The sequence below is a fragment of the Micromonospora sp. NPDC005291 genome (assembly GCF_040607415.1).
GTDB lineage: Bacteria > Actinomycetota > Actinomycetes > Mycobacteriales > Micromonosporaceae > Micromonospora.
In genome coordinates this window covers 1-111345 of record NZ_JBEXGR010000008.1, presented here as the reverse complement: position 1 = coordinate 111345, position 111345 = coordinate 1, and the positions used below count along the sequence as shown (strand labels likewise).

Annotated in this window: 110 protein-coding genes, 1 pseudogene and 1 riboswitch (1 of these 112 only partly in view); of the genes and pseudogenes, 58 read left to right on the top strand and 53 right to left on the bottom strand. The window is 70.9% G+C overall.

Annotated features, from left to right (window positions below):
• From ABZT18_RS14065 to ABZT18_RS14050, 4 genes are all read right to left on the bottom strand, one after another.
• Positions 1-577: the 5' portion of a hypothetical protein gene (locus tag ABZT18_RS14065; protein WP_354993101.1), read on the bottom strand. 248 nt of this gene lie to the left of the window's left edge; only the first 577 of its 825 coding nucleotides appear in the window; the start codon lies at positions 575-577; the stop codon falls past the left edge of the window.
• A gap of 189 nt (positions 578-766) precedes the next feature.
• Positions 767-1483, bottom strand: a complete 717-nt coding sequence (locus tag ABZT18_RS14060; RefSeq protein ID WP_355251515.1) for an FKBP-type peptidyl-prolyl cis-trans isomerase — start codon at positions 1481-1483, stop codon at positions 767-769.
• Positions 1484-1592: 109 nt separating this feature from the next.
• A complete protein-coding gene (locus ABZT18_RS14055) occupies positions 1593-2231 on the bottom strand; it encodes a DUF4241 domain-containing protein (protein ID WP_355251452.1) in 639 nt (212 codons plus the stop codon).
• A 73-nt stretch (positions 2232-2304) separates the two neighbouring features.
• Positions 2305-3318, bottom strand: a complete 1014-nt coding sequence (locus ABZT18_RS14050) for a Ku protein (protein ID WP_355251449.1) — start codon at positions 3316-3318, stop codon at positions 2305-2307.
• 85 nt (positions 3319-3403) lie between these two features.
• Between ABZT18_RS14050 and ligD (ABZT18_RS14045) the strand changes: the two genes are divergently transcribed.
• Together ligD (ABZT18_RS14045) and ligD (ABZT18_RS14040) are read left to right on the top strand one after the other, a co-directional pair.
• The gene (ligD, locus tag ABZT18_RS14045) at positions 3404-4345 is read left to right on the top strand and encodes a non-homologous end-joining DNA ligase (RefSeq protein ID WP_355251446.1); all 942 of its coding nucleotides are present in this window, start codon (positions 3404-3406) and stop codon (positions 4343-4345) included.
• Positions 4335-5249: a non-homologous end-joining DNA ligase gene (gene ligD, locus ABZT18_RS14040; protein WP_354992618.1), complete on the top strand. Its 915-nt coding sequence runs from the start codon at positions 4335-4337 to the stop codon at positions 5247-5249. Before ligD (ABZT18_RS14045) ends, ligD (ABZT18_RS14040) begins: the two co-directional genes overlap by 11 nt.
• Positions 5250-5314: 65 nt before the next feature.
• Here ligD (ABZT18_RS14040) and ABZT18_RS14035 read toward each other — a convergent pair whose 3' ends face one another.
• On the bottom strand, positions 5315-6412 hold the full coding sequence (locus ABZT18_RS14035) for a hypothetical protein (RefSeq protein ID WP_355251443.1): 1098 nt from the start codon (positions 6410-6412) through the stop codon (positions 5315-5317).
• Between the two features lie 142 nt (positions 6413-6554).
• On the opposite strand from ABZT18_RS14035, the gene ABZT18_RS14030 reads away from it, so the two are divergent.
• A complete protein-coding gene (locus tag ABZT18_RS14030; RefSeq protein ID WP_355251440.1) occupies positions 6555-7307 on the top strand; it encodes a TIGR03089 family protein in 753 nt (250 codons plus the stop codon).
• A 161-nt stretch (positions 7308-7468) separates the two neighbouring features.
• Entirely contained in the window at positions 7469-8164 is a 696-nt protein-coding gene (locus tag ABZT18_RS14025; RefSeq protein ID WP_355251437.1) for a hypothetical protein, read from the top strand.
• Positions 8165-8345: 181 nt separating this feature from the next.
• On the opposite strand, the gene ABZT18_RS14020 is transcribed toward ABZT18_RS14025, so the two are convergent.
• Positions 8346-8831 carry a carboxymuconolactone decarboxylase family protein gene (locus ABZT18_RS14020; protein WP_355251434.1) on the bottom strand — a complete coding sequence of 162 codons (486 nt, stop codon included), beginning with the start codon at positions 8829-8831 and terminating at the stop codon, positions 8346-8348.
• 174 nt (positions 8832-9005) lie between these two features.
• Here ABZT18_RS14020 and ABZT18_RS14015 point away from each other — a divergent pair, with 174 nt between their 5' ends.
• Positions 9006-9923 (top strand): RNA polymerase sigma-70 factor, encoded by a 918-nt coding sequence (locus tag ABZT18_RS14015; protein WP_354992613.1) that lies wholly within the window; start codon positions 9006-9008, stop codon positions 9921-9923.
• Between the two features lie 98 nt (positions 9924-10021).
• Here the strand turns inward: ABZT18_RS14015 and ABZT18_RS14010 are convergent, their stop codons facing one another.
• Both ABZT18_RS14010 and ABZT18_RS14005 read right to left on the bottom strand, forming a co-directional pair.
• On the bottom strand, positions 10022-10291 hold the full coding sequence (locus ABZT18_RS14010; RefSeq protein ID WP_354992612.1) for a hypothetical protein: 270 nt from the start codon (positions 10289-10291) through the stop codon (positions 10022-10024).
• Positions 10288-10557, bottom strand: coding sequence for a DivIVA domain-containing protein (locus ABZT18_RS14005; RefSeq protein WP_354993099.1), 270 nt, complete (start codon positions 10555-10557; stop codon positions 10288-10290). The genes ABZT18_RS14010 and ABZT18_RS14005 overlap by 4 nt, the downstream gene beginning before the upstream one ends.
• A 379-nt stretch (positions 10558-10936) precedes the next feature.
• On the opposite strand from ABZT18_RS14005, the gene ABZT18_RS14000 reads away from it, so the two are divergent.
• The gene (locus tag ABZT18_RS14000; RefSeq protein ID WP_354992611.1) at positions 10937-11164 is read left to right on the top strand and encodes a winged helix-turn-helix domain-containing protein; all 228 of its coding nucleotides are present in this window, start codon (positions 10937-10939) and stop codon (positions 11162-11164) included.
• A 68-nt stretch (positions 11165-11232) separates the two neighbouring features.
• On the opposite strand, the gene ABZT18_RS13995 is transcribed toward ABZT18_RS14000, so the two are convergent.
• The 4 genes from ABZT18_RS13995 to ABZT18_RS13980 form a co-directional block, all read right to left on the bottom strand.
• Positions 11233-11586, bottom strand: coding sequence for a hypothetical protein (locus ABZT18_RS13995; protein ID WP_354992610.1), 354 nt, complete (start codon positions 11584-11586; stop codon positions 11233-11235).
• 13 nt (positions 11587-11599) lie between these two features.
• Positions 11600-11980: a hypothetical protein gene (locus tag ABZT18_RS13990; RefSeq protein WP_354992609.1), complete on the bottom strand. Its 381-nt coding sequence runs from the start codon at positions 11978-11980 to the stop codon at positions 11600-11602.
• A 123-nt stretch (positions 11981-12103) separates the two neighbouring features.
• Positions 12104-12628, bottom strand: coding sequence for a DDE-type integrase/transposase/recombinase (locus ABZT18_RS13985; protein ID WP_354992608.1), 525 nt, complete (start codon positions 12626-12628; stop codon positions 12104-12106).
• 25 nt (positions 12629-12653) lie between these two features.
• Positions 12654-12812 carry a hypothetical protein gene (locus ABZT18_RS13980; RefSeq protein ID WP_354992607.1) on the bottom strand — a complete coding sequence of 53 codons (159 nt, stop codon included), beginning with the start codon at positions 12810-12812 and terminating at the stop codon, positions 12654-12656.
• 1405 nt (positions 12813-14217) lie between these two features.
• On the opposite strand from ABZT18_RS13980, the gene ABZT18_RS13975 reads away from it, so the two are divergent.
• Complete coding sequence (locus ABZT18_RS13975; protein WP_354992606.1) at positions 14218-17040, top strand: NACHT domain-containing protein; 2823 nt, start codon at positions 14218-14220, stop codon at positions 17038-17040.
• A 186-nt stretch (positions 17041-17226) separates the two neighbouring features.
• Positions 17227-17715, top strand: a complete 489-nt coding sequence (locus ABZT18_RS13970; protein WP_354992605.1) for a hypothetical protein — start codon at positions 17227-17229, stop codon at positions 17713-17715.
• Here ABZT18_RS13970 and ABZT18_RS13965 read toward each other — a convergent pair.
• Positions 17708-18908, bottom strand: a pseudogene (locus ABZT18_RS13965) (IS110 family transposase). The gene ABZT18_RS13970 and the pseudogene ABZT18_RS13965 sit on opposite strands and share 8 nt — an antisense overlap.
• A gap of 856 nt (positions 18909-19764) precedes the next feature.
• The gene (locus tag ABZT18_RS13960) at positions 19765-21444 is read right to left on the bottom strand and encodes a DNA repair helicase XPB (RefSeq protein WP_354992604.1); all 1680 of its coding nucleotides are present in this window, start codon (positions 21442-21444) and stop codon (positions 19765-19767) included.
• 171 nt (positions 21445-21615) lie between these two features.
• Between ABZT18_RS13960 and ABZT18_RS13955 the strand changes: the two genes are divergently transcribed.
• Positions 21616-22503: a L,D-transpeptidase family protein gene (locus tag ABZT18_RS13955; RefSeq protein ID WP_354992603.1), complete on the top strand. Its 888-nt coding sequence runs from the start codon at positions 21616-21618 to the stop codon at positions 22501-22503.
• 98 nt (positions 22504-22601) lie between these two features.
• Positions 22602-22838 (top strand): hypothetical protein, encoded by a 237-nt coding sequence (locus ABZT18_RS13950; RefSeq protein ID WP_354992602.1) that lies wholly within the window; start codon positions 22602-22604, stop codon positions 22836-22838.
• 25 nt (positions 22839-22863) lie between these two features.
• Here ABZT18_RS13950 and ABZT18_RS13945 read toward each other — a convergent pair whose 3' ends face one another.
• Positions 22864-25347, bottom strand: a complete 2484-nt coding sequence (locus ABZT18_RS13945; protein WP_354992601.1) for a helicase-associated domain-containing protein — start codon at positions 25345-25347, stop codon at positions 22864-22866.
• Between the two features lie 84 nt (positions 25348-25431).
• Between ABZT18_RS13945 and ABZT18_RS13940 the strand changes: the two genes are divergently transcribed.
• The gene (locus ABZT18_RS13940) at positions 25432-26055 is read left to right on the top strand and encodes an HAD family hydrolase (RefSeq protein ID WP_354992600.1); all 624 of its coding nucleotides are present in this window, start codon (positions 25432-25434) and stop codon (positions 26053-26055) included.
• A gap of 27 nt (positions 26056-26082) precedes the next feature.
• On the top strand, positions 26083-26469 hold the full coding sequence (locus ABZT18_RS13935; RefSeq protein ID WP_354992599.1) for a cold shock domain-containing protein: 387 nt from the start codon (positions 26083-26085) through the stop codon (positions 26467-26469).
• On the opposite strand, the gene ABZT18_RS13930 is transcribed toward ABZT18_RS13935, so the two are convergent.
• Entirely contained in the window at positions 26430-27278 is an 849-nt protein-coding gene (locus ABZT18_RS13930) for a 1,4-dihydroxy-6-naphthoate synthase (RefSeq protein ID WP_354992598.1), read from the bottom strand. The genes ABZT18_RS13935 and ABZT18_RS13930 overlap by 40 nt on opposite strands.
• A 516-nt stretch (positions 27279-27794) precedes the next feature.
• Between ABZT18_RS13930 and ABZT18_RS13925 the strand changes: the two genes are divergently transcribed.
• A complete protein-coding gene (locus ABZT18_RS13925; protein WP_354992597.1) occupies positions 27795-28673 on the top strand; it encodes a GNAT family N-acetyltransferase in 879 nt (292 codons plus the stop codon).
• Here the strand turns inward: ABZT18_RS13925 and ABZT18_RS13920 are convergent, their stop codons facing one another.
• Positions 28674-29324, bottom strand: a complete 651-nt coding sequence (locus tag ABZT18_RS13920) for a futalosine hydrolase (protein WP_354992596.1) — start codon at positions 29322-29324, stop codon at positions 28674-28676.
• Complete coding sequence (locus tag ABZT18_RS13915) at positions 29321-30922, bottom strand: MFS transporter (protein WP_354992595.1); 1602 nt, start codon at positions 30920-30922, stop codon at positions 29321-29323. The genes ABZT18_RS13920 and ABZT18_RS13915 overlap by 4 nt, the downstream gene beginning before the upstream one ends.
• Before the next feature lie 88 nt (positions 30923-31010).
• Here ABZT18_RS13915 and ABZT18_RS13910 point away from each other — a divergent pair, with 88 nt between their 5' ends.
• Positions 31011-31850, top strand: coding sequence for a DUF3027 domain-containing protein (locus ABZT18_RS13910; protein WP_354992594.1), 840 nt, complete (start codon positions 31011-31013; stop codon positions 31848-31850).
• A gap of 36 nt (positions 31851-31886) precedes the next feature.
• Here ABZT18_RS13910 and ABZT18_RS13905 read toward each other — a convergent pair whose 3' ends face one another.
• Positions 31887-32132 carry a DUF2530 domain-containing protein gene (locus ABZT18_RS13905; RefSeq protein WP_354992593.1) on the bottom strand — a complete coding sequence of 82 codons (246 nt, stop codon included), beginning with the start codon at positions 32130-32132 and terminating at the stop codon, positions 31887-31889.
• A gap of 88 nt (positions 32133-32220) precedes the next feature.
• Here ABZT18_RS13905 and ABZT18_RS13900 point away from each other — a divergent pair, with 88 nt between their 5' ends.
• From ABZT18_RS13900 to ABZT18_RS13885, 4 genes are all read left to right on the top strand, one after another.
• Positions 32221-33699, top strand: coding sequence for an NCS2 family permease (locus tag ABZT18_RS13900; protein ID WP_354993098.1), 1479 nt, complete (start codon positions 32221-32223; stop codon positions 33697-33699).
• 115 nt (positions 33700-33814) lie between these two features.
• Complete coding sequence (locus ABZT18_RS13895) at positions 33815-34264, top strand: MarR family transcriptional regulator (RefSeq protein ID WP_354992592.1); 450 nt, start codon at positions 33815-33817, stop codon at positions 34262-34264.
• Between the two features lie 72 nt (positions 34265-34336).
• Positions 34337-35620 carry an MFS transporter gene (locus tag ABZT18_RS13890; RefSeq protein WP_354992591.1) on the top strand — a complete coding sequence of 428 codons (1284 nt, stop codon included), beginning with the start codon at positions 34337-34339 and terminating at the stop codon, positions 35618-35620.
• Between the two features lie 95 nt (positions 35621-35715).
• Positions 35716-36222: a hypothetical protein gene (locus ABZT18_RS13885; protein ID WP_354992590.1), complete on the top strand. Its 507-nt coding sequence runs from the start codon at positions 35716-35718 to the stop codon at positions 36220-36222.
• 8 nt (positions 36223-36230) lie between these two features.
• On the opposite strand, the gene ABZT18_RS13880 is transcribed toward ABZT18_RS13885, so the two are convergent.
• Positions 36231-36980, bottom strand: coding sequence for a helix-turn-helix domain-containing protein (locus ABZT18_RS13880; protein WP_354992589.1), 750 nt, complete (start codon positions 36978-36980; stop codon positions 36231-36233).
• Between the two features lie 239 nt (positions 36981-37219).
• Between ABZT18_RS13880 and ABZT18_RS13875 the strand changes: the two genes are divergently transcribed.
• Both ABZT18_RS13875 and ABZT18_RS13870 read left to right on the top strand, forming a co-directional pair.
• On the top strand, positions 37220-37885 hold the full coding sequence (locus ABZT18_RS13875; protein WP_354992588.1) for a DUF4097 family beta strand repeat-containing protein: 666 nt from the start codon (positions 37220-37222) through the stop codon (positions 37883-37885).
• A 37-nt stretch (positions 37886-37922) separates the two neighbouring features.
• Positions 37923-38762: an alpha/beta hydrolase gene (locus tag ABZT18_RS13870; protein WP_354992587.1), complete on the top strand. Its 840-nt coding sequence runs from the start codon at positions 37923-37925 to the stop codon at positions 38760-38762.
• A 56-nt stretch (positions 38763-38818) separates the two neighbouring features.
• On the opposite strand, the gene sepH is transcribed toward ABZT18_RS13870, so the two are convergent.
• The 3 genes from sepH to ABZT18_RS13855 form a co-directional block, all read right to left on the bottom strand.
• A complete protein-coding gene (sepH, locus tag ABZT18_RS13865) occupies positions 38819-39895 on the bottom strand; it encodes a septation protein SepH (RefSeq protein ID WP_354992586.1) in 1077 nt (358 codons plus the stop codon).
• A 185-nt stretch (positions 39896-40080) separates the two neighbouring features.
• Positions 40081-41208, bottom strand: coding sequence for a phosphoserine transaminase (gene serC / locus ABZT18_RS13860; protein ID WP_354992585.1), 1128 nt, complete (start codon positions 41206-41208; stop codon positions 40081-40083).
• A gap of 196 nt (positions 41209-41404) precedes the next feature.
• Positions 41405-42511, bottom strand: coding sequence for a citrate synthase 2 (locus tag ABZT18_RS13855; RefSeq protein WP_354992584.1), 1107 nt, complete (start codon positions 42509-42511; stop codon positions 41405-41407).
• A gap of 279 nt (positions 42512-42790) precedes the next feature.
• Here ABZT18_RS13855 and pdxH point away from each other — a divergent pair, with 279 nt between their 5' ends.
• From pdxH to ABZT18_RS13820, 7 genes are all read left to right on the top strand, one after another.
• Positions 42791-43420, top strand: a complete 630-nt coding sequence (gene pdxH, locus ABZT18_RS13850; RefSeq protein WP_354993097.1) for a pyridoxamine 5'-phosphate oxidase — start codon at positions 42791-42793, stop codon at positions 43418-43420.
• A complete protein-coding gene (locus ABZT18_RS13845) occupies positions 43417-44715 on the top strand; it encodes an MFS transporter (RefSeq protein ID WP_354992583.1) in 1299 nt (432 codons plus the stop codon). The genes pdxH and ABZT18_RS13845 overlap by 4 nt, the downstream gene beginning before the upstream one ends.
• 18 nt (positions 44716-44733) lie before the next feature.
• Positions 44734-45663, top strand: a complete 930-nt coding sequence (locus tag ABZT18_RS13840; protein ID WP_354992582.1) for an aldose 1-epimerase family protein — start codon at positions 44734-44736, stop codon at positions 45661-45663.
• A 23-nt stretch (positions 45664-45686) separates the two neighbouring features.
• Positions 45687-46289 carry a nitroreductase family protein gene (locus ABZT18_RS13835; RefSeq protein ID WP_354992581.1) on the top strand — a complete coding sequence of 201 codons (603 nt, stop codon included), beginning with the start codon at positions 45687-45689 and terminating at the stop codon, positions 46287-46289.
• A 187-nt stretch (positions 46290-46476) separates the two neighbouring features.
• Entirely contained in the window at positions 46477-46782 is a 306-nt protein-coding gene (locus ABZT18_RS13830) for a type II toxin-antitoxin system VapB family antitoxin (protein WP_030329612.1), read from the top strand.
• Positions 46783-46826: 44 nt separating this feature from the next.
• A complete protein-coding gene (locus ABZT18_RS13825; RefSeq protein WP_354992580.1) occupies positions 46827-47990 on the top strand; it encodes an acyl-CoA dehydrogenase family protein in 1164 nt (387 codons plus the stop codon).
• 99 nt (positions 47991-48089) lie between these two features.
• Positions 48090-48908, top strand: coding sequence for a DUF4230 domain-containing protein (locus ABZT18_RS13820; protein ID WP_354992579.1), 819 nt, complete (start codon positions 48090-48092; stop codon positions 48906-48908).
• Positions 48909-49255: 347 nt separating this feature from the next.
• Here the strand turns inward: ABZT18_RS13820 and ABZT18_RS13815 are convergent, their stop codons facing one another.
• Complete coding sequence (locus ABZT18_RS13815; RefSeq protein ID WP_354992578.1) at positions 49256-49462, bottom strand: PspC domain-containing protein; 207 nt, start codon at positions 49460-49462, stop codon at positions 49256-49258.
• 362 nt (positions 49463-49824) lie between these two features.
• Here ABZT18_RS13815 and ABZT18_RS13810 point away from each other — a divergent pair, with 362 nt between their 5' ends.
• From ABZT18_RS13810 to ABZT18_RS13765, 10 genes are all read left to right on the top strand, one after another.
• Positions 49825-51195 (top strand): L-serine ammonia-lyase, encoded by a 1371-nt coding sequence (locus ABZT18_RS13810; protein ID WP_354992577.1) that lies wholly within the window; start codon positions 49825-49827, stop codon positions 51193-51195.
• 70 nt (positions 51196-51265) lie between these two features.
• Entirely contained in the window at positions 51266-52093 is an 828-nt protein-coding gene (locus ABZT18_RS13805) for an ABC transporter permease (RefSeq protein WP_354992576.1), read from the top strand.
• A 1-nt stretch (position 52094) separates the two neighbouring features.
• Entirely contained in the window at positions 52095-52841 is a 747-nt protein-coding gene (locus ABZT18_RS13800; RefSeq protein WP_354992575.1) for an ABC transporter ATP-binding protein, read from the top strand.
• A 41-nt stretch (positions 52842-52882) separates the two neighbouring features.
• Positions 52883-54907, top strand: a complete 2025-nt coding sequence (locus ABZT18_RS13795) for a DUF5941 domain-containing protein (RefSeq protein ID WP_354993096.1) — start codon at positions 52883-52885, stop codon at positions 54905-54907.
• Positions 54908-54922: 15 nt separating this feature from the next.
• Positions 54923-57133, top strand: a complete 2211-nt coding sequence (locus ABZT18_RS13790; RefSeq protein ID WP_354992574.1) for a bifunctional glycosyltransferase family 2 protein/CDP-glycerol:glycerophosphate glycerophosphotransferase — start codon at positions 54923-54925, stop codon at positions 57131-57133.
• 80 nt (positions 57134-57213) lie between these two features.
• On the top strand, positions 57214-58566 hold the full coding sequence (locus ABZT18_RS13785; protein WP_354992573.1) for an ABC transporter ATP-binding protein: 1353 nt from the start codon (positions 57214-57216) through the stop codon (positions 58564-58566).
• 95 nt (positions 58567-58661) lie between these two features.
• Positions 58662-59627: a hypothetical protein gene (locus ABZT18_RS13780; protein ID WP_354992572.1), complete on the top strand. Its 966-nt coding sequence runs from the start codon at positions 58662-58664 to the stop codon at positions 59625-59627.
• A 65-nt stretch (positions 59628-59692) separates the two neighbouring features.
• Positions 59693-60157, top strand: a complete 465-nt coding sequence (locus ABZT18_RS13775; protein ID WP_354992571.1) for a DUF4442 domain-containing protein — start codon at positions 59693-59695, stop codon at positions 60155-60157.
• A gap of 64 nt (positions 60158-60221) precedes the next feature.
• On the top strand, positions 60222-61028 hold the full coding sequence (locus ABZT18_RS13770) for a beta-phosphoglucomutase family hydrolase (protein WP_354992570.1): 807 nt from the start codon (positions 60222-60224) through the stop codon (positions 61026-61028).
• Positions 61025-63397 carry a glycosyl hydrolase family 65 protein gene (locus ABZT18_RS13765; protein WP_354992569.1) on the top strand — a complete coding sequence of 791 codons (2373 nt, stop codon included), beginning with the start codon at positions 61025-61027 and terminating at the stop codon, positions 63395-63397. The genes ABZT18_RS13770 and ABZT18_RS13765 overlap by 4 nt, the downstream gene beginning before the upstream one ends.
• 49 nt (positions 63398-63446) lie before the next feature.
• Here ABZT18_RS13765 and ABZT18_RS13760 read toward each other — a convergent pair whose 3' ends face one another.
• The gene (locus ABZT18_RS13760) at positions 63447-63626 is read right to left on the bottom strand and encodes a hypothetical protein (protein ID WP_354992568.1); all 180 of its coding nucleotides are present in this window, start codon (positions 63624-63626) and stop codon (positions 63447-63449) included.
• A 160-nt stretch (positions 63627-63786) separates the two neighbouring features.
• On the opposite strand from ABZT18_RS13760, the gene ABZT18_RS13755 reads away from it, so the two are divergent.
• Positions 63787-64440: a hydrolase gene (locus ABZT18_RS13755; RefSeq protein WP_354992567.1), complete on the top strand. Its 654-nt coding sequence runs from the start codon at positions 63787-63789 to the stop codon at positions 64438-64440.
• Here ABZT18_RS13755 and ABZT18_RS13750 read toward each other — a convergent pair whose 3' ends face one another.
• Positions 64441-65547 carry an AI-2E family transporter gene (locus ABZT18_RS13750; protein ID WP_354992566.1) on the bottom strand — a complete coding sequence of 369 codons (1107 nt, stop codon included), beginning with the start codon at positions 65545-65547 and terminating at the stop codon, positions 64441-64443.
• Positions 65548-65762: 215 nt separating this feature from the next.
• On the opposite strand from ABZT18_RS13750, the gene ABZT18_RS13745 reads away from it, so the two are divergent.
• Positions 65763-65945 carry an antitoxin gene (locus tag ABZT18_RS13745; RefSeq protein ID WP_238661326.1) on the top strand — a complete coding sequence of 61 codons (183 nt, stop codon included), beginning with the start codon at positions 65763-65765 and terminating at the stop codon, positions 65943-65945.
• A gap of 70 nt (positions 65946-66015) precedes the next feature.
• Here the strand turns inward: ABZT18_RS13745 and ABZT18_RS13740 are convergent, their stop codons facing one another.
• Positions 66016-66624 (bottom strand): hemerythrin domain-containing protein, encoded by a 609-nt coding sequence (locus tag ABZT18_RS13740; protein ID WP_354992565.1) that lies wholly within the window; start codon positions 66622-66624, stop codon positions 66016-66018.
• 85 nt (positions 66625-66709) lie between these two features.
• Here ABZT18_RS13740 and ABZT18_RS13735 point away from each other — a divergent pair, with 85 nt between their 5' ends.
• Positions 66710-68119, top strand: a complete 1410-nt coding sequence (locus tag ABZT18_RS13735; protein ID WP_354992564.1) for an FUSC family protein — start codon at positions 66710-66712, stop codon at positions 68117-68119.
• A gap of 10 nt (positions 68120-68129) precedes the next feature.
• Here the strand turns inward: ABZT18_RS13735 and ABZT18_RS13730 are convergent, their stop codons facing one another.
• The 8 genes from ABZT18_RS13730 to eccB all read right to left on the bottom strand — a co-directional run bounded on the left by ABZT18_RS13730 (position 68130) and on the right by eccB (position 74676).
• Complete coding sequence (locus ABZT18_RS13730; protein WP_354992563.1) at positions 68130-68774, bottom strand: C39 family peptidase; 645 nt, start codon at positions 68772-68774, stop codon at positions 68130-68132.
• 224 nt (positions 68775-68998) lie between these two features.
• Positions 68999-69406: a TIGR03618 family F420-dependent PPOX class oxidoreductase gene (locus ABZT18_RS13725; protein ID WP_354992562.1), complete on the bottom strand. Its 408-nt coding sequence runs from the start codon at positions 69404-69406 to the stop codon at positions 68999-69001.
• A 31-nt stretch (positions 69407-69437) separates the two neighbouring features.
• Entirely contained in the window at positions 69438-69779 is a 342-nt protein-coding gene (locus tag ABZT18_RS13720; protein WP_354992561.1) for a YkvA family protein, read from the bottom strand.
• Positions 69780-69812: 33 nt separating this feature from the next.
• Positions 69813-70610 carry a hypothetical protein gene (locus tag ABZT18_RS13715; RefSeq protein WP_354992560.1) on the bottom strand — a complete coding sequence of 266 codons (798 nt, stop codon included), beginning with the start codon at positions 70608-70610 and terminating at the stop codon, positions 69813-69815.
• Between the two features lie 154 nt (positions 70611-70764).
• Entirely contained in the window at positions 70765-71124 is a 360-nt protein-coding gene (locus tag ABZT18_RS13710) for a hypothetical protein (protein ID WP_354992559.1), read from the bottom strand.
• A gap of 205 nt (positions 71125-71329) precedes the next feature.
• On the bottom strand, positions 71330-72640 hold the full coding sequence (locus ABZT18_RS13705) for a hypothetical protein (RefSeq protein ID WP_354992558.1): 1311 nt from the start codon (positions 72638-72640) through the stop codon (positions 71330-71332).
• Positions 72633-73043 (bottom strand): hypothetical protein, encoded by a 411-nt coding sequence (locus ABZT18_RS13700; RefSeq protein WP_354992557.1) that lies wholly within the window; start codon positions 73041-73043, stop codon positions 72633-72635. The genes ABZT18_RS13705 and ABZT18_RS13700 overlap by 8 nt, the downstream gene beginning before the upstream one ends.
• A gap of 46 nt (positions 73044-73089) precedes the next feature.
• A complete protein-coding gene (eccB, locus tag ABZT18_RS13695) occupies positions 73090-74676 on the bottom strand; it encodes a type VII secretion protein EccB (protein WP_354992556.1) in 1587 nt (528 codons plus the stop codon).
• Between the two features lie 269 nt (positions 74677-74945).
• On the opposite strand from eccB, the gene ABZT18_RS13690 reads away from it, so the two are divergent.
• On the top strand, positions 74946-76025 hold the full coding sequence (locus tag ABZT18_RS13690) for a type VII secretion protein EccE (protein WP_354992555.1): 1080 nt from the start codon (positions 74946-74948) through the stop codon (positions 76023-76025).
• Between the two features lie 21 nt (positions 76026-76046).
• Here the strand turns inward: ABZT18_RS13690 and eccD are convergent, their stop codons facing one another.
• Positions 76047-77444 carry a type VII secretion integral membrane protein EccD gene (gene eccD / locus ABZT18_RS13685; protein ID WP_354992554.1) on the bottom strand — a complete coding sequence of 466 codons (1398 nt, stop codon included), beginning with the start codon at positions 77442-77444 and terminating at the stop codon, positions 76047-76049.
• A 166-nt stretch (positions 77445-77610) separates the two neighbouring features.
• Here eccD and eccCa point away from each other — a divergent pair, with 166 nt between their 5' ends.
• From eccCa to ABZT18_RS13670, 3 genes are all read left to right on the top strand, one after another.
• Positions 77611-81576, top strand: coding sequence for a type VII secretion protein EccCa (gene eccCa, locus ABZT18_RS13680; RefSeq protein ID WP_354992553.1), 3966 nt, complete (start codon positions 77611-77613; stop codon positions 81574-81576).
• 206 nt (positions 81577-81782) lie between these two features.
• On the top strand, positions 81783-82091 hold the full coding sequence (locus tag ABZT18_RS13675) for a WXG100 family type VII secretion target (RefSeq protein WP_354992552.1): 309 nt from the start codon (positions 81783-81785) through the stop codon (positions 82089-82091).
• A 25-nt stretch (positions 82092-82116) separates the two neighbouring features.
• Positions 82117-82395 carry a WXG100 family type VII secretion target gene (locus ABZT18_RS13670; RefSeq protein ID WP_354992551.1) on the top strand — a complete coding sequence of 93 codons (279 nt, stop codon included), beginning with the start codon at positions 82117-82119 and terminating at the stop codon, positions 82393-82395.
• Between the two features lie 64 nt (positions 82396-82459).
• Here the strand turns inward: ABZT18_RS13670 and mycP are convergent, their stop codons facing one another.
• Positions 82460-83701 carry a type VII secretion-associated serine protease mycosin gene (mycP, locus tag ABZT18_RS13665; protein WP_354992550.1) on the bottom strand — a complete coding sequence of 414 codons (1242 nt, stop codon included), beginning with the start codon at positions 83699-83701 and terminating at the stop codon, positions 82460-82462.
• 50 nt (positions 83702-83751) lie between these two features.
• Positions 83752-84087: a MarR family winged helix-turn-helix transcriptional regulator gene (locus ABZT18_RS13660; RefSeq protein ID WP_354992549.1), complete on the bottom strand. Its 336-nt coding sequence runs from the start codon at positions 84085-84087 to the stop codon at positions 83752-83754.
• A gap of 227 nt (positions 84088-84314) precedes the next feature.
• Here ABZT18_RS13660 and ABZT18_RS13655 point away from each other — a divergent pair, with 227 nt between their 5' ends.
• Entirely contained in the window at positions 84315-85043 is a 729-nt protein-coding gene (locus ABZT18_RS13655) for a carbonic anhydrase (RefSeq protein WP_354992548.1), read from the top strand.
• Positions 85044-85098: 55 nt separating this feature from the next.
• Here the strand turns inward: ABZT18_RS13655 and ABZT18_RS13650 are convergent, their stop codons facing one another.
• The 3 genes from ABZT18_RS13650 to ABZT18_RS13640 form a co-directional block, all read right to left on the bottom strand.
• Positions 85099-86118 (bottom strand): hypothetical protein, encoded by a 1020-nt coding sequence (locus ABZT18_RS13650; RefSeq protein ID WP_354992547.1) that lies wholly within the window; start codon positions 86116-86118, stop codon positions 85099-85101.
• A gap of 4 nt (positions 86119-86122) precedes the next feature.
• Positions 86123-86253, bottom strand: a riboswitch (cyclic di-AMP (ydaO/yuaA leader).
• A gap of 166 nt (positions 86254-86419) precedes the next feature.
• Positions 86420-87790 carry a YibE/F family protein gene (locus ABZT18_RS13645; protein WP_354993095.1) on the bottom strand — a complete coding sequence of 457 codons (1371 nt, stop codon included), beginning with the start codon at positions 87788-87790 and terminating at the stop codon, positions 86420-86422.
• Between the two features lie 230 nt (positions 87791-88020).
• Positions 88021-88317 (bottom strand): metal-sensitive transcriptional regulator, encoded by a 297-nt coding sequence (locus tag ABZT18_RS13640; protein WP_088951268.1) that lies wholly within the window; start codon positions 88315-88317, stop codon positions 88021-88023.
• 154 nt (positions 88318-88471) lie between these two features.
• Here ABZT18_RS13640 and ABZT18_RS13635 point away from each other — a divergent pair, with 154 nt between their 5' ends.
• The 7 genes from ABZT18_RS13635 (at position 88472) to ABZT18_RS13605 (ending at position 94488) form a co-directional block, all read left to right on the top strand.
• Positions 88472-88681, top strand: a complete 210-nt coding sequence (locus ABZT18_RS13635; RefSeq protein ID WP_354993094.1) for a copper ion binding protein — start codon at positions 88472-88474, stop codon at positions 88679-88681.
• 13 nt (positions 88682-88694) lie between these two features.
• Positions 88695-89666: a hypothetical protein gene (locus ABZT18_RS13630; protein ID WP_354992546.1), complete on the top strand. Its 972-nt coding sequence runs from the start codon at positions 88695-88697 to the stop codon at positions 89664-89666.
• A gap of 12 nt (positions 89667-89678) precedes the next feature.
• Entirely contained in the window at positions 89679-91934 is a 2256-nt protein-coding gene (locus ABZT18_RS13625) for a heavy metal translocating P-type ATPase (protein WP_354992545.1), read from the top strand.
• A gap of 83 nt (positions 91935-92017) precedes the next feature.
• Positions 92018-92191 carry a CsbD family protein gene (locus ABZT18_RS13620; RefSeq protein ID WP_354992544.1) on the top strand — a complete coding sequence of 58 codons (174 nt, stop codon included), beginning with the start codon at positions 92018-92020 and terminating at the stop codon, positions 92189-92191.
• Between the two features lie 163 nt (positions 92192-92354).
• Positions 92355-92627, top strand: coding sequence for a helix-turn-helix domain-containing protein (locus tag ABZT18_RS13615; RefSeq protein WP_354992543.1), 273 nt, complete (start codon positions 92355-92357; stop codon positions 92625-92627).
• Complete coding sequence (locus ABZT18_RS13610) at positions 92624-92902, top strand: hypothetical protein (protein ID WP_354992542.1); 279 nt, start codon at positions 92624-92626, stop codon at positions 92900-92902. The genes ABZT18_RS13615 and ABZT18_RS13610 overlap by 4 nt, the downstream gene beginning before the upstream one ends.
• Positions 92903-93024: 122 nt before the next feature.
• On the top strand, positions 93025-94488 hold the full coding sequence (locus ABZT18_RS13605; RefSeq protein ID WP_354992541.1) for an alpha/beta hydrolase: 1464 nt from the start codon (positions 93025-93027) through the stop codon (positions 94486-94488).
• 57 nt (positions 94489-94545) lie between these two features.
• Here ABZT18_RS13605 and ABZT18_RS13600 read toward each other — a convergent pair whose 3' ends face one another.
• Entirely contained in the window at positions 94546-95181 is a 636-nt protein-coding gene (locus ABZT18_RS13600) for a class I SAM-dependent methyltransferase (protein ID WP_354992540.1), read from the bottom strand.
• A gap of 87 nt (positions 95182-95268) precedes the next feature.
• Here ABZT18_RS13600 and ABZT18_RS13595 point away from each other — a divergent pair, with 87 nt between their 5' ends.
• On the top strand, positions 95269-95856 hold the full coding sequence (locus ABZT18_RS13595; protein ID WP_354992539.1) for an XRE family transcriptional regulator: 588 nt from the start codon (positions 95269-95271) through the stop codon (positions 95854-95856).
• On the opposite strand, the gene ABZT18_RS13590 is transcribed toward ABZT18_RS13595, so the two are convergent.
• The 4 genes from ABZT18_RS13590 to ABZT18_RS13575 all read right to left on the bottom strand — a co-directional run bounded on the left by ABZT18_RS13590 (position 95853) and on the right by ABZT18_RS13575 (position 99523).
• Positions 95853-96479, bottom strand: a complete 627-nt coding sequence (locus tag ABZT18_RS13590; RefSeq protein ID WP_354992538.1) for a dihydrofolate reductase family protein — start codon at positions 96477-96479, stop codon at positions 95853-95855. The two genes, ABZT18_RS13595 and ABZT18_RS13590, sit on opposite strands and share 4 nt — an antisense overlap.
• A 25-nt stretch (positions 96480-96504) precedes the next feature.
• Positions 96505-97722, bottom strand: coding sequence for a DUF6596 domain-containing protein (locus tag ABZT18_RS13585; protein ID WP_354993093.1), 1218 nt, complete (start codon positions 97720-97722; stop codon positions 96505-96507).
• Between the two features lie 32 nt (positions 97723-97754).
• Positions 97755-98111: a YciI family protein gene (locus tag ABZT18_RS13580; RefSeq protein ID WP_354993092.1), complete on the bottom strand. Its 357-nt coding sequence runs from the start codon at positions 98109-98111 to the stop codon at positions 97755-97757.
• 146 nt (positions 98112-98257) lie between these two features.
• A complete protein-coding gene (locus tag ABZT18_RS13575) occupies positions 98258-99523 on the bottom strand; it encodes a DUF2786 domain-containing protein (protein ID WP_354992537.1) in 1266 nt (421 codons plus the stop codon).
• Positions 99524-99827: 304 nt separating this feature from the next.
• Between ABZT18_RS13575 and ABZT18_RS13570 the strand changes: the two genes are divergently transcribed.
• The gene (locus tag ABZT18_RS13570) at positions 99828-100337 is read left to right on the top strand and encodes a DUF2243 domain-containing protein (protein ID WP_354992536.1); all 510 of its coding nucleotides are present in this window, start codon (positions 99828-99830) and stop codon (positions 100335-100337) included.
• A 32-nt stretch (positions 100338-100369) separates the two neighbouring features.
• Positions 100370-101275 (top strand): cytochrome c oxidase assembly protein, encoded by a 906-nt coding sequence (locus ABZT18_RS13565; protein WP_355251429.1) that lies wholly within the window; start codon positions 100370-100372, stop codon positions 101273-101275.
• Here the strand turns inward: ABZT18_RS13565 and ABZT18_RS13560 are convergent, their stop codons facing one another.
• The 5 genes from ABZT18_RS13560 to ABZT18_RS13540 form a co-directional block, all read right to left on the bottom strand.
• Positions 101276-101551: a hypothetical protein gene (locus ABZT18_RS13560; protein ID WP_354992534.1), complete on the bottom strand. Its 276-nt coding sequence runs from the start codon at positions 101549-101551 to the stop codon at positions 101276-101278. It lies immediately after the preceding gene.
• A gap of 19 nt (positions 101552-101570) precedes the next feature.
• A complete protein-coding gene (locus ABZT18_RS13555; protein ID WP_354992533.1) occupies positions 101571-102689 on the bottom strand; it encodes a CaiB/BaiF CoA-transferase family protein in 1119 nt (372 codons plus the stop codon).
• A gap of 169 nt (positions 102690-102858) precedes the next feature.
• Positions 102859-105024: a 3-hydroxyacyl-CoA dehydrogenase NAD-binding domain-containing protein gene (locus tag ABZT18_RS13550; RefSeq protein WP_354992532.1), complete on the bottom strand. Its 2166-nt coding sequence runs from the start codon at positions 105022-105024 to the stop codon at positions 102859-102861.
• Positions 105025-105038: 14 nt separating this feature from the next.
• Positions 105039-106253 carry an acetyl-CoA C-acetyltransferase gene (locus ABZT18_RS13545; protein ID WP_354992531.1) on the bottom strand — a complete coding sequence of 405 codons (1215 nt, stop codon included), beginning with the start codon at positions 106251-106253 and terminating at the stop codon, positions 105039-105041.
• Positions 106243-107403, bottom strand: coding sequence for an acyl-CoA dehydrogenase family protein (locus tag ABZT18_RS13540; RefSeq protein ID WP_354992530.1), 1161 nt, complete (start codon positions 107401-107403; stop codon positions 106243-106245). Before ABZT18_RS13540 ends, ABZT18_RS13545 begins: the two co-directional genes overlap by 11 nt.
• A 282-nt stretch (positions 107404-107685) precedes the next feature.
• Between ABZT18_RS13540 and ABZT18_RS13535 the strand changes: the two genes are divergently transcribed.
• Positions 107686-107862: a hypothetical protein gene (locus tag ABZT18_RS13535; RefSeq protein WP_354992529.1), complete on the top strand. Its 177-nt coding sequence runs from the start codon at positions 107686-107688 to the stop codon at positions 107860-107862.
• Positions 107863-107971: 109 nt separating this feature from the next.
• On the opposite strand, the gene ABZT18_RS13530 is transcribed toward ABZT18_RS13535, so the two are convergent.
• Positions 107972-108517 (bottom strand): hypothetical protein, encoded by a 546-nt coding sequence (locus ABZT18_RS13530; RefSeq protein WP_354992528.1) that lies wholly within the window; start codon positions 108515-108517, stop codon positions 107972-107974.
• A gap of 167 nt (positions 108518-108684) precedes the next feature.
• Between ABZT18_RS13530 and ABZT18_RS13525 the strand changes: the two genes are divergently transcribed.
• Positions 108685-109350 carry a TetR/AcrR family transcriptional regulator gene (locus tag ABZT18_RS13525; RefSeq protein WP_354992527.1) on the top strand — a complete coding sequence of 222 codons (666 nt, stop codon included), beginning with the start codon at positions 108685-108687 and terminating at the stop codon, positions 109348-109350.
• Here ABZT18_RS13525 and ABZT18_RS13520 read toward each other — a convergent pair whose 3' ends face one another.
• Positions 109351-110163 (bottom strand): zf-HC2 domain-containing protein, encoded by an 813-nt coding sequence (locus ABZT18_RS13520; RefSeq protein WP_354992526.1) that lies wholly within the window; start codon positions 110161-110163, stop codon positions 109351-109353.
• Between the two features lie 72 nt (positions 110164-110235).
• Here ABZT18_RS13520 and ABZT18_RS13515 point away from each other — a divergent pair, with 72 nt between their 5' ends.
• On the top strand, positions 110236-111276 hold the full coding sequence (locus ABZT18_RS13515) for an SAM-dependent methyltransferase (RefSeq protein WP_354992525.1): 1041 nt from the start codon (positions 110236-110238) through the stop codon (positions 111274-111276).
• The last annotated feature ends 69 nt before the right edge of the window (positions 111277-111345 follow it).

Here is a 111345-nt window from a genome sequence, read left to right as displayed (position 1 = left end):
ACTGCTCCTCGGACCAGCCCCGGCCGAAAAGATTCACCGGCGACATGCCCTCGGCGACCCGCCAGGCCAGTGTCTCCACCGGGTCCAGGCCGGCGGCCACCAGCGCCGCCACGTGTCCGTCGCCCCGGTGCTCGCGCAGAGTCGTGGCGGCCTGCCAGAGCCGGGCCAGCGGGTATTCCCCGACCGGCAGCGCCGCGTTGACCGCGCCGAGCACCCGGCCGCCGATCTGTACCGCCGAGGCGGCACGTTCCAGCAGATCGGCGGTCTCCGTCAGGTGCGTCTCGGGCAGCTCGTAGGTCAGCTCGGCGAGCGCCTGCACGGCGCCGGTCAGCCGGGCGCGCAGCGCCTCCTGCGGCGTGGCCAACCGCCACACCGCCGGCAGGGCCCGGCTCACCATCGGCGGCGCGAAGCTGAAGAAGGCGGCGATCACCGGGGCAGCCTCGGTGGCGCCCAGCGGCGCGGCCCGGCCGGCGAAGTAGCCCCGCCAGTAGCCGCGCAACCCCACGGCCTCGAACGCGGCGCGGGCCCGGGGGTGGAAGTAGGTGACGGCGTGCACCGCCTCGAAGTGCGTCCACATCAACCGGGCCGTCCGCCCAGGCTCGTCCAGCGCCGTCACATGCACCTCCGCGTCCCGGTCCCGGATGCTCACCCCGGGCGGCTGACCGCCCGGGGTGACGCCGAACCTACTGCCGCAGGGTGACGGGCCGGAAGCCCCATGTGAACAAGTCCATCGCGTCCCGGCGACAACCAGGGCGATCCGGGCAGGTCACTGTGCGGCGAGCACGTCCACCACGAAGCGCAGCGGGCCGGTCGGGCGACCACCGGCGGCGGCCTCGTCGTTGCCGTACGCCAACTCGCCCGGGATGTCGAGCTGCACCCGGCTGCCCACGGTCACGCCGACCAGGCCCTGGTCCCAGCCGGGGATGACCTGGCCCACGCCGATCGGGAAGGAGGCGGGCTGTCCGGCCTTCCAGGACGAGTCGAACTCCTTGCCGTCCTTGTAGAACACCCCCACGTAGTTCGTGGTGATGGTCTGACCCTTCTGCACCGCCGGGCCCGTTCCCTTGATCAGCGGGGTGACCGCGAGCTTCTTGAGGTCACCCGTGCCCGGCGTCACCGCCGGCTTGCTGCCCAGCGCCGGGTCGGCACCCTCGGGCAGCTGCGGAGCGGGGGGTGCGCCGGCCGCGTCGGGGGCCGGGCCGGAGGCGGACGGGGTCGCGTCAGCCTGGGTCGCGGGCTTGTCGTTGCCGCCACCGATCCACACGAAGACGCCGATCAGCAGCGCGGCCACGGCGACGGCGGCGAGGCCACTGGCCCAGGCGTTGCGCTTCCGCTTCGCGTCGGCCGCCTTCTTCTCCGCCAGCTGCGCGGCCAGCCGTCGCCCCGACTTGGTTGCCGGGCTCTGGTCCTGGTCTGCCGACCGGTTCTGCTGCGTCCGCTCGCTCACGTCGTCGACTCCCTGCTGCAAAGGTGTGGCCGGCACCCAGTGCCGGGGGGAAAGCCGACGCACACGGTACTCGCACCAACGCCTCCCGTGCCCGCCGCGGAAGCGTCGGATCGCCCAGCGAGGCAGTTCCGAGGTTTTCCGGGCGTTATTCCGGGACGACCATGAAGTCGGTCACGAACGAGGTCACCCGGCCGTCGGCGGTGCGCCCGATCCAGGTGCCGTAGCAGCCGTCACCCCAACCCGTGGAGACGGTGACGACGTTGGCGCCGGTCGCGTCGTCAAGGACCGCGGTGATCAGCCCTCGGACCGGTGACGTGGGCAGCTCGTCGGGGACGAAGACCTCTTCCACCTGGTCGTACTCCCAGCCTTCCAGGACGCTGAGCGCCGTCGGGTCGGCGAGGGTGCCGGCGCCGGCGTCCACCCCGTACCCGAAGTAGTCGTCCGCGCCGAGTGTGGCGACGTTCTGATCGCCCGCGACAGCCGGCTCCCAGCGGGTGGTCGGCTCGTCGGAGACCACCAGCTCCAGTGCGGCCACCCGCCGGTCCACCTCGGCGTCCTCGCGGAGCACCACGGCCACCCAGGCACGGGCGGGATACCGCCCCGGTGGCACGGTCACCGTGAACGGTTCGGCCTCCGGGCAGACCAGCGGGTCACATCCGACCACCCGGCCGGTCGGCAGCACGATGTCGCCCACCGGGTGGGTCTCGATCAGGTATGCGCCGTGTTCGTCGGTGAAGCGGGCACCGGGCGTCAGCAACCGGTCCAGATCAGGGGTGTACGGCATGAGGGCTCCTCCGGTGGCCAGCGGCCGGCGGAGCGTACCCGGCCCGGGGGACACCGCCTTCGCTGCCGTACGGTCAGGCGCTCTTGCGGGGTGCGGTCTTGCGCGCGGCCGTCTTCTTCGCCGGCTCCGCCTTCTTCGCGGGGGTCTTCTTGGCGGCGGTCTTCTTCGCCGGCTCGGCCGTCTTCTTCGCCGCGGTCTTCTTCGCCGGTGCCTTGGCCGTTTTCTTCTCGGCCGCCTTCTGCGCCGAGCGGGCCGACGAGATGGGTGTCGGCTCACCGCCACCGCCACCACCACGGGCGGGTTGCTCGCCGCGGGCCGCCTTGGCGCGCTCCACCGACGCCTTCAACGCGGCCATCAGGTCCACCGCGGCGGCCGGCGCCTCCTCGACCTCCTCCGGCTGGACGACCTCCCGACCCTCCACCTTGGCGTCGATGACCTCCTGCAACGCCGCCCGGTAGTCGTCGGTGAAGACGTCCGGCTCGAACTCACCGGTCATCGAGTCGATCAGGGAGCTGGCCATCGCCAGCTCCGGCGGGCGCACCTTGAGGTCCTCGTCGAGGAAACCAAAATCCGGGGTACGGATCTCGTCCGGCCAGAGCATGGTGTTGAGCAGCAGCACACCCTCGCGGACGCGTAGCGTGGCGAGCTGCTCCCGCTGGCGCAGCGCCACCTTGACGATGGCCACCCGCTCCGAGTCGATCAGCGCGTCGCGCAGCAGCACGTACGGCTTGGTCGCCGCGCCGTCCGGCTCAAGAAAATACGCCTTGTTGTAGAGGATCGGGTCGACCTGCTCGGCCGGAACGAACTCCAGCACGTCGATCGCACGCGAGCTGGTCAGCGGCAGGTCGGCGAAATCCTCGTCGGTGAGGATCACCATCTCGCCGCCGCCGATGTCGTAGCCCTTGGCGATGTCGTCGTAGGTGACCTCCTCGCCGCAGACCGAGCAGGTGCGCTTGTAGCGGATCCGACCGCCGTCCTCGCGGTGCACCTGGTGGAACCGAATGTCCTTCTCCTCGGTCGCGGAGTAGAGCTTCACCCCGATCGAGACGAGCCCGAACGACACGGCTCCCTTCCAGATGGCACGCATCCTGCGCTCCCTTCCCCGGTATCGACCATGCTCGCATCCGAAAGAACCTGACGCGAGGTGTTCGGCCTGCTACTACAGTCGAGTCGTGCCTGGCGCGCCGCTCAAGCCGATGCTCGCGATGACCGGGCCGCTCCCGGCGGGTGACGGCTGGGCGTACGAGTTCAAGTGGGACGGGGTCCGCGCGCTCGCCGACATCTCCGGCGGTGGTCAGCACCTGTACGCCCGTTCCGGCGTGGAGATCACCGCCGCGTACCCGGAGTTGGCCACCCTGCCCGAGCAGGTCGACGACGCGCTGCTCGACGGTGAGGTGGTGCTGCTCGGCGAGGGCGGGCAGCCGTCGTTCACGGCGCTGGCCGAGCGGATGCACGTGCGGGACCGGAACAAGGCGGCCCGGTTGGCAGCGGTCATGCCGGTGACGTACATGATCTTCGACCTGCTCCGGTTGAACGGCGACGACCTGACCGGCTGGCCGTACGAGCGCCGCCGCGAGGCCCTGGAGGCGCTCACGCTCGGCGGTGCCCGGTGGGCGGTGCCTCCGATGTTCGTCGACGGGCCGGCCACCTACGAGGCGGCCGGCGAGCACGGCCTGGAGGGCGTGATGGCCAAGCGGGTCGGTGCCGTCTACCGCCCGGGGGTGCGCTCGCCGGACTGGGTGAAGGTCAAGCTGGAGGTGACCGGCGACTTCGTCATCGGCGGCTGGCGACCGGGCGCACGTCGGATTGGCGGGCTGCTGGTCGGGGTGCCCGGCCCGGACGGCCGACTGATCTATCGGGGCCGGGTCGGCGGCGGGATCGGCGCCGCTATCGAACGGCAGCTCCTCGCCGAGCTGGAGCCGCTGCGCTCCGGCGTGTCACCGTTCGCGCCGGGCGTGCCGCGCGAGGATGCCCGAGGTGCCATCTGGGTAACACCCCGGGTGGTGGTGGAGGTGAAGTACGGCCAGCGCACCCCCGACGGCCGGCTGCGCTTCCCCCGGGTGCTGCGGTTGCGCCCGGACAAGCCGCCGGAGGAGGTCGACGATGCCAGCTGAGCGGTTGCGGGTGGACGTCGAGGGCCGTCCACTGGAGCTGTCCAACCTGGACAAGGTCCTCTATCCGGCGGCTGGCTTCACCAAGGGTGAGGTGATCGACTACTACACCCGGATCTCCCCGGTGCTGCTGCCGCACCTGCGGGACCGGCCGGTGACCCGGATCCGGTTCCCCAACGGGGTGGACGACAAGTCGTTCTTCGAGAAGAACACGCCGGCCGCGACGCCGGAGTGGGTGCGCGTGGAAAATCTGCCCGCGCCCGGGTCGACCAAGGGCCGCGAGACGATCGACTATGTGGTCGCCGACGACCTGCCCACCCTGGTCTGGTTGGCCAACCTGGCCGCCCTGGAGCTGCACACGCCGCAGTGGAAGGTCGGCGAGCACCCGGACATGATGGTGGTCGACCTGGACCCGGGGCCGCCGGCCGGGCTCGCCGAGTGCTGCCCGGTGGCGGTGCTGATGCGCGACCGCCTCGCTGCCGACGGGATCGACTCGTACCCGAAGACCTCGGGCAAGAAGGGCATGCAGCTCTGCTGCCCGATCGCCGGCACCCAGTCCTCCGATCTTGTCTCCGACTACGCCAGGGGGATCGCTCAGGAGCTGGAGAAGGCGCATCCCAAGCTGATCGTGTCGAAGATGGCGAAGAACCTGCGCCCCGGCAAGGTCTTCATCGACTGGAGTCAGAACAACGCGGCGAAGACCACCGTGGCGCCGTACTCCCTGCGGGCCCAGTCGGTGCCGTCGGTGTCGACCCCGTTGACCTGGGACGAGGTGGAGGCCGGCGCCCGTGGCCGGAAGCCGGCCGTCCGCCAGTTCACCGCCGCCGAGGTCCTGGACCGGGTGGAGGAGTACGGCGACCTGCTCGCCCCACTGCTCGATGGTGGCCCGGAACTCCCGGCGCGTTGACGGGGAGAAGGCTTCGACGACCTTCTGTGACGTCGCCACATGAGTGGACGCCGGGCTGAGGCGGCTCATCCGGCCGGTATCGGAGCGGGCGAAGCGCGGCGCAGCCGCCACCAGGCACCGCCGACCAGGGCCACGGTGATCACGGTGACCGCGACGTCGCCGGCCAGGGCCGCCTCCGGCGAGGCCGGGGAGTACGGCGGCACCAGGTATGCGAACGCGGCGGCGATGAGCAGGCTCGCCGAGCCGGCGGCGAGCACCTGCCGTTGCCCCCAGGCGGCGCGCGACGACCAGTAGGCGATCAGCCCTCCAACGGTGGCCGCGAGCGCCAGTGCGATGCCCACCCCCGCCCAGCCGGGTGTCAGATCGGTGCTGAAACGAACGAGGACGACCAGCAGACCCACCCAGAGCGGGTGCGGTGCCCGGCGTGCCGGGCCCTTTTGTCCGGAAGCCGTTGAGTCGGGAGCCGCTGAGGGGGCGCGTCGCGGGCGAGGGTGGCGCCAGCGGGGCAGCAGGGCCGTCGCGATGAGGGCGAGGACCACGACTGCGGCGAAGGCCAGCTGGAGCGGGCTGGCCAGGAAGCCCTTCCGGCCGCTGCTGTCGGAGAAGATCAGCAGGCTGCCGAGCAGGTAGAGCACGCCGACCACGACGAGCCCGGGTCGGCCCAGCCACGGCCGGAGCCGCCGGTCCGCCCCGAGGAACGACTCGATGAGCACGATCGGCGCGCAGATGGTCAGCACGATGTGGTTGCCCACGTAGTCGAAGGCCTGTCGGAGGCTGAACTCGAGCCCTGGCACCAGCGTCGCCTCGGCGGCGGCACGGGTGTCGGTGTACTGCGTGTCGTCCAGGTAGTCGGGGTTGAACAGTGACTGGTCGACCAGACCGGCCTGGAGTACGCCGAACGCGGCGGCGAGCAGCACGATCGTCGGCCATCCCGCGCCGAGGTGCCGGGCGGTCTCCCGGATCAGGATCGCCGCGCCGCCGTACATCGGGCCGAGGAAGATCAGCACCGGGAGGAAGTCGTCGATGGCGAAGCCACCCCACGAGCACTCGGCCGCCCAGGGCGCGAGCAGCAGTAACGCGATCACCGGCAGGAGCCGGCGGCGCAGCGGAAGACGGTCGGCGGTGGCAGGTTGGGCGGTGGCGGGGTGGGGCTCGGCCGGCATGGGCGCTCCTCGGCGGCGCGTCGGGGTCACTCGTTACCGTGCGTGGGCCACCCGGGCAGCCGCTACGGCCATCAGCAGAGGACGGGTGCGACCAAAGTCGGTGAGTAGGGTGGGGCCGACGTCGCACTCGGGGAGCGTGGAGATGCAGCCAACCGTCACGGCCGACCTGGCGGCCCGACCCGCCGACGTCGAGCGTCCCCTGCTCAGCTACCGCGACGAGGCGACCGGCGAGCGCGTCGACCTGACGGCGTACCAGGTCGGTTCCTGGGCGGCGCGCAGCGCGAGTCTGCTGCGGGACGGCTGCGGGCTCGGCCCGGGCAGCCGCGTAGCGGTGCTGTTGCCGCCGCACTGGCGTACCGCCGCGGTGTTGTTGGGGGCCTGGGCCTCCGGCCTGGCGGTGTCGTTCCGGCCTCGCGCCACCGCGGGCCTGCCGGTGCTGGAGCCGGACGGCGACCGGCCGTTCGACGCGGTCTTCGTGACCCCGGAGCGGCAGGACGACTGGCTGGAGGACGTGCCGGACGCCCCGCACCGCTACCTCGTCGGCACCGGGCCGGGGCGGCTGGCCGACGTGCCGTTGGGCTGGTTGGACTGGTCGGCGGAGGTGCTCCGCTTTCCGGACGTCACGCCCGACCACACCGCCATCCACCCGTCGGACCCGGCCAGCGCGGACGGCACCACCTACGGGCAGTGGGGTGCGCTCGCCCAGGGCATTGCCGAGATGCTGGACCTCCGCGCCGGTGACCGGCTGCTGGTCGACGCCGCCGAGCACGAGCAGCCGCTGAAGTGGCTGCTCGCGCCGCTCTCCGCTGGTGCGTCCGTGGTGATCAGCGCCAACCTCGACCCGGCGCAGCGGGACGCGGTGGTCGCCGCCGAGCAGGTCACTCGGGTTCTGTAGGCGGCCTCGTCTGCTTCACCCTTCCGGTGGAGTCGACGCATTCGGACATCCGCGGCATTCGCCTGCTCATACGCTTCGCCGAAGGCACGTGCGCTGTCGGAGCGCCAGCCACTGTGCACGTTCGCGGAGGGAAAATGGCGTCGAGGCGTACACGTCGGACTGTGGTTTCGGCGGTGGCCGGCGGCCTGTTCGCCCTCGGTGTGGTCGCGCCCGGCCCGGCCGCCGCGCCGCTGCCCCGCGCGGCCCAGGCCGATGGCGCTTCGGTCCCCGTTCCGAGGGAACCCCGTTCCCCGCTGCTCCCCGCCGACTTCCAGGGCACCGGCCGGTACATCGTCCGTGACCTCGGCATCGACGTGCCGTTCACCTGGCAGGGCAGAGATGGCAACAGCCAGATGATCGCCGGGGGCGCGGAGTATCCGATCTGGTTCACGAACCTGATCTACGAGAACACGCTCTACACGCTCACCTACAAGTGGCCGAACATTCCGCTGTTCCCGCCGCGCGCGTGCAGCAAGGTCCCGGGGTTCTTCAACCGACAGATCTTCAACGACAAGCTGAAGACGTCTCGCTTCGTGGGGCCGGAGATCCTGCAGGGCGAGAAGGACCGGCACGTCGACCACTGGCGGGTCGGGGTCGTCGGGGGTTCCACCGTGCCGGGAGAGTTCTTCCGGTTCCCGCTCGCGCTCGGTGACATCTACGTCGACCAGCGGGACCCGAGCCGGTGGTGGCAGGTGTTGCAGTTCGGCCTACAGAACCTCTTCGACCCGGAGCTGGACGAGTGGTTCACGATGACCACGTTCGACGCCCGGCCCGGCGTGGTCACGCTCCCCGACCGGTGCCCACCCCCCACGTCGTGACGTCGCGCGCCTTGGACCGGGTCGGGGCTGGACGCGAGTGATCGTGCTCGATCCTGGAAAGAGTGGCATCAGAGCCTGAGGATGCCACTACATCATGGATCGCGGCCCCCGGATCGCCTCCGCTGATGGTCGGCGTGCCCGGTCCAGGGTCGGGTGATCCCGGACCGGGCACGCCTCCCGTTCAGTCGAACGCGGCGGCGAACATGCCCGGCTGGTACGAACCGCCCCGCTGGTGCACGATCACGGCGAGCCGGTTGGCCGCGTTGATCAGGGCGACCAGGGCGACCAGCGCAGCGATCTGGTCGTCGTCGTAATGCTTGCGCACCTGAGCCCAGGTCTCGTCGGACACGCCCTGGTGGGCGTCGGCGAGCCGGGTGCCCTCCTCGGCGAGCGCCAGCGCGGCCTGCTCTGCCTCGGTGAAGACGGTCGACTCGCGCCAGGCGGCCACCAGGTTGAGCCGGACAGCGCTCTCACCGGCCGCCACGGCCTCCTTGGTGTGCATGTCGATGCACCAACCGCAGCCGTTGATCTGGCTGGCCCGCAGCGACACCAGCTCCTGCGTGGGTTGCGGCAGCGACGACCGCTGGATCACCTGGCCGGCGTTGGCGAACCGCTTGAAGAATTTCATGGCGGTCTCGTTGTCGAACATGTTGAATCGGGCGTCCATGGTTCCGTCCTCCACTCGCGTTGTTCGATCGGATCGGACGACCATGAGATGCCGGCCCTCCCCGTTCTGTGACGGCGCGGCCGGGGTGACGACCGCCACAGGCCGCAGGTGTCACAGAACCGCCGGGTCCGGCATCTGATGGGCGACGCAGTCGAGAGCGAACAGGAGTCACCCATGGTGGGCACGCCGCAGACCGCCGCCGACGATGGCCGCCCGGACCGGGCCACCGAGGTGTTCCTCGCCCACCGCAACCTGCTCTTCACCGTCGCGTACGAAATGCTCGGCTCGGCCGCCGACGCGGAGGACGTACTCCAGGAGACCTGGCTGCGGTGGGCGGGCGTCGACCTGGGCGCGGTTCACGACCAGCGCGCCTACCTGGTCCGCATCACCACCCGGCAGTCACTCGTGCGGCTGCGGACCCTCGGTCGCCGCAAGGAGTCCTACGTCGGCTCCTGGCTGCCCGAGCCGCTGCTCACCGCCCCCGACGTGGCCGAGGACATCGCGCTGGCCGACAGCGTCTCGATGGCCATGCTGCTGGTGTTGGAAACCCTCGCGCCGACCGAACGCGCGGTGTTCGTGCTGCGCGAGGTGTTCGACCTGGGGTACGACGAGATCGCCGAAGCCGTCGACAAGAGCCCCGCCGCCGTCCGCCAGATCACCCACCGCGCCCGCGCACATGTCGCCGCGCGCCGGCCCCGCCAGGTCGTGTCCGTGGCCGAGACCCGGAGCGCGCTCGACGCGTTCCAGCGGGCCGTCGAGACCGGTGACCTCCAGAGTCTGCTCGACATCCTCGCGCCGGACGTCGTCCTCCTCGGCGACGGCGGCGGCGTCAAGCAGGCCGTCCCGCGGCCCATCCTCGGCGCCGACAAGGTGGCCCGCCTGCTGGCCGGCGGGTGGGACAAGGTCCCGGGCGTCACCTCGCTGCGGCCGGCGCAGGTCAACGGCTACCCGGCGCTCATCGTGCACCTCGACGGCGAGCTGGACACCGTCGTGGCCCTCCGCATCGACGACGGCCTCGTCACCGGGATCTACGCCGTGCGCAATCCCGCGAAGCTGTCACACATGGAGCGGGAGACCGTCCTGAGCCGCTGAACCCCGCCCCGCCCCGCCCCGCCCCGCCTTGCCGGGCGCGTGCGCGTCCGCGTGGCTGTCTCCATGTGAGCGACTATGGACCTGATGACGTAAACGATTCAGCGCCGCCGGGGCCACGGCGGGCGCGGCTCGCACGGTGAGGTGTGATCCACCGACAGCGCACACCGCCTGCGCCCGTGGGCCAGAGGCCGGTCGCAGAAAACCCAATGTCGTACGCCTTGCTGGTCCTCGGCCGAGACGGTCACCCCGCCCGGCTCGACGCGTGCGCTGAGCCGGGCCAGCACCCGGGCGGCGGCCCGGGCGAAGATCCGAGCCCGGAGCAGGTCGGGTGCGGTGACCGGCAGGTGGATCACCCAGCGCTCGGTCATCGGTAGCGGTGGTTCGACGACTGGGCGCTCTGCCAGGCGCGCAGAGCGTTCTTGATCCGTACGTTCTCCTCCTGCACCGCGACCAGGGCGGTCTGCGCGACGGTGAGCTCGTCGGCCACCCGGTGCAGGAAAGCGCGGATCTCGACCGGGTCGACGCCGCGCCGTCGGACGTTGAAGCACCGCTCCCGGATCTGCCACGGGCGCAGGCTCCGGGGTGCCTCTCGCGGTGGGGGTGGTTCCTCGTGCCGGCTCACCAGCCGGCGGATCAAGTTGCGCACGCGGTGACCGCCCTTCGTCGGGTCGCGTCAAGGTGGAAGGGGCGGCCTCCGCCGGTTGCGGGCGGCGGAGACCGCCCCGCCCTGCCGCCGCAGCCTTGGATCGGCGGTACGGCAACAGGGCCGCGCCGGGGGAGCGCGGAGGGTTGGGTCTCGGCGGCGATGCGAGACCAGTACGAGAGGCGCCAACCGACCGCAGCAGCACCGCATCACCGACAGCGACGCTACCGATACCTCTCACCTCTGTCAACGCTCTCTTATCTGTCGGATCTAGCTGGCGCTTCCGCCTGCTGCTCCTACGTCAGCTATTGCCGCTGTTTCACCTGTTGCTCGATACTGGGAGTGCCAACCGACTGCAAGGGGCCTCCACGTGCCAATTCCGCCGACGATGGATGAGTTGATCAAGGATCTGCTGAGGCGGATTGAGGTGGGCGAGTTCCAGCCCGGATCAAAGATCCCCTCCACCCAGCAGCTGTCTGACCACTACGACGTGTCGGTCTCGACGATCCATCGGGCGGTGGCGACGTTGCGGCAGCAGGGTGTGCTCGTCGGCCGCCCGGGTCGCGGCGTCTTCGTCGCTGAGTCGAAGAGGCGCTGACCTTACTGCGACGCGTTGCCGAACAGGTCGCCGGCGTGTGATCCGTCAGCTGATGTGTGACGGGTGGTCTAGGAAACTAAGGTAGCGATCTGCGGTCGCTGGCCTTTGATGCTACGGACTGGCTGGGTGGTGGTGCGTCGGACGACTTTGGGGTCGCCGTCGGTGAGTTCGATGGCGAGGGTTGTTTCGGAGACGGTCACGGTGACTGTCTGGTGCCGGTGGAGCCGACCGAGGGCGACCTTCTGGCCGGCGACCGTGATGATGCCGCTGTTGGAGGCTCGTCGTTGCATTCGGACGGGTTCGACCGAGGGTCGTGGTGGTGGCCCGGCTGGCCGGGTGCCGCGGAGGCGTTTCATTTGTTCCGGGCGTAGCGGGGTCTTGCGGGTGCGCACGAGTTCGCGGGTGTCCAGGTCGTAGAACATGAGGGTGGCCGGTTCAAATGCGGATGCCAACGCGTCGGCCGGCGAGGGTCTCGGCGGCCAGGACGATGTGGTGGCCCAGCGAGACTCCGCCGCCTCGGTTGACGCAGCGTTCGACCTCGATGGCGTCGCCGTCCTCGATCGACGGCAGAGGTGGTGGGCCTGCCGGGGTGGCGCCTTGGCGGGTGAGGGTGGCCAGGTCGTTGACGCTCAGGTGGGAGCGGACGGTCTTGATCCGGATGCCGGCGATGAGGACGTGGATCAGGTCGCAGTCGGCCCAGATCCGGGCCACCATCGCGGCCCGGTGAGTGCCCATCCAGAACTGACGTTGGCACACCATCAGGTTGCCCGACGGTGGCACTACCCGGTCGAACTCCACCGGCCCGTCCGACTTCACCGCTGGCGGCTGGACCTGGACTGGCTCAGCGTCGGTCAAAGACTGCTGAAGCGGGGCGGGGGCAAGGTCCAGGGTGGGTGGGAGCCACAGCTCGACCAGTGCCCGCTGCTGCGCCCCGACCGGCTAAAGCCGGTCGGCATGGGGTGACCGGCGTTTTCGGGGCGAGGGCCTGGTGGGGTCGGTCGGCGTTGTAGTGCAGGAGGTAGCGTCCACTGCGGCTTGGGCTTCGGAGATGCTGGTGAACGCGTCGGCGGTGTCGAGGAAGTCGGGCCGGACGGTGCCGTGGAACCGTTCGGCCTTGCCGTTCTGGTTCGGTGACGCGGGCGCCGTCAGCCGGTGCGTGATGAGGTTGTGGCGGCAGATCTTGTCGAACAGCACCTCACCGGTGCGGGGCCGGTACTTGCCGAACCGGAAGGTGAACTGCTTGCCGTTGTCGGTGATGATCTCCTCGGGCACCCCGAACCGGGCCAGGGCCTCCGTGGGGGCCAGACACACCGCCCGGCCGGTGGCCCGCTCCACCACCTTCGCGATCATGCAGCACCGGGAGTGGTCGTCAACCGCCGTGACTAGCTTCGCCTCCCGCAGCACACCCGTGGCCGGGTTGACCAACTGCACCCCACCGACGATGTCCATCTGCCAAAGCTGCATCGGGGCGGGCCGTTCCCACCGGCGCTTATACGAGTTCTTCGGTCGTTTCCGGGGCCCGGACCCGCAGCAGACCCTGTCGCTGCAGAATCCGGTCGATCGTCCGTTCCGACGGCACCACCAACTCCTCGACCGCCCACGGACCGGGCCTGCGCAGCATCTCCAACAGATCCGCCGCGATCCCCACCGAGGATGCTCCCGCCGCATCTCCGCCACCGCGACCTCAACCGCCTCCGCCACCTGCCCCGGACACGAGTGCAGCCGATGCGACCGGTCAGTCAACCCGGCCAACTGCTCAGTCAGATACCCACCCACCGTGCACCGTCGACCGATGCACCCCACAGTTGGCCGCCACCTCTGCCACATCCGACCCCGCGCAACACCGCACGGACCGCGTCCAACCGTTGCTCAACAACCGACAAGACAACCAGCGCAAATCCCGGCCTCGCCGGAGTCTCGACGCCCTGCGGAGACGTCGGGCCCAGAGTGCCGAAACCGACCACCGTCGCAGACCACCTGGCGGACGTGTGTCGCACATCAGCCGACGGAGGACAAACAGGTTGCTGGCGGAGTGGTTCAGAATTCCTGAACATCTTCAAGGCGGCCCTGAGCGGGCCGCACGCGCCGCCGCCTGGGCGCGCGCTGGCCGCTGCCGCTCTGCGGCCGTCACGCCTGATGCCCGGTGGCTAGCGCCGAGAGCGGGGAGCCCATTGGGCCGCCGCAGAACGACAGATCGTTGACCGGTGGTGTGGGGGCCGGCAGCCGGCCGGACCGCGCGGCCATGAGCCCGCGCGGTGTAGGGGAGCGCATACCGGCAGCGTCGGCAAGCTGGCGGCGGTCGCGGGGTTGCGGTTACCGCGCCTCCGGCGGGCGCTCGGGCTCCAGGATGGCACGGCACCGTCGGCGGGTCGCAGTCCGTGGGTGGTTGCGGTAGACCATCCCGTATGCCATCGACCCGGGCAAGCCGAGCAGACCACCGCCCAACCCGCCAGCGTCCGCGAGCCGTCAAGGTTCGCTTGACGTGCCGGGCCGGGCGGCGGCCCGCCTTGCAAACAGGGTGGGTCGATGGCAGACGGGATGGTTTCTCAGCGGTGGGTTTCGCTCCAAGGAGCGCAAAGCCGCCATCGCGGCGGAGATGAGATGGGCGGGGCACCAGGCTGAAGCGGACCCGGGGCCTCGTCTAACAGGGCCTTGCGCCGGGGGTGGAGGTGCACGCGCCAAGGCACGTCAGGGTTGGCGTTCCAGTCGCCGGCGGAAGCGGCGGCGACGGAGCAGATCTGCGGCCGGTGACTATGTGGATAGTCATGGCCCGGCTGTAGCTCCTCATGCGGTGGGTGGCCGCCGGGCATCCTGCTTGGCCAGCAGCAGTGGGCCTGAGTACGGCCCCACCCCTTCCTGTGCTACTCCTCGGATGGGGCGATCCGGACGACGATTAGGCGGCGAATCATAGCTGTCCGGCCACATCGGAGCCAGGTAATGTGGGGGTATAGGCTGCGATCACGCAGACCGTCATCGATGTCTGTAAAGGAACTCTACTACTGATCGAAAGTTGGTGGCGCTGATCGTCGCCACTAAGGGCGAGGGAGACTTGTGTGCCGTTGCCAATTGAGCCCGGGCTTCTTCGGGCCGCCACCAGAGTCTTGGGCTATTTAGGCCGCCGCAGCCTCGCAAAGCACCACGAGCAGAAGCTGGCGGGAGAACTGCGTGCACTTGTAAGCGCAGACACCGTCGATGCCTTCATTCGCGATTTGTCGCCTCGCTTACAGGAAGGACTCGCCGATTTCGTTAATTCCACACAACTTGAGGACATCATGCTTCGGCTTATGCTCTGGAGCGTGACTGGCACCAAGGAAGCAGAGCTAGCTGAGACGCGAGCGGTCATCCAGGCAGGACTAAAGCGGCGAGGGTTTTCATCCGACGATGCCTTGCTTGCAACAGACGTTGTCCTCGACCTCATGAAGCGTGAGATCGGCTTGGCTCGCAATCTATTGGGCGCCAACTTCCTGAGGGAAGGTTTTGCATTATCCGTGGCAACGGACGTCGCCGCTGCGAACGTCCGGAGAAGTGAGCTCTTGCACCGGGTGGAGGAAACGACAGAGTTTGAGAGTATTGGCACCGCCTTTCGCCACCAAGTCGTCGCGTTGAAGGGCGGGTTAAGTCTGACCCACATCGGAAGCCGCATACGAGTACCATTCGATCGACTGTATGTAACGCCGGAGCTTTCAGATAGCAATAGAACGCTTCACTCGCTTGAAGAGATCCTTGCGACTCTGCGGCGGTGCGTGATACTCGGCGACCCGGGCGCAGGTAAATCAACCTTCTCAACCAAGTTAGCGCGGGACCTTGCGGACGATTCATATTCGTTCCTAAGCGGCCAGGTTCCGGTCCTCTTCGTCACGAGGGATCATGTTGAAAAGATCGTTGACGGACACCTGCTCTTTGTGCACTTGCTGCTGGATGCTATGCGCCAACCGTACAACATCAATGTCACCGAAGATTGCCTTGAGTACCTGCTCCTTTCCGGCGGTGTCACAGTAATTGTCGACGGGATAGACGAGATCTCGGAGCCGCAGCAGCGACGTAGATTCACAGAGTCCGTCGAGGGGTTTGCTCACCTTTACCCTCACGCTAGAATCATCGTAACCTCCCGGGCTGTCGGTTACGGCGATGCCGCCTTGGACTCCGACCTGTTTCCTCAAGTTTATGTCAGGCCGTTCAAGCCGTTCCAAGTCAAGGAATATGCTGAAGGCTGGTTCGGTCTTGACGAGAACCTGTCAGCCGGGGCGCAGCACAAGATAATTCACGCGTTTATGATCGAGAGCAACTCGGTAGAAGACTTGCGCGCCAATCCTCTAATGCTCTCGTTGCTCTGTTCTCTCTACTCCGCCGAGCATGCGATTCCCAGGCACCGCGCCGGCGTTTACGAGAGGTGCGCGGAGCTGCTGTTTGAGGAGTGGGACAAGCATAGGGGTATCACCGTACCTATGGCATATTCGTCTCATCTCCGACCGGCTGTTGCAAATCTCGCCTGGTATATATTGAGCGATGCCAAGGGGCGCCAAGAGCTCCCTCGGTCAGAGGCGCGGGCGTTCCTGGCTTCGTATCTCCTCGATCGGCGCTTTTCCGATGAGGATGAAGCAATCGAGGCGGCAGACGGGTTGCTCGACTTTTGTGCTGGACGCGCGTGGGTTTTGACCAGGGTCGGTAGCAAATCATTTGAGCCTTGGTATGGCTTCACGCATAGGACGTTTCTCGAATACTTTGCTGCAGTTCAGCTTGTAAGGCGCAACCCTACCCCAGAAGCGGTCTGGGCCGAGCTTCGAAAGCGACCCCTCGATGCGTCGTGGAATGTGATTGCACAGCTAGCTCTTCAGATTGTCGATAAGCAGAATGAAGATGGCGCTGACCGTGTCTTGTCGTTCATCCTTGCTGAATACAAGGGTATGGACAGCGAACGGCGATCTTCGCTTGCTTTTGCTGTCGACGCTCTCTCGGCAGTCATACCTACTACCTCCACTGTTGTCGGCCTCACGAACATATGTTTCGACCATTGTGTGCGCGGCGTGAAGAAGACGAAGCGCCTTCGGTGGTCTTACCAGCTACTAGATAAGGCGCATGAAGCGGCGCAGGAGTATGACGAGCTGCTGGTTTCGATCCTACGATCGGTCCTCCCAGAAAATCGCCGTAGAGTGAGAGATGCTGTTCATGAGCGTTTGAACGCCTTTCCTGACGCTGTCCTAGCGGAGGTGCAACTTCTCTACGAAGCGCTTACCTATCCGTACGGCGATGAGAGTATCAGGATTCCTGAGCTTCCGTTTGCGCCTATTGAGACGGAAGGAAAGGCGCGGACTGCGTTTTTCGGCAGTAGTCCGTCCATGCTTTCTCCGGGCAGCGACAGTATTGCTGCATACGGGCCGTCAGTCCTCTACCGGGCAACCGAGATATTGGGGTCACAGTTACGGCCGTATGTCTTCTACCTCCTTCAAGCCGCCTTGGATCCATCCTCGCACAAGTCCCGACGGCAAGCGGCGATTCAGCAGTTAGAAGAGATTTACGAGGGCCTAATCACTGTTCCCTGGCCATGGTTGAGGCGATCGGAGAGAGCGGATGGGGAATGGGTCCCGAGCAACACATGGGACGGGCTGCGGGACCGGGTCGAGATGAGGATGCTTGTCGGTTCGTTATCAAGAACGGCACGTGGTTCGGCCGTGCTTCTTATGCTGCCCATGTGGCAGAGGGTGGCAGGTGTATCGGTATCTGGAATCTTCGAATCCGTTGTATCCGCCCGTTACCAGCCGCTGGACCGCAGACACGCGCACTCGGTCGTGTCGGGTTGGTGGCTACCGCCAGAGGCGGACGAACTTGTGCACTCCTGGGTCGAGAGGGCAGAAAGCGCTGTCGCCGTGTATAGGTGACAGTTCGGGGGACCTTAATGCCCTTGAGCCCATCGTTGGTCCTCAGTGTTGCCGAGGCCCAGGCTCCGGTCTCAGGTCCCATCTAGTTCACGGCCGGATGGGCAGCTAGGGGCTGGGGGGTGCCCCTATGGGTTTCGTCAAGGGATCGGGTCGGCGTCGGGGCTGTGGGGAGGGCAGGATGGCGTGGTGCCTGATCTGCTGTGGGATAACGTCAGGTGGTTCTTCGATCCCGGGTTGATGGGGTCGTTGCCGGACGTCTGCGTGCCTGGCGCCTCGCTCGAGGACTGGCAGTCGGTCCTCGATCTCGTCGTCGCTCAGGGTTGGACGTTCCAGTACTCCGAAGGCGCGGCGGTGCTGCCGCTGCCCGCAGCGGCGGCCGTGTTGTCCAGCCCGGCTGGCGCCGAGTGCCCGGAACTGCGGGTCTGGCCGTCGCCGGATGTCCTGGCGATCTTCCGGTTCTATGCGGCGAATGAGATCGATTTCGATGTCGATCTGCGGGAGCTCCAGGGGCAGGAGCGGCTCGATGCGTTCTGCGGTTTCCTGACGGCGATCGGAAGGTGCCTGGGCAAAGCCGTGCTGATGGATTCCGAGGGCGGCGACGGGAGCCATCCGGTGCTCGGCTTCGACGTTGAGGCGGACCGCGTCGTTGTGAGGGCGGAGCCGCCGGTCAGGTGACCATCGCTGTTCGCGGTTCGTAGAAGGTTCCGTCGCGGAGCATGGCGAACAGGACGCCGGCCCGGCGGCGGGCGAGGCAGAGCAGGGCCTGTGTGGTGCTTGCCCTGGGCGATCTTCTTGTCGTAATAGGCCCGCGAGACCGGGTCGGCCAGGGCAGCGAACGCGGAGAGGAAGAAGGCTCGTTTGAGCTGCTTGTTTCCTCTGCGGGAGGGTTGCTCGCCGCGGATAGAGGAGCCGGAGGAGCGGGTGGCCGGGGCGAGGCCGGCGTAGGCGGCGAGGTGGGCGGCGGTGGGGAAGCTGCTGCCGTCGCCGACGTCGATGAGGATCCTGGCTCCGGTCCTGACGCCGATCCCCGGCATCGACGTCAGGACCTTCGAAAGAGGGTGGCTGTCCAGCAGTTCCTCGATCCGGACGGCCAGCACGTTGCGCTGGCCCAGGACGGTAGCCAGCGAGCCGGCCAGGCTCGGGACGATGAGCGCAGCCGTATCCGTGCCGGGGACGACCACCGTCTGCTCGTCTAGAGCAGTGAAGATGTCCTCGACCAGGCGCTCGGCCATCCGCGGGGCCTTCGGCCGCAGCAGACTGACTAGGCGTCGACGTCCTGCCTTGCGGATCTGGGCTGGGGAGCCGAAACGCTCCAACAGCGCGAGGACGGCGGGATGTTGGAGGCGCGGGCTTAGGACACGTTCCAGGTGCGGGTGGATCTGGGTGAGCAGTCCCCGGAGCCGGTTGCTGACGCGGGTGGCCTCGCCGGCCATGTCGTCGTCGAAGCCGACGAGCATCTTCAGTTCGGCGATGGTCTCGTCGTCGAGGTCGATCAAGCGGAGCGTGTGCGGCATGACGCGGGCGGCATCCGCGATCACGAAGGCGTCGCGGGCGTCGGTCTTCGCCTCGCCTGGGTAGAGGTCGGCGATGCGTCGCATCGTTAGTCCGGGCAGGTAGGCAACCGGGCAGCCCATGTCGCGGGCGACCGCAAGCGGCAGGGCGCCGATGGAGGCCGGCTGGTCGACCACGACGAGCACGGTGCCGTGCTTGGCCTGCAACTTGCCGAAGAGCTCGCGGAGTTTCGGTTCGCTGTTGGGCAGCCGCTTGTCGAAGGCTTTCTTCCCTGCCGGGGTGACGGCCGTAGCGTGGTGCTCGCCCTTGCCGACGTCCAGGCCGAGGAAGACTTTGATGTCGCTAACGTCGATCACGTGCGTCCTTCGGTCGTTCCCGCCCGGCCCTCCCACGGCACCGACCGCCACATCCACATTACGAAGAGCCTCCCGGCCTGCGGACAAGCCGGTGGTCATGCCCCTAATCAGCGGTCTGTCGATGCCTCCGGGCCGGTGACACCACCTCCCAGGCCATGCGTTCAACAGGGGGAAGCAGTCATGCCGGACCCGGAGGCCGGGCGCCCCGTTGCGGGGCCAGCAAGAAGGTAATGGGGTGTTGTCGCCGCAAGGGCGGGCAGGAGATCAGCGCTGGTGATATCGGCGTGCGGTGGCCAGCGGATTGGCTGTCGACAGCAACGCTGACAGCAACGCCGCCGGACGGCGGCACGCTGACGAGCGCTGGCACGGACGAAGCTCTGGGCGTGCGGCCGTGGGCGGACGCGTGCGGACGCGTGCGGACGCGTGCGGATGCGACGCACAGAGCTTGTAAAGCGGACCTTCTCGAAGCTCACGCCCGCGTCGGCCGCCGCCTTGCTGATCCTGTTAACCAGGTCAACTCGCTTCACGCGCTCAGTCTAGGTTATTAGATCGAATAAGTAGAGATTCCTAAACTTGGTCGCGCACCGCTTGAACGGCGCTGAACCGGATGACACGCGGTCACCGCGGATATGGTGAAACAGGCGTAGGTGTCGCAGCCGTTCGCTGCGGAGTCGAGGAAGCGCCGACGGCTGAGTCGTTGACGACATCAGGTCCAAAGCGAGCACGAGGGCAGTTGCCCCCGGCCCGGTCGGCGCGAAACTCGCGCTGATCGACTCCGTATTGGCGATGTGGCGGTGTCCGAGCAACCCGGACACCGCCACATCGGGGACCTGGAGTGGATCAAGGCGGCGAAGCGTCAGTCGAAGGACGGCAGGGACGGGCCGAGGACGTCGTCGGCGTCGACGATCGTGTACGCGTAACCCTGCTCGGCCAGGAAGCGCTGCCGGTGCGCCGCGTACTCCGTGTCGATCGTGTCGCGGGAGACGACCGTGTAGAAGTGCGCCTGTCGGCCGTCGGCCTTCGGTCGGAGCACCCGTCCCAACCGCTGCGCCTCCTCCTGGCGTGACCCGAACGTCCCCGACACCTGGATCGCCACCGCCGCCTCGGGCAGGTCGATGGAGAAGTTGCCGACCTTGGAGATGACCAGCGTGCGGATCTCCCCGGTGCGGAACGCGTCGAACAGCCGCTCGCGTTCCTTGTTGGTGGTCGAGCCCTGGATGATCGGTGCTTCGAGGTATTCGCCGAGCTGGTGCAGCTGGTCGATGTACGCGCCGATCACCAGCACCTGGTCGTTCGGGTGCCGGTCGACCAGCGCTTTGACCACCGGCAGCTTGGTACGGGCGGTCGCCGCCATCCGGTAGCGCTCCTCGGCCTCCGCCGTCGCGTACGACATCCGCTCCGCATCGGTCAGGGTCACCCTGACCTCGGTGCACTCGGCCGGGGCGATCCAGCCCTGCGACTCGATGTCCTTCCACGGTGCGTCGTACCGCTTGGGGCCGATCAGGCTGAACACGTCACCCTCGCGGCCGTCCTCGCGTACCAGAGTCGCAGTGAGGCCCAGCCGGCGGCGGGCCTGGAGGTCCGCGGTGAACCGGAAGATCGGCGCGGGCAGCAGGTGCACCTCGTCGTAGACGACCAGGCCCCAGTCGCGGGCCCCGAACAGGTCGAGGTGAGTGAACGCGCCGCCGCGCCGCGCGGTGAGCACCTGGTAGGTGGCGATGGTGACCGGGCGGATCTCCTTGCGCTCCCCGGAGTACTCGCCGATCTCCTCCTCGGTCAGCGAGGTGCGGGCAATCAGTTCCCGCTTCCACTGCCGGCCGGCGACCGTGTTGGTGACGAGGATCAGGGTGGTCGCCTTCGCCTCGGCCATCGCCGCCGCGCCGACCAGGGTCTTGCCCGCGCCGCAGGGCAGCACCACCACACCCGACCCGCCGGCCCAGAACGCCTCGACAGCTTCCCGCTGGTACGACCGCAGCGTCCACGGCTTGCGCCCGTCCTTACCCGCCTCAGCCAGCTCGATCGGGTGCGCCTCACCGTCGACGTAGCCGGCCAGGTCCTCCGCCGGCCAGCCCAGCTTGAGCAGCGCCTGCTTGAGCCGGCCACGCTCGGACGGGTGCACCCGGATCGTGTCGTCGTCGATCTTGTCGCCGAGCATGCCGGCGAGCTTCTTGCTCTTGGCCACCTCGATCAGCACCAGCCGGTCCAGCGCGCGCAGCACCAGGCCTTCAGCCGGGTCGTTGGCGAGCTGGAGCCGGCCGTACCGGTCCATCGTGTCGGCGACGTCCACCAGCAGCGCGTGCGGCACGGGGTAGCGGGAGTACTTGATCAGCGAGTCGACCACACCCTCGGCGTCGTGCCCCGCCGCCCGGGCGTTCCACAGGCCCAGCGGGGTCAGTCGGTAGGTGTGCACGTGCTCCGGTGAGCGCTCCAGCTCGGCGAACGGCGCGATCGCCATCCGGCAGGCCTGCGCGTCGGGGTGGTCGATCTCCAGCAGCAGGGTCTTGTCCGACTGCACGATCAGTGGTCCACCGCTCACGCCAGCGTCCTCTCCTCGGTTGGCCGTCCGGCCGGAACGGGTCGCATACCCGCCGTCGGCCGACCATCCAGTGTTGCACGATGCGGGATGTTGGAAGAAAGATGCTCACCGGCCGCAACCGTGATGGCACTCACGAACGTCTAGTAAAGGGACGACTGTCAGGGAGGCTCCATGAAGCGTGTTCGGATCACTTCCCGGCTGGTCGCCCTGGTGGTGGTTGTGCTGGTCGGCGCCGGTGCGTGCGCGTTCGATCCGCAGTCCGGTGGGAGTGGTGGCGGGGGAGCCGCCCCAGCCGGTGCGGCGGAACAGGCAACGGGGGCGAGCGACACGCCCGGCCCGGACCAGCGCGGCCGGCCCACGCCGGCCGCGCCCACCCCGACGCCGAAGGCGACCCGGCCACCGACGCCGAAGCCCACCCGCAGCGCACCGCCGAAGCCGACCCCCAGCACCGGTACGCCGACCGTCGCCGGCTGCCCGCAGGGCCAGCACCAGCGTGAGGTGGAGACCTACCTGGCCCGGCTGGGCGGGTTCGGGACGGTGACCGTGGACGGCCAGCAGTCCGCCGCCGACTGTGCCGCGATCAAGAAGTTCCAAAAGAGGTACGGCATTCGCCCCGTCGAGGGTCGCGCCGGACCCACCACATTCGACGTGGCCCAGCGCCTCGCCACCACCGACCCGGCCCGCTGCAAGGCCGGCACGGGCACCACGTTCTGCGTGGACCTGACCCGGCAGACCGTCTGGGCGGTCCGGGGCGGCAAGGTGATCATGGAGCCGACGGTGACCCGCACCGGAATGTCCGGCTACCGCACCCCGGCCGGCACCTTCACCGTCAACTTCCGCAACCCGAAGGAGTGGTCCGACCCGTACGAGGTGTGGTTGCCGTACTGGCAGCACTTCACCCAGGGGATGGGCTTCCACGAGACCACCACCTACCTGCACGAGAAGTCGATCGGCTCGCACGGCTGCGTCAACCTGCTGCACGCCGACGCGGTCCGGATGTGGGAGCTGGGGAAGGTCGGCACCCGGGTAGTGCTGATCGGCCGCCGTCCCGGCACCTGACCCGCACGGGGCGAATCGCGGGTATAACCCCCTGTCCGACCGGCCCTTCGAGTGTCACCCTTGGGAGTCCAGGGCCGGACCGGGCGGGGAGGCTGGGTATGACGGTCGACCGTGACGTGATCGCAGAGTATGAGCAAGCACCACCCGACGAGGTGTCCCGCGCGACCGTGATCGCGTACGCCGTCGCGGCGGTGCTCCTCGTCGGGTGGTTCCTCTTCGGCTGGCTGGTGCTGCAGCAGGGCTTCATCGACTCGGTCGGGGAGTCCGCCGGCACCGGCTTCGCACTGCTGTTGATCATCTCGGTGGTCGGCACCGTACGCCGGAGCCGCCGCTGACCGACTGCGCGCGGCGGTGCTGGGGTCAGTCCGCCACCACCGCCGCGGTGATCCGGTGCAGCGCGAACGTGTGCAGCATCTCGGTCCGTTCGTCCTCGGCGCGCAGATAGCCGGCGCCGATCGAGACCGGCTTGACCAGTCGGGACGCGGTCGCCCCGTGCGCGTCGACGTATCCGACCCAGACCAGCGCCTTGTCCCGGACAGCCTGCTGGAGCACGGCGAGGGCCTCGCTGTGGGTGTGCGCTGGCACCGGGCCCCCGCCCAGCCCCGCCGCACCGCCGCGCACCACCGCCGGTGCCCGTCGGGCCGCCCGCGCCGCCGCGTCACCCCGCCGGATGTGCTCCACCACCCCGAGCAGCCGGGGCATGGGCAGCTTCGGGGCGGCCGGATCGAGTGTCCGGGTGGTCACCGAGACCCGGGCCGGGGCTCGCCGGATCCGTGGTCGGGCCAGCACGGTGCTGCCGGTGCCGTCCTCCTGCACCGGGGCGTACCCGGCGTCGCGCAGCGCGCCCAGCAACCGACCGACCTGGTACTGCGTGCAGAGCACCGTCGGCGCGAGCCGGCGCAGCGACAACGACTCCAGCCGCCGGTCGACCAGCACCTCGCTGATCAGCGTCTCGTCGTCGCTGCGCAGGTACGCCCCGGCCAGGCCGACCCGCAGCCCGCCGTGCTTACGGGCCACGTCGTCCACCAGGTAGGTGAGCCCCTGCGGCACGGGGGTACGCGACCGTCGCCGGAACACGTCGTGCAGGTCGCCGGCCGAGTAGCCGGAATCCAGGGCTCGCCGGACGCTCGCCGTGGTGACCCGGTGCACGCTGGCCCCGCCGGCCGACTCGAGTTCGGTCATCGCCTCCAACTCGGCGGCGAGCGCCGGCTCGGGCGGGCCGGGCACCACCACGGTCAGGTCGGCCTGCACCAGGAAGTGGTCGACCGGGGCGGGCAGCAGCGCGTCCAGTGCTCGGGCCGCGCTGGACGGGTCGCCGCTCTCGACGTCCGCGTGCACGCCCAGCGGGTCGTCGCCGCCCCGCTCATCGTTCGACGTCAGGTCACCCAGGAGCAGCCGCCCGTACGAGGTGAGCGCCCCCAGGCCGGTGACGCCGAGCTGCGCCGCCTCGGCCAGCACCTCCCGGTGGGCTGCGTCCCGGCCCCGGCTGCGTCGCGGCGCCCGCCAGTCCAGCAGGTCCTGCACTTCCTCGGGGGTGGGCGCGGTCGCCGGCTCCAGGTCGGCGAGCACGCCGAGCACCGCCCGGCGGGTGGCCGGCACGCTGGCCCGCTCGGCCTCGGCGGAGAGCGCGGTGATCGGCCGGTCCCGGTCGTCACGGCGGCCGACCAGCCCGACCTGGCGGGTCATGGTCAGCCAGGCTCGGGCCAACTGCTCCCAACGCTGGGCCAGCGAGGCCGCCCGCCACACCTCGTACCCGCCGGTCGGCAGCACCTGCTGATCCGCCCCGTACCGACTGGTGGTCGCGCCGGGCATCTCCAGCTCGCCGGCGAGCCCCGCCGCGTACGCCACCTCCAGCAGCAGCGCGGTGGTCGGTTCGTCCAGCCCGGCGGTGCGCGCCAGCCGGCGCAGGTCCCGCACGCCGATGCCGCCCGAGCGCAGGACTGGCGCGGGCTCCTCGGCGAGTTGCTCCAGCAGCCCTTCGGTGTGCCGGACCACCTCCATGGTCTGCCCGGCGCCGGCCGAGTCGACCGCCTTCGGCTCGCGCGGCGCGGCGGCCACCGGTGGTGGGCTGGTGCGCAGCGGCCCGAGCGGGCCACTGTCGCGGCGCAGCAGCAGGCCGACCTCGCGGGGCAGTTCCACCGTGCCGCTGGCCGTCGACGAGCCGGTCGTCACGGGGACCAGCAGCCGGTTGTCGACGAGCCAACGCACCGGGGAGCCGGCCGGGGCACCACCGTTGGTCGGGTCCGAGAGCACCGGGTCCTCCGCACCGAGCGGCGGCGCCTGCAACGCCCCCGGGGGCACGCTGCCCACCGGCGGGCCGGCGGCCAGGCGATCCAGGATCGCCCGCGCCGAGGGTGGGGCGGCGAGCAGCGTCCGTCGTAGCTTCGCCGGGTCCGCGCAGAGCGCGTCCGTTCGCGGGTCCAGCTCCGCGGCTGGCCGGCCGAGCCCAGCGGGGTACGGGGAGACTTCGTCGACGGCGGGCACCACCTGCAGTGCGTGCTCCGGGCCGTACAGCAGAAAGAGCGCGCGCAGGCGGCCCACGGCGGCTCGGATGGCAGTCGGAGCCGGCGGCTGCGGCCCGGCCGTCGCCATGGCGAGCACGGCGTCGGTGGTCGTGGTGCCGTCGTCCGGGTTCCGGGTGAGGCGGGCGGCGTCGAGGATCTGGAGGGTGAACTGGTCCAGCCCGTCCAGCGCGCGGGCCACCGAGACCCGGGACTGGGCCCGGATGGCCAGGGCGGAGACGTCGGCCGGCACGGGCACGACGAGGTCGGGCCGCAGCTGGAGGAGCGCGGCCAGGGACTCGTCGGGCAGCGACCGCAGGTGGTCGGCGAGTGAGGTGGTCATCGTCTTTCCACGCTAGCCCGGCACCGGGCTATCGCGCCCCTCGGACGTCCGGCCAACCGGGAGTCCCCGGGTACGTTTCTCGACATGCCCGCACTGACCGTCGGATTCGACCTCGACATGACCCTGGTGGACTCCCGCCCCGGCATCGCCGCGACCTTCCGGGCGCTGACCGCGAGGACCGGCGTGCCAGTGGACGCCGAACTGGCGGTGTCCCGGCTCGGGCCGCCACTGCGCACCGAGCTCGCGCACTGGTTTCCGCCGGAGCAGGTCGAGTCGGCCGTACGCGTGTACCGCGAGCTCTACCCGGCGTACGCGATCACTCCGACGGTCCCGCTGTCCGGCGCGCGGGAGGCCATCGACGCGATCCGCGCACGGGGCGGCCGTGTGCTGGTCGTCACGGCCAAGATGGGCCGGCTGGCCCGGCTGCACCTGGACCACCTCGGTCTCACGGTCGACGAGTTGGCTGGTGACCTGTTCGCCGAGCAGAAGGCGACCGCCCTGCGGGAGCACGACGCCACCCACTACGTCGGTGACCACGTCGCGGACATGGTGGCTGCGGGTGCCGCCGGGGTGCCCGGCATCGGCGTCGCGACGGGCCCGTGCTCACCTGATGAGCTGCGCGCGGCCGGGGCGGAAGTGGTGCTGGACGAGCTCACCGAATTCCCAGCGGCGCTCGACGGCATGATCCAGCTAGCCTTGGAGCAGTAGCGGCTCAAGTGAAGCAGGGGTTTTCAGGTGCCTACGGGTCGAGTGAAGTGGTACGACACGGCCAAGGGATACGGCTTCGTCACCAGTGACGAGGGTGGCGACGTGTTCCTGCCCAAGGGGGCGCTGCCGGCGGATGTCACCGACCTCAAGGGTGGCCAGCGGGTCGACTTCAGCGTGGTGGACAGCCGCCGGGGCGCGCAGGCCATGGGAGTCAAGCTGCTGGACGCGCCGCCGTCGATGGCGGAGTTGCGCCGTCGGCCGGCCGAGGAGCTGCACGGCCTGGTCGAAGACATGATCAAGGTGCTGGAGGCGAAGGTCCAGCCGGACCTGCGCCGAGGCCGGTACCCGGACAAGAAGTCCGCGCAGAAGATCGCTCAGCTGGTCCACGCGGTCGCACGCGAGCTGGAGGTCTGAGGCACCAGGCCGGCGGTGGCGGCCCGGTCGAGCAGTGCCGCCACCGCGGCGAAACCAGCCTCGCCCAGGTCTGCGGTGAACTCGTTCACGTAGAGGCCGATGTGCCGGTCCACCACGTCGAGTTCCATCTCCTGGGCATGCGCCAGCACGTACTCCCGGCTGGCCGCCGGGTCCGCCCAGGCCTGCCGGACCGACTCGCGGACCCAGCCGGCCGCGGCCTCCGGGTCCACCGCGCCACGTCGGGCCAGGATCGCCCCGAGGGGGATGGGCAGGCCGGTGTCGGCCTCCCACCACTCGCCAAGGTCGACCAGGGCGCTCAGGCCGTGCCGGTGGTAGGTGAAGCGGGCTTCGTGAATGACCAGCCCAGCGTCGTAGCGGCCAGCCGCGACACCCGGCATGATCTCGTGGAACGGGACCACCTCGATCCGGGCCGGCGGCCGCCCGGCCGACCAGAGCCGGAACAGCAGGTACGCCGTGGTCCGGTCGCCCGGCACCGCCACCGTGGCGCCGGTCAGGTCGGTGCGGTCCGGCCCGCCTTCGCGGTCACCCCGGGTGAGCACCAGCGGGCCGCACCCGCGACCGAGCGCCCCACCGCAGGGCAGCAGGTGGTAGTCGTCGAGCAGCCAGGGCAGCGCCGCGAAGCTCACCTTCACCAGGTCGAACGCGCCCCGCTCGGCCGCCGTGTTGGTGACGTCCACGTCGGCGTACGTCACCTCGACCGGCGGCGCGCCAGGCACCCGCCCGTGCACCAGGGCGTGGAAGACGAACGTGTCGTTGGGACAGGGCGAGATCGCCAGGGAGAGCGCCACGCCCCTCACGTTAGCCCCGGCCCCGTGCGCCTGGTCGGCGTGGTCCCGCCCCTGTGACCCGCCAGGCGCTCGCCGCCGTCCGCTCGCAAGCCGCCGTCCGCTCGCAAGCCATCGTCCGTGGTGCCAGCCCACCGTGGGGTGCGGGCCACGCCGGGGTACCGACCACGTCGAGGGCTTGGGTGATCACTTCTACTCCCTGTAGAGCTGCCCCGGATATGGGGCGCGGTGCCAGAGCGGTGCGATGTTCCCGGGGCGCGGTGCCAGAGCGGTGCGATGCGTGGGGCGCGGTGTCAGAGCGTTGCGATGCCAACGGTGCCGTCCCAACGCGTTGCCAGCGGTGGTAGTCGTCGAACTTCGGGCCGCCTTGGCCGTCCGTCGGCTCGCCCCATTTATGGGGCAGCTCTACAGGCGCTGACGAAGGGATGTGCACAGCGGCGGCGACCCTATCCACAGGGTTGTCCACAGGGTGGAGGCGTGCTGTTGACGGCACGAGGCTGAGCGGAAAACCATGGACGGATGGCTGCTGGCAAGGGTGCGATCGACGTGGGGGCGACTCTGCGGGATCTTCGTCGACGTGCCGATCTGAGCCAGCGGGAGTTGGCCGAGCGGTCCGGGGTCCCGAAGAGCACGTTGGCTCGGATCGAGGCGGGGCAGGGCGCCGGACCGGCGTTCCGGACGGTGGAGCGTCTGGTCCGCGCGGCCGGTGGTGAGCTCGCCGTCAGACTGCCCGGCGACCCTTCCTGGACGGGAGCCGGCGAGTCGCCGATCGCCCCGGACGGCGAGCCACGGGATGAGCCACGGGATGAGCCACGGGACGAGCCACGGGACGAAGCTGGTCGCCGGTACCCGGCTCACCTCGACGTCCGTCGAGTCCTGACCCTCAAGGACTGGCCGGGTGCCTGGTGGGTGTACTCGTACACCCTTCCGCAGCGGCTGTGGCCGGTGCGCGTCCCGGATCTCACCTACGACCTGGACCGAGCGCGGCGAGACGAGCGGCGGTGGCGCCGCCGGACGCGCGCCCAGGTGCGGTTTCGGCGCGCGCCCGAAGGACTGCCGGCCACCTCCTGGCGTTTTCTCGCCGAGGTGCCCGGGGCCGGGCTGGTCGGTGAGCTGAGGGCCCATGAGCGGAGCGTGGACCTCCTCCTCGGCGAAGATTGGGGTGACCGGCGTGAGCTGGTGTTGGAAAGCGTGGTCGTTGCTCCGGGCCTGCGGACCCTGGGCATTGGGCGTCAACTGATCGGTCTGCTGGCCAAGGAGATGGCAACGGCCGGCATTCGGACCATCCACGCGATTGCCGAATTCGGCAGCGTCGAGTTCCTGCTCGCCTGCGGGTTCGAGCTACAGGCGAGTCGGCCGTCGGCGCTCACACTCGAAGTTCGTCCCCCTCGGCCGTAGTCAGCGCAGTGCCGGGGCCGCCGTGGTCAGGGCGGTGAGTGCTTCGCGCAGCCGCCAGGCGTCCCGGTCGCGCGGGCCGATCGGGTTGGAGATGGTGCGCAGCTCGGCGAAGGGCACCCCGGCCTGCGCTGCGGCGACCGCTACCCCGTACCCCTCCATGGCCTCGGCGACCGCCTCCGGATGCCTCCGGCGTAGCTCCTCAGTGCTGGCGGCGGTGCCGGTGACCGTGCTGACCGTGAGCACCGGGCCGGTCGTGGCCGCCGGCAGGGCGGCCCGCAGTGCCGCCAGCAGGCCCGGATCGGCCGGCACCACGCTGCCGCCACCGAGCAGCGCGGGCGGCATACCCAGCTCGTCGACGGGGATGAAACCGTCCGGGGACTCGGCGCCCAGGTCGGCGGCGATGCTGGCGGTGCCGAGCACGGTGTCGCCGACCTCGGCCCGCCGGGTGAAGCCGCCGGCCACGCCGGCGCTGACCACCGCGCGGTACGGGCGTCCGGCGGCCTCGGCCAGCGCCAACAGCCGGGCGGTGGCGGCACCGGCGACGGCCGGGCCCACGCCGACCGGGGTGACGGTCACGGTGGGGTCGGTCAGCCCGGCGCGGACCGCGTCCGCCTCGGCTGGCACCGCCGTCACCACCAGCAGACCGGTCACGAGAGTGAGCCGGGGGACTCCCGGCGGGTCTCGTCGTCGGCTCCGCCACCCGGGCCGCCGACCGCCGAGGACGGGCGGTAGATGTGGTAGCCCGGCGGGGTGAGCCCCGGGTCGTCGTACTGCGGCGGGCTGGCCTGGGCCGGAGCCGGCGAGGTGGGCGCGACGTCCCCGGGCTCGTCCGCAGGCTCGTCCTCGGTCAGCTCGTCGTCGCCGAGCGGCCGGCCAGCCAGCTTCTCGCCGCGCAGCCGGGCGGCGACCAGCACACCCCGGATCGCGGCCAGTACGCCGACCCCGGCGGCGACCGCGATGCCGGTCCGGCCGTTGAACGGCACCAGCCCGAGCCCGCCGCCCACGACGAACGCGAGCATCAGCACCGTCTCCGAGTGGGCGAAGGAGCTGGCTCGCAACCGCTCCGGGATGCGCTCCTGGATCGAGGCGTCCACGGCCAGCTTCGCTATCCCGCTTACCAGCGCGGCGACCAGGCAGAGCAGGGCGACCATCACCAGCGAGAACTGGATGACGGCGAGCACCGCGACACCAGCCACGATGATCATGCTGCTGGACTGGATGGCGGTCGGCCGGTGGATGCGCAGTCTTGTGCCGATGGCGGTGGCCAGGAAGCTGCCGACCGCGAGTGCGCCGCCGACCACCCCCAGCGCCCACTCGGCGCCCAGATCCCGGCCGAACGCCACCGTGGTCAGGTCGCCCTTCTTGATCGCGAAGGCGAGGAAGAGCAGCAGGAAGCCGTACACCGCGCGTAGCGTCGCGGCACCGATCAGGGTGGCGATCACCAGCCGGCCCGCCGGTCGACCCCGGCCCAGCGGCCGATCGCCGCGGCGGCGGCCCAGCGCACGCAGTGGCCGGGGGACCCGCTCCGGTGGCTCCGAGTCGGCCTTCGGCGGCAGCCGCAGGGAGATGACCATGCCGATCAGGAAGATCACCGACGCGACGCGCAGCGGCCACTGCGGCCCGAACCAGAACGCGGCCAACCCGATCGGCGCCACCAACGCGCCCGCGACCGTGCCGTAGACGCTGGCACGGGCACCCACCTGGGAGAGGCCGAGGCCCTCCGGCAACAACCGGGGCACCGCCGCCGACCGGGCCACGCCGTACGCCCGGGACAGCGCGAGCACCCCGAACGCGGCCGGATACAGGCCGAAGCCGTGGATGTAGTCGGAGATCAACCAGGCCAGGAACGCGCGGCCGAGCATCGTGGCGGCCAGGGCGTACCGCCGGCCGTGCCGGAAGTGGTCCAGCAGCGGGCCTACCACGGGGGCGAGCATCGCGAACGGCACCATGGTCACCAGCAGGTAGAGCGCGACCTTGCTGCGGGCCTCGCCCAGCGGCACGTTGAAGAAGATCGTCCCGGCCAGGCCGATGGCGATCAGAGTGTCCCCGGCGCAGGAGACCGCGTGCAGGTCGAACAGGCGAACCATGCCAACCTCGCCGCCGGCACCCCGGGTCCGGGCCCGACCGGCCCGGCGGGTCACCCAGCGGCTGCTGCCCACCGAACCGCGCAACAGTAGACGAATGGCGCGAATGCCGGTGCCGACGGTCCGCCCGAGGACGGATCGCCCGGAGCGGGAGTACGACGGCATGTGCACCATCCTCGCCCATTCGATCCAGGTACGCCGTACCACTGCGGGGAAAGGTTCCCCGGGAGTCCCTGTCACCCCTGCGAGGCGCATGGGGAACAATGGTGAAGTGACCAGGCCCGTCTCCACCCGTGCCGCCCGTCTCGACCAGGTCTGCGCCGCCGCCGTCGAGGTGGCCCGCGCTGGCATCACCGAGGTGGATGCCGACGATGTCGGCGACCACCTGCAGGTCGTGGCCGAGGGTGATCGGCTGGTCACCCACTACTTCGAGTGCCGCCTCGCCGGCTATGGCGGCTGGTGGTGGGCGGTCACCGTCACCCGGGTGCCGCGCAGCAAGACTGTGACGATCTGCGAGACGGTGCTGCTGCCCGGCCCGGACGCGCTGCTCGCGCCCGGCTGGCTGCCCTGGCAGGAGCGGCTCAAGCCGGGCGACCTGGGTCCGGGCGATCTGCTGCCGACCTCGCCGGATGACGACCGGCTGGTCCCCGGCTACCTGCTCTCCGACGACCCGGCGGTCGAGGAGACGGCGTGGGAGCTGGGCCTCGGGCGAGCCCGGGTGCTTTCACTCGAGGGCCGCGTCGACACGGCGCAGCGCTGGTACGACGGCGACCACGGCCCCGCCGCGCCCATCTCGGCCGCCGCTCCGGCCGCCGCTCGCTGCGGCACCTGCGGCTTCTACCTGCCGCTGGCCGGTGCGATGCGGCAGGCCTTCGGGGCGTGCGGCAACTTCTACGCCCCCGATGATGGCCGGGTGGTGAGCGCCGACCACGGTTGCGGCGCCCACTCCGAGACGCTGATCGAGGCGGCCGAGACCGCGGTCGACGAACTGCCCACGGTGTACGACGACAGTGCCATGGAGGCCATGTCGGTCAGCCGCGCCCCGGGTTCGGTGGAGACTGCCGAGCTGGCGGAGCCGTACGGGCACTCCTGATCGTTCGCGCCGGGGTGCTCCGGCGCAGCGGCCAGGTCAGTTCGCGCGTCGGCGGCGTCGGTTGGCGTCGTGTCGCATCATCACGGCGAGACCCGGGAAGCCCCACAGGAAACCGGCGAGGCAGGTCCAGAGCCAGTTCTGGTGACCGTGGTCGGTGAGCCAGCCACGGAAGAAGATCAACAGGACGAGCCCGGCCACTGCCCACGCGATCAACCCGGCGACGGCGAACGGCACCATCGGCGGGTCCAGTGGTGCGGGCCGCGGTGGCTGCTCGTTCGACATTGAGCAAGCGTACGCGACCTACTTCCCCTGCCCGTGAGTGATCTGGGACGATGCGCGCGACAACCGGAAGATCACCTGCGAGGACCTGATGGCAGTAGCGCCGCCCGAGAACGGCACCCCTCCCGACCCCGCTCACCCGCGTAACGGTTTCGACCGGTTCTTTGAGATCTCCGCCCGTGGCTCGACGTTGAGCCGCGAGGTACGCGGTGGCCTGGCGACCTTCTTCACGATGGCGTACATCGTGGTGCTCAACCCACTGATCCTGGGTGGTGCCGTCGACGGTGACGGCAAGACCCTCCCGATTCCCGCGCTCGCTGCCGTGACCGCGCTGGTCGCCGGCCTGATGACCATCCTGATGGGTGTGGTCGGCCGGTTCCCGTTGGCACTCGCCGCCGGTCTGGGCGTCAACGCGCTGGTGGCGTACGAGATCGCGCCCGAGATGACCTGGGCCGACGCGATGGGCCTGGTGGTGATCGAGGGTGTGATCATCGCGGTGCTGGTGCTGACCGGTCTGCGGACCGCGGTGTTCCGCTCGGTGCCGACCCAGATGAAGACCGCGATCGGGGTCGGCATCGGTCTGTTCCTGACCATCATCGGCCTGGTGGACGCCGGCTTCGTCCGGCGCATCCCGGACGCCGCCAACACCACCGTCCCGGTCGGCCTGGGCATCGGCGGCAAGCTGGTGAGCTGGCCGATGCTGGTCTTCGTGGTGGGTCTGCTGATCACCCTGGTGCTGGTGGTCCGCCGGGTGAAGGGCGCGATCCTGATCGGCATCCTCGCCTCGACGGTGCTCGCGGTGATCGTGGAGGCGGTCGGCAACATCGGCCCGTCGTTCGTCAACGGTCAGCCCAACCCGAAGGGCTGGTCGCTGAACGTGCCGGAACTGCCCAAGACGGTGGTGGACCTGCCGGACCTGTCACTGCTCGGCAAGTTCAACGTGTTCGACTCGTGGGGTCGGGCTGGCTGGCTGGTCGTGCTGATGTTCGTCTTCACGCTGCTGATCACGGACTTCTTCGACACCATGGGCACGATGGTGGCGGTCGGCCAGGAGGGCGGCCTGCTCGACGAGCAGGGCACCCCGCCGCGGGCCAAGGAGATCCTGCTGGTCGACTCGATCGCTGCGGCGGCCGGCGGTGCGGCCAGCACCTCCAGCAACACGTCGTACATCGAGAGTGCCGCCGGTGTCGGGGAGGGCGCCCGGACCGGCGTGGCCAGCCTGGTCACCGGCTCGCTCTTCCTGCTGGCGATGTTCCTGGCGCCGCTGGTGGTGATCGTGCCGTTCGAGGCGGCCTCGACGGCCCTGGTGGTGGTCGGCTTCCTGATGATGACGGCGGTGCGGACGATCGACTGGTCCGACTACGAGATCGCCATTCCGGCGTTCCTCACCATCGTGCTGATGCCGTTCACGTACTCGATCTCGAACGGGATCGGCGCTGGCCTGATCACCTTCGTGGTGGTCAAGCTGGCCAAGGGTAAGGCCCGGGAAGTCCATCCGCTGCTGTACGGGGTGGCCGTGCTGTTCGTGCTGTACTTCCTGCGCGGGCCCATCGAGTCCCTGGTGCTCTGACCTACGTCCGGGCGGGGAATCGAACGGGATTCCCCGCCCGGAACAGCACTAACGTCCTCGTGAGCCTGGTCATAACAGATGTCGTTAGCCAGGCTCATTAGTTAAGCTAACTATCGTGACGGAGCGGACGGTGACGGCGGAACGCGTGCCACCGGCGCAACTGGCTCCCCAGTTGCGTGATGCGATCACCCGACTCAACCGGCGGGTCCGCCAGGCCCGACCGGTCGGCGACCTCACAGTCACCCAGGTTTCCGCGCTCACCAGCCTGCGGCTGGCCGGCGCGCTGACGCCTCGGGAACTGGCCGACGTGGAGCGGGTGCAGCCACCGACGATGACCAAGATCGTCGGAAAGTTGGAGGACCGTGGCCTCGTGCAGCGGACCCCCCATCCGACCGACGGCCGGCAGGTCATCCTCACGGCGACCGAAGGAGGGCAGGCCGTGCTCGACCAGTTCGAGCGGGCCCGCGATGAGTGGCTGGCCCACCGGCTGGCCGCGCTCGACGAGGATGAACGGGAGACCCTGCAGAGGGCCGCCGAGATTCTTCAGCAGCTCGCTCGCGCCTGAGCCGCGCCCGCGCCACCGGGTCCGTGCCGTCACCTGTCGATGACGCGTACGTCCGGAGGAGGCGCACCAAGAGTGCAGGCGAAGCTGAGCACGATGTTCCAGTCCCTACAGGTCCGCAACTACCGCCTCTTCGCATCCGGGCAGCTGATCAAGTTGATCGGCGTCTGGATGATGTTCATCGCCCAGGACTGGCTCGTCCTTGAGCTCTCCAACAACTCGGCCACCGCGCTCGGCGTGGTCACCGCCTGCCAGTTCACCCCGGTGCTCCTGCTCACCCTGCTCTCCGGCCGGCTCGCCGACCGGTACGACAAGCGGGTGCTGCTTTTCGCCGCCAACGCCTTCTGGACCGTGCTGGCGCTCGGCATGTCCGTGCTGGTCCTCACCGACCTGGTGCAGCTCTGGCACGTCTTCGCCTTCGCCGCGCTGCTCGGCACCGCCAACGCCGTGGAGACCCCGGTCCGTCAGGCGTTCGTCTCCGAACTGGTCGGCACGCCACTGCTGCCCAACGCGCTGTCGCTCAACGCCGCCGTGTTCAACTCCGCCCGGATCGTCGGCCCGGCCGTCGCCGGTCTGGCCATCGCCGCCTTCGACGTGGGCCCGGTCTTCCTCTTCACCGCCCTCAGCTCCATCGCGCCGCTGGTCAACGTGGTCCGGATGCGTACGGCTGACCTGCACCGCGACGCCCTGCTGCCCCGGGACGAGCGCGCGTCGGCCCGGGTGATCGACGGGCTGCGGTACGTGTGGCGCCGCCCGGACCTGCTACTGCCGATGGCCGTGATGTCGGTGATCGGCATGTCGCTGTTCAACTTCCAGCTCACCCTGGCCGCGCTGGCCAAGACGGTCTTCCACACCGGTGCCGCCTCCTTCGGCCTGTTCAGCACCGCACTCGCGGTCGGCGCGTTGGGTGGCGCTCTCAGCGGCACCGGTCGGCGTAGCCGTCCGTCGGTCTGGCTGGTGCTGGGCGCGGCCGTCGCCTGCGCCAGCTTCGGCACCCTGGTCGGTCTCGCCTCGGCGTACTGGCTGGTCGTGACTCTGCTGGTGCCGACCGGCTTCTTCATGGTCTTCTTCGCCCAGGCCGCCAACCAGCGGGTCCAGCTGGGCGTGGACGCGGCGTTCCGGGGACGGGTGATGGCCCTGTGGGTGCTGGTGTTCCTGGGCACCAACCCGGTCGGCGCGCCATTGATCGGCTGGGTCGCGGAGCGCTACGGTGCCGGCGCCAGCATCTGGATGGGTGGGCTGATCTCGCTGGCCGCCGCGCTGATCGCCCTCACCTGGCAGCTGCGCCGCTCCGGTGCCCGGCTGCGCTTCCGGGTGCTGCCGATGCCCCGCTTCTATGTCACCCCCACCGACTGCTGAGGTTTAACGGAGGCGGCCGGGTCGTTCCGTCGGCGGATTGCGCGGATGCGGCCAAATCGCTGGCGGGGCGGCATGGTGGGGCTTAGCGTCGATACGTGGGAGTCGGACGCGCGCTGATGCTGGCCCTGGCGTTCCTCGCCGTGGCCAGTCTGCCGGCGGCAATCGCCCTGCTCTTCTGCTACGACGAGATCCTCGACCGGGTGGTCTGCGGTTGGTCCGAGTGGCGTGAGCGCCGGCGGGAGAAACGCACGATAGCCCGTCTCGACCGGGCCGTCGAGGCCGACGCGCTGACCCGGGACATCGACCTCAGCGAGTTCGACCGCATCGACCGTCGGCCCTTGGAACAGCTCGCCGCCGATCTGCGCCGCCTCGGCGGTCAGCGGCTCGGCGGCACCGGCCGGTCGATGGTCTGGCACGGCGGGCTGCTCCAGGCGTACGACGACAGGCTCCGGCTGGCCTGCCGTGCCCTCGGCATCGTCGAACACCTCGCCGAGTTGGAGGGCGTCGACCAGGAGATCGAGCGAGTCCGGGTGGAGGGTGTGCTGCACGACGCCGGGCTGGCCCTGCCGGCCCGGACCGGGCACCGGCAACGGCACCGCTGAGCGGCGCGCTACGACCGGCTCGCCGCCTGGCCGCTCTGACTCGGTGGCGCGGGTTTGCCGTGGAGGACTTCGCGGGCCTGTTCGGCGGCGCGGGTGATGCTCTCGCTGATGAAGTCGAGGAAGCGGGCGATGTTCTCCAGGCGGGTGGCGGCGGGGGTGTGGGGGCCGAGGAGGGCGACGCCTTGGCGTGCGGTTTCGACGAGCTGGTCGTTGGATCGGGCGCCGGCGATCGTTGCCTGGTAGAAGAGTTCGTCGTCGACGACGTAGCGGTCGCGGCGGCGTTCGTCGCGTTCTCGGCGGACGAGGCTCTGGCTCTCCAGGAAGGCGATCGCCTTGGAGATGGACGCCGGGCTGACCTGGAGATGCTGGGCGAGTTGGGACGCGGTGACGCTGCCCGCGTCGGTGGTGAACAGGCAGGTCAACACCCGGGCCGCCATCTTGGTCAGGCCCGAGGCCATGAGGACGGTGGTGAGCGTCTCCTCGTACTCGGCCAGGGCCTCGGCGTCGCGTCCGTGCGCCTGAGGAAGCGCGGCCGTCCCTCGGGAGGAGGCGGGCCTGCGCCGGTGGGCGCGGTGCTCGGTGGCGCGGTGGGCCAGGTCGGCGCGGTAGGCGGTGGGGCCGCCGTTGCGCATCACCTCACGCGTGACCGTTGAGGTAGGACGGTCGAGACGTCGAGCGATCTCGGCGTAGGGGAGGCTGTCGGCCAGCCCCAGCGCGATCCGCTGGCGTTCCTGCTGGGTAAGCCTGCCTCCCGGCATCGCGTTCTCCCTGGTGTTCGTTCGTGGGCGGTCCCTGGTCTTCCCCACCATAGCGTTCACTTCACAACCATTGCAATGATCAGAGCGCATTCGTTGCGTTGATTTCAGCATCGTTGCAACAGTTTCACGCCGTCTAGCTCGGCAAATGCCGTTCAAGCGCAACGAGGGCGTTGCCGGGTGTTGGAAAGCAACGTAGCGTTTCTCGTGTCGGAAACAACGAACGAGCACGGGAGAGCACGATGCAGAAGTTCGACACCCCCGCCCCGATCTCCGCCGTCCTGGACATCCCCGCCGGACGCATCCAGTTCATCGCCGCAGACCGCGCCGACACCACCGTCGAGGTCCTGCCCACCGACCCTTCCAAGAGCCGCGACACCAAGGCCGCCGCGCAGACCACCGTCGCCTACACCGACGGCGTCCTGCGGATCACGGCCTCGAACGCCAGCAACCCGCTCCTCGGCCCGTCCGGATCCCTGGAGGTCACCGTCCAGCTGCCCGCCGGCTCCCGCATCGATGCCAAGGCCGCCAGCGCTGAGCTCCGCAGCGTCGGACGCCTCGGCGACGTCGCCTTCGAAGGCGCGTACCGCCAGATCAAGATTGACGAGGCCGCGAGCGTCCGCCTCACGGCGATCGACGGCGACGTCGAGGTCGGCCGGCTCAACGGCCCCGCGGAGATCAGCACCGCACGGGGCGACATCCGGATCAGCGAGGCCGTGCACGGCACGGTCGTGCTCCGTACCCAGTCCGGCAACATTTCGGTCGCCGCCGCAGCCGGTGTCTCGGCCGCCCTGGACGCCGGCACCGGCTATGGCCGCGTCAGCAACGCCCTCAAGAACGACGGCACCACCGCACTCGACATCCGCGCCACCACGTCCCACGGCGACATCACCGCCCGCAGCCTCTAAGTCCCACCCAACCCGTGACGCGACCAGGAGTGGAGACATGACGATGAACAGAACTTCCTCGACCAGTTCGACGTGGACCGGCATGGTGCCGGTCGACGACACGGCCCTGGCCGTCACCGACACCGGCGGTCCCGGTATCCCAATCATCTACCTCAATGGTCAGTTCGCCACCCAGGGGTACTGGCGGCGAGTCATCACTGAACTGGGAACGGGGTGGCGGCACATCACCTACGACGAGCGGGCCCGCGGCAGGAAATCGAAGCGTTCGGCGGACTATTCCTTCGAGGCGGCTGTCCGGGATGTCGATGCCGTTCTCGCCGCCAGGGGTGTGGACCGGGCGCTGCTGGTGGGCTGGTCCTACGGAGCGGTCGTCGGGGCACACTGGGCGAGCCGGAATCCGGAGCGTGCCCTGGGCGCGGTCCTGGTCGACGGCGCGTTCCCCTACGACTGGCTCGACGAGGCCATGGAGCAGCGGATCCGGAAGCTGTTCCGGCGGATGGGCTGGTTCCTGCCGCTGCTGCGCCCGACGGGCCTGGCACCGCGGATGAACGCCGACCAGCAGGCGAACAGCAACATCGAGCTCGGCAGGCTCTCCCGCGAGCGCGAGCTCGGCCCCGTGCTGGACAACATCACCGTCCCGGTGCGGTATGTGGTCGCGTCGGGGACGTCATTCGGAAGCAAGGGTGATGAGCAGGAACAGATCCGCACCAGCCTCGATGCGGTGACCGCCCGTAACCCGAACATTCAGATCGGCGCGAGGGTCGGCAGCAACCACGGTGCGATCCTCAAGAGGGACTTCCCGGCCGTCGCCGAGGCCGTACGCGAGGTCGCCGCCCTTGACCGTGGGGGCGCTGAAGACACGACCAGCCGTCGGTGAGGTTCGAGTGGCCCCGCGTCGACGGGTGGCGAACCGCCACCCGTCGACGCGAAGCGTCAGGAAGACTCGCGCGCCGCCGGGCCGCTGCCGAAGAGCACGTCGTCCCAGCTCGGCAGCCGCTTGCGCGGCTTGCCGTTGGCATCGGTGGACTCGCCGGCAGCCGCCGCGGGGCCCGTCCGGCGGGGCCGCAGCACCGCCAGCGACGGCACGGCCGGCACCTCCTTGGGCGCATCCGAGTCGTCGTCGAAGGCAGACCCCTGGCCGCCGCCGAGCAGCGCGGCAGCACCCCCGCCGATCGGCCGCTGCCGGGGCGCGTCCGACCCGGCATGAGCAGCCGGGGTACGCGGCTCAAGGCCACGACCTGACGAGCCGCCGAGCGGGCGGTCCAGTGAGGCGAGCAGCGCGTCGCGGCCGGCCCGGATCGGATCCCGACCGGAGCGCGGGTGCTCGGACGCCGCCGGCAACCCGTGCCCACCACGGCTCGGCTCGCCGCGCGACGGACCGGGCAGGGCGTGCCCGCCCCGCTCCGGCGCCGGCTCCTGGCCCAGGATCGGCGTGGGCCGCTCGGCGCACAGGTACTGCGCCATGTCGTCGTGCGGCGTAACCACCTGCCGGGCCTTGTCCATGTCCCAGATGGCCTGCGCGGTGGCCTTGCCCGACGGCCAGGTGGCGATGATCCGCCAGGTGCCGTCGTCGCGCCGGTACGCATCCCAGGAGATCTTCTCGGTGTCGATGCCGTGCTGGCTCAGTCGGCCGTTGACCACCTCGGCGAGCGGGGTGGGCTTCTCCGCGCCCTTGAGGCGGGTCCGACGGGCATGCTGGGCGAGCATCGCCCGCTCCTGGAGCACCGGGCCGGCGTAGCGCAGCACCCGGTCGACCGGCACCCCGGCGATCCGGGCGACGTCCTCGGCGGACTCACCGGAGCGGATGCGGGCCTGGATGTCCCGGGGGGACAGTGAGGGAATCGGGTCGACGGTGCTGGGTGCCACGGCGAGCGGCGGGGCACCCGGCTCGGGGTGCATCACGCCGGCGATGCGCTCGTCGATCGGCAGGGCGAGGAGTCGCCCGACCTCGTCGGCGAGCACCAGCGCCTGGCCGTCCTCGGAGAGGGCGACGAAGCGTACTGGGCGCATAACGTTGCCTCCGTCCCGCTTCGCTGGCCGCACACCACGAGTCGGCCACCCAGGCGTCTCGGACCACCGTACGCGCATCTGCCTCAGACTGGGGGAAGCGACACCCCGCATGTCGTGACTGAGCTGCGGCAATGATCACGGTCGGTGTCCATCGGGGCCCCGACAGACACCGACCGTGACGAACCTCAGAGTCGCTCGACCACGTAGTCGATGGACGCGGTCAGCGCCTCGACATCGGCCGGCTCGACGGCCGGGAACAGCGCCATCCGCAGCTGGTTGCGACCGAGCTTGCGGTAGGGCTCGGTGTCCACGATGCCGTTGGCGCGCAGCGCCTTGGCGATCGCCGTGGCGTCCACCTCGTCGGCGAAGTCGATGGTGGCGACCACGTTGGAGCGCAGCGCCGGGTCGCTGACGAACGGGGTTGCCACGGTGGACCGCTCCGCCCAGCCGTACACCGTCGCGGCGCTCTCGGCGGTGCGCTTGGCCGCCCAGGCCAGGCCACCCTGCGCGTTCATCCAGTCGGTCTGCTCGGCCGCCAGGAAGATGGTGGCCAGCGCCGGGGTGTTGTAGGTCTGCTCCAGCCGCGAGTTGTCGATCGCGGTGACCAGGTCGAGGAAGGCGGGGATGTAGCGCCCGGACGCCTTGATCTCAGCGGCCCGGTCCAGGGCGGCCGGTGACATCAGGGCCAGCCAGAGACCGCCGTCGGAGCCGAAGCACTTCTGCGGAGCGAAGTAGTAGACGTCGGTCTCGCCGACGTTGACCTCCAGGCCACCCGCGCCGGAGGTCGCGTCGACCAGCAGCAGCGAGCCCTCGTCGGCCCCGGCCACCCGGCTGATCGGGACGGCCACACCGGTCGAGGTCTCGTTCTGCGGCGTCGCGTACGCGTCCACGCCGGATTCGGCGACCAGGGTCGGTGCGCTGCCCGCGTCGGCCTTGCGGACGGTCGGCTCGCCCAGGAACGGCGCGTCCTTGACGGACTTGGCGAACTTGGCGCCGAACTCGCCGAAGCTGGCGAACTGGGCCCGGTCGCGGATCAGGCCGAAGGTGGCGACCTCCCAGAACGCGGTGGTGCCACCGTTGCCGATCACGACCTCGTAGCCCTCGGGCAGCGAGAAGAACTCGGCGATGCCGGAGCGTAGCCGGGACACCTGGTCGCGGACCGTCTTCTGCCGGTGCGAGGTGCCCAGGTAGCTGGTGGCGACCTCGGCAAGTGCGGACACGGCCTCGGGGCGCACCTTGGACGGGCCGCAGCCGAAGCGTCCGTCGGCAGGCTTGATCTCATCGGGAATCCGGATTGTCGGTGCGTCAGCCACGGTCTTCAAGATCCTTCCGCAAGGGCGAGGGCGGGCCCGGCGACACTGCCGGCCCTCATCCTCGCACCCGGACCCATCGGTGCAAGCCGGGCCCCCGAGGGCGGATCTGAGGCCTTCGCCACACTCGACTCCGGCAGCCGTTGAGGAAGGGCCCCTCCTCAACGCCAGGCGTTGAGAAGGGGCCCTTCCGCACCGCTCAGGCGCCGTGCGGGATGGCGGCCCAGCCCTCGACGTCGGACGGCTTGCGGGTCTCCGGGCCCAAGTAACGGGCGGACGGGCGCACCAGCCGCTGCAGCCTCTTCTGCTCCAGGATGTGCGCGCTCCAGCCGCCCATCCGGGCGCAGGTGAACATCGAGGTGAACATGTGCGCCGGCACCTCGGCGAAGTCCAGCACCACGGCCGACCAGAACTCGACGTTGGTGGCCAGCACCCGGTCCGGGCGGCGGGCCTGCAACTCGGCAAGGGCGGCCTTCTCCAGCGCCTCGGCGATCTCGAAGCGCGGCGCGCCCAGCTCCTTGGCCGTGCGCCGGAGCACTCGGGCGCGCGGGTCCTCGGCCCGGTAGACGCGGTGCCCGAAGCCCATCAACCGCTCGCCGCGATCGAGCACGCCCTTGACGTAGCCCTCCGCGTCGCCGCTGCGCTCCACCGCCTCCAGCATGCTGAGCACCCGGGACGGGGCGCCTCCGTGCAGCGGGCCGGAGAGGGCACCGATGCCCGACGAGATGCAGGCAGCCGCGTCCGCCCCGGTGGAGGCCACGATGCGAGCGGTGAAGGTGGAAGCGTTCAGGCCGTGCTCGGCGGCCGAGATGAAGTACGCGTCGACAGCCTTGACATGCCGCGGGTCGGGCTCGCCGCGCCAGCGCTTCATGAAGCGTTCGACGATGGTCTGCGCCTTGTCGATCTCCTTCTGCGGCACCGCCGGCAGGCCGAGGCCCCGGGCGGACTGGGCGACGAAGGAGAGCGCCGTCACCGAGACCCTGGCGAGATCCTCGCGGGCCTGCTCGTCGGAGATGTCCAGCAGTTGGCTGAGCCCCCAGTACGGGGCCAGCATGGCGACCGCGGACTGCACGTCGACGCGGATGTCACCGGAGTGCACCGGCACCGGGAACGGCTCCGCCGGCGGCAGGCCCGGCCCGAACCGGCCGTCGACCAGCAGTGCCCACACGTTGCCGAACGACACCTGCCCGATCAGATCCTCGATGTCGACTCCGCGATAGCGCAGCGCGCCGCCCTCACGGTCAGGTTCGGCGATCTCGGTCTCGAAGGCGACGACGCCCTCCAGCCCGGGTTTGAAATCGGCCATGTCGCTCTCCTGGATCTGGTCGGTGCGCCCGGTCGGCTCATCCGGCCCGGTCGGCCGAGCGCCTTAGGCGACCCTCAGGGATGTGTTCGGAACATCTTGCCTGCTGAGTAAGGGATACGCGACCCGCTGCGACTGTGCTGCACGCGACATCCCCGGGTGAGCATTCTCCCCGCCGCTCGGTGAGACTGTGCGGTGCGGGCTGGCCAGCGCGGGAGGGCGCTGGAGGGGCCGCCGAGAAGGAGTGGGGACGTGACGGGTGACACACCCGCCCCGGCCGCGATGCGTAACGAGTACGCCGCGGACCTGGGCCTGACCGAGGCTGACCTGGCCGCCGACTGGCACACCCAGTTCGACCGCTGGTTCGCCGACGCGGTGGCCTTCGGGCTACCCGAACCGAACGCGATGGTGGTGGGCACCGCCGACTCCGCCGGCCGGCCGAGCGGGCGGACGGTGCTTCTGAAGGGGTACGACCCGGAGGGCTTCGTCTTCTTCACCAACCACCTGTCGCGCAAGGGCGTCGAGGCCTCCGCCAACCCGTACGCCAGTCTGGTCTTCCCGTGGTTCCCCATGCAGCGTCAGGTGGTGGTCGCCGGACGGGTCGCGCATGTCGACCGCGCGACGAGCGAGGCGTACTTCGCCAGCCGGCCGCGCGGCTCCCAGCTGGGCGCGTGGGCCAGCCCACAGTCGCAGGTGGTGCCGGGCCGAGCCGAGCTGGAGGAGCGCTACCAGGAGGTGGCCGAGCGGTTCGCCGACGAGGCCGTGATCCCGACCCCGCCGCACTGGGGCGGGTTGCGGGTGCAACCCGAGTCGGTGGAGTTCTGGCAGGGCCGGGCCGGCCGGTTGCACGACCGGCTCCGCTTCCGCCATCTCGACGAGGGTGGCTGGGTCGTCGAGCGGTTGGCGCCGTGACGGGAGTGCAGGAGGCTCGGCCGCGCGGAGCGCGCCGCTGGGCGATCGACGTCCGTCCGCTGCGTGTGCCGGCGTACCGACGGCTCTGGCTCGGCAACACCGTGGCGATGTTCGGCTTCCAGTTCACCGCCGTCGCGGTGCCGGTGGAGATGTACGCCCTGACGCGGGACTCGTTCTGGGTCGGCCTGCTGGGCGTGGCTGCCTTCGTACCGTTGCTGATCTTCGGGCTCTGGGGCGGCGCGGTCGCCGACGCCCGCGACCGCCGTGCGGTGCTGCTCGGCGGGTCGGTGCTGCTCTGGGCGTCCACCCTCGGCCTGCTGGTCCAGGCACTACTGGACGTGGGCAGCCCGGTGCTGCTGTTGGCGTTGATGGCACTCCAGTCGGTGGCGTTCGCGATCAGCTCGCCGGCCCGCAGTGCCATGCTGCCCCGGCTGGTTCCGGACGACCTCGTTCCGGCCGCCAGCACCCTGAACTACACGACCTTCACCGCGGCCTCGGTGGCCGGGCCGCTCGCCGCCGGCCTGATCCTCGCCGCCTCGCCGGACATCGCGGTGGTCCTGCCGATCGCGTACGGGGTGGACGCGCTGCTGTTCACCGCGATGCTCTGGGCAGCGCTGCGCCTGCCGGCGCTGCCGCCCGAGCCGACCGCCGACGGTCAGGCCCGCCGTGCCGGCCTGGCCAGCGTCCTCGACGGGATCCGCTACCTGGCCACCACACCCGTACTGCTGCTGTCCTTCGGGGTGGACCTGATCGCGATGATCCTCGCCATGCCGCGGGCGCTCTTCCCGGAGATCGCCCACGAACGGTTCGGCGGCGGTGGCGCGGTCGGCCTGCTCTACAGCGCCATCGCGATCGGCTCGATGATCGGCGGGCTGACCTCCGGCTGGATCGGCCGGCTCCGCCGGCAGGGGCTCGGCCTGGTGCTCGCGGTGGTCGCCTGGGGTCTCGCCATCGCGGCGGCCGGGCTGGCCCACCAGCTCTGGCTGATGGTCCTGCTGCTCGCCGTGGCCGGGGCCGCCGACCTGATCAGCGCGGTGCTGCGTCAGTCGATGCTGCTGGTCTACGCACCCGACCGGATGCGCGGCCGGCTCCAGGGCGTCAACACGGTCGTGGTGGCGGGTGGTCCACGCCTGGGCGACCTCCGAGCCGGCACCATGGCCGCCGGGTTCGGCGGCGGGGTGGCGTGGGTGGCTGGCGGGCTCGCCTCGGCGGTGCTCGTGGTGGTGCTCGCGGTCGCGTTCCCGGCACTGCTGCGCTACCGGGCCGCGACGGCGTCGAGCGGCGACCGGACGTGACCGGTTAGGGTCGCCGGCATGGAAAGCCCCGATCAGCGCCCGTTCTCCGGCGCCCAGTGGACCATCTCCGCCGCCGGCCACGAGGCCGTCATCGTGGAGGTGGGCGGCGGGCTGCGGACGTATCGGCACGATGGTGTCGACCTGGTCGACGGGTACCAGACCGACGAGGTCTGCCCCGGCTGCGCCGGGCAGGTGCTGGCACCGTGGCCGAACCGGATCCGCGATGGCCGGTACGCGTTCGGTGAGCAGACGCACCAGCTCCCGCTGACCGAGCCGGAGCGGCACGTGGCTATCCACGGGCTGGTCAACTGGGCGCCGTGGCGTCTGTTGGAGCAGTCGGAGGACGCGGTGACGGTCGGGTACGACCTACCGCCGCAGCCGGGCTACCCGTGGCCGTTGCGGCTGCTCAGCCGGTGGAGCGTGGGCGCGGACGGGCTGCGTGCCGAGCACGAGGTGACCAACATCGGCGGGGAGGCCGCGCCGTTCGGCTTCTCCGTGCACCCGTACCTGCAACTGCCGGGCGTCGCGGTCGACGACCTGGTCCTGCGGCTGCCGACCCGTACCCGGCTGCTGGTGGACGGCCGGTTGCTGCCGATCGGTGCGACGCCGGTGGCCGGCACCGAGTACGACTGGACCAGCCCGCGCCGGATCGGTGCAGCCCAGCTGGACCTCTGCTTCGGCCAGGTGGTCAGCGACGCCGACGGCGGCTCGTCGGTGAGCCTGTCCGCACCGGACGGTTCGGCGGGGGTGAGCATCTGGGCGGATGCCGAGTTCGGCTGGTGGCAGGTGTTCACCGGGGACGCGCTCACCGGTGATCGGCACCGCCGCTCGGTGGCGATCGAGCCGATGACCTGCCCGCCGGACGCGTTCCGCTCGGGCAAGGACGTGCTGACGCTCAAGCCCGGTACGACCTGGCGGGGCGCCTGGGGCATCCGCCCCGGGGCCTGAGCGGGCCGGCGAGGGAGCGCGGGATGGAGTTCGCCGAGGTCGTCCGCCGTCGGCGGATGGTGCGCAACTACGACCCGGACCGCGCCGTCCCGCCCGACGTGGTCGACCGGCTGCTCGACCACGCGGTCCGCGCTCCGTCGGCCGGATTCGCCCAGGGCTGGGGCTTCCTGGTGTTGGAGGAGGCGGCCGACCGCGAGCGGTTCTGGGCCGCCACCACGCCCGACGGCGGTGGCCGGGAGCGCTGGCTGGCCGGGATGCGGCGCGCGCCGCTGATCGTGGTGCCGCACGCCAACGAGTCGGCCTACCTGCAGCGGTACGCGGAACCGGACAAGGGTTGGACGGACCGGTCAACCGAGCGGTGGCCGGTGCCCTACTGGCACGTGGACACCGGCTTCGCGGCGCTGCTGATGCTGCTCACCGCGGTGGACGAGGGGTTGGGTGCGTGCTTCTTCGGCATTCCGCCGCAGCGGCTGGCCACCTACCGGGACGCGTTCGGTGTGCCGGCGGAGTACCAACCCATCGGTGCCATCACAATCGGTTACCGGGCAGCCGACCATCGGTCACCATCGCTGCGCCGTGGGCGTCGCCCAGTGGGCGAGGTGGTGCGGCGCGGCCGGTGGACCTGAGTGCGGTGTCCTGTTCGTCCGGTTGAGGATCGGACGAGCGGTAGTGAAACTGACATCAGGGAGCAGAACGCAGCGTGCGCAGGGCGGCTAGGCTGGCACGGTCATCGGTGCCGCGCCGCGCGGTGCCCGCCGCGGCCCGGCTCGGCGCCGTCGGTCGGCCCGGCCACGGGGAGGGGAGCGTGCCGTCGTGATCTTCAGAGCGGTCCGGGACGGGCGTCCCTATCCGGAGCACAATCTGACGCTCAAACAATGGGCGGAGATCCCTCCCCGGCCACTTCGCCTGGACCAGATGATCACCACCAAGCGTGAGCTGGCGCTCGACAAGCTCCTCGCCGAGGATTCCACCTTCTACGGTGACCTCTTCCCGCACGTCGTGCAGTGGAATGGCGGGCTCTACCTGGAGGACGGGCTGCACCGGGCGTTGCGTGCCGCTCTGCAGCAGCGCAACCAGATTCACGCGCGGGTGCTGGTGCTCTCCGAACCGATCGAGTGACGCGACCGCGCCCATCGGCCTGAGTCTTCGTTAAGGTGGCGTCCATGACCGCTCCGCTCGACCTGCTCGACCTGGATTCGTCGCTCACCGAGGAAGAGCGGCAGATCCGCGACGTCGTCCGCCAGCTCGTCGACGACCGGGTGCGCCCACACGTCGCCGACTGGTATGAGGACGGCCGGGTGCCCGCCCGGGAGCTGGCCCGCGAGTTCGGAAAGCTCGGCCTGCTCGGCATGCACCTGACCGGCTACGGCTGCGCCGGCGCCTCCGCCGTCGCGTACGGGCTGGCCTGCCAGGAACTGGAAGCCGGCGACTCGGGCGTCCGCTCGTTGGTCTCGGTGCAGGGATCGCTGGCCATGTACGCCATCTGGCGCTACGGCAGCGAGGAGCAGAAGCAACGCTGGCTGCCGCCGATGGCCACCGGCGAGGCGATCGGCTGCTTCGGCCTGACCGAACCGGACCACGGCTCCGACCCCGCCTCGATGGCCACCCGGGCCCGCCGCGACGGCGACGACTGGGTGCTCACCGGCGGCAAGATGTGGATCACCAATGCGCCGATCGCGGACGTCGCGGTGATCTGGGCGCGCACCGACGCCGGCGTGCGGGGCTTCGCCGTACCCATGGACACGCCCGGTGTCACGGCCCGGGAGATCCGCCGCAAGATGTCGTTGCGCGCGTCGGTGACCGGCGAGATCGTGCTCGACGACGTCCGGCTTCCGGCCGACGCCCAACTGCCCGAGGCGGTCGGGCTCAAGGCGCCGCTGAGCTGCCTCACCGAGGCCCGGTACGGCATCATCTGGGGCGCGATCGGCGCGGCCCGCGACTGCCTGGAAACCACCTTGGCGTACGCCACCACCCGCACCCAGTTCGGTCGGCCGTTGGCCGGCTTCCAGCTCACCCAGGCGAAGCTCGCCGACATGGCCGTCGAGCTGGTGAAGGGGCAACTGCTCGCGCTGCACCTGGGCCGGCTCGCCGACGCTCACCGGCTGCGGCCCGAGCAGGTCAGCGTGGGCAAGCTGAACAACGTGCGGGAGGCCCTGGCCATCGCCCGGCAGTGCCGCACCATCCTCGGTGCCAACGGCGTCTCCGGTGAATACCCGGTGATGCGGCACGCCAACAACCTGGAGAGCGTGCTGACGTACGAGGGCACCTCGGAGATTCACCAACTCGTCGTCGGGCAGCGGCTCACCGGGCTCTCCGCCTTCGCCTGACCTGCGCGTTTGCACATTCCGGGCGCTCAGCGCGCGGCTGTCGTACGGGGGCCGTACCGTCATTGACAGACGACGTGTCTGACGAGGACGGTGAGCGTGATGGCCCGCGACGCTGGCATCAACGAGCCCACGAGGGAGTTCCCCGGTTACCCGACCGGCGACGATCTCAAGGAGCGGTCGGCCGCGACACTGGAGCCGACCACGGATACACCGGGTGGCCCCGGCGGCTCCGGAGGCTTTGACGGCCCCGGCGGTCCGGCGACCGGTGGCGGTGGTGGTGGGGCGGCCCGTGGCCTGCTCCTGCTGCTCGGCGCCGCCGCGCTGGCCGTGGTGGTGCTGCTCGGCATTCAGGCGACCGGCTTCCTGCCGGATTTCCGCAACCCGTTCGCCAAGGAGCAGACCGACCGTAGCCAGCCCCCGCTGTTGAAGTCGATTCAGGACCTCAGCCGCTACGTGGCCGCCGAGGGCAACTTCCAGGTCGTGGTCGACACCCAGAACGACCGGCGCAACGTTCCGGATTTTCTGCTCAACGAGCGCACGCTGTTCGTCGGGGCGGGCAGTGTCGAGGCGTACGTCGATTTCACCAAGATCGGTGAGGGTGCGATCGTCCAGTCCGCCGACGGTAAGTCCGTCGAGATCAAGCTGCCCGCGCCGCAGCTCGGCGAGACCAACCTCGACATGGAGAAGAGCTACGTCTTCGCGGAGCAGCGCGGCCTGCTCAACCGGCTCGGTGACCTGGTCGGCAACGACCCCAACCGGCAACAGCAGGTTTACCAGCTCGCCGAGGACCGGATCACCACCGCCGCCCGGGACAGCGGGCTGTCCGCCCGAGCCGAAGAGAACACCCGCAAGATGCTGGAGGGGCTGCTGCGCTCCCTCGGCTACCAGCAGATCACGGTCACCTACACGGCTGCCTGACCTGCCACACCCCGTACGCCGAAGCGCCCGCCCCGACACTCGTCGGGGCGGGCGCTTCCGTCCGGGCCGTCGTACCCCCAGCGCCGCCCCGTGGACTGCCGCGCCCAAGATCGGCGCCACTTCGGGGATGTTGGTGCCTCCGGCGCGCTTGAAGCAGCAACATCCCCGAAGTTGCCGCCCCGGGGCGGGGCAGGGCCGCCCGGGGTGGGGCGGGGTGGGCCTCGGCGGGAGTGGGTGCCTCGGGCGACGCGTCGGAGGCCACCACATCCCTGATGTGGTGGCCTCCGAGTGCAGTACGGCCTCGACAGGGCGTCGGTGTTGAGCGACGTGGAGGCGAAGTGCGAGCGTTAGTGCTGAGAGGCTAGGTAGCGGTCCTCGTTCGGCATGAGAATCCAGAGGATCAGGTAGACGATCACCTGGGTGCCGGGCAGCAGCAGTGACAGCAGGAACAGCAGCCGGACCATTCCGGCGGACATGCCGAACCGCCGACCGAGGCCGGCGCAGACACCGGCGAGCATGCGCCCCTGGCGGGGCCGGACCAGTTTGCGACTCATCGTCGTACTCCCACTCTGCGGCAGTGCGCCGCGTCTGCAATCCACGGTAGAAGGGGATGACCAGCCCGCCCTCCGTCCCGAGGAGGAGCAGCCACCCGTGGACCCGTAGGTGCAATACCCGGGCATCCCCTCGCTGACGCCTCCCCGCGCTGCCGGACCCGCTGCGCGGGGAGACGGCGGTCAGGTGTTCACGTCGCGGGGGCCGGGTGGCGCTGAGCTGGGCGGGTAGGCTGGCTGATCGGGCACCCACACCCCGGGTGGCCGGCACCCATACCCCGGGCGGTCACGAGCGGGGCCGCCAGACCGGTGGCCACGACCCGGCCGGGTCCCGTACGCCGGGACGACGGCGAGGAAGCGCAGCCATGATCAGTGTTTTCGACCTCTTCAGCGTCGGTATCGGGCCGTCCAGCTCGCACACGGTGGGGCCGATGCGGGCCGCGCGCACGTTCGTTGCCGGGCTCAAGGCCGACGGGCTGCTCACCGACACCGCGCGAGTCCAGGCTGAGCTGTTCGGCTCGCTGGGTGCCACCGGGCATGGCCACGGCAGTGACCGGGCGGTGCTGCTCGGGTTGGCCGGCGAGTCGCCGGAGACGGTCGACACGGACACCGTCGGTCCTCGGGTCGAGCGGATCAAGGCCGAGCGGCGGATCAGCCTCCTGGACGCGCACGAGGTCGACTTTGACCCGGATCGGGACCTGACGCTGCACCGCCGCCGGTCGCTGCCGTACCACCCGAATGGGATGACCTTCGTGGCGTACGACCGGGCTGGTGCCGAGGTACGCAGCCGCACCTACTACTCCGTCGGCGGCGGTTTCGTGGTGGACGAGGCTGCGGCTGGCGCGGACCGGATCAAGCCGGACAGCACCGCGGTGCGGTACCCCTTCCTGACCGGGGCGCAGCTGTTGGAGGTGACCACCCGCACCGGCCTGTCGATCAGCGAGGTGATGCTGGCCAACGAGCGTTCCTGGCGCAGCGAGGCGGACATTCGGGCCGGTCTGCTGGAGATCTGGCGGGTGATGCGGGAGTGCGTGGAGCGCGGCTGCGAGCGGGACGGCGTACTCCCTGGTGGGTTGAAGGTCCGGCGGCGCGCGGCGGAGCTGCGGCGCGGCCTGGAGGCGGACGCCGGGACCAGCGACCCGCTGCACGTGATGGACTGGGTGACGCTGTTCGCCCTCGCGGTGAACGAGGAGAACGCCGCCGGCGGTCGGGTGGTCACCGCGCCCACCAACGGCGCGGCCGGGATCATTCCGGCGGTGCTGCACTACTACACCCGGTTCGTGCCGGGTGCGTCCGATGACGGTGTGGTGCGGTTCCTGCTGACGGCCGGCGCGATCGGTGTGCTGTTCAAGGAGAACGCCTCGATCTCCGGGGCGGAGGTCGGCTGCCAGGGTGAGGTTGGTTCGGCGTGCTCGATGGCGGCGGCGGGGTTGGCCGAGGCTCTCGGTGGCACCCCGGAGCAGGTGGAGAACGCGGCCGAGATCGGGATGGAGCACAACCTCGGGTTGACCTGTGACCCGGTGGGTGGCCTGGTGCAGATCCCCTGCATCGAGCGGAACGCGGTAGCTAGCATCAAGGCGATCACGGCTGCCCGGCTGGCGCTGCGCGGCGACGGTGTGCACAAGGTGTCGCTGGACAAGGTCATCAAGACCATGCGGGAGACGGGCGCCGACATGAAGGTCAAGTACAAGGAGACGGCGCGTGGCGGTCTGGCCGTCAACGTGATCGAGTGCTGAGTCCGGCCGATTCGGGCATTCGTTCACCGACTGCTAACCTGTCGTCCGTTTCAGGAGGCGGGAGGCTGCGGTGACCTCTGGCGTCGCGGCGTTGTGGTCGCACCGCAACTCGCTCCGCATCCTGGTCAGACGTGACCTGGCGGTCAAGTACCAGCAGTCGGTGCTGGGCTACTTCTGGTCGTTGATCGAGCCGCTCGGCATGGGCGCGATCTACTGGTTCGTGTTCGGCGTGCTCTACTCCCGGGACACCGGTCGGCATCTCGGTGAGGCGGCCGGGTCGTACCCGCTGTTTCTGATCACCGGGATCTTCGCCTGGATGTGGACCAGTTCGGCGCTGAGCGAGGCGACGAACGCCCTGACCGGCCAGTCCCGGCTGATCACCACGATGAACGTGCCGCGTCAGGTCTTCCCGATCGGCCGGGTCACCGGCCGGTTCGCCGAGTACGCGGCCGGCCTGCCGATCCTGATCGCCATCGCGGTGATCTACGTGGTGCACGGTCGGGTCCACCCCGGCTGGTCGCTGCTCGCCCTGCCGCTCGCGGTGGCCGTCCAGGCCGCCCTGCTGGTCGGGCTCGCGCTGCTGCTCTCCGCGTGGAACGTGCTGATGCGCGACGTCGAGCGGCTCATGCGGCTGATCATCCGGGTGCTCTTCTACGCCACGCCGATCATCTATCCGCTCAGTCTGGTCCAGGAGTCCGGCCTGCCCGGCTGGCTGAAGGTGGTCTACGAGCTGAACCCGCTGGTGGGGATCTTCCAGCTGCACCACGCGATCTGGTACCCGGACGAGTTCCCGGACGCCCGGCTGCTCACCACCACCGTCGTCGGCAGCCTGCTGGTGCTGGCCGCCGGCTGGTGGTCGTTCCGCCGGTTGGAACCCGCCGTGCTCAAGGAACTCTGACGTGGCCGCGCCGATCATCGAGGCCGACGGCCTGGGCATCCGGTTCGTCCGCAACCGTCGCCGCCAACTGCGGCTGCGGGAGTTGTTGATCCATCGGGGCGGGCGCGGTGCCCTGCCCGGCCAGTTCTGGCCGCTGCGCGACGTGTCGTTCACCGTCGAGCCGGGCGAGACCATCGGGGTGATCGGCCGCAACGGCACCGGCAAGAGCACCCTGCTGCGGCTGATCGCCGGGGTGCTCATTCCGGACGAGGGCAGCATCCGGGTCAACGGTGCGGTGGCCCCGCTGCTGGAGCTGTCCGCCGGTTTCTCCAACGACCTGACCGGGCGGGAGAACCTGCACCTGGTCGGTGGACTGCACGGGCTGTCGGCGAGCTACCTGAAGCGGCACTTCGACGAGATCGTCGAGTTCGCCGGTGAGCAGGTGGAGCGGGCCATCGACACGTCGGTGCGGCACTACTCGTCGGGGATGAAGGTGCGGCTCGGCTTCGCGATCATCTCGCACCTGCCGCACCCGATCCTGCTGATGGACGAGGTGACCGCGGTCGGAGACGCGGAGTTCCGCAAGAAGTGTTACGCGACAATTGATCGTCTGCTCGGGGAGGGGCGCACGCTGGTGCTGGTGTCACACAACGAAAAGGACCTGACCCGGTTCTGCCGTCGGGGGTTGTACCTCGACGCGGGCCGGTTGACGCTCGACGGCACCATCGCTGAGGCGCTCGACGCGTACGACGCCGCGGTCCCGCGGTGACGCTCGCGATCGTGCTCGCCGCCGGGGCGCCCGCGGCGGGCCTGGCCACCGCGACCGGCGAGCCGCTGGCCGACCGCCTGGCCGCCCAGTTGCGTCGGGCCGGGGCGGACGAGGTGCGCTTCGCCGCCAACCTCGACGAGTTGACCGCGTTGGTCGACAACGCCACCGTGCCCGTGCTGATCACCGGCACCGACCTGGTCGCGCACACCGCCGTACTGCGGCACCTGGCCACCAGCCCGGTGGGTCCCACGGTGGCGCTGGTGCTCGGCGACCCGCCCGTGCCCGGACGGACGGCCGTGCGGGAGGAGCGCGGCCAGGTGGTCGACGCTGGCGCGTTGGACGCCCTCGACGGGGACGCCACCGGCGTGTTCGGCGGCGCGCTGCGGGTCGGCGTGGACGACCTGCCGACCCTCGCCGCCGCTGCCCGGGCCGCCGCGTCCGGGCTGCTTCCCGTCGCCGCCCCGATCGGCCCGGTCGGGGATGTCGCCCCGTTCGGGCCCGCCGGTGCGCGGGCCGACGTGGGCGAGGGCCTGGCGCCGGTCGCGGCCGGTGGCCCCGGGTCCGCGGTGGACCGGCTCTTCGCGGGTCTCGCGGCGCTCGGCACCCTGATCTTCGCCCAGCGGGTACGCCTGCTCGTCGCACGCCGGGTCGACGACGCGGCCGGGCTGGCCGCTGCCGAGGCGGCGGTGACCGCGGTCGACGAGGACCGGGCCGAGTTGCGGCTGTCGGTCAAGGAGAAGGACGACTTCTTCTCCACCTACTTCGTCAGCACCTGGTCGCCGTACGTGGTCCGGCTGGCGGCCCGGCTCCGGCTCACCCCGACCGGGGTGACGGTGATCTCGGTGCTCTTCGCGTTGGCCGCGGCGGTGCTGTTCGGGGTCGGTGGTCGGCCCGCGCTGGTCAGCGGCGCGGTGCTGCTCTACCTCGGCTTCATGCTGGACTGCGTGGACGGCCAACTGGCTCGCTACACCCGGCACTTCAGCGCCTGGGGCGGCTGGCTGGACACGATGGCGGACCGGGCCAAGGAGTATCTGGTCTACGCCGGGCTGGGCTTCGGGGTGAGTCACGCCGGGCTGGGCAACGGTTGGGCGCTCGCGATCGCCGCGATGACGTTGCAGACCGTCCGGCACATGACCGACACCTGGTACGGGGTGCTGCACGACGAGGCGGCCCGTCGGCCACGTACGGCGGGTTCCAGCGGCGGGATCGGTGACCGGCTCAACGCGGCATCGACCCGGGTGCAGGCGGACACCGGCTCGGTGTCGTACTGGCTGAAGCGGACCGTCGTCTTCCCGATCGGTGAGCGGTGGGCGCTGATCGCGGTGACCGTGGCGCTGTTCAACCCGCTGGTCAGCCTGATCGCGGTGCTGGTCTGGGGTGTGCTCGCGTTCGCGTACACCGGGGCTCTGCGGACGCTGCGCGCCCGCTGGATGTGGGTGCCGGTGCTGGACACGGTCGATGCCACTCTGCACCGCGACGACGGGCCGTTGGCCCGCTGGCTGCCGGTGGTCCGCCCGGTGGGGCCCCTCACCCTGGCGGTGATCGCCGCGCTGGGCCCGGCGGTGCTGCTGGTCGCGGCACTGCTGGGCGACGCGCCCGACGAGCTGCGCTGGGCGGTGCCGGTGGCGCTGCTGGTGCTGCTGGTCGGTGGTCTGGGTGCCGGGGCGGCGCACAACGGGCCGCTGGACTGGCTGGTGCCCGCGGCGTTGCGGGCCGCCGAGTACCTGTTCGCCATCGCGGTCGGGGTGGTCGGCGGGGCGCCGGGTTGGCTGATCTTCGGGTACGTCTTCGTGCTCACCGTGCACCACTACGACCTGACCGCGCGGCTGGAGAAGCGGCAGGCGGCACCGCCTCTGCACGCGGCCACGTTGGGCTGGGAGGGGCGCTCGGTGCTGCTGGCCCTCGCGGCGATTGCCGGCGTGGTGGGTATCGGGCTGGCTACACTCGGTGCGTACCTTCTCGTGGTTTTCGTGGTGAGCGTCGCCCTGGCCTGGTTCGTCCGACCGGCCCGCAGCGCGCGGGCGTCGGTCGCGCCGGCGGGCGCTGGGGGTGCCGCGCCGCGCTGACGGAGGGACGGCCGGATGACCCTGATCAGTTTCGTGGTACCGGCCTTCCGGGTGCAGGGGTACCTGCGCGAATGCCTGGACTCCATCCTCGGTCAACCGGAGACCGACATCGAGGTGATCGCCGTCGACGACTGCTCGCCGGACGCCAGCGGCGACATCATCGACGAGTACGCGGCCCGCGACCAGCGGGTCCGCTCGGTCCGGCTGCCGGAGAACGTCGGCCTCGGTCCAGCCCGCAACATCGGGCTGGACCGGGCCGTCGGCGAATATGTGTGGTTCCTCGACGGCGACGACTGGCTGGCGCCGGAGTGCCTGCCGGAGGTCGCCGCGCGGCTGCGTGACACCCGTCCGGACGTGCTGCTGATCGACCACGTCCGCACCCACTGGAACGACACCGCCACCCGCAGCGCGATGGCCGAGGTGTTCCCGGAGTCGCCCGGCGCGGGCACCTTCCGGCTGCGGGACCGTCCGGAGGCGATGCACCTGCTGCACACGGCGTGGAACCGGCTGGTCCGCCGGGAGTTCCTGGTCGACCTGGGGCTGCGCTTCGCGCCCGGCTGGTACGAGGACGTCTCGTTCAGCTACCCGGTGCTGATGGCGGCGCAGCGGATCGGCGTACTGGATCGGGTCTGCGTCAACTACCGGCAACGCCGCGCTGGCGCGATCACCCGGACCCGGGGTGACCGGCACTTCGAGGTCTTCCCACAGTGGCACCGGGTCTTCCACCTGATGGATTCGTGGGGGCCGACGACGGACGCATTACGGTCGGCGGTCTTCGAGCGGATGATCTGGCACTACCTGACCGTGCTCGGTAACGGCCAGCGGATCGCCCCGGAGCTGCGACCGGCGTTCTTCGCGCAGATCACCGCCGACTACGAACGCTGGCTGCCAGCCGGCGGCTATCCGGTGCCGGACGGGGTGGAGGGGATCAAACACCGGCTCGTCGCCTCCGGCCGTTGGCGTACCTTCAGCGCGTTGCGGGCCGCCAGCCGGGCCCGCGACGTCGCCCGTCGGCAGGCCCGCACCGCCCGGCGCCGGGTCGGTCCGGTCGCTCGACGCGGTGCCCGGCTGACCCGCGACGGCCTGCTGCGCGAGTACTACCGGGCGGAGTTGCGTCGGCCGGTCGATCCGACGCTCGCGGTGTACGCCGCCTACTGGTACCGGGGGTACTCCTGCAACCCGGCCGCGATCTACGAGGTCGCCCGCCGGTTGGCGCCGGGGGTACGTGGAGTGTGGATCGTGCGTCGGGACCGGGTGGACACCGTGCCGGACGGGGTGGAGTACGTGGTCGCGGGCACCCCGGCGTACTACCGGGTTCTCGCCCGCGCACGCTGGCTGGTCAACAACGTCAACTTTCCGGACTTCGTCCGCAAGCGGCCGGAACAGGTGCACCTGCAGACCCACCACGGCACGCCGGTCAAGGTGATGGGGCTGGATCAGCAGCGCTACCCGATCGGCGCGGGCCGGATGGACTTCGCGGGGCTGCTGCGTCGGGTGGACCGCTGGGACTACAGCGTCAGCGCGAACAGCTTCTCCACGCAGATGTGGGACCGGGCGTACCCGGCCACGTACACGACCCTGCAGGTGGGCTACCCGCGAAACGACCGCCTGGTCGCGGCCGGCCCGGACGAGGTGCGCCGGCTACGCGCCGAGTTTGGCCTCGGCCCCGACGAGCAGGTCGTGCTGTACGCCCCGACGCACCGCGAGCACCTGCCCGGCTACCGGCCGCCGTTCGACCCGGACCGGTTCGTCAGGGCGCTGGGTGACTCGGGCCGGCTGTTGATGCGCAGCCACTACTTCCACGACCGTGATCGCCGTCCCGGCCGGCCCGTGGATTGGGAGCGGGTTCGCGACGTCAGCGGCCACCAGCAGGTGGAGGATCTCTATCTGGTGGCCGACGTATTGGTCACCGACTACTCGTCGGCGATGTTCGACTATGCGGTGCTGGACCGGCCGATCGTGCTCTACACCCCGGACTGGGAGGCGTACCGGCTGGCTCGGGGGGTGTACTTCGATGTCACGGCCGAGCCGCCGGGCGCGGTGGCGAGCACCTTCGCGGACCTGCTGGATCTGTTCCACACGGACGCGGTGCGGTCGGACGCGGCGACCAAGGCCCGCGAGCATTTCCGGGGCCGGTTCTGCACGCTGGACGACGGGCACGCGGCCGATCGGGTGGTGCGCCAGGTGTTCCTGGGCGAGCCGGGGGAGCGATCTTCGCGCTGTTGATCGCGTCGCGCATCGACTTCTGTCGTGTAATAGCAGCGTCATTGACCGAACATAAGACGTTTACCCGATGTGCTAATCAAATGATCCTGGTCACAGTCTTGTGGGGTTCGGCCGACAAGCTGGGGGAGGAGACGGTGAGCACCGTCGCGCTCAAGGATGTGACCAAGGTCTTCAGGGACGGCACGCTGGCCGTCGACAGCATCAACCTCGATGTGAACGACGGCGAGTTCATGGTGCTGCTTGGGCCGTCCGGCTGCGGTAAGTCCACCGTGCTACGGATGATCGCTGGCTTGGAGGACCCGACCCAGGGTGCGGTCCTGCTCGACGGGGAGCTGGCGAACGACCTTCCTCCACGGGACCGCAAGATCGCCATGGTCTTCCAGGACTTCGCGCTCTACCCGCACATGAGCGTCGGCGACAACATCGCCTTTCCGCTGCGGTTGGCCGGGGTGGAACCGGAACCACGCAGTGAGCGGGTCAGCGACGTGGCCAGCGCGCTGGGCATCGGTGACGTGCTGGCCCGCAAGCCGCGTCAACTCTCCGGCGGGCAACGGCAGCGGGTGGCGATGGGCCGGGCGATCGTCCGCCGTCCAGGCCTGTTCCTCATGGACGAACCGCTGTCCAACCTGGACAGCGGACTCCGTGCCGAGCTGCGCGCGGAGATCTCGGGCCTGACCCGGGAGCTGGGCGTCACCACCGTCTACGTCACCCACGACCAGGCCGAGGCGCTCACCATGGCCGACCGGGTGGCCATCATGCGCCGCGGCGTGCTCCAGGACGTGGGCACACCCACCCAGGTGTACGGCCGGCCGGCGACGCTCTACGTGGCAGCCTTCCTGGGCAGCCCGCGGATGAACCTGCTGGAGGCGTCGGTCTACGTCCACCTCGACCGGTACGTCACGCTCAACCTCGGTGACCAGTCGCTCTACCTGCCCTGGAACGACATCCGCAGCCGGGCGGTGGCGCACTACCACGGTGAGCGGATCGTGGTCGGCATGCGGGCCGAGGCGCTCACCCCGGTCGCCCCGGACAGCCCGGGCGACGTGCTGCGCGGGCGGATCCGCTACCTGGAGCACCACGGGCACGAGTCGCTGGCGTTCCTCGACATCGGTGCGACCGCGATCGTGGTCGACGAGATGGGTGCGCCGTTGGAGCCGCCGCCGGTGGGTCAGCGCGGCCTGCGTCGGTTCGGGTCGGTGATGCAGCGACTCACCGGCAAGCCGGTGGAGGCGCAGGATGCCCCGGATGGTGGCACCCGGACCAGCGTGCTTCCCGATCCGGGCCGGCACCACCGCCGCCCGGCGGAGCTGGCGGTGCGGCTGGCACCGTACCCGGCGGTGACCGCTGGCCACCCGCTCGCCGTCTCGGTCCGGATGGACGCGTTGCACTTCTTCGACGAGCGCGGTGCCCGGATCGACGTGGGTTGGCGCTGACGACCTGCCGGAGCGGGGTGGCGGGACTGCCACCCGGTGTCCTACCTTCTGCGCACCCAGTCCACTGTGAAAAGACCACCGAGAGGGGTGCACCCGTGTCGGGTGACCGTCCCAGCCCGCTCGTCATCGAGCGCATCCTGCGGGATCGCGAGGGCATCTGGCAGCAGATCGTGGCCGAGCGTGACCTCAACGCGTTGACCGGGCGGATGCTGACCAGCTCCGCGATCGCGCTGGCCTGTTACGGGGCGGTGCTGGGCTTCTTCCACAGCCCGCTGATGGCGCTGACCTCCGCGCTCAAGCTGCCGCTGCTGTTCCTGGTCACGCTGGCCATCTGCCTGCCGACGCTCTACCTGTTCAATCTGGTGTTCGGTGCCCGGCTCTCGGTGCGTCAGTCGTTGGCGCTGGTGATGGTGGCGATCACGGTCACCTCGATGCTCGCGGTGGCGTTCGCGCCGATCAGCCTCTTCTTCCTGATCACCGCTCCCGACTACGGCTTCTTCAAGCTGCTCAACGTCGCCATCCTGACGCTGTCGGCGCTGGTTGGGCTGCGCTTCCTGACCGGCGGGATGCAGGTGCTCAACGACCACGGTCTGCTCGCCCCGGAGGCCGCCACCGCCCAGGCTCAGGCCGCGCCGGCCGCCGTGCCCGTAGGTGCCGTGCCCGCTGCCGCGCCGGCCGCCGCACCGGTCCCCGTGCCAGTCGGAGCAGTCGCGGCCGGTTCGGTCCCGAACGGCGCGGCTCCCGACGCCGGCACGATCACCGGGCCAGCTCCCCAGCAGGTTCCGGCCCAGCCGACCGGCGCCTCGTTCCCTCCGGGCATGGTGGCGCCCGGCTACCAGCGCCACTGGGATGAACGCCCGGCCCGACGCGGCGAGCCCACGCAGCGGCCGGCCAGCATGACTCTGCTCTACATCTGGATCCTGCTCTTCGGGTTCGTCGGCACCCAGTTGGCCTGGACGCTGCGTCCGTTCTTCGGTGACCCGGGCCAGGATTTCTCCTTCTTCCGCAGCATCGACGGCAACTTCTACGCGGAGATCCTGCGGACGATCGCCAACCTCTGAGGGCCGGCCGAAAACCGGCGAAGTGCCTGGTTGCCGGCCTGATTACCCCCGAGTAACGTCAGGCCATGACCATCGACTCCCGCCAGGTGGCGGCCGGCATGCTGGAAGCGGTGCCCTTCGCCCGTACGCTCGGCTTCGAATTCGTCGAGGTGGCACCCGAGGCGGAGGGCGGGGTACGGGCAGTCGTCCGGCTGCCCGACTCGCCAGCTACCCACAACCACGTCGGGGGGCCGCACGCCGGGGCCATGTTCACCCTCGGCGAGACGGCCTCCGGCGCGGTCGTGCTGGCCGCCTTCGGGCAGCTGCTCGACCGGGCCGTGCCGCTCGCCGTCCGAGCCGAGATCGCCTACCGCAAGCTCGCCATCGGCCCGGTGCTGGCCACCGCGCGGCTCGGCCGGCCGGCTCTTGAGGTGATCGAGGAGCTGGAGTCCGGACGGCGCCCGGAATTCCCCGTCGAGGTGGAGATCGCGACCGAGGACGGCACGCCCACCTCGGCGATGACCGTGGTCTGGACGCTGCGGCCGAACTGAATTGAACCGTGCCGGGGCGGCGGAAACAGGTTTGCGGGCACAGCGGGGTGGATAGATTCGTACCGTGCTGGGCCTACCTGCTCATGTGACCGCCTGTCTCTTCGATCTGGACGGTGTGCTGACGCAGACCGCCCGCGTGCACAACGCCGCCTGGACGCAGACGTTCGACGAGTTTCTCCGGCAGCGCGCCACGGCCTCCGGCGAGCCGTTCCAACCGTTCGATCCCGGTCCGGACTACAACCGCTACGTCGACGGCCGGCCCCGCGCCGACGGCGTCCGATCCTTCCTCGCCTCCCGCGGAATCGTTCTACCCGAGGGCAGCCCGGACGACCCGCCGGACGCCGACACCGTCAACGGCGTGGGCAACCGCAAGAACGTCCTGCTGCTCCAGCGTCTGCGAAACTCCGGCGTCGAGGTCTACCCGGGGTCGGTGGACTACCTGAAGGCGGCGTCCGCCGCCGGGCTGCGCCGGGCCGTGGTGACCGCGAGCGCCAACGGGGGTGAGGTGGTCGCCGCCGGCGGGCTGGAGCCGCTGCTGGAGGTCCGGGTCGACGGGCTGGTCGCCCGGGCTCAGGGGCTGCGCGGCAAACCGCACCCGGACACCTTCCTCGCCGGGGCCAGGCTGCTCGGCGTCGACCCGACGCAAGCCGCGGTCTTCGAGGACGCGCTCTCCGGGGTGGCCGCCGGCCGCGCCGGCGGCTTCGGTTACGTGGTCGGCGTCGACCGGGTCGGGCAGGCCGACGAGTTGCTCGCGCACGGCGCCGACATCGTGGTCAAGGACCTCGCCGATCTGCTCGACGCGGTCGATCCGGCGACGCCAGCGCGCGACGCTGCTGCCCACCACTCCGCCGGCGAACGGGGTCCCGCGTGATCAGGGAGCGGGCCTATCCGGTCGAGCCGTGGCACGTCCGGGAGACCCGACTGGACATGGACGTGCTGGCCCAGTCGGAGTCGGTCTTCGCGCTCTCCAACGGGCACGTGGGGCTGCGTGGCAACCTCGACGAGGGTGAGCCGCACGGCCTGCCGGGCACCTACCTCAACTCGTTCTACGAGCTGCGCCCGCTGCCGTACGCGGAGGCCGGTTACGGCTTCCCCGAGTCCGGCCAGACCATCGTCAACGTCACCAACGGCAAGCTGATCCGCCTGCTCGTCGACGACGAACCGCTCGACGTGCGCTATGGGGAGTTGCTCGCCCACGAGCGCATCCTCGACCTGCGGGCCGGCACCCTGCACCGGGAGCTGCACTGGCGCTCGCCCGCCGGCCGGGAGGTCAAGGTCCGCAGCACCCGCCTGGTCTCGTTCACCCAGCGGTCGGTCGCCGCCATCAGCTACGAGGTCGAGGCCGTCGACGGCCCGCTACGGCTGATCGTGCAGTCCGAGTTGGTGGCCAACGAGTCGCTGCCCGCGCAGAGCAAGGATCCCCGGGTCGCGGCGGTGCTGGAGTCACCGCTGCATGCCGAGGAGGAGCTGACCACCCCGGACGGCGGGCAGCTGATCCACCGCACCAAGGTCTCCGGCCTGCGGGTCGCCGCGGCGATGGAGCACGAGGTGCACGGCCCCGACCGCACCACCATCGAATCCGAGGGATACGAGGACTGGGTTCGCACCACGATCGCCTGCGTGCTCCAACCCGGCGAGAAGCTGAGGGTGATCAAGTATCTGACGTACAGCTGGTCGAGCCGGCGGTCGCTGCCCGCGCTGCGCGACCAGGTCGGCGCGGCGCTGGCCGGCGCACGGCTGGACGGCTGGGACGGGCTCCACCGGGAGCAGCGCAACTACCTCGACGCGTTCTGGGACGCGGCCGACGTGCTGGTCGAGGGCGACCCGGAGGTGCAGCAGGCGGTCCGGTTCGGGCTCTTCCACGTGCTTCAGGCCGGTGCCCGGGCGGAGCAGCGGCCGATCTCGGCGAAGGGGCTGACCGGTCCCGGTTACGACGGGCACGCATTCTGGGACACCGAGATGTTCGTCCTGCCGGTGCTCACGTACACCCAGCCGAGCGCGGTGCGTAGCGCCCTGCAGTGGCGGCACAGCACGCTGGATTCGGCGAGGGAGCGTGCGGAGACGCTCAACCTCAAGGGCGCCGCATTCCCCTGGCGGACCATCGAGGGGCCGGAATCCTCCGGATACTGGCCGGCCGGCACGGCGGCCTTTCACATCGCCGCCGACATCGCCGACGCCATGCGCCGCTACGTGATGGTCACCGGGGACACCGACTTGGAGCGGGAGATCGGGCTGGAGCTGCTGGTGGAGACCGCCCGGCTGTGGCGCTCGATCGGCCACCACGACCGGCACGGGCAGTTCCACATCGACGGTGTCACCGGCCCGGACGAGTACACCGCGGTAAAGAACGACAACATCTACACCAACCTGATGGCGCAGCGGAATCTGCTCTCCGCCGCCGACGTGGTGATGCGCTACCGGGACGAAGCATTCCATCTCGGGGTCACCGATGAGGAGGCCGCGAGCTGGCGGGACGCCGCCACCTCCATGCACGTCCCGTACGACGAGGAGCTCGACGTCCACCAGCAGGTGGAGGGCTTCACCCGCCTCCAGGAATGGAACTTCGCCCACACACCGGCGGAAAAGTATCCACTGCTGCTGCACTACCCGTACTTCGAGCTGTACCGCAAGCAGGTGGTCAAGCAGGCCGATCTCGTACTGGCCATGCACTGGCGGGGGGACGCGTTCACGCCCGAGCAGAAGGTGCGCAACTTCCTCTACTACGAGCGCCGTACCGTACGTGACTCGTCGTTGTCGGCCTGCACCCAGGCGGTGCTCGCCGCCGAGGTGGGCCACCCGGAGCTGGCGCACATCTACCTGCGCGAGGCCGCGCTGATGGACCTGCACGACCTCAACGAGAACACCCGGGACGGCGTACACATGGCGTCGTTGGCCGGCGCGTGGCTTGCCCTGGTCGGTGGCCTCGGCGGTCTGCGGGACCACGACGGAATGCTGTCCTTCGCGCCCAGGCTCTCCAGCCGACTCAGCCGGCTGGAGTTCTCCCTGCAATGGCGAGGGCTGGCGCTGCGCGTGGATGTCCGGCCGCACCAGACGACGTACTCGCTCCGACACGGCAGCCCGGACGATGTGGTGGAACTGCGCCACCACGACCAGTTGCTGCGGGTCACCTGCGACGAGCCGGTGACGGTGCCGGTGCCGCAGGCTGAGCCGTCCGGCCCTCCGCCGGAGCATCCACCGGGCAGGTCGCCGCTGATGCGGTTGCCCGAGCACGAGAAGTGACGGTCGGGGCGGGAGTGATCCCCGCCCCGACCGCCCGCGCCTACGTCCGTCAGATGGGCTCGCCGGTCGACGGGCGCCCGATCGCGTCTCGGGGCGCCATCGCCCGAGGATCATCGGGTAGGCGCGCCTCAGCGGCCTGGTCCCCGAAGTCCTGATTGCGCTCGGCGTCCTGTTCGCGCCGGTTCCGCTCGTCCATCTGCTGCTGTCGGGACGTCTGCTGCTTGGCCATGGCGATCCTCGCGATCCGTCGGGGCGCGGTTGCGCCGACACGGTCTGCGGTCGTTCGTCGCGTACCCGACGGCCCTCCCGGCAAACTCGGCCCGTAGCTCGGTGCGTGCGGTGCGGTGGGCGGGGTAACCGGGCCGCAGGCGAGCACGCGGAGGTGGGGCATGGACGAGCAGCGCAGCACGGTGACCATCCCGGTCGGGGACGCTCAACTCCCCGCCGACCTGATGCTGCCCGCCCAGCCGGTCGGTGTGGTGCTCTTCGCGCACGGCAGCGGCAGCTCCCGGCACAGCCCGCGCAACGTGGCGGTGGCCCGTACGCTCAACGGCCGAGGGCTCGGCACGGTGCTGGTGGACCTGCTCACCCCGACCGAGGACGAGGTGGACGCACGCACCGCCGAACTGCGGTTCGACATCGGGCTGCTGGCCAGCCGGCTGGCCGGGATCGTCGACTGGTTGGCGGTCGAGCGGCCCGCCGGTGACGTACCGATCGGTTTGTTCGGCGCCAGCACGGGTGCCGCCGCCGCCCTGGTCGCGGCGGCGTCCCGCGGCGATCGGGTGGGTGCCGTGGTCAGCCGGGGCGGTCGGCCGGACCTGGCCGGAGACGCCCTGGCCCAGGTGCGTACCCCGACGCTGCTGCTGGTCGGCGGCCTGGACGAGGAAGTGATCTCGCTCAACGAGCGGGCGCTGGCCGAGTTGGGGGAGGTCGGCGAGCTGCTGGTGGTCCCCGGCGCCACCCATCTCTTCGAGGAGCCCGGCACCCTTGAGCAGGTCGCCGACCACGCCGGCACCTGGTTCACCACCCACCTCAGTCGATGATCAACCTGCCGGCATGAGGGCCGAGGTGGAGCGACGCTGTTGGACGGTGTCGATGACGCGCCAGAGGACCGCGGTGATCGGGACGCTGACGAAGGCGCCAGCGATACCCGCGATCAGCGTGCCCGCGGTGACCGCCACCAGGATCACCGCCGGGTGCAGTCGGACCTGCCGCTTCATGACGAGTGGCTCCAACAGGTTGCCCTCGATCTGCTGCACGGCGATCACCGCGGCGAGGGTGAGCAGTGCGGTGGTGGGGCCGTTCGCGGCGAGTGCCACCAGCACCGCCACCGCGCCGGCCACCGTCGCACCGATGATCGGCACGAAACCGCCGAGGAAGGTGATCAGCGCCAGCGGCAGGGCGAGCGGCACCCGCAGAACCACCAGAGCCAGGCCGATGCCGATCGCGTCGATCGCGGCGATCAACATGGTGCCCCGGCTGTACGCGCCCAGTGTCTGCCAACCGGCCCGGCCGGCCTCGGCCAGCACGGGCTTGTTCGTGCCGGACACCCGCGACAGCACCCAGTGCCACATCGACCGGCCGTCCTTGAGCAGGAAGAAGAGCAGCACCAGGGCCAGCAACGCGGAGCCGAGCACCTCGGTGGCGGTCCGTGCGCCCGACACCGGGTCCGGCGAACTGCCGCTCAGCCCCTCCCGGGCCTGGTCGATCAGCCGGTCCAACTGTGCGTCGGTGACCGGCAGCGTGGACGTCACGAAGTCGCGGCTGCGGTCGAGCCCCTGCGTCAGCTCCTGGCTGAGCTGGTCGAACTGGCTGGCGGTCAGGTTCCACACCAACGCGCCGACGCCGACCAGGATGCCGAGTAGCAGCAGTACGGTGCACAGCGCGGCCAGCGCCGCGGGCAGTCGCAGTCGACGCAGCCTGAGCAGCACCGGGTCGAGGAGCGCGGTGAGGAAGATGGTGGCGGCCAGCGCGATGGCCAGCGGCGCCAGCAGGACGGCGATCCGACCCAGTAGGTAGAGCCCGGCGACGACCACCACCAGGCAAGCGCTCCACGACACCGCGGTCCGGACCAGCCAGGGCAGCGCAGCCCAACTCTGGCGCGGCCCGGGGTCGCCGGTCTTCGCCGCTACGGGTTCCTCTGCCGGCATGTCGGTCCTCCTCGATCTCGGCGAGGTCGGTACCCGGCCGGCCGTGCGCCTACACCCGTATCGCCCCAACGCCGCGTTGGCCGCTGCCCGCGCGGATCGTACGCCGGTCCGGGACCCTCGGGTGGATGTTCGCGATCCACACCCGGAACGACGGCGTTTGCGCTGGCGGGCCGAGGGAACACAAATCCGAGTAACCGGACTGGAGGAGGAGCATCGTGGGTGACTTCATGGACAAGGCCAAGGACTTCGCGGACAAGCATGACAAGCAGGTCGACCAGGGTGCCGAGAAGGCTGGCGACATGGCCGACAAGCGCACCGGCGGCAAGTACGACGACCAGATCGACAAGGGCGTCGACCAGGCCCAGGCGCGCACTGGTGAGGGCGACCAGGTCCGCTGACGCACCAGACGCCTCCCGGGACGCCGAGCCATCGGCGGCCCGGGAGTGTTCTGTCCGGACGCTGCGCCGGTCAGCGCTGCTGTTCCTCGCGTAACTCGTCCACTGAGGTGGGTCGGCCGCTCAACGCGTCGCGCAGTCGGTCGACCAGACCGGTGCCGGGGGCGAGCAGCCTGTTCGCCAGCGGGTGATCCGGTGCCCCCGGGTGTGGCCGGGTCGGGCCGATCTTCTTGATCGTCGTCACCTTGTCGGCCACCTCGATCAGCTCCTCCCTGGCCGTCGCGGCGCGAAGCCGGGGAAAAAGTTCGTTCTCCTCCTCCCGCACGTGGTGTCGCATGGTGGTGGTCAGGTGGGCGAGCAGTTCGTCGAAGCGAGGGTCGGACGGGTCGACGGATTCCAGCTCCTTCATGGTCCGCTCGGCGTCGGCGTGCTCAGCGATCTCGCGGTCGGCGATCTCGTCGCCGTCGGGCAGCGCCTTGCGGGCGATCGGATAGACGTACGCCTCCTCGGCCACCGAGTGGCGGACGAGTTCGGCGATCACCACGTCAACGAGTTGGCGGCGATGCTCGGGGGCGCCCTGCCGGGTCTCCAACTCGCCGAAGAGAGTCTCGAACTCACGGTGGTCGGCGACCAGGATGTCGACGACGTCGTGGTCGTCGTCGGTGGACTGGGGGTTGGTCATCTCGGCCCCTTACCGGTTGCGGGATCGGTGGGAGGTGTGTGGCCCTCGTACCCCCACGGGGCTGCACAAACCTACGTTCGACGATGTGTTTCCGGTGCCGGCGGTGTCACTGGTGCCGGTGGGGCGTCCGGGCAACGATTGCCCCGCCGTCGCCCGGGTAACCGCCGCCATGGCCGACGCCCGCCCACCCGCCGACCGCGACCAGTCGCGGCTCGACGAGGCCGCCGAGCGGAGCGGCCAGGCGGTCCAACGGGTGCGGCACCGCGGCGGGCAGGCCGGCCGGATCCGGGCCCGGCAGTGGGAGCTCACCCTGGTGATCTCCATCCAGGCCGGGTTGGCCGCGGCGATCGCCGCCCTGCTCGCCCAGCATCTGCTCGGCTCCGGATCGCACGTCTTCGCACCCGCAGCCGCCGTCGGTACGATCGCCACCGCCATCGGCCAGCGAGCCCGACGCACCTTCGAACTGCTGGGCGGGGTGGCCCTGGGCATCATCATCGGCGACACCCTGCGCTTCATCGTCGGCTCCGGCCCGTGGCAGACCGGTGTGGTGGTCGCGCTGGCCATCGCCACCGCGTTGCTGGTGGCCGGAAAGGGTGGCCCACTGGTCGGTCAGGCCGGCGGTACCGCCGTGCTGATCGCCACCCTGGCCCCGATGGAGCCCGGCCTGGAGTTGCCCCGCATCTTCGACGCGCTCGTCGGTGGGGTGGTCGGTCTGGTGGTGGTCGCGCTGCTGTTGCCGGTCAATCCGATGCGAGTGCTGGACCGGGCCGCGGCGCCGATCTTCGCGATCCTCTGCGAGCAACTCGCCGAGCTGGCGCAGGCGCTGCGGGAGCGCGACGGCGACCGGACCATGCGCGTCCTGGAGCGGCTCCGTGGCACCGACGACGACCTGGGTCGGTTGCACGATGCGCTGAGTGGGGCCGAGGAGGTGGTGACGATCGCGCCGGCCCGCTGGCACCGCCGCGAGCAGTACCACCGGTACGCCCGCAGCGCGGGTCATCTGGAGCGGCTGCTGCTGGACACCCGCGCCATGGCCCGCTGGTCGGCAACCGCAATGCAGTACGACGAGCCGATCCCGCCGGAGTTGCCGGACGCGATGGGTCGCCTGGGTCAGGCGGTGGCGGAGATGCGTACGGAGTGCAAGGTCGGTGACGACCCCCAGCGCACGCGGCGGTTGGTCGCGGAGTGCGCGGAGTTGGCCGGGCGAGCCGCCGCGAGCGGGGTCCAGTCGTTCGGCGAGTCGCTTGTCACCGGACTGCGTACCGCGGCGAGCGACCTCCTCAGGGCCTGCGGCTGTGAACCCGACGACGCCAATCGGATCGTGCGTAGGGCGGCCGGCGCTGGCGAAGCGGCCGTCCACCCGCCGGCCCGGCGACAGTTGCACCGCGCCCGGTCGACGAGGGCCGCCCGAGCTCGTCGACGCGCGAACCTCGCTGCCCGGACCCGTGACGACGGAAGGGCCGGCCTCCCCGACAGGGAGAGACCGGCCCGGTGAACCGTCAGGATCAGGCGGAGTAGCCGCGCTCGGCGATCCAGTTGGCGACCTTCGGCAGGCTCACCCAGTACTCGCCCAACGCCGGGTCGGCCGGGTCGGCGACCCGGATCGTGTCGCCACCGTCGCGGTATCCGACGAGGGTCAGGTAGTGGCCGCCCTCGTACGAGTGTGGGTTGCCGTCGGTGTCCACGGTCGTGCCCTTGATGTTGGCGACCACCGGCCGGCCGGCGTCCACCGCGGTCAGCACGTCCCGGCGCAGCTGCTCGACCTGGTCGGGGCGGGCCACCGAGTCACGGATCTCGGTGGTCCGGTACTTGCCACCGGTCAGCTCGTTGAGCACCCGCGTGGTGTCCAGGGCCGACGGGGTGCCGGCCTCGGTGGTGCCGAGGAGCCTGGCAACCTCGTCCTGAGAGAACGCCTTGCCCTGGGCGGACAACGCGATCCGGGTCGCGGCCGGCCCGCAGTAGTAGAAGTTGGGCTGGGCCTGGTAGTCGATGCCGAGGATCCGTTCGGCGGACCGGTTGGTCTGGCTCGACGAGGTCGGGGTGGCCGGCACCGGGGCGGCCTGCGCGGCTACCGCCGGACCGAGGGCGCAACCGCCGGCGACCAGCAGGCCGACGACGGACAGACCGCTCTTCTGGATGATCGGGTTCATGGTCGAGTCTCCGTTCGGGGGTTGGCGCCTCCGACGGACGGAGGGCGGCAGCACCGGGAATGGCGCTCGGCTCAGCACGGGGCGACGACCAGCGGCGGGTCTCAGCCGTGGGCGTACCGAGGACGTAACGGCCCTGCTCCGGCGTGCATTCCGCCTCGCGGTTGGCGCACTCGGCGCGACCCGGTCATCAGTGACGAACCGCCCAAGGGGGTGCCGCTGTCAGCTCAGAGGCTCCCCAGCAGCCGGGTCACGGCGATCTCGATGACCACCCGCTCCGGATTCGGGCGTGGGGTCCGATACCGCTCGGCATAGCGGCGCTCCGCCTCCGCCACCGCGGCTCGATCCGACCGGAGCACCGCGCGGCCCTCGATGGTCAGCCAGCGGCGGCCATCCACGTGGCACACCGCCACCGCCGCGCCCGCCGCGCCGGCGGCGGCCACCTGACGGGCCTTGTGGGAGGTGCCGGAGGTGATGACCCGGGCCAGTCCGGCCGCCGGGTCGAGGGTGACCCCGACCGGTACGACGTGCGGGGTGCCGTCGGCGCGCAGAGTGGTCAGCGTCGCGAGGTGCCGTTCCGCGCAGAAGGCGGCAACGCGCTCATCGCGCACGTCCAACCGATGATCGCCCGCCATGCCCGTCCCCTGTCCGCCGAACCGACCTCGATCATGGCACGCGGCGGCGTGCCCGGTCGGGGTCCGGCGGGGCGTCCGGCTGACCGGGCAGTTGACGACCGGCCGCCCGGCGCTGGTGCACCAGCCGGGTGAGGTAGATCAGCGCGGCGGCCAGGACGCCCATGTCATCCAGGTAGATCGGGTCGGGAAGCACGTCGACCGGGAAGATCGTGTAGATCAGCGCCCCGTAGAAGGCGACCTTGCCGCCCGCACCGAGCCCGGCCAGCAGCCGCCTCGTACGCACCACCCGCACCGCCAGCACCACGGCACCCACCAGTGTGGCGATCGCCAGGATGCCGGCGATCACCACGAGGACCCACGCCTGTCGGGACATGCCGTCACGCTAACCCACCCGACGCCGGGCGGATCAGAACGCGGGCACCGTCGCGCGGCCTCGGGCGATCACCACGTTTTCCCGGGTCTGCTCAACCGACGGTCGGGCAACCTCGCTGAGCGGCAGCACCGACGCCGACTCCGCGACCCGTCGTCCGGTGGCAGCATGGGCCTCCTCGCGCAGACTGCGGGCCGCCGCCACGGCCAACTCCGCCGCCCGCCACGCAACCTGCTCCTGCTCGCGGGCGGCGGTGTGCTTGGCCGCAAGATTCTCCCGGATCGCCCGCTGCAGCACCAGCTCCTGCTCGACCGGGTGCAGCCGAGGGTCCCAGCCGTCGCGGTGTGCGAAGACGTCGCTGAGCTGCTCCACCGACAGTTCCCGCCGCCAGTACGCGTCCAGCGCGGCACGGTGCAGGTAGCGCTCGCGATCCACGTACTCGGCCGGAGTCTGGGCGGTGTGCGGCAGCGGCATCGCGGCTGCCGCGCCAAGCCGCCGCACGGCAGCCTCGGCAGCCTCGTACGCCTGCCAGGCTGCCTCGACCGTCTCCTGCGCGGCCACCCACTCCGCCCGACGGCGCTGAGCGGTGGTGGTTGCCCGCTCGGCTGCCACCGCGACCACCTGCGCGTAGCGGCTCTGCTCCCGTTCCTCCTGCGCCTGTTCGAACTGGCTCGGCATGGCAGCGCGGCGGATCCGGGCGCCCGGGTCGAGGCGGAGCCGGCCGGGGCGCAGCAGGAGAGCGGAGACAGCGACCCCGACCACCCCGAGCAGGCTCAGCCAGATGACGGCGGCCCGGGACAGGTCGGGCAGGACGGTGGAGAGGATGGTTTGCATGATCAGCACCTCGCGCTCGAAGGCGGGTATCGACGGGTGGCAAGGAGGAGCCCGACGGCACCGGTCGGCCGGGTGCGGGGTGACCCCGTCGGCGTCGACTCAGGTGCCGCGACGGATTACCCGGGACCGGGCCTCGGGGATAGCCGGGCCTGGATCAGCGGGTGGGCGGGCCGCGTCGCGCAGGAGTGCCACGGCCGGGATCGATGGCCGGCGTGTGCTCCGGGGCGGCAGCGACCGGACCGGCCGCCGCGGCGGTGTCGACCGTGTCAACCGGTCGGGCGGCAACGGGCTGGGCAGTCCACTCGGTGGCCGGGCCGGCATCGGGGCCGACAGTGGCCACCCGGCTGCTCACGGCGCTGGGCCGCAGTTGCGTCGGGGCGGGCGGTGGGGTCGCGGCGAGGGCGGCACCGAGGCCGACCGCGAGCACCAGCGCGGTGACCGCCAGCCGGGTCAGCTCCCGCAGTGACCGCAGCACAGCCCATCGGGCTGGGCGGACACACGCTGCGGACGACACCCGACCAACCTATCGCCCGCCCCGGCGTGTCGCAGCACGGCGACGGCCCGGCCTGGCGTGACCGCCACCACCATGCGCACTGTGGACGTCACCGATCGACACCCCGGGGAAGACGATGCCCCCGGCCGGATCGTTCCGGTCGGGGGCACCGCGCATCGTTCGTGTGGCACCGCCGGTGGTGGTGATCAACGGCGGCGCATCGTGCTCAGCCGCCGGTGCCGAGCACCGGGGGCGCTGCGTTCCCGCCGTCCCGCCACACCATCTCGTCCTCGGTCAACCAGGTCAGCCGCTCATCGGAGTCGTCGTCCTGAGGTCGGCCGCGCCCGCCGAGCACCCCGGGCCGGCCGGCACCGCTGCCGCCCGCCCCGCGGCCGGAGCCTGCGTTGCGGCCGGTCGTGGCCGCCTGGCCGCCGCTCCCGCCGCGCTGGCCGTCCATGCTGCGCCCGATCCCGCTGGCGGAGCGACTCTCAGCCGGGGTCGCACCACCGGTCGGACGGACCGAGGTGGTGGGCGTGCTGCCTGAACCGGCGAGCGCGGCGGTGCGCAGCACCCCGCCGGCCGGTGCCCCGCCCTGCGCTCCGTAGAGCAGACCCGGGCCACCGCTGGCGCCAGCGGCCACCGTGGTTGGCCCGGACAGGCCGACCAGCCCGGCGGCACCACCAGCGATCAGCGCGCCGCCGATCAGCGGGTCTGCTCCGGCGAGGGAGGTGCCGCTGGGACCGGAGGCGCTGCCGGTGCCGATCGGGCCGGTGGCGACGGCTGGCGTGCCACCGGTGCCCGGGGCGTTCTCGCCGAGGATCGAGCCGTCGCCGGGGCCCGGCGGCTGCGCGGCGCGCCTGGATGTCGCGATGGTCGCGCCGCCGGTGCGCGCGTTGACACCGGTGCTGGTGGGTCCGGCGGTCACCCTGGCGATGGCCGAGACACCCTGCGGCGTCGTCGGATCCTTGCTGACCTTGCCCGGGGTGTCCGGGTCAGGCAGGGGTGGATCGACCACCCGGTCGTAGGCGGAGAGCTCGTAACCGCTGGCCAGATCGGCCACCACGGTCACCATCCGCTGATGGGCCTTCTCCTGCTCGGCCTTGTCCTGCTGGTGACCCGCCACGCCCCCGATCAGGGCGCCGGTCAGACCGAAGGCGGCACCCTTGATCGCGCCGGAGATCAACTGGTCGTTGTCGTCGGTCTCCTCCGGGCTCTCGGCCTGCTTGCGGGCGGTACGCAGATGGTCGGCCATCAGGGTCAGCCCCTGCTTGACGCCGGCCATCCCCTCGCCCAACGCATCGGTGTGAACGACGATCAGGCTGAGTCGCCGTTGGAACTCCAGACCTGCGGAGCCCGTCCAGGTGTTGCCGAGCTTCTCGAGGTCGCCGCTCAGCTCCCGGCCGAGACCGTCCAGAATTCCCTTGAGCTCAGCCCACTGGGCGGCCACGCCCTCGATCTGCTCCGGCTTGCCGGCCATCACACCGTCGTACAGCTGCTGGTGGCTGCTGCCCTCGTAGCGCTGGGTGTATTCAGACACGCCCGTCCTCCTTCGGCTGCAACGCCCGATCGACCCCGGTCAGCGCGGCGGTGACATCGGTGGCGTTGGCCGCGTTACGCGCCTCGGCGGTGCGGTAGTTGGTCAGGATCGTGCTGGTCGCCTGCTGTGCCGCCAGCACCGCCTGCCGGACCCGTTCCGCCTGGTCGACATAGGACTGGTGCACCTCGCTGTAGCGCCTCGCCTTGTCGGTGGCGTCGAAGAACGCACCCAACGCCGGGGGGCGGCACTGCATCTCGGTGTTGAGCTTGCGCAGCACCGACTCCACCTGGCTCAACCGCGACGCCAGGTGCTGGTGGAAGTCCTCTAGGGACAGCAGGTCAACTTCCGTACGCCCGGTCATGGCAACATCCCCGTCGTTCTGGTTGACAACCGTCAGCGACATCCAGGTTAGTCCACCGCTGCGACTCCGTGCGACCCGTCAAACCTGCTCAGCCGTCGGCCCCGGTCGATCCGACGGGCATCCCACCGCCCGCCCCGCCGGTCGGGGTAGCGCCGCTGGCCGGAGCGGTTGGCGTCGACCTTGACGGTGGTGTGGCGGACGGTGGTGCGGAAGACGGCGGCGCGGGAGACGACGGCGCGGCGGACGTCCGTGCGGCCGGCGCCGGCACGTCTGGCGAGAAGACCTTCAACGCGTCCTCGACATCCAGTGTGGGCCCGGTCGGGATCAGTGCGAGCAGCGAGCCGGGCACCGCCAGCGGGGTCACTCCGCCGTAGCCGAGCACGGCCAACGTCTCCGCCGAGCCGAGCGGATACCGGATGCCCTGCGGGCTGATCAGGTAGATCGTCGACCCGGCGGCACCGGATCCGCTGGTCCCGGCACCGGGCGAGGCCTGCGCGATGACACCCTTCCCACCGGGCAGCAGCACCGCTTCGGCGGTGCGTACGGCGTCCCGTCTGGTCTGTCGCACCGGCACCGGGCCGGCATCAGTCGCGGTCAGCTCAGCCGGCGCCCGATCGAAGACCTCCAGGGTGGTGGTCGGCGGGCCGCCTGCGCTGCCCGCCCGGTACGTCGCGCACAGCATGGTCTGACCGGACTGGGCCGGGTAGAGGGTGGGCATCGTCGGCGGTAGCCCTTCCTCCTCGACTCGTTGATTGACGTACAGATCGCCGGCCTGATCCGGGGTGATGTCGGTGATCTGACCGCCGCCGCTGACCATCAGCAGGGCGGTGATCTCACTGATCGAGACGAGACCATCCCCGGTCAGTACGTAGTGCCGCCCAGCGGCCCGGAACACCTGACCGATGGTGGACGTCCGGTTGGCCACGCTCTGCCTGCTGCGGTCACCCTCGCCGGGCAGCAACGGCTTGCGCAGCGGTGGCCCCGCCGGTACGGCGTTGAGCAGTTGCTGCCCGACCCGTAGCCGCGCGGCACCGGACAGTTTCAAAGCCGCGATCGTCCGCTCCCCATCGGGCACCTGGAGTCGGGTGTTGTTGGTCAGCAGGTGCAGCTGATTGTCCACCACGACCAGCGCCGAGCGGTCGCCCAGCGGTGTGCCGCCCGGCAGCGCCCGGTCGATCACCACCCGGGTGCTGGAACGCTGCGTGTCGACCGGGTCGGGCACGTCGCAGACCGACCAGGGCAGCCCGGTCAGCGACTTGCGGTCCGGTAGGGCGTCCGGTGCCCCGACGATGCCGAGGGTGCGCCCGCGTGGCCGGTCCCGCAGCGACGCCTGGGACATCGTCCGCACCTCCGCATCCGGCTTGTTCAGGATCAGGCGGGCCGAGGTGTAGTTGAGCGTCGGAAGCAACTGCCCGTTCATGAACACGTACGTCGCGCCGGTCTCCCGCTCGATGACCAGAGTCTGGTCTTGCAGTGGCGCGGTGTTTCCGGTCAACTGGCCGTAGGCACCCACCCCACCGAGCACCACGGCGGCGGTGATGACGCTGCCGAAGACCGCCATGCCGAGCCGTCGCATCGGCAGATTGGTGGTCTCCGGATCGCCCGACAGCAACGCGGAGACGATCCGGCGGGTGACGAAGCGGTACGCCTGCACCTGATCGCGGCGGGTCCGCATGACTTACCTCCGGCGGGGTGTTTCCGCGACGATCAGGTCGGGGTGCCGTCGCGGGCTTCCCTACGATAAGGGGCCGGCGGCGGTTCCTCGGGACCGCCGCCCGTGGCCGGCACCGGACCAACCCGGCGCAGAGCCGTACCGTGCAGGAGGGACAGTCAGCGATGACGCAGGTTCAGGCGCGACCCGCCCGATCGGCCACGGGCCCGTCCGACGTTTCGACGCGGTCGACGCCGCCGACCGAGCGGCCAGGCCGTGGGCGGATCGGCCCCGTGCTGGTCGGCCAGCTCGTCGTGCTGGAGTTGTGCGTGGTCGGCGTCTGGGCCGCGACCGCCGGGCCCAGTTGGCTGCTCGCCACGGTGGGCGCCGTGGCGGTGCTGATCGTCCTGGCCGCCTTCGTCCGCCGAGGTGGCCGCTGGTGGTTCGAGGATCTGCTGCTGCGCCGACGGCTGCGACGACGCGTCGAACGCGCCTCGGCCGCACTGGCCGGCGGCACGGCGACGGACCCGCGGTTGGCCGCGCTCGCCCCCGAGTTGAGCGTCATCGAGTTGACCGACCGGGGCACCCGGCTCGGCATCGGGCAGGACGACCAGGGCTGGTTCGCCGCGGTCGCGTTGCAGTCCGCCACCGGTGCCACGGTCGGCTCGGTGGACGCATCCACCGTCGACCGCGCACTGCGGGTGCTCACGGACTTCAGCGCGCCGGTCTCCCGGGCCCAGGTGGTCGCACACACCCTGGTCTGGTATCCGGCACCCGGTGCGCCGCCGGCGGCGCACCGGACCGTCTGGGTGGCGCTGCGGCTCACCGTCCGGGATGCCCGGGTGGAGGCGGTGAGCCGGGGCGGCGGGCTGGCCGGCGTGCACCGGACCGTGGCTGCGGGGATCGGTCGGCTGGGCAAGGCGCTGACCTCCGCGGGCCTGGCCCATCGGCCGCTGGGCCGGGAGGAACTGCGCGCGGCCATCGTCTCGGCCGCCGGGTTGGACCTGGTGCCGGAGGCTCCGGCGGAAACCTGGCGAGGGCTGCGCGGCGGCGGCTGGACGCACCGCTGCATGACCCTGCGGGGCCGTTCGGACGCACCGCTCGGCCCGCTGGTGGACGCGATCACCGCGACCTCGGCACCCTCGCACACGGTGGCCGCGACGGTGTCGATGGACGGTCGGGTCGCGGCGCCGCTGTTGCGCGTCGCAGCGATGGACAACCACGTCGAGGCGCTGGTCAAAGTGGTTCGTGAGGTGGTGCAACGGGCGGGTACGTCCACCCGACCCATGGACGGTCAGCACGCTCCGGGCGTCTACGCCACCGCGCCGGTCGCGTCGGCGCTGGGTGTCTCCACCCGCCCGCAACCGCGCTGACCGCGGGGCGGGAGCGCGCGGTCAGGGCCGGAGGTTGACGATCCAGCCGTAGAGGCCGCACACCCAGAAGGCGAGCGGGACCAGCGAGATGATCAGCAGGATCTCCGCGATGTCGAGCAACCGGCCCCAGACCGGCGAGATGCGCTTTCCGGCGACGGTCAGACCGTAGATCAGGCTGACCACGGCGGCCAGCACCAGCCCGCCCAGGATCAGGCCGAGCCGGACCGGCAGCGAGCCGCTGGCGAAGGTCGTCGCGGCGGCCAGACCCAGCCCCACGGAACCGGCCAGCAGCACCGGGGTGCGCTGGGCGCGGCCCAGGAGCGGTCGGGCCCGTAGCAGCGACAGCAGGGCCAGCACCAGGCACAGCAGCACCGCCGACAGGCGGCCGTCGAGGGCCAGCACCAGTTGCGCGCCCAACACCAGCAGCGACACGGTCCACAGCAGACCGGTCAGGAACTGGTCGGCACGTTCGCTCTGCTGGAGCACCTGCCGGCCGTCCACCGACTCGCTGTCGGTCTTCAGGTCCTCCGGACCGGTCGGAATCGATGGCACCGGCAGCCGGGCCAGCCGGTAGGCCGCCATCGGCAGCGCCGGCACCATGCCGAACGCGACCGCCGCCACCACCGCGGCGGAGGCCGGCGCGTCGAGGCCGAAGATTAGGCAGAGCAGCGCGCCCAGGCCGGTCGCGGCCCCCACCCCGATCGCGGCGAAGAAGAGGGGGTACCGGTCGCCGACCGCCAGCACGGCCACCGCTCCGGCGACCACCGCGGCGGTCGCCGCGAGCAGGACGTGCGGGCTGGCCAACTCGGTCAGCGGTCGATCACCGGCGAGCAGCAGCAGGCCGCCGGTGGCGGCATAGGCCAGGCCGACCATGGCCAGCACCGCTCCGGTGCGGCTGTCACCGGCAGCCCTGGACAGCATTGCCGCGCCTACCAACAGCGTCACCGCGACCAGCAGGGCGGCCACCGCGCCGGGCAGGTGCGGAGGGCCCGCGAAGAGCGCGGCCAGCGCGCCGGCGCCGAGCGCCGCAGCGGCGAAGACCACCGCGAAGGACCGGGTCGCGTCGACCTGCCAGGCGCCGGGGCGTTGGTTGGTCGCGGTGGCGACCGCATCCACCACATCGTCGAAGACGATCTCCGGCGCGGCCGCGGACCGGGGGTTGAAGTAGAGCACCTCACCGTCACGAACGCTGAGCTGCGCAGCGGTACGCCCGCCGTCGAGGGGTGCACCCCCCAACCGGGACAGAGCCCAGCCGCCGTGCCGCGCACCCTCGTCGGCCATGTCCTCCCCGGCGTAGCGCAGCAGGGTGGGGAGCAGGTCGGCCATCGGCACGTCCGATGGCAGCGCCAGATCCATCCGGGTACGCGGAGCCACGATGGTGATCCGGCTCAGACCACCGGTCGCCGTCTTCGTCGCCACAGTGGCCTCCAGGTGTGCGTCTGTGATGGGCTGGCCGCGATGCTGCGGTGCGGGTCCACCGCGCCCACGGCAGATTACCTACGATGGCGGGCACGTACGATGCCCACCCGCGGGCTCCGGTCCGCGGCGACACGTCATCAGGGCCGCTTCTGGGGAGGAGACAGCCGTGAGCACGGTGGTGTTCCGCAGGCTCCCGCGTCAACCGGGACCGGCCTTACCGCGCGGCGAGGTGCTGCTGGAGACCCCTCCGGAGCTGCCCGAGCCGGCGCCCCGCGGGATGGGGCAGCTGCTCATGATCCTGCCGATGTTCTGCGGGGTCGGTGCGATGGCGTTTCTCTACGCCGGCAAGGGCGGCGGCATGATGACCTACGTCGCCGGTGGTCTGTTCGGCGTGTCGATGCTGGGCATGGCGATCGGCTCGCTGGCCAACAGCGGTGGCAAGGACAAGGCCGAGCTGAACGCCGACCGCCGCGACTACATGCGCTACCTGGCCCAGATGCGCAAGCGCACCCGGCGTGCCGCTGAGCAGCAGCGAGCGGCGATGGCCTGGCGGCACCCCGAGCCCGACGCGCTCTGGTCGATCGCCGCGTCGCGGCGGCTCTGGGAGCGGCGGATCACCGAGGACGACTTCGGCGAGACCCGGATCGCGCTCGGCCCGCAGCGTCTCGCGGTGGAGATCGTCCCACCGGAGACGAAGCCGGTGGAGGACCTGGAACCGATGAGCGCCATCGCGCTGCGCCGGTTCGTCCGCGCACACTCCACCGTGCCCGAGTTGCCCACCGCGCTGTCGGTGCGCGCGTTCAGTCGGGTGGTGCTCCGCGGCGACCGCGAGCCCGTGCTCGACCTGACCCGGGCCGCGCTCGGACAGCTGGCTACCTTCCACGCCCCGGACGACCTGGTGATCGCGGTGGTCGCCGCGCCCGACCGGCAGTCCTCCTGGGACTGGGTGAAGTGGCTCCCGCACGCACACCACAGTGGCCGTACGGACGCCGCCGGCGCACGCCGGCTGGTCTTCGCCAGTCTGACCGAGGCCGAGGCATCGCTCACCGGTGAGCTGGCTGGGCGGCCTCGGTTCGCCCCGGAGGCCAAACCGCTGACCACCGCCCCGCACCTGGTCGTGGTGATCGACGGTGGCGAGATCTCACCTACCTGCCAGCTGGTGGGCCCGGGGCTGCTCGGCACCACCGTGATCGACCTCTCCGGGACGGTGCCGCGCGATGCCGGCCGCTGGCTGCTCTGCCTCGACGTGGGTGACGGAAGCTCGCTCGACCTGGTCCGGGGCAGTTCGTCGTCGCCGCTGGGTCGACCCGACCAGCTCAGCGCCGAGGCCGCCGAGGGGCTGGCCCGGCAGATCGCCCCCTATCGGCTCTCCCAGCAGCAGACCAGCAACGAGGAGCCGCTGGCCCGCAGCACGGAGCTGCCGGACCTGCTCGGCGTGGGAGACGCCGCGACGGTCGACGTCCAGAACACCTGGCGCCCGCGTGGTCACCGGGACCGGCTGCGCATTCCGCTCGGCGTCGGGCCGGACGGCAATGTCGTCGAGCTCGACTTCAAGGAGTCAGCGCACGAGGGCATGGGCCCGCACGGGCTGGTGATCGGTGCGACCGGGTCCGGCAAGAGCGAGCTGCTCCGTACGGTGGTGGCCGCGTTGGCGGTGACCCACTCGTCGGAGGAACTGAACTTCGTCCTGGTGGACTTCAAGGGCGGCGCGACGTTCGCCTCGCTGGAGGCGCTGCCACACACCAGCGCGGTGATCACGAACCTGGCCGATGAATTGCCGCTGGTCGACCGGATGCGTGATGCGCTCGCTGGCGAGATGGTGCGCCGGCAGGAGCTGCTGCGAGCTGCCGGCAACTACGTCTCCCGCTTCGAGTACGAGAAGGCCCGTGCGGCCGGTGAGCCGCTGGCACCGATGCCCAGCTTGTTGATCATCTGTGACGAGTTCAGCGAGCTGCTCGCCGCCAAGCCCGACTTCATCGACCTGTTCGTGATGATCGGCCGGTTGGGCCGGTCGCTCGGCGTGCACCTGCTGCTCGCCAGCCAGCGGCTCGAAGAGGGCAAGCTGCGCGGCCTGGACACTCACCTGTCGTACCGGATCGGTCTGCGTACCTTCTCGGCGGTGGAGAGCCGGATCGTGCTCGGCGTGCCGGACGCGTACGAGCTGCCGAACGCGCCGGGGCACGGCTACCTGAAGACGGACACCAGCACGATGCTGCGGTTCCGGGCCGCGTACGTGTCGGGGGCGTACCGGGCGCCGGGGCAGCAGGCCTCCGCCTCGCAGGCGCTGGTGCAGCGTCGGATCGTGCCGTACAGCCTCGACTTCATTCCGGCGCAGGTACCGCAGATGCCGGTGGACACCGCGCCGGAGCCGGAGCAGCCGGCCGACGGCAAGGCCGTGGCGATGCTCGACGTGCTGATCGACCAGCTCAAGGGGCGGGGCCGCCCGGCACACCAGGTGTGGCTGCCGCCGCTGGCCGATCCGCCGGGCCTGGGCGAGCTGCTCGGCCCGCTGGCGGTCGACCCGACCTACGGGCTGTGCACCGCCTCCTGGGCCGGGCGCGGGCGACTGACCGTGCCGGTCGGTGTGGTGGACCGCCCGTACGAGCAGCGCCGTGACCCGATGATGGTCGAGTTGGCCGGGGCCGGCGGCAACGTGGTCATCGTCGGCCGCTCGCTGAGTGGCAAGAGCACGATGCTGCGGACGCTGCTCGCCTCGCTGGCGCTCACCCACACGCCACGGGAGGTGCAGTTCTTCTGCCTGGACTTCGGCGGCGGCGCGCTGCGCAGCCTGGAGCGGTTGCCGCACATGGCCGGGGTGGCCGGTCGGCGGGACGTCGAGGCGGTGCGCCGGACGGTGGCTGAGGTGGTCGCCGTCCTGGATGACCGGGAGGCGCGCTTCGCCCAGCACGGCATCGACTCGGTGGCCAGCTACCGTCGGCGACGGGCTGCCGGTGAGTTCGCCGATGACCCGTTCGGTGATGTGTTGCTGGTGGTGGACGGTTGGAACACGCTGCGCCAGGAGTACGAGGAGCTGGAGCAGACCATCACCACGTTGGCCAACCGGGGCCTCGGCTTCGGCGTGCACGTGGTGCTTACCGCGATGCGGTGGGCCGAGATCCGGATCAACATGCGGGATCTGCTCGGTACCAAGCTGGAGCTGCGCCTCGGCGACGCGTCCGAGTCCGAGATCGACCGCCGCGCGGCGATGAACGTGCCGGACAAGTCGCCCGGTCGTGGCCTGACCCGGGACAAGCTGCACTTCCTCACCGCCATCTCGCGGGTCGACGGCCGTCGGGACATCGAGGACCTGAGCGAGGCATCGCTGTCTCTGGCCGGGCACGTGGCGGCGAACTGGCCGGGCCGCCCGGCGCCGAAGGTGCGGCTGCTGCCGCGCCGGCTGCCGGTGACCGAGCTGGCCCGGATCATCGACCGGTCGGCGCCCGGTCTGCCGATCGGGGTCAACGAGTCGGCGCTCGCGCCGGTCTACCTCGACCTGACCAACGAGCCGCACCTGACGGTGTTCGGCGACGCGGAGTGCGGCAAGACCAACCTGCTGCGGTTGATCGCCCGGGGTATCACCGAGCGATACACGCCGGCTCAGGCCCGGCTGGTGATCGCCGACTACCGGCGTGGCCTGCTGGGGGCGGTGGAGGGCGATCATCTGCTCGACTACGCCCCGTCCAACCAGGCGTTCGCGCAGGGGCTCGGCTCGATCCGCAGCGCGCTGTCCAACCGGCTGCCCGGTCCGGACGTGACCACCGCCCAGCTGCGCGATCGCAGCTGGTGGAAGGGTCCGGACCTGTACATCCTGGTGGACGACTACGACCTGGTGGCCTCCGGTGGCAGCAACCCGCTCAGCGCCCTGCAGGAGTTGTTGCCGCAGGCCCGCGACATCGGTCTCCACCTGATCATCACGCGCCGGGTCGGTGGGGTGTCCCGGGCGCTCTACGAGCCGGTGCTGCAGCGGTTGCGCGAGTTGGACTCGCCGGGCCTGCTGATGTCCGGTAACCGGGAGGAGGGCGCGGTCTTCGGCGCGTTGCGTCCGAGCCCGCAACCGCCCGGCCGGGGCACCCTCGTCCGCCGTCGCGACGGCCAGCAGTTGATCCAGACCGCCTGGGCCGAGCCGTCCTGAGCGGGGTCGGTCGTTCGGTAGGACGTGGTGGACCATCTCGGTCCGATTCACCACCATCCATCGAACGTTGCCGGTCAGGGCTGCGAGGGCTGGACAGGTTCCGCTACGGTCTTCACTGGAGTGTCCGTCGGTGGGGTGTTGGTGCCTTGCCGCGGGGGAGGAGTGCGGCGAAGCCGCCACCACAACATGACGGAAGGGTGTGAAGCATGGCGTTCGAGGTCGAAGCTGCGACTCTGCATACCGCCGCGAGTGACGTGCGGTCCACGCGCAGCGAGGTCGACGGCGAGCTGAAGAAGCTGTGGAACGTGGTCGACGACCTGGCCATGGCGTGGAAGGGTCAGGCGTCCACGGGCTTCCAGTCGCTGATGACGCGCTGGAACGAGGACACCGTCAAGCTGCTGACGGCGATGGACAACATCGCGGAACTGCTCGACAAGTCGGGTACGACGCACCAGGTCAACGACGAAGAGCAGCAGCAGATGCTGGACAAGTTCCACTCTGCTCTCAACCCGTGATCCGCAGCGAGCAGAGGAGGAAATCGTGACGATCAAGGTTGACTACGCGGTCCTCGAGAGCAGCAACCAGCAGATGCTGGCCATTTCGAAGACCATCGACGAGAAGCTCGACACGCTGCGGTCGATGCTGTCCAAGCTGCACTGGGACGGTGAGGACCGGGTTGCCTACGAGCAGCACCAGGCCAATTGGGACACCGCAGTCCGGGACATCAACCGGATCCTGAACGAGATCGGCGGCGCCGTCGGCATCGCCCGTGAGAACTACGTCTCCACCGAGATGAGCAACTCCAAGGTGTGGGGCTGAGGCATTCGCCCATGCGGCTCCGGTCCGGTTCACCCGGGCCGGAGCCGCATTGCGTTGGCGTCAATCAGCCGGCAGCCGGTGAGTCGGTGCGTCGGCCAGGACGCCAGCCGCGCTGGCGGCCCCGGGCCACGATCGGTCGCGCGATCAGCAGCAGCACGGTGAGCAGCCCACCGATCGCCGCGGCCCAGATCGCGGCGGAACGTTGCCAGCTCAGCGGGTCGTCGTGCACGACAGGCGCCGGGATCGCGCCGGCGGGCGGGTTCGCCCGGGTGCCCAGCAGGCTCGACACCGCCCGGTACGGATTGACCACCCCGTAACCGATGTCGGCGTTGTGGCCGTCCGGTGGGTTGTCCGCGGTGCGTTCCAGCCGTTCCGCGACCTGCTGCGGGTTGAGATCCGGATAGGCGGCCCGGACCAGCGCGGCCACTCCCGTGACGTACGCGGCGGCGAAGCTGGTGCCGCCGGTCGGCTCGGCGCGGTAACCGGACCCCCTCGGCGCCGGCCCGATGATGTTCAACCCCGGTGCGGCGATGTCGACGTAGTCGCCGCTGATCGAGGTGCCCACGTGACCGCCCTGCTCGTCCACCCCACCGACAGCGATCACCCCGGGGTACGCGGCCGGGTACCCGGGCCTGTCCTGCTGCCCCTCCTTGCTGTTGCCAGCGGCAGCGACCAGCACCACCCGCTTGGCCAGTGCGCGCTCGACGGCCGCCGTCAGTTCGGGGCCGGGAATGGTCGTCAGGGACAGGTTGATCACGTCGGCGCCCTGCGCGACCGCCCAGTCGATGGCCGCGGCGATCTGCGCGGGAAGTTGCAGGTCGTTGGTTTCCTTGAGGTTCGGCAGAACCCGGATCGGCAGGATGCGGGCAGCCGGGGCGATGCCGCTGAACGGAACGCCCGTGCCCTCCCGACCCGCGATGATGCCGGCGATCATCGTGCCGTGCCCGGCCATGTCGCACTGGCCCTGGTTGGCCGGCAGATTGTTGAAGTCACGGCCCGCGAGCACCCGACCCTTGAGTAGCGGGTGGGTGGCGGAGACCCCGGAGTCGATCACTGCCACCGTTACTCCGGCACCTCGCGACAGCGGCCACGCGGAGGACGGCTCCAGCCGGCGCAGAGCCCACGGCATCTCGGCCAGGCCCTCCTCACCGGCTGGGCCGCAGTCGGGCGGTGCCGCGGTCGCCGGGGAGGGTGCCACCAGGCCGGCGCCGAGCAGGGCCGCCAGCGTTCCACTGAGGACGGCTCGGACAGCACGTCCGGCACGAGGGGACGGGTTGATCGCGCTCAACGGCGGGCATTCGCGCACCCGCAGAGATTACCGCTGTGCCGAGTCGGGCAGCGGCCCGGCGACGACGGTCAGGCCCGGGGGGTGGCCTCCGCGGTGGGTGTCTCGGCGAACAGCGCGAGGAGGTCACCGACCTGGCGGTCGGCCTCGGCGGGGTGCCGGAACCGGCCGGCCGGGTTGAGGGTGTATTCGTTACGCCGCCCGACGCGGGTGCGGTGCAGGTAGCCGTCCGCCTCCAGGTCGGCGACGATGGCCTGGGCGGCCCGTTCGGTCACGCCGACCTCGGCCGCCACGTCGCGCAGCCGGGCGGTGGGGTCGCGGCCGAGGGCCAGCAGAACGTGCCCGTGGTTGGTGAGGAATGTCCAGTTCCGCCCGCCACCGGTGTCGCCCGTTGCCGTGCTCGCCATCGTTGACCGCCTCTCCGGATGTCCGCCCTGCCCGCAGGGGAGTCTCGTCCGTCCTGCCCTCGGGACGTTACCCAGGGTCGGACCGGGGTCAACGTATGAAATCTATATCACGCATACCTTGACGCGACTTACGGTGCGTGTGACGGTGGAGCCCGTGCCAGCGACCGCCGCCGGCACGGCTGAAAAGCCGCTTGACCAGGTCAGATGCGTGAGGACGAGGTGCGGGGATGAGTCAACCCGGGACACCCGGCGGGCAGCCGGGTCCGCAGCGGACCGCCGACCGGGCGTCTGCGCCCAGCGAGCCGACCCGGGCGTACGCCGAGCTGACCGCCGGCAACCAACGCTTCGTCAGCGGTGCCCCACGCCATCCCAATCAGGATGCCGGGCACCGGGCTGCCGTGGCAGACGGGCAGCACCCGTTCGCGGTGATCGTCGGCTGCTCCGACTCGCGCCTGGCCGCCGAGATCATCTTCGACCGAGGGCTGGGTGACCTGTTCGTGGTCCGTACGGCCGGGCACACCGCCGGCCCGGAGGTGCTCGGCAGCGTGGAGTACGCGGTGACCGTTCTCGGCACCCCGCTGGTGGTGGTGCTCGGCCACGACTCGTGCGGCGCGGTGCAGGCGGCCCGGGAGGTCGCCGCGACCGGCACCCCACCTCGTGGGCACCTGCGGGCGGTGGTCGACGCCGTGCTGCCCAGCCTGCGCCGGGCCGAAGCCGAGGGCGTGGACGACATCGACGAAATCGTCGACATCCACATCGCGCAGACGGTCGAGACGCTGCTGGGGCAGTCGCCCGTGCTGGCCGACGAGGTGGCGCAGGGGCGGTGCGCGGTCGTGGGCGTGTCGTATCGGCTCGCCGCCGGAGCGGTACGCCCGGTGGCCGCCGTGCCGGCCGGCTTCGCGACGCTCGACGTGCCGGCGGGGTCGACCGACCCGGCCGCGCCCGCCGCAGCCTGACGCGTCGAGGGCCGTCCCGCGACGCGGAACGGCCCTCGACGGGGCATCGTGCGGGTCAGAGCAGCGACATGTGCACGTGGTCGGTGTGGTTCGACGGCCCGCTGTACGAACTCCAGCCGGTCGCCGGGAACCAGATCTGGCGGTTCCAGATCACGTAGTAGATGCCGAGCCGGTCGGCGTTCCGGATGAGGAACGCGGCGACGTTGTTGCCGTACGTCCGGGTGTCCTCGTTGTGCCACGGGGCGAAGCCGCTCTTCTGCAGCGACCAGTCGCAGGCGCGGCCCTTCGGGTGCTCCCATGGCCCGCCGGAGCGGTAGCAGCCGACGAACCGGCTGAAGCCGGCCCGCTTGACCTCCTTGTACGCGTGCAGCGTGCGAGGCGTGATGCAGCCGGACGTGGTGGGGTCATTCTCGCTGCACGACTGGGGCTTCCAGTCACCGTCGGAGGTGCGACCCGGGCCGAGCCGGGCGACGGGCGAGGTGGCATCCACCAGGCCGCCGGTGAAGCCCTTTCCGCCGACCAGGGAGAGCGCCTTGTCCGCCTCGCTCTTCCGCTTCGCCATCAGGGCGGTCTGCTTCTGCTGCTCGCGGACCTCCGTGTCGAGGGCCAGCTTGGCCTGCTCGGCGCGGGCCTTCACCGTGTTGACCTCGGAGAGCTTCTTCTCGTTGACCATGTTCATCTCGTCGAGCACCGAGGCGCGCTGGACGAACGAGTCGGGGGCGTCGCTCTCCAGCAGCATCGCGATCGCGCCGATCCGGCCGGTCCGGTACGCCTGGGCGGCGATCTGCCCGACCTGCGGGGCCAGCGCATCCAGGTCGGCCTTGGCCCGGTCGACCTCCAGCGCCAACTCCTGCTGTCGCTTCTTGGATTTGTCCAGCTTGGACTTGGCGGCGGAGTAGTCGCGGTTGGCCTGCTCGATGACGTCGTTGAGCAGTTGGGGCTCGCCGTCCTCCTCGTGCCCGGACGGTGTGGGGGTCGTCGGGGCGGCATGGGCCGGGAGGGGCCCGGCGAGCACGGTCAGTGCGGCGATCACGGCCACCACGGGTGTCAACCAGCGGCGTAGGGGTGCCGTCACAATGTTCCCTTCCGTCGACCGCCGACCGGGTTAGCTGACGGGTTCGGGGCGGAAGTGGCCCCTACCGCTGACGCGGATTCACCCCACGTACCTGGGTCCCCGGCTCGCCGGTTGGCGATTGGGCGGTGGCACCGCAGGCGCCGCTTCGCGCCTTCATCGGTAACCGGCAGCGAGGTTACCCGAGAGTCGGCCTGGTGAGCTACGCCTTGATGTCGACCAAAAGTGTCATTTCGCCATGGCGTTGAGTGACCAGTGACGCGGTTCTCAGGGCGGATGCCCAAACTGGTCACGCTGAGGAGTGTCACCATGCCGTATCTGTGCTCCTGTTCGGCTCCGGCCACCGGTCGGTGGCGGTGTGTGGGGGTGAGGTCCGCGTCGGATCCGGCTCGCCGGGTCGACCTGTTCGCGGTGAGATGAGTGCGGCCAGTGCCTCCGCCCGGGCCGGCTGGGGTCGCGGGGCGGGAGCGTCGGCGGACGGAGGGGCATCCGTGCGCCCGGCGGTGGTCACCACCGCGGCCAGTCCGGTGGTCAGTGGCACGGCGGCGATCAGGCCGAGTGTGGCCACCGCGCTGCGGACGATCTCCTGCGCGAGGAACTCGCTGGTGAGGATCTGCCCGATCGGCCGCGAGTCGGCGGTGAGCAGGAGCAGCAGGGGTAGCGACGCGCCCGCGTACGCCAGCACGATGGTGTTGACAGTGGAGGCGATGTGCGCGCGGCCGACCCGGGTGGCCGCACGGTACAGCTGCAACCGGGTCAGCCCGGGGTTCGCGTTCGCCAACTCGGTGACGGTGGCCGCCTGGGTGACCGTCACGTCGTCGAGCACCCCGAGCGAGCCGATGATGATCCCGGCGAGCAGCAGGCCGTGCAGGTCCACGTCGCCCTGGAACATCGACAGTGTCGTCGCATCCTCGCTGCCGAAGCCGGTGAGGTGGGTTGCGGCCGTGGCGATGGTGGCGAGCACACCGGTCAGCACCAGGCTTCCCAGGGTGCCGAGCACCGCGACCGAGGTCTGCGCGGTGACCCCGTGCGTCAGGTAGAGCACCACGAACATGATCAGGGCCGCGCCGACCACCGCCACCAGCAGGGGTGATTTGCCTGCGCCGATGCCCGGCAGCACGAAGGTGAGCAGGATGGCGAAGCTGGCGGCCAGCCCGGCGAGCGCCGCCAGGCCCCGCCACCGACCGAACGCGACGATCGCGGCGGCGAAGACCACCGCCAGCCACACCATCGGGGTGCCGCGCTGATGCTCGGCGATGTTCCAGTTGCTGGCGGTGGGATCGGTCGGGTCGGTGAGCTCGACCAGGATGACCTCGTCGCCGACCTCGACCCGGGGCGCGCCGGGGCCGTCGGGCACCGGTGTCCGCACCTGCTGGCCGGCGGTCGGCCCGTCGTCCACCCGGACGTCGACCGTGCCGCACGGCCCGGCACCGACCCTCGGTGTGCCCTCGGGGCTCGACGGCACCGGCGGGCATGGCTCGGTCACCACCCGGGTCACCGTGCCGGGGTGGCGCGGCACGTCCGCTCCGCCGTCGGTCTGCGGGGACCCACCCCGCGGCCAGAGCAGCACGGCGGCGAGCACGGTGGCGACGAAGAGGGGCACCACCGTCATGACGAGGATCCGTCGTACCCGGGGCGGGGCGGACGGAGCGGGGCGGGTGTGGTCGGAACCCAAGGCGAGACTCCCAACGATCCGGTGCGGGGTACGGGTCAGCGTGCCGGTCGGTTCACCGTTGCCGTGGAAACGCGGCGACAGGTGCGGCGGATCGCTGGCTGACGACCGCTCGATCACGGACGGTCAGTGCCCGGCCCGGCCGGCCGAAGGCGCCACGTCGTGGTGGCGCCGGTGCCCGGCTGTGCAGCGGCATACGGAGGGTCACCGTGGAATGCCCGGACTGAGGGCTGTCAGCCGCGCTTCATGAGCCGGCCGACTGCCGCCATCATCTCGGTGGCCATCTCGTCGGCCCGGCCCTCGGCTGCCCCCTCGTGCATGCAGTGCCGGGCGTGCCCGTCGAGCAACCCCAGCGCCACCTTGTCGAGTGCGGCCTGGATCGCGGAGATCTGGGTGAGCACGTCGATGCAGTAGCGGTCGTCGTCGACCATCTTCTCGATGCCGCGGACCTGCCCCTCGACGCGGCGGAGCCGCGTGAGCAACTGGTCCTTGCTGGCGGTGTACCCGCGGATCGGGGTGGGTGCGGTCATGTCGACAAGGATAGCGTACCCCTGGGGGGTATGGTACGGTCCTCTTCTGGCCGGATACCCCCACCGGGTACCGGTAACGTGCAAGGGTAGAGGTCCGCCTCCGACTTACCCCCCAGGGGTATAGGCTTCGGAGGTGGCGAAGGGAGACGTTTCGATGGTCAACACCACGTACCAGGTGCAGGGCATGACCTGTGGGCACTGCGTCAGCGCGGTGAGCGCCGAGGTCGGCGCCATCGAGGGCGTGCGTGACGTCCAGGTCGACCTCGCGGCCGGCCGGGTCACCGTCAGCAGCGACCAGCCGCTGGACACCGGGGTTGTTCGGGCCGCTGTCGACGAGGCCGGCTACGACCTCGTCGACGCGTGATCGGAGGGTCGGTATGCGCACCGTGACGAGATTGGCCGGGTTCGCCGTCGGTCTGGCGGCGGTCTTCGGCGCGACCTACGGGATCGGCCGTCTGGTCGACCCCGCCCCGGTCGCCGACAGCCGGCACGACGGCGGTGCCGCCCACGCGACAGGGGAGCACGACGAGGCGACCGACCGGCTCCCCGGCGGCCTGCTCGTCTCCGACCGCGGATATACCCTCGAACCGGTCGATGCCCCGGCCGACGAGTTCGCCTTCCGGATCACCGGGCCCGACGGGCGCCCGGTGACCCGGTACGACGTGGCGCACGACAAGCGAATGCACCTGATCGTCGCCCGACGGGACCTCTCCGGCTTCCGCCACGTGCACCCCGACCTGGCCCCGGACGGCACCTGGCGGGTCGACACCCCGCTGGCCGGCCCCGGGCAGTGGCGGGCGTTCGCCGACTTCACCCCGACCGGGGGTGAGCCGCTGACCCTCGGCGTGGACGTGACCGTCCCCGGTGAGCTGACCGAACGGCCGCTGCCAGCCCCGGTGACCAGCACCACCGTCGACGGCTACACGGTCACCCTGACCGGTGCGCCGCAGCCCGGCCGCACGTCACCGCTCACCCTGACCGTCAACCGGGACGGGCAGCCGGTCACCGACCTTGAGCCCTACCTGGGCGCGTACGGGCACCTGGTGGCACTGCGCCGAGGCGACCTGGCGTACCTGCATGTGCACCCGGACGGAACGCCCGGCGACGGGCGGACCCGGCCCGGCCCGGCCGTCACCTTCCTCGCCGAGGTGCCCTCAGCCGGCAGCTACCGGCTCTACCTCGACTTCCGGCACGGCGGGACGGTGCACACCGCCGAGTTCACCGTCGTCACCGGCACTCCGCCGCCCGGCGCTCCCACGGCCGACGCCCCGCCAACCGGGGGCGACCCGAGCGGACCCGCACCGACCGGCGGCGCCGACCACGGCACCCCCGGGCACGGGCACAACTGACGGGACCAGACGATGACCACCACCAGTAGACCGTTGCCTGAGGCGCCGAACCAGATCCAGTTGGCGATCGGCGGAATGACCTGCGCCGCCTGCGCCGCCCGGATCGAGAAGAAGCTCAACCGGATGGACGGGGTGAGCGCCACCGTCAACTACGCCACCGAGAAGGCGACCGTCCGGTACACCGACGGCGTTACGCCGGACGACCTGATCGAGACCGTGCAGAAGACCGGCTACACGGCTGCTCTACCGTCGCCGCCCGCCACCACCGAGGAGCCGGTGGACCCGCTGAAGGGCCCGCGTACCCGGCTCTGGGTTTCGGTGGCGCTCAGCGTGCCGGTGGTCCTGCTCGCCATGATCCCGGCCTGGCAGTTCGACTACTGGCAGTGGCTGTCGTTGACCCTGGCCGCCCCGGTGGTGGTCTGGGGTGGGCTGCCGTTCCACCGGGCCGCCTGGACCAACCTGCGGCACGGCGCGGCAACCATGGACACGCTGGTGTCGCTCGGCACCCTGGCCGCGTTCGGCTGGTCGCTCTGGGCGCTCTTCCTCGGTGACGCCGGGATGCCCGGCATGACGCATCCGTTCCGCTTCGACATCACCCGCACCGACGGCGCCGGCAACATCTACCTGGAGGCGGCCGCCGGGGTGACCGTGTTCATCCTGGCCGGCCGCTATTTCGAGGCCCGATCCAAGCGGACCGCTGGTGCCGCCCTGCGCTCTCTGCTCGAACTCGGGGCCAAGGAGGTGGCGGTGCTGCGCGACGGGGTGGAGACCTTGATCCCGGTGGACCGACTCGCCGTCGGCGACCGGTTCGTGGTGCGCCCCGGGGAGAAGATCGCCACCGACGGGGTGGTCGACGAGGGCACCTCCGCCGTCGACGCCAGCATGCTCACCGGTGAGTCGGTGCCGGTCGAGGTCGGCCCGGGTGACGGCGTGGTCGGCGCCACCATCAACGCGGGCGGGCGGCTGGTCGTCACCGCCACCCGGGTCGGCGCGGACACCCAGCTCGCCCGGATGGCCGACCTGGTCGAGCAGGCGCAGAGCGGCAAGGCGGCCGTGCAGCGGCTGGCGGACCGGATCTCCGGCGTCTTCGTGCCGATCGTCATCACGCTGGCGATCGGCACGCTCGGCTGGTGGCTCGGCAGCGGGGCCGGCCCGACCGCCGCGTTCACCGCCGCCGTGGCCGTACTGATCATCGCCTGCCCCTGCGCGCTCGGCCTGGCCACCCCGACCGCGCTGCTGGTCGGCACCGGCCGGGGTGCTCAGCTCGGCGTGCTGATCAAGGGGCCGGAGGTGCTGGAGTCGACCCGCCGGGTGGACACCGTGGTGCTGGACAAGACCGGCACCGTGACGACCGGCCGGATGACCCTGGTGGACGTGGTGCCGGCGAGCGGCGAGGACCGGGCCGAGCTGCTCCGGCTCGCCGGCGCCGTGGAGGCCGCCTCCGAGCACCCGATCGCCCGTGCGGTCGCCGCGGGTGCCGCCGAGGCCGGCGCGCTGCCCCCGGTGACTGGTTTCCACAACCTCGAAGGGCTGGGCGTGACCGCCACGGTTGACGGGCGGGACGTGCTGGTCGGCCGACCCGGGCTGCTGCGTGAGCGCGGGATCGACGTACCGCCCGAGGTCGAGTGGGCCGTGAGCGACGCGGAGGCCGCCGGCCGTACGGCGATCGTCGCCGGCTGGGACGGGCGGGCCCGGGGCGTGCTCGCGGTCGCCGACGTGGTCCGGCCGACCAGCCGGGCGGCGGTGGCCCGGCTGCGCGCGCTGGGGCTCACCCCGGTCCTGCTGACCGGGGACAACACGACCGTGGCCCGCGCGGTCGCGGCCGAGGTGGGCATCGACGAGGTAATCGCCGAGGTGCTACCGGCCGGCAAGGTCGACGTGGTCAAGCGGCTCCAGGCCGAGGGGCGGTCGGTAGCCATGGTCGGTGACGGGGTGAACGACGCCCCGGCGCTGGCCCAGGCCGACCTCGGGCTGGCCATGGGCACCGGCACCGACGTGGCGATCGAGGCTTCCGACCTCACGCTCGTCCGGGGCGACCTGGACGCCGCCGTGGACGCCATCCGGTTGGCCCGACGCACGCTCGGCATCATCCGCGGCAACCTGTTCTGGGCGTTCGGCTACAACGTGGCGGCCCTCCCGTTGGCCGCCGCCGGGCTGCTCAACCCGATGATCGCTGGCGCCACGATGGCGCTGTCCTCGGTCTTCGTGGTGGCCAACAGTCTGCGGCTGCGCCGGTTCCGTCCGGCCGCCCCCGGTGACGGGTGGTGACGCAGTTCTGGCCGAAATGGTTGGACCGAGGATGCCCGGGGTACTGCTGATGGCGTAGCGACGCTCGCAATGGAGGTTGGCACATGGGTATCGACGACAAGATCAACAATGCCAGCGAGGACGCGGCCGGCAAGCTGAAGGAAGGCGCCGGTCGGGCCACCGACAACGAGCGGCTTGAGGCCGAGGGTCGCAACGACCAGGCCGGAGCCAAGCTCAAGCAGGCGGGCGAGAAGATCAAGGACGCCTTCAAGAGCTGACGTACGACGTAACCCGCACGCCGGGCCGGTGATCAATCACCGGCCCGGCGTGCTGTGTGTCCGGCCCCTGACCGTGACCCTGAGAAACCCCTGATTCCGCCGTCGCTTTCACCGCTGCGCACCCTTGCCTGCTAACTTCCATTTGCATGCGCAAGGGCTGGTTATGGGCAGTGCTCCACCGCCGAGCGGCGACGCCCTGGTCCGGGTGCTGGCCCGGCAGTTGGGCCTCAGCCGAGCGCTGTTGCAGGTCCACCTACGGAAGCTGGCGGCGGCCGGGCTGGTCACCGCCAGCCTGGAGTTGTCGGAGGACGGGAAGACCATGAACTACTACGAGGTGGAGCCGTTCGTGCCCACACTCACCCCCGAGATCATCGCGGCGGCGGCCGAGACGCTGACCGTGCCCAACGCGGCCGCACAGCCAGGAGCGGCACGATGACCGGAATGAGCGAGCACGACTGGACCGAGGTGGTCGGCGCGATCGGCATCTTCGCCCTGCTGATCAGCGTGTTCACGGTGACCGTCGTCCAGCTCGCCAAGACCCGGCGGGCGCGGCTCGAATCGGCCCGCGCGGACGACTACCGCCGGCTCGCCGAGACGGCCGCTCAGGCCCAGGCGGAGAACGCCCGACTGCTCGCGGCGATGAACGGCCGGCTGGGCGGGATGGAGACCCGGATGACCACGCTCGAACGCGTCCTGAGCGAGGTCGACTGACCTGTCGACGAAAGGTCCCGGGCCGTCGAGCGGCTACTCGACGGCCCGGGTGGAAGCAGCATCACCTCGCCCAGCGGGCGAGTTTCACCGGTAACGCTCCTTCACGGAGAGGACAGCACCCCATGCTGCGCATACGCAAATCCGCCGTCGGCTGGGCAGTCGCCCTGGCCCTCACGGCCGCCGGGCTGACCCCGGCGAGCCCGGCCGCCGCGCGAACCGCCATCGACTGGCAACCCTGCCCCGACGACGCCACCGCCGAGTGCGGAACCCTGTCGCTGCCGGTCGACTGGAACCGACCCCGGGGGGAGCGCTTCGACCTGGTGTTGGCTCGCCGGGTCGCCACCGACTCCAGTGCCCGGAAGGGGTCGCTGGTGTTCGGCCCCGGCGGGCCGGGCGACAGCGGGGTCGACCGGGTGGTGACCGGCAGTTCCCGGTTCAGCGACGATCTGCGCCGCCGGTTCGACATCGTCAGCTTCGACCCGCGCGGCACCGGTGGAAGCCATCCGGTGATCTGCGCGCGGGACCTGCTCGCCCAGCAGCCGCAGCTGATCGCCGACCAGGCTCAGTTCGACGCCACACTGGCCGGCAACGCTCTGCTGCGGGCCGACTGTCGGGCCCGCACCGGGCCGCTCTACGACCACGTGGACACGACCAGTGCCGCCCGTGACCTCGACGCGGTCCGTGCCGCGCTCGGCGAGCGAAAGCTGACCTTCCACGGCAGCTCGTACGGCACCCTGCTCGGCGAGCGGTACGCGGAGCTGTACCCCGACCGGGTTCGGGCCGTGGTGCTGGAGGCCGCCGTGGACCACAGCCTCGGCACTCGCGCCTTCCTCGACACCCAGGCCGTCACCGCGGAGGGCGCGTTCGACGAGTTCCTGGCCTGGTGTGCCCGCTCCGCCGACTGCGTCCTGCATGATCGGGATGTCCGCGCGATCTGGGCCGGCCTGCACACCCGGGCCGAGCGCGGCACGCTGACCGACCCGGACCGGGCCGGGGCGGCACTCGCCCCGTTCGAGCTGAGCCGGCTCGCCCACAAGAAGCTCTACGACACCTGGCGGTGGCCGGGGCTGGCAGAGTGGCTCGGCAAGATGGACGCCTCCACCTCGTCGACCACGGCACTCTCGGCCGATGCCGAGTCGACCGTCGACGCCGTGGCTCCGTACCCGTTCGCGGTCTTCTGCCAGGACTGGAGCCTGTCCGTCCGCGACTACCGGGAGTACGCCGGACACCTGCGTCGGACGGTCCGGCTCGCGCCGGACCTGCGCTACCCGCCCGCCCTGTTCGCCCTCGTCACCTGCCTGGGCACTCCGACGCCGGTCGCCAACCCGCAGCACCGGCTGCGGGTCCGCAGCGACGTGCCGCTGCTGATCGCCGCCACCGTGCACGACCCGGCGAGCGGGTACAACTGGGCGACGAGCGTGGCGCGGCAGTTGGGCAGGCACGGCGTGCTGCTCACCTACCAGGGGTGGGGGCACGGGAGCTACACCACCAGCCCGTGCGTGGGGCGAGCCGTCGACTCGTACCTGATCGATCAGGTGGTGCCGGCCCGGGGCGTCACCTGCCCGGCCATCGACCCCGACGTGTGACCGCGCGCCGTCGGCCGTCGGGTGGTCAGATCCACCCGGCGGCCGGCGGCGGTGTGCTCAGGGGCGTCGTGTGGCGCGTACGACGACGTCGTGCAGCAGGTTGTCCTGCCCCCCGGGGCCGGTCACCGTGCGGTGGTGCTCCTCCGCGGTGGTGATCTCCCAGGTGGTGCTGTCCAGGCCCGCGTTGATGTCCGCGAGGGTGACCGATGCCTCGGCGGGAGGGTGGTGCCCGTGCCCGTGCGCTCCCGAGGTGTGCAGATGCCCGACGATCAGGAGTGTGCCGCCGGGCGCCACCCACGCGGAGATGCGGTCGTAGAAGGCCAGTTGCGGCATCGCGGGGTGCGCGTAGTGGGTCGTGACCAGATCGAACCGCACACCGGGGTCCCAGACCGTCAGGTCCGCTTCCACCCATCGCACGCGCTCGGACACCGCGCTGTTCGTCGCGCGCTCGGCGGCGACAGCGAGGGCGTCGGACGCGATGTCGACCGCGGTGACCTGCCAGCCGTGGGAGGCGAGCCAGATGGCCTCCGCGCCGGTGCCGCACCCGGCATCCAATACCGTGCCCGGCAGCAGGCTGCTGGCTTCCTGGGCGAGATACGGGTGCGGGGTACCACCGGCCCCGGGCCTGTCGCGGTGCGCCTGCTGCCAGTGCCGCTCCCAGTAGTCCTTGTCGAATTCGTGCTGCTCGGTCATCTGGCTGCTCCTTCGCGTGTCAGGAACGACTGTGACCGGCACGAGAGCGATACGCAAAGCTTCTTGCCAAATGGCAAAATGGTGGGCATGGCCGAGAAACCGGACCGCACGCTCGACGCTGTCGGGCCGAGGCTGAAGCAGCTTCGCCTCCGCCGCGACATCACGCTCACCGACCTCGCCGGGGAAACCGGGATCTCCGCCAGCACGCTGTCCAGGCTTGAAGCCGGCCTGCGACGCCCCACACTCGAGCAACTCCTCCCGCTCGCTCGTGTCCACGGCGTGACGCTCGACGAGCTCGTTGGCGCGCCACCAACCGGGGACCCCCGTATTAACCTGCGCCCCATCACCAACAGCGACGGATCGACCGTCCTGCCCCTGACCCGCAGACCCGGGGGGATCCAGGCCTACAAGTTCGTCCTCCCTGCCGGCTCTGACGATCGCGTACCCGACCTGCGCACCCACGAGGGCTACGACTGGGTCTTCGTCCTCAACGGCACGTTGCGTCTCGTCCTCGGCGAGCACAATCTCATCCTCAACGTTGGGGAAGCCGCGGAGTTCGACACCCGCACCCCACACTGGTTCGGGGCCACCGGCTCCGGTCCCGTCGAGTTCCTCAGCCTGATCGGCAAACAGGGCGAACGCGCGCACGTCCGCGCCGCACCGAAACTCGATTAGCGGAGGACGCGGTAGCTCAGGTGCGTCACGGTCGGCCCGGCCACCACCGCGGTCTGCTCCAAGCGCGGCGCGATGCCGTCGAAGAGCCGCTCGCCGCCCCCGAGCACGATCGGCACCAGGTGCAGCTGGAGGGTGTCGATCAGCCCGGCGGCCAGGTACTGCCGCACAGTGCTCGCCCCGCCGGCGATCGACACCCGCCGGTCGCCCGCGGCCTCTCGTGCCTGCCGCAGCGCCGACTCGATCCCGTCGGTGACGAATCGGAACTCGGTGCCGCCCCGCATCACCAGCGGCGTTCGGGGGTGGTGGCTGAGCACGAACACCGGGGTACGGAACGGCGGATCGTCGCCCCACCAGCCTTGCCAGGTCTCGTCCCAGTCGCCGTCGCCGCCGCCGAACATCCGCCGACCCATGACGTACGCGCCGATGTCGCGGGTCATGTCCTCGACGACATCCGCGTCGACACCACGGTCGCCGCCGGTCATCCCGTGCTGCGCCCGCCAGGTGTCCAGGCCGAAGACCCACTCATGCAACCGCAGGCCTCCCCGGCCCAGGGGGTCCTGCCGACTCTGCTCCGGCCCCGCCACGTACCCGTCCAGTGAGATCGACAGCTGACTGCTCGCCATGCCCATGTCTCTTCGACTCCGTCCCTCATCGTCGCGCCGCCAGCCGGGCGGCTTTCAATTCCAGGTATCGCTGCTCGGGCAGACTCGTGGTGCCGCGCGCCGCCGTCAGGTACGCCTCCCGCGCCGCACCGGCCTCCCCGGCCAGCTCCAGCAGGTGGGCTCGGACGGCGGTGAGCCGATGGTGCCCGGCGGTGCGCTCGTCGGCGTCCAGCGGTGTGAGCAGGGCGAGCCCGGCCCGTGGACCGTCCACCATGGCCACCGCCACCGACTGGTTGAGGGTGACCATCGGGTTCGGTGTGATCCGGCCCAGCAGTCGGTAGAGCGCGACGATCTGCCGCCAGTCCGTCTCCGCCGCCGTCGGCGCCTCGGCGTGCACCGCGGCGATAGCCGCCTGGAGCTGGTACGGGCCGGGTGGCGACCAGGTCAGCGCCTCGGTGATCAGCGCGATCCCCTCCGCGATGGCGGCCGCGTCCCACCGGGTGCGGTCCTGCTCGGCTAGCGGCACCAACTCCCCATCCGGGCCGAGCCGGGCCGCCCGGTGCGCGTCGGTGAGCAGCATCAGCGCCAGCAACCCGGCGACCTCACCGTCGTCGGGCAGCAGCCCGTGCAGGATGCGGGCCAGCCGGATCGCCTCGCCGGTCAGCTCGGCCCGGTGCAAATCCGGGCCACTGGACGCGGTGTACCCCTCGTTGAAGATCAGGTAGAGCACGCGGAGCACCGTTTGCAGCCGCTCGGCCCGCTCACCCGGCCCGGGCAGGGTGAACCGGGCCCCAGCGGCCTCGATCCGCTGCTTGGCCCGGCGGATCCGCTGGCTCATCGTCGCCTCCGGCACCAGGTGCGCCCGGGCGATCTGGGCGGTGCTGAGACCGCCGACCGCGCGCAGGGTGAGGGTCACCTGCGCCGATCCGGTCAGCGCCGGGTGGCAGCAGAGGAACAGCAGGGTGAGCGTGTCGTCGGTGTCCGCCGCCGCAGGCTCCGCGTCGGCCGCCGGCGCCACTGCGGCGTACGCCGGCTCGCGCAGCGCCACCGCCACCTCGCGGTCCCGGCGAGCGCTCTCGCTGCGCCACTCGTCAGTGAGTCGGCGGGTGGCCACGGTGAGCAGCCAGGCGCGGGGATTGTCCGGTACGCCCTGCCCGGGCCACTGCGTCGCTGCGGCGAGCAGTGCCTCCTGGACCGCGTCCTCGCAGCGGTCGAACTGGCCGTGCCGGCGGACCAGCAGGCCGAGGACCTGCGGCGCGAGCATGCGCAGCAGATCCTCGACCGTCCGGTCGTCGGTCACATCTCCGTCCCGGCCTCGTCCATGATCGGGCGGACCTCCATCGCACCCCCGTGACGTACGTCCGGCCAACGGGCAGCGATCTCGGCGGCCCGCTGCGGGCTGTCGCAGTCGACGGTCAGGTAGCCGGCGAACTGCTCCTTGCTCTCCATGAACGGCCCGTCGATGACCTCGGTGTTGCCGTTCACGTCCCGGACCGTCAACGTCTGCGACGGGTTGGCCAACGCCTGGCCGCCGACCAACTCGCCGGTCTCGGTCAACTCCTTCATGATCTCGTCGACCTCGCCGAACAGAGTGGTGCGGTCCTGCTCGGAAAGCTCCTCGGTGAAGCCGGGCCGGTTCCAGATCAGCAGCATGTACTTCACGCGATGCTCCTCAGGTCCTGGTCGCACCCCGGTCGGGGCGCGACTCACCGGAGGGTCGGAGCCGTCACCCCGTTCCCTACCGCGTACCGAAGAAAATCGCAGAAAGTCCCGGCGGTGGCGGTCCCACGCCGGGCGGCTCAGCGCGGATCGGGTCGACCCGGGACCTGTCGGGGCTTTCGTCCGCCGCTGACGTCCAGTGACGCGCGGTCGGCGGCCGAGGTGCCGGACGACCAACCCTCGGAGTCCCGGACGCTGAGCCGGTGCCGGGTAACGCCGGGGAAGAGCGTGTCCAGTCGCTCCCGGACCGCCTCGCCCCGCGCGGCGAGCACCGGCAACAGGCGCTCCGACCCGGCCGTCTCGGCCGCCGCCCGGTCCGCCGCGTCGGTTGCCGCCTCGGTGGCCGCGCGCAGCCGCTCGCCGATTCGCAGCGCGAACGCGTTGAGGAAGGACTCGTCCCAGACCTTCGTCCGTCGCCCCGACCCCGGCCGGCGCTCGGCGCGCCCCCGAAGCATCGCCGCAGTGGCCTGGACCAGCAGCGAGGTGTAGAGCAGCTCCACCGCCACCAGATCGGCCGGCCAACCCAGCACGGTGGCGAAGCCGAGATCGTCGGACCAGACCGCCTCGCACCGGTTCGCCGCCGCCACCTCCTGCACCAGCAGCGCCTTCGCGCCCGCGTACGGGGCGTCGGTGCTCAGCCGCACCCCGCCGGGCAGGTCGCCGCGCTCCGACCCGGCAGCCAGCAGCGCCTCGTCGATGCTGTGCCGGGCGATCAGCTCCTGCGCCTTACCGGTCAGCGCCTCCGCCTCGGCCGGGAAGGTCGTCGACTCGGCCTTGGCCAGCAGCGCCCGTACCCGGTCCAGCATCGGCGACCCGCTGCGACCCGTACCCGGTTGCCGGGCCGTCGCCGCGCCGCTCGACCCGGGTGGCGGGCGCAGCACCGCGATCGGCGGCAGGCTCTCCACCAGCGCGAGGGTGTCCACGGCCGCGCGGAGCGCGTCGGGCCGGTCCAGCCCCACACGAGCGGACCAGGCAGCCAGCACGCCCCGGTCGTCGTCCCATCGCACCTCGGGGGCCAGCTCCTGCAGCTGCTCGTCCCACCAGGCCGGCACCGGCTCGGCCTGCTCGCGCCGCTGGGCGGCCATCGCGTCGCGGACCAACCGGGCCGAGCGGGCGTCGAGCCGCCGGCTGGTGATCCGGTCCAGGTCGACCGGCTGCCAGCCGCGCCGCCAGAGCTGCCCCAGGCCGCGGACCAGGCGGCGCAGCAGCGCGGCGTCCACCGCCGTGGTGCCGTCCGCCGCGCCGGTGCCGACCATCAGTTGGTCCAGCTGCCGTTCGGCTTGCCGTACGTCGGTGCCGCGCACCGCCGCGAGCGCGTTGGCGACGAGTTCGTCCGCGTCCGGCACAGGCACCTCCTTCTCGGGTTCCGCTGCCGGCGAGGCTTTCCGGCCCGCCCCAGCTCCATGATCATGCCGCGAGTGGTGCCGAAGGCGCGAAACGGGGATGTTGCTGCCCGCCTGGCGACCCAGGCGTGGACGGCAGATGATCAACACCAGGTCCCGGAAGTTGGGGTATCCACCCGGCTGGAAGCCCCGATGTCGCCGATCTCGTGTTGACCTTGGCACGGGGGGCCGCCGTGATGGCTTCGGCGGCATGACTCAGGCAGTTTGGGGTAGTTCGGTCCCCACCTGGGTGGATGCGAGGTGTGTGGTGGTCGGTGCCAGCGTGCCGAGGGGGCGCACCGTTGACGTGCCGGACGGCCGTTCCTCGACGCTCGTCGGCGTCCTGATCGGCGTCGCGATCATGGCTGCGGTGGACGAGATCGTCTTCCATCAGCTGCTGGCCTGGCACCACTTCTACGACCGGTCCACTCCGGCGGTGGCGCTGCTCTCGGACGGGCTGCTGCACGCCGCCGAGGTGATCGCCCTGGTCGGCGGCTTCTTCTGGTTCGCCGACCTGCGCCGGAGGCGCGCCCTGTCGGCCCGGCTGGCCTGGGGTGTTTTCCTGCTCGGCGCCGGAGGGTTCCAGCTCTTCGACGGGTTGATCGACCACAAGGTGCTCCGGGTGCACCAGATCCGCTACGGCGTACATCTGGTGCCGTACGACGTGGTGTGGAACGTGGCCGGCGCGGTCCTGCTGCTGGCCGGCGCCGCCGTGGTGTGGTGGGCGCGGACCCGGACCCCGACCCGTACCCGCCGGCCGGACGACGGCCCCCGGTGATGGCGCTCGCTCCCGGCCTATCGGGCTGGTCCGTGCCGTCGGCGTTCGAGCAGGGCGGGCACGTGGCGGACGGGTCGGGTTGGGCCGTGCCACCAACTCTGGCGCACGGCGGGCACGTGGCGGATGGGCCGGGCTGGTTGCCGCTGCTCCCGGTCGTGTTGCTGGCGGGCGGCTACCTGCTGGCCGCCGTACGCGACCCGCGGGGCTGGGACCACCGTCGTACCGCCGCCTGGCTGGCCGGCTGCGCCCTGCTGGCGGTCGCTGTCGGGCCGCTGGGTCAACTCCCGGACGACCCGCGCGGGCACATGGCGCAGCATCTGCTGCTGGGCATGCTGGCCCCGCTCGGGCTGGTGCTCGGCGCCCCGGTGACGCTGCTGCTGCGGGTCGCCCCGCCGTCGGTACGCCGGGCGGTGGGCCGGCTGCTGCGCGCCCGCCCGCTGCACCTGATCGCCCACCCGGTCACCGCCGCGCTGCTCAGCGCGGGTGGGTTGGCGCTGGTGCTGCTCACCCCGCTGTACGCGGCGGCGGAACGCCAACCCGCCCTGCACCACGCGCTGCATGTGCACTACCTGGCCGCCGGGTACCTCTTCGCCTGGTCGCTGGCCGGCCCGGACCCGGCGCCGCGACGCCCCGGGCTGGCGGTACGGGTCGGGGCGCTGATCGGCGCGGCGGCCGGCCACGCCGTGCTGGCCAAGTACCTGTACGCGCAAGCCGAGACGCTCCCGCCCGGGCTCACCGACCGAGACCCGGCGGCATTCCAGTCGGCCGCCCAACTCATGTACTACGGCGGCGACATCGCCGAGCTGCTGCTCGCCGTTGCCCTCTTCGCCACCTGGTACCGCCGCCCCTTCCGCGCCCGCCCCACCCACGCCCGCCCTCCTCGGTTGATCAAGAGGTTCGCATCACCAAAGGACGGTTCTCTGACGCAAACCTCTTGATCAACTCGGAGGTGGGGTGGTCAGGACGGTGCGGAGCTGGGTGAGGAAGGTTCGGATGCTTTGCTCGCTGTGGTGGGTTCCGATCTGGTCGTTCAGGGGGCCTGGGTGGTGGAGTGCCTGATCCAGCGCCCTCAGCGTCTCGGGTCGGTCGCCCGGGTAGAGGCCGCCAGTTACCCCGTCGGCTACCCGGGTCACCACTGTTTCGTCGAGCGTCTGGTCGAACTGGATCCCGTAGAGGATTCCGTTGACCTGGCCCTTCCACCTGTCCGTACCCATGCTTGTCCGTCCTCTTGTGTCACTGCCAGGCGGTGAGGATCTCCTCGACGGGTAGGACGTCCCGCTCCGGGTCCGGTGCCGGGGCCGGCCGGGCCGTCGGAGTCCGGTCGAAGCGGGGCGCCGGGGCTGGCTGGATCTCGCCGCCCACCTCGACGAAAGTGTCCCGGGCCGCGTTGTGCGGGTGCTGGTGCGCCTCGCCGGGGGCGAGCACCGGCGCGACGCAGGCGTCCAGGTCGGCGAAGACCTCCGTCCACTCGTCCCGGGTCCGTTCGGCGAACCGCTCGGTGAACCGACGGCGCAGTTCGTCCCAGCCGCTCGGGTCGTACTGGGCGGGCAGGTCCGGGTCGTCGGCGAGGTCGAGGCCGGTGAGCAGTACGGCGTAGAAGGCCGGTTCCATCGCGCCGACAGCCACGAATCCGCCGTCGGCGGTGCGGTACGTGTCGTAGAACGGTGCCCCGCCGTCGAACATGTTGCGCCCGCGCGGCGCGGCCCACAGGCCGGTGCCGAGCAGCCCGTGCAGGAATGAGGTGAGCAGCGCCGAGCCGTCCACCATCGCCGCGTCGACCACCTGGCCGATGCCGGAGCGTTCCCGTTCGAGCAGTGCGGCCAGCACGCCGACGGCGAGCAGCATGCCGCCTCCGCCGAAGTCGCCGAGCAGGTTCATCGGCGCGTAGGGGCGCTCCCCGGCCCGACCCAGTGGCTCCAACGCCCCGGCCACCGCGATGTAGTCGATGTCGTGCCCGGCCCGGGCCGCCAGTGGGCCGTCCTGACCCCAGCCGGTCATCCGCGCGTACACCAGGCGGGGGTTGCGGGCCTGGCAGACCTCGGGCCCGAAGCCGAGCCGCTCCGCCACCCCCGGCCGGTACGCCTCGACCAGCACGTCCGCCCGCTCGGCCAGGCGCAGCAGGTCCGCCACCCCGGCCGGGGATTTCAGGTCCAGCGCGGTGACCCGCCGGCCGCGCTGCAACGGCCCGCCGGTCGGCGCGGCCAGCCGTCCCGCACCCGGGCCGCCCGGCCGGTCCACCCGCACCACGTCCGCGCCGAGGTCCGCGAGCACCATGCAACCGAACGGTGCCGGGGCGAGGCTGGCCAGCTCGACCACCCGCAGCCCGGCCAACGGCCCGCCGGACGCCGTCACGCGGCGCTCACCGGAGTGGCCTCGCTGTTCCCGGCCACGATCGCGCTCGATCCAGGATGTAGTGGTGTGCGAAGCCATCCAATGCCACTAGATCCTTGATCGAGCACGATCATGCTGTCGGCCCCCACAGCGCGGTCGGCGACCCGCTCGGATCGACCGCTGGCGGTTGTCATGCGGCGGCCGTCGCATCGGCGGACCGGGCGGCGGACGTGGCGAGCCGATCGATCAGGTCGGCTGGAGGCGTGAACCGGTCGCCGTAGCGGTCGGCCAGCTCGATGGCACGGGCCGCGAAGCCGGCCGGGCCGCCCGCGTACTGCCGGACGTAGCGGATCACCCCTCCCGTCCAGGCGGGGAAGCCGATGCCGAAGATCGAGCCGATGTTGGCGTCGGTCTCGGTCCGCAGCACGCCCTCGTCGAGGCAGCGCAGCGCGTCGAGCGCCTCCGCGAAGAGCATGCGCTCCTGCAGGTCGGTGAACGGCACGCCCCGGCCGGCGTCGGTGGTCAGGTCGGCGAGACCGGTCCACAACCGGCCCCGGGTGCCGTCGTCGTAGGAGTAGAAGCCGCGCCCGGCCGTGCGCCCCGACCGGTCGTACGCGTCGACCAGCTCGTCGACGAGCCGGTGTGCCGGCAGCGGCAGGAATTCGTCGCTGGCGGCCTCGAACTGGCGGCGGATCCGCTGGATCAGGGTGAGGCTCACCTCGTCGGCCAGCGCCAGCGGCCCGGTCGGGTAGCCGGCCTGAAGGGCGGCCTGCTCCACCGACGCGGCTGGTACACCCTCGGCGACCATGCCGACCGCCTCGTCGATGAACCGGCCGATCACCCGGCTGGTGAAGAAGCCCCGGCCGTCGTTGACCACGATCGGGGTCTTGCCGATTCGGCGGCCCAGGTCGAACGCCCGCGCGAGGGCCACGTCGCTGGTCCGTTCGCCGACCACGATCTCCAGCAGCGGCATCCGGTCCACCGGGGAGAAGAAGTGCATGCCGATGAAGTCGGCCGGTCGGTCCACCCCGGCGGCCAGCCCGGTGATCGGCAGGGTGGAGGTGTTGGAGGCGAGCAGGGCGTCCGGTGCCAGCACCGGCAGCACCTCGGCGAACACCGTCCGCTTGAGTTCCGGGTCCTCGAAGACCGCCTCGATCACCGCGTCGCAGCCGGCCAGCGCGTCCACCTGGTCGGTGGTGGTGATCCGGCCCAGGACAGCTCGGGCGTCGGCTTCCGTCGCGCGACCCTTACGCACCTTGCGGGCCAGCAACCGCTCCACGTGGTTCCGCGCTCGACCGGCGGCCTCCGGCGTGACGTCCTTGACCACCACGTCGATGCCGGCGCTGGCGCAGGCGTACGCGATGCCCGCGCCCATCATGCCGGCGCCGAGCACCGCCACCCGGCGTACCGGTGGGGCGTCCACGCCGGACGGACGGGCCGCGCCGCCGTTGACCGCCTTCAGGTCGAAGAAGAACGCACCGATCATGTTCTTGGCGACCTGCCCGGTGAGCAGGCCGATCAGGTACCGGGTCTCCACGGTCAACGCGGTCTCCAGGTCGACCTGCGCGCCCTCGACGGCGGTGGCCAGGATCGCCTCAGGGGCGGGCAGCCGGGCACCCTTGAGCTGCTTGCGCAGGGTGGCCGGGAAGGCGGGCAGCTGCGCGGCCAGCGAACGGCTGGCCGGAGTGCCGCCCGGCATCCGGTAGTCCGGCCGGTCCCACGGCTGCTTCGGGTGCGGGTTGGCCGCGATCCAGGCCCGCGCGTGGTCCAGCAGCTCTGCCTCGGTGGCGACCACCTCGTCGACCAGCCCGGCGGCCAGGGCGTCGGCCGGGCGCATCCGGCGGCCGGTGAGCAGCACCGTGGTCAGCGCCCCGGCCAGGCCGAGCATCCGTACGGTCCGGGTGACGCCGCCCGCACCGGGCAGCAGGCCCAGGGTCACCTCGGGCAGCCCGAGTCGGCTGCCGGGCGTGTCCAGCGCGATCCGGTGATGGCAGGCGAGCGCGATCTCCAGCCCGCCGCCGAGCGCGGAGCCGTTGACGGCGGCGACCACCGGCCGACCCAGCGTCTCCAGCCGGCGCAGGTCCCGTTTGATGGTGCCGAGCAACTCGGTCAGCGCGGGCGCGTCGGCGCGGGTCGCCCGGACCATCTCCGGCAGGTCGCCACCGGCGAAGAAGGTGGACTTCGCGCTGGTCACGATGACTCCGGCGAGATCGGGCTCGGCCTCCAGCCGGTCGAGCACCGCGCTCATGGACGCGGCGTACGCCCGGTTCATGGTGTTGGCGGACTGGTCGGGGTCGTCCAGGGTGAGCGTGACGATGCCGTCGGCGCCGCGGTCGTACCGGATGGTGTTGGTCATGGTCGTCCTCCGGGTCAGCAGCGCTCGAGAACGGTGGCGACGCCCATACCGCCGCCGATGCAGAGGGTCACCACGGCGCGGCGCAGGTCGCGGCGCTCCAACTCGTCCAACGCCGTGCCGAGCAGCATCGCTCCGGTCGCGCCGAGCGGGTGGCCGAGAGCGATCGCGCCGCCGTTGACGTTTACGCGGTCCGGGTCCAGGCCCAGGTCACGGACGTACTTGAGCACCACCGCCGCGAACGCCTCGTTGATCTCGAACAGGTCGATGTCGTCGAGGGTCAACCCGGCGACGGCGAGCGCCTTGTGGGTGGCCGGGATCGGGCCGGTCAACATCAGCGTCGGGTCCGCTCCGGTGACCGCCGCGCCGACGATCCGGGCGCGCGGGGTGAGGCCGAGGTCCCGGCCGACCTCCGCGGAACCGATCAGCACCAGCGCAGCGCCGTCCACGATGCCGGACGAGTTGCCGGCGTGGTGGACGTGCTCGATCGACTCCAGCCAGTGGAACTTCTGCAACGCGACCGCGTCGAAGCCGGCCGCCTCGCCCATCGTGGCGAAGGACGGCGTGAGCCGAGCCAGCGCCTCCCGGGTGGTCTCCGGGCGAAGGTGCTCGTCCACGGTGAGGATGTCCAGCCCGTTGCCGTCGCGGACCGGCACCACCGAGCGGGAGAAGTGCCCACCGGCCCACGCCTTGGCGGCCCGCTCCTGCGACCGCAGCGCGTAGCCGTCCACATCGTCGCGGGTGAAGCCCTCCAGGGTGGCGATCAGGTCGGCGCTGACGCCCTGCGGCACGAAGGACGTGGCCAGCGCGGTCTGCGGGTCGGTGGCCCAGGCCGCGCCATCGGAGCCCATCGGCACCCGGGACATCGACTCCACCCCGCCAGCGAGCAGCAGGTGCTCCCACCCGGAACGGATCCGGGCGGCGGCGGAGTTGACCGCTTCCAGCCCGGAGGCGCAGAACCGATTGAGCTGCACCCCGCCCACCTGGTCGGGCAGCCCGGCCAGCAGCGCCGCTGCCCGTGCCAGATCACCGCCCTGCTCGCCGACCGGAGTGACGATGCCGAGCAGCAGATCTTCCAAACGGTTGACGTCCAGGTCGGGGTTGCGCTCACGCAGCGCGTCGATCAGACCGACGACCAGGGAGATCGGCTTGACCCCGTGCAACGCGCCGGTGTCCCGGCCGCGTCCGCGCGGGGTGCGGACCGCGTCATAGACGTACGCCTCAGAGGGCACGGGCGATCAGCTCCTTCATGATCTCGTTGGTGCCGCCGTAGATCTTCTGGACGCGGGCGTCCGCGTACATCCGGGCGATCGGGTATTCCGTCGTGTAGCCGTAGCCGCCGAAGAGCTGCAGGCAACGGTCGACGACCTCGCACTGGCCGTCGGTGAGCCACGACTTCGCCATCGCGGCGGTCGCCACGTCCAGGTCACCACGGTTGTGCCGGACGATGCAGTCGTCCAGGAAGACCCGGCTGACCCGGGTGCGGGTGGCGCACTCGGCGAGCACCATCCGGGTGTTCTGGTGGCCCATCAGAGTCTTACCGAAGGCGGTGCGCTCCTTGGCGTACGCGACGGTCAGCTCGACAGCGCGTTCCATGGCCGCGACCGCGCCGACCCCGATCACCAGTCGTTCCTGCGGAAGCTGCTGCATGAGCTGGATGAAGCCCAGCCCCTCGGCGCCGCCGAGCAGGTTGGCCGCCGGCACCCGGAACTCGTCGAAGAACAGCTCGGCGGTGTCGTTGGCGTGCAGCCCGATCTTGGACAGCAGTCGACCCCGGCGGAAGCCCTCCGGGTCGCCGCCCACCTCGCAGACCAGCAGCGAGACGCCGGCCGCCCGCTGCTCAGGGTCGGTCTTCACGGCCACGATGATCAAATCGGCCAGGCCGCCGTTGGTGATGAACGTCTTCGCGCCGGTGACCAGGTAGTCGTCACCGTCGCGGACCGCCCGGGTACGCATCGCCTGCAGATCGGAGCCGCCGTCCGGCTCGGTCATCGCGATCGCGCCGACCAACTCACCGCTGCACAGGCCGGGCAGCCAACGCCGCTTCTGCTCCTCGCTGCCGTACGCCACCAGGTAACCGGTGACGATGCCACTGTGGACGGCCAGCCCGAGGCTGCTCTCCCCGGTGTACGCCTGCTCGTGCAGCAGCACCGCCTCGTGGGTGAAGCCGCCGCCACCGCCGCCGTACTCCTCCGGGACGGAGAGGCCGAGCAACCCCAGCTCGCCGGCGCGCCGGTAGTGCTCGCGGTCCGGATGCCCCTGCGCGAGCAGGCGGTCGGTGTGCGGCAGCACCTCCTTCGTGAAGAAAGTGCGGGCCAGCTCGGCCAGGTCGTCGTGCTCCGGCTCGCGCCAGGGCGAGGAGGAACCATCGGGCGTCGACATGTGCACCACCCTCGCGCGCTGTTGGCGGCATGTCAATAAGTCGTGATCAGCCGCCGGGCGCAGGCTTTCGGGCCGTCCGCGAAGGGCAGGCGTCCGCAGCCCGGCAGCGCTGCGGCGCGGGGAAGGTTGGATAGCGGATGAGCTGACGCATGCGGGTCCGGCCCACGCCGAGCAGATCTTGCAGCTCGTGCGGACCGACCAGTGGACCCGGGACCTCACCCATCACCTGACGCGGAGCGGGTCGGGGGATTGGAGACAGCGCTGCGCTCCGCACGGAGGGAGTTGTTCGACCTCCGATGCCGGTTGACGTTGATCGGCCGGGTGGTCCAGGACGTCGATCGGGTGCAGCGAGCGCCCGGCGTCGCCCTCGGCGCGATCAACGCGGCGCTCTACTCCGAGACGGCCAACATGCGGCATCTTGGCCGACACTTCGTCCGACGCCGGCGCGGAGCCGAGTGATCAATTGATGAAAGGTAGGTAATAAGCGCGCCCCACACCTACTTTCCATCGACTGATCAAGGTGGGGTGGAGAGTGCGGCCGTCCTGGGTCAGCCCCTCCGCCGGCCGCTCAGCATTCGGCCGCTCCCAGACGCGCGAATTCGTCGAGGGAGACGTTTTTCCGCACCTCGTCGTTGTTCACGATGTCGGTGGTCAGGACCGATCCGGGCTGTAGGCCGGCCAGTTCGGCGAGCCGGAAGGTCACCGAATGGGAGGTGAAGCTGCTGTTGCTGGCGACTCCAAACATTCGGAAAGCCGCGTGCGGGTCAGCGGCCGGCTCAGGTGGGAAGCCCACCAGGCGCACGGTGGCCGGCGAGGTCGCGTCGCGTGGCACGGCATACTCTCGTCCCGGCCAGTAAGGCCAGTTCGCGGACGGTGTCGGCACGTCGGACGGGGCAGGCGAGGCCGAGTCGCCTTCAGCAAAGAGCACGACAACGTCCGGCGGCCGATCCGCGCACCAGGCCAGAGCCGCGAGCGGCTGGCCGTCGGCGTCCATGGTCAGGCCGGTGATGCCTTTGATCGCAGGTGAGCACGAGGTCAACCCGGCCAGTACGAGCAGGGCGGCGGCCAGCGAAGCGACGATCCGTCGCATCTTCGTCAGCATCTGAACGGCCACGCTTCGACGATCGCAGCGCCGCGTCAATCTTTGACCTCGGCCCGGTCACAGACCCATGAAGATCAATGCGCTCATCTGCCTGCCAATGAGCGATCAAATGCGCAACGGCCCCGCCTGCCGCGTCAACGCCGAGGCCGACGCCGTGAGCTGCCGCTAGGGTCGGGCAGATGAGTGTCGAGACGGCTCCGCGCCGCCGCCGTCTGGAGCCGGACGCCCGGCGCGGGCAGATCCTGGCCTGTGCGGTCCGGCTGTTCGGCGAGCGCCCGTACCCGGATGTGTCGACCACCGACATCGCACGCGAGGCTGGCGTCGCTCGCGGCCTGGTCAACCACTACTTCGGTGCCAAGAAGGACCTCTACCTGGAGGTCGTCCGGGTCATGGTGACCATCCCCGAGGTCGCCCTGGAACGGCTGCCCAAGGGTGACCTGCGTACCCGGGTCGATGCCAGCGTCACCTGGTTCCTCGACGTGGTGTCCCGGCACAGCACCTCCTGGCTGGCCGCCGTCACCGCTCGGGGCATGGGCGGCGACGCCGACGTGGAGCGGGTCCTCGCCGAGGCCGAGGAGGTCGCCGCCGACCGGATGCTGGTCGCCGTCGGGCTGGCCGACGAGGCGGAGCACCACGAGGAGTTGCGCGGGATGGTCCGGGCGTACTGCGGGCTGGCGACGTCGACCGCCCGGGAGTGGCTCCAGCGCGACGCGCTGACCCGCGCCCAGGTGCACCTGCTGCTCACCACCACGCTGCTGACCATCGTCGAACAGGTCATCCCGCAGGTCATCGCCGGCGGCGTCGCGACGGAGACGGTCGGGCCCGCTCAGCCGATCTCCTCCTGATCAGGCGGCCCGACGGTCGGCGCCCCTGCCGGTACGTGCGGCCTGTCCGGTGCGTGCCGCCGGGGCGGCGTGGCGGTCGGCGGCCTGCGCTGGATACGGCTCGGAGCGGACCACCCGCAACGGCCGGTCCACCTCATCGGCCCCGAACCGCCAGCGTGACGGTGCCGGCTGCCGCTGCGGCGCGGGCCCGCCGGGGCGCAACCCGGGCCGGGACAGCAGCACGGTGATCAGGTAGCCGACCACCAGGAACCCGTGGCTGACCAGGCGCTCCCCGGCCACGGAGCCGGTGGCCAGGTCGTTGACCGAGAGCAGCAGCAACGTGCCCACGAACGCGCTGAGCATCGGCAGGAGACCGGCGGGCGGGCTGCGGCGTACCGCCACGAAGAGGAAGCCGGCACCCACCGCGACGTTCCAGGCGGCCGACTCGTGCCACAGGTGCTGGCCGGCGGGGTGCAGGTGATCGGCGGTCGCGCCCCGGCCCACCTGGGCCAGGCCGAGCACCAACTGCACCGCGCCGAGCAACCCGAGCGCCGCGCGCAGCCCGGCGACCAGCCGGCCACGTCCGGCCAAGCGCCGCCACCACGACCGGCGGGCCGGCGCCGCGGCGGTGGCGGCCAGGATCGCCTCGGTCCGGTCGGGCACCTCGGTGACCAATCGGGTACGAACCCGACGGGTCACCGCAGCCGCCGCCGTGAACCAGGCCCGGCATTCGGCACACCCGTCGAGGTGCCCCTGCACCGCCGTCAGTTCGGCGGCGGTCTCCTCCCCGTCCAACTGCGCGGACAGGACCTCCCGCCACTGCTCACACCCCATGTACCGGTAGTCGCTCCGACGGTCGCTCCGGTTCCCGGCGACCGTGGCCTGTTGTGGAATACTCGCCGGATCATGACGCGTTACGGCCTGCTCATCCTGCCCGCCACCAACCGGGTGTACGCCCGCTCCGCAGTCGACCTCACCCGGGCCGAGCTGGAGATCTTCGGGCGGTCGACGCTCGACGGCCAGATCGGCGAGCTGGACACCGAGGTCGTCGGTGGGGCCTCCTACGTCACCTTCACCGGTGACGGGTTGACCGAGCGGGACCTGGCCGTCCTGGGCAACCTCTCCGCGGGGTACGCGCTGTTCGAGATCGTCGGTGAGCTGCTGCGGCCGATCGAGTGGAGCCGGCTGGACCGCTACGACGACGACCTGCTCACCATCCAGAAGTACCCGGGCAAGACCAACGAGCAGTTCACCAAGCTGCTGCTCAACGTCACCCTGCTCGCCTCGGACTGGGCAGGTGAGCTGACCAGCCGGCGGTTCCGGGTGCTCGACCCGCTCTGCGGTCGGGGCACCACCCTCAACCAGGCGCTGATGTACGGCTTCGACGCCGCCGGGGTGGAGCGCGACCAGAAGGACGTCGAGGCGTACCGGGCGTTCATCACCACGTGGCTGAAGCAGAAGCGGATCAAGCACCGGGTGCTGGAGTCGGGGCCGGTACGGCGGGAGCGCAAGGTGGTCGGCCGCCGGGTGCGGATCGAATTGGCGCCGACCCGCGAGGAGCAGAAGGCGGGCCAGACGCAACTGCTGGACGTGGTCAACGCCGACACCACCCGCTCGGGGGAGTTCTTCCGCCCGGAGACCGTCGACCTGATCGTCGCCGATGCCCCGTACGGCGTACAGCACGGCAGCCGTACGGCCGAGCACGGGCTGACCCGCGATCCGCTGGCGTTGCTCGCGGACGCCGCGCCGGTCTGGGCGCGGCTGCTGCGTCCCGGTGGAGCGCTCGGTATCTCCTGGAACACCCACGTCGCCAGCCGCGACGACGCGGCGGCTGCGCTGGCCAACGCCGGCCTGACCGTGGTCGACGCGGAGCCCTACCTGGCGCTGCGGCACCGCGTAGACCAGTCGATCATGCGCGACGTCCTAGTAGCCCGCCGCCCAGCCTGACCCCCACCCCACCCCACCCTGCCGCGCCCCGCCCCGCCCCGCGCCGCGCCGCGCCCCCCGCCCCGCCCC

What these genes read in the sequence shown, in the direction of transcription:
- ligD (WP_354992618.1), top strand. Translation starts at nt 4,335, where the DNA reads ATGCCAGCTGAGCGGTTGCGGGTGGACGTCGAGGGCCGTCCACTGGAG.
- ABZT18_RS13630 (WP_354992546.1), top strand. Translation starts at nt 88,695, where the DNA reads ATGCGCACCGTGACGAGATTGGCCGGGTTCGCCGTCGGTCTGGCGGCG.
- ABZT18_RS13755 (WP_354992567.1), top strand. Translation starts at nt 63,787, where the DNA reads ATGGACGAGCAGCGCAGCACGGTGACCATCCCGGTCGGGGACGCTCAA.
- ABZT18_RS13825 (WP_354992580.1), top strand. Translation starts at nt 46,827, where the DNA reads ATGACCGCTCCGCTCGACCTGCTCGACCTGGATTCGTCGCTCACCGAG.
- ABZT18_RS14015 (WP_354992613.1), top strand. Translation starts at nt 9,006, where the DNA reads ATGGTGGGCACGCCGCAGACCGCCGCCGACGATGGCCGCCCGGACCGG.
- ABZT18_RS13590 (WP_354992538.1), bottom strand. Translation starts at nt 96,479, where the DNA reads ATGGCGAGCAGTCAGCTGTCGATCTCACTGGACGGGTACGTGGCGGGG.
- ABZT18_RS13775 (WP_354992571.1), top strand. Translation starts at nt 59,693, where the DNA reads ATGACCATCGACTCCCGCCAGGTGGCGGCCGGCATGCTGGAAGCGGTG.
- ABZT18_RS13715 (WP_354992560.1), bottom strand. Translation starts at nt 70,610, where the DNA reads ATGCAAACCATCCTCTCCACCGTCCTGCCCGACCTGTCCCGGGCCGCC.
- ABZT18_RS13560 (WP_354992534.1), bottom strand. Translation starts at nt 101,551, where the DNA reads ATGGGTACGGACAGGTGGAAGGGCCAGGTCAACGGAATCCTCTACGGG.
- ABZT18_RS13945 (WP_354992601.1), bottom strand. Translation starts at nt 25,347, where the DNA reads ATGACCACCTCACTCGCCGACCACCTGCGGTCGCTGCCCGACGAGTCC.
- pdxH (WP_354993097.1), top strand. Translation starts at nt 42,791, where the DNA reads ATGCGTAACGAGTACGCCGCGGACCTGGGCCTGACCGAGGCTGACCTG.
- ABZT18_RS13720 (WP_354992561.1), bottom strand. Translation starts at nt 69,779, where the DNA reads ATGTCCCGACAGGCGTGGGTCCTCGTGGTGATCGCCGGCATCCTGGCG.
- ABZT18_RS13940 (WP_354992600.1), top strand. Translation starts at nt 25,432, where the DNA reads ATGCCCGCACTGACCGTCGGATTCGACCTCGACATGACCCTGGTGGAC.
- ABZT18_RS13550 (WP_354992532.1), bottom strand. Translation starts at nt 105,024, where the DNA reads ATGACCAACACCATCCGGTACGACCGCGGCGCCGACGGCATCGTCACG.
- ABZT18_RS13995 (WP_354992610.1), bottom strand. Translation starts at nt 11,586, where the DNA reads ATGTTCTACGACCTGGACACCCGCGAACTCGTGCGCACCCGCAAGACC.
- ABZT18_RS13820 (WP_354992579.1), top strand. Translation starts at nt 48,090, where the DNA reads ATGGCCCGCGACGCTGGCATCAACGAGCCCACGAGGGAGTTCCCCGGT.
- ABZT18_RS13785 (WP_354992573.1), top strand. Translation starts at nt 57,214, where the DNA reads ATGATCCTGGTCACAGTCTTGTGGGGTTCGGCCGACAAGCTGGGGGAG.
- ABZT18_RS13660 (WP_354992549.1), bottom strand. Translation starts at nt 84,087, where the DNA reads ATGGCGAGCACGGCAACGGGCGACACCGGTGGCGGGCGGAACTGGACA.
- ABZT18_RS13580 (WP_354993092.1), bottom strand. Translation starts at nt 98,111, where the DNA reads ATGCTGCTGATCTGGAACCGGCCCGGCTTCACCGAGGAGCTTTCCGAG.
- ABZT18_RS13925 (WP_354992597.1), top strand. Translation starts at nt 27,795, where the DNA reads ATGGCTGCTGGCAAGGGTGCGATCGACGTGGGGGCGACTCTGCGGGAT.
- ABZT18_RS13815 (WP_354992578.1), bottom strand. Translation starts at nt 49,462, where the DNA reads ATGAGTCGCAAACTGGTCCGGCCCCGCCAGGGGCGCATGCTCGCCGGT.
- ABZT18_RS14035 (WP_355251443.1), bottom strand. Translation starts at nt 6,412, where the DNA reads ATGCCGGCCGAGCCCCACCCCGCCACCGCCCAACCTGCCACCGCCGAC.
- eccB (WP_354992556.1), bottom strand. Translation starts at nt 74,676, where the DNA reads ATGCGGACCCGCCGCGATCAGGTGCAGGCGTACCGCTTCGTCACCCGC.
- ABZT18_RS13855 (WP_354992584.1), bottom strand. Translation starts at nt 42,511, where the DNA reads ATGGCCGATTTCAAACCCGGGCTGGAGGGCGTCGTCGCCTTCGAGACC.
- ABZT18_RS13880 (WP_354992589.1), bottom strand. Translation starts at nt 36,980, where the DNA reads ATGCCGGGAGGCAGGCTTACCCAGCAGGAACGCCAGCGGATCGCGCTG.
- ABZT18_RS13810 (WP_354992577.1), top strand. Translation starts at nt 49,825, where the DNA reads ATGATCAGTGTTTTCGACCTCTTCAGCGTCGGTATCGGGCCGTCCAGC.
- sepH (WP_354992586.1), bottom strand. Translation starts at nt 39,895, where the DNA reads ATGCGCCCAGTACGCTTCGTCGCCCTCTCCGAGGACGGCCAGGCGCTG.
- ABZT18_RS14030 (WP_355251440.1), top strand. Translation starts at nt 6,555, where the DNA reads ATGCAGCCAACCGTCACGGCCGACCTGGCGGCCCGACCCGCCGACGTC.
- ABZT18_RS14055 (WP_355251452.1), bottom strand. Translation starts at nt 2,231, where the DNA reads ATGCCGTACACCCCTGATCTGGACCGGTTGCTGACGCCCGGTGCCCGC.
- ABZT18_RS13875 (WP_354992588.1), top strand. Translation starts at nt 37,220, where the DNA reads ATGCAGAAGTTCGACACCCCCGCCCCGATCTCCGCCGTCCTGGACATC.
- ABZT18_RS13675 (WP_354992552.1), top strand. Translation starts at nt 81,783, where the DNA reads ATGGCGTTCGAGGTCGAAGCTGCGACTCTGCATACCGCCGCGAGTGAC.
- ABZT18_RS13610 (WP_354992542.1), top strand. Translation starts at nt 92,624, where the DNA reads ATGACCGGAATGAGCGAGCACGACTGGACCGAGGTGGTCGGCGCGATC.
- ABZT18_RS13520 (WP_354992526.1), bottom strand. Translation starts at nt 110,163, where the DNA reads ATGGGGTGTGAGCAGTGGCGGGAGGTCCTGTCCGCGCAGTTGGACGGG.
- ABZT18_RS13585 (WP_354993093.1), bottom strand. Translation starts at nt 97,722, where the DNA reads ATGCTCGCGCCGCAGGTCCTCGGCCTGCTGGTCCGCCGGCACGGCCAG.
- ABZT18_RS13915 (WP_354992595.1), bottom strand. Translation starts at nt 30,922, where the DNA reads ATGCCGTCGTACTCCCGCTCCGGGCGATCCGTCCTCGGGCGGACCGTC.
- ABZT18_RS13595 (WP_354992539.1), top strand. Translation starts at nt 95,269, where the DNA reads ATGGCCGAGAAACCGGACCGCACGCTCGACGCTGTCGGGCCGAGGCTG.
- ABZT18_RS13750 (WP_354992566.1), bottom strand. Translation starts at nt 65,547, where the DNA reads ATGCCGGCAGAGGAACCCGTAGCGGCGAAGACCGGCGACCCCGGGCCG.
- ABZT18_RS13740 (WP_354992565.1), bottom strand. Translation starts at nt 66,624, where the DNA reads ATGACCAACCCCCAGTCCACCGACGACGACCACGACGTCGTCGACATC.
- ABZT18_RS13760 (WP_354992568.1), bottom strand. Translation starts at nt 63,626, where the DNA reads ATGGCCAAGCAGCAGACGTCCCGACAGCAGCAGATGGACGAGCGGAAC.
- ABZT18_RS13910 (WP_354992594.1), top strand. Translation starts at nt 31,011, where the DNA reads ATGGGGAACAATGGTGAAGTGACCAGGCCCGTCTCCACCCGTGCCGCC.
- ABZT18_RS13725 (WP_354992562.1), bottom strand. Translation starts at nt 69,406, where the DNA reads ATGGCGGGCGATCATCGGTTGGACGTGCGCGATGAGCGCGTTGCCGCC.
- ABZT18_RS13540 (WP_354992530.1), bottom strand. Translation starts at nt 107,403, where the DNA reads ATGTCGACGCCCGATGGTTCCTCCTCGCCCTGGCGCGAGCCGGAGCAC.
- ABZT18_RS13900 (WP_354993098.1), top strand. Translation starts at nt 32,221, where the DNA reads ATGGCAGTAGCGCCGCCCGAGAACGGCACCCCTCCCGACCCCGCTCAC.
- ABZT18_RS13905 (WP_354992593.1), bottom strand. Translation starts at nt 32,132, where the DNA reads ATGTCGAACGAGCAGCCACCGCGGCCCGCACCACTGGACCCGCCGATG.
- ABZT18_RS14050 (WP_355251449.1), bottom strand. Translation starts at nt 3,318, where the DNA reads ATGCGTGCCATCTGGAAGGGAGCCGTGTCGTTCGGGCTCGTCTCGATC.
- ABZT18_RS13605 (WP_354992541.1), top strand. Translation starts at nt 93,025, where the DNA reads ATGCTGCGCATACGCAAATCCGCCGTCGGCTGGGCAGTCGCCCTGGCC.
- ABZT18_RS13640 (WP_088951268.1), bottom strand. Translation starts at nt 88,317, where the DNA reads ATGACCGCACCCACCCCGATCCGCGGGTACACCGCCAGCAAGGACCAG.
- ABZT18_RS14010 (WP_354992612.1), bottom strand. Translation starts at nt 10,291, where the DNA reads ATGACCGAGCGCTGGGTGATCCACCTGCCGGTCACCGCACCCGACCTG.
- ABZT18_RS13985 (WP_354992608.1), bottom strand. Translation starts at nt 12,628, where the DNA reads ATGCAGCTTTGGCAGATGGACATCGTCGGTGGGGTGCAGTTGGTCAAC.
- ABZT18_RS13730 (WP_354992563.1), bottom strand. Translation starts at nt 68,774, where the DNA reads ATGAACCCGATCATCCAGAAGAGCGGTCTGTCCGTCGTCGGCCTGCTG.
- ABZT18_RS13790 (WP_354992574.1), top strand. Translation starts at nt 54,923, where the DNA reads ATGACCCTGATCAGTTTCGTGGTACCGGCCTTCCGGGTGCAGGGGTAC.
- ABZT18_RS13620 (WP_354992544.1), top strand. Translation starts at nt 92,018, where the DNA reads ATGGGTATCGACGACAAGATCAACAATGCCAGCGAGGACGCGGCCGGC.
- ABZT18_RS13600 (WP_354992540.1), bottom strand. Translation starts at nt 95,181, where the DNA reads ATGACCGAGCAGCACGAATTCGACAAGGACTACTGGGAGCGGCACTGG.
- ABZT18_RS13625 (WP_354992545.1), top strand. Translation starts at nt 89,679, where the DNA reads ATGACCACCACCAGTAGACCGTTGCCTGAGGCGCCGAACCAGATCCAG.
- ABZT18_RS13515 (WP_354992525.1), top strand. Translation starts at nt 110,236, where the DNA reads ATGACGCGTTACGGCCTGCTCATCCTGCCCGCCACCAACCGGGTGTAC.
- ABZT18_RS13840 (WP_354992582.1), top strand. Translation starts at nt 44,734, where the DNA reads ATGGAAAGCCCCGATCAGCGCCCGTTCTCCGGCGCCCAGTGGACCATC.
- ABZT18_RS13655 (WP_354992548.1), top strand. Translation starts at nt 84,315, where the DNA reads ATGAGTCAACCCGGGACACCCGGCGGGCAGCCGGGTCCGCAGCGGACC.
- ABZT18_RS13700 (WP_354992557.1), bottom strand. Translation starts at nt 73,043, where the DNA reads ATGTCGCTGACGGTTGTCAACCAGAACGACGGGGATGTTGCCATGACC.
- ABZT18_RS13870 (WP_354992587.1), top strand. Translation starts at nt 37,923, where the DNA reads ATGACGATGAACAGAACTTCCTCGACCAGTTCGACGTGGACCGGCATG.
- ABZT18_RS13615 (WP_354992543.1), top strand. Translation starts at nt 92,355, where the DNA reads ATGGGCAGTGCTCCACCGCCGAGCGGCGACGCCCTGGTCCGGGTGCTG.
- ABZT18_RS13835 (WP_354992581.1), top strand. Translation starts at nt 45,687, where the DNA reads ATGGAGTTCGCCGAGGTCGTCCGCCGTCGGCGGATGGTGCGCAACTAC.
- ABZT18_RS13955 (WP_354992603.1), top strand. Translation starts at nt 21,616, where the DNA reads ATGAAGCGTGTTCGGATCACTTCCCGGCTGGTCGCCCTGGTGGTGGTT.
- ABZT18_RS13950 (WP_354992602.1), top strand. Translation starts at nt 22,602, where the DNA reads ATGACGGTCGACCGTGACGTGATCGCAGAGTATGAGCAAGCACCACCC.
- ABZT18_RS13525 (WP_354992527.1), top strand. Translation starts at nt 108,685, where the DNA reads ATGAGTGTCGAGACGGCTCCGCGCCGCCGCCGTCTGGAGCCGGACGCC.
- ABZT18_RS14020 (WP_355251434.1), bottom strand. Translation starts at nt 8,831, where the DNA reads ATGGACGCCCGATTCAACATGTTCGACAACGAGACCGCCATGAAATTC.
- ABZT18_RS13635 (WP_354993094.1), top strand. Translation starts at nt 88,472, where the DNA reads ATGGTCAACACCACGTACCAGGTGCAGGGCATGACCTGTGGGCACTGC.